Genomic DNA, 115,343 nt, shown 5'->3' with positions numbered 1-115,343 from the left:
ACCTTGGGTTTGGCGGATTTTTTGGCGATGGAGGATTTGGTTTCGAGGAGGCCGCCTTTGACCCAGGCGGCGAGGAGGTCGAGATCCTTGGTGGAGAGCGGCGCTCCCTCGGGCGGCATGAAGGGCTCTTCTTTCTTGGCGCAGGTGGTCCAGAGGCGGCTGCCATCGACGTTGCCGGGATCGACGACTGCACCACCACCACCGCCGGTCATGAGTGCGGCGAAACTGGTGAGATCGAGGTCGCCTTTTTTCTTATCGGGATTGTGGCAGGAGAAGCATTTGTTTTCCAGGAGTGGGCGGATCTGATCCTGGTAGGTGATTTTTTCGGCTGCGTCCTGGGCATGGAGAGACGCAGCAGCGAGTGCCGCGCAGGTCAGCGAGAGGGGGATGGATTGGCGCATGGTGGGGGTAAATTGCGGTGGAAAGTACGCTGCGAACACAAGGGAGCTTTCGCTAAGAAACAGTGGTCAAAACCAATCGGGGCGGAGCTACTCCTCCTCTGGAATGCGGAAGGTGAGCTGGCTGGTGGTGGCCTGGGGGGGCTGTGGCGGTGAGATCGACCTCCATCGGCTTGGTGATGCTGTTGCCTGCGAGATCCTCCAAGGCGGGGTCGATGCGGATGGCATATTCACCGGGTTGCCAGGGCTTTTCCGGCGTCCAGGACCACAAAACGCGGTTTTTTGGCAGGAGCTCGATGTGTGCTGCTCCCGGCATTTTCGGGATCTGGAGGGCCCGGCAGAGGATTTCGGGCTCAAAAAGCTCGTCTGTGGTGATTTGGAGTGGCGAACGAGTCTTCGCTGCGGGCACGCGGATCTGCCATTTCGCGGGGTCGGGCTGCGCATGGTCTGCTGCGGTGGCTTGGAGAGAAAAAGTAGCCTCCTGGCCCAGCGGCATGCCGGAGGTGCTGCGCCAGCGAGCATCCACGGCGAGCGTGTAGCTACTCCCTGCGATCAAGACGGGGCCTTCGTCGAGATTTAGGTTCACACCGGTTTTTTGTCGCCCAGGATGCAGCATGAGCGTGAGTCGCTGGCCATCTGGTGTCCAGAGTTCCGTCTCGCGGAAGGCCCCGGCGACTTCTTGGCCGTTTTGTTGGCGGAGTGTGATGTAGTTCAGGAATACGCCCTGCTCCATCGGCTGTGTGAAGTCGAGGTAGAGCTTCAGCGTGTTCGCGGGCACTTCACGCGTGGCTGGGCTGAGCCGGACCTGGGGCCGCTGCGGCTTGTTTTTCTCCAGCGTGACATGGAGGTCGGAAAAATGGCCCGGATGGCGGATCTCCACGCGGTAAGTAGCTCCGAGAGCGAAGGGAATGCTGGGCTTGAAGTGCAGAATGCCGTGCTCTGAGGTGAAGGAGCCGAATAACGGCTGATTGGAGCCCTCGGCATACACTTGGACGAACTTGGGGTCGGTTGTGTGTGAAGGGATCGAAAGCGTTCCTTGGTCGATCCGGGCCTGGGGAACTGCGGTCTGCGCTGGGGAGAGGGAGGGGGCGGTGAGGCAAAGAAAGCTCAGGAGACTGAAAACTGAAAATTGGCGCAAGGCGTTCGCGGATGCGCCACCAGCCAATTTGCAGTTTTTAGTTTTGACTCCGCTGCGCTGCGCCCTACGGGCAGCCTTCGGCTGTCTGTCTCGTTTCTCTCGGCTCATTTTTCAGTTTTCAGTCCCGCTGGACTCTCATCACGGCAAGGCGGCCACTTCCAGGCTCAAGACGCCTTCGTTGTCCTTCAAAACGATCGCCCTCGTGTTGTCGAGTTTGTCGGCTTGTACGGCTCCGAAGAGGGCATCGACGATTTCGATGCCAGCGGGGCCTTGGGATTGTTTTTCGTCGCGGCGGGCGGCGTTTTCGTTGGTTTGAGGGGCGTCGAGATAGTCCATGCTGATGCGGGTGCCCCACATTTTGCTGGGGCCGAAGGCGTTCTGCTTGAAGCGCTGGGTGTGGACGACGAGCCACTCTTTGCCGCTTTTGTCGGTGTAGCTGAAGAGATCGAGCGGGCGGTTGCCGCTGCCGAGCTCGACCATGCTGACGCCTTTGACTTGTGCGCCGCTTTGGATGTCATCGACTTTGAATTTCGCGACAGGAGTGCAGGCGAAGGCACCGACGACGTAGGTGCCGTCTTTGCCGGTGTAGGGGATGAAGCTCTGGATGGGAGCCTTCGTTTCCCATTTGCGGTGGGCGACGTGGTAGGTCTCGGCGCTGAAGACATTGGCGGTGGCGCCGTGTTTGACGGGAACGGGGATGGTGAAGATGCGGGAGGCGAATTCCTCATTGCAGGTGCCGGTGGCAAAGAGGCGCGTGCCGTCAAAGGCGACATCGGTGATGTTCGTGACCTTGCTGGCGGTGCCGCCAGGCAGGGTGACGCGTGCCCAGGGCAGCTTGGCGGTGTCAAAGGGGGTGACTTTGCCTGCGGCATCGACGGTGAGGATGAGCACGGCGTTGTCCGGCCTGCGCTGAACATCGAGATAGACGCGTCCGCTGGCGGGATTCACGGCGAGGTCTTTGATGGTGATGTCTTCCTTCTTCGCACCGAGTCCGCCAGCGATGACGTTGCCGATGTCGGCCACGGGTTTGGCCAAAGCAGTGACTTCAGGCCCGACATCACCCGTTTGGATGGCGACGATGCTGGCGGTGCCAGGCTCTGCGACGAGCAGCAGGCCGCCTGGGCCGAAGCTGAGCGCGGAGAGCGATTTGAACTCCAATCCGCCGGTCTGCGGCGAGTCGATGAGTGAGGGCGAGACAGCGACCGGGGCGGCTACGAGTGAGGAAGCAGCGAAGAAGGCGAGGGCGAGTGATTTCATGACTTAGCCCCAAACGATGGCCCTGTGGTCATTCTCGCCATGGGAATGCAGGAAGGGGCGGCGCCAATGTGAAATTGAAGTTCACGCAGAGTTCATCGTCTGAGGCTTGAACTTTGACCCGAAAGGGCGCTTCGTAGCCGTGTTCGATGAAAAAAACTGATTCTCCCGCCAAAAAGCCCGCTCCGAAGATGCGGCGTGTGCTGACGCGTTGGCAGCGATTGAAGCGAGCGGTGCTCTTTATGCTCATGGGTGGCTCGCTGCTGGCCACGCTGGCTCTCACGGTCATCGTGGCGGTGTATAGCAGTATGGCGAAGAGCTTTGACCTCGCGGCGCTGGGGCAGATGCCAGAGCGCACGGTGGTGTATGACTCGACCGGGCAGATCCTCGGTCGGATGCATGGAGAGAATCGCATCGTGGTACCGCTGAGTGAGGTCTCTCCGCTGTTTGTGAAGGCGCTGCTGGCCCGTGAGGACTCACGCTTCTACCTGCATGGCGGGATCGACTTCAAAGGCGTCGCCCGTGCCACGCTGCGGAATGTGAAGGACGGGCGGATCGTGCAGGGGGCGAGTACCCTCACCATGCAGCTAGCGCGGAATAGCTACCCCGAGCTGGGCGATGCACGCACCATCCACCGCAAGCTGCTGGAGATGATGCTGGCACGGCGCATCGAGAAGGAGCTGCGAGCACGCGAGGCCGCGACCGGGACGAAGGCGAAGGACCAGATCATCGAGCACTATGTGAACCGCATTTTCTTTGGCACCGGGATCTATGGCATCCAGCGGGCGAGTCAGGTGTACTTCGGCAAGCACGCGAGCCAGCTCTCTCAGCGAGGCGGCACTCATCGCAGGCATCATTCGCAGTCCGGTGCGCTTTTCCCCTTTCCGCAATTACGAAGGAGCGATCAAGGAACGCAACGATGTGCTCCAGCGCATGCTCACGCTCAAAGCGATCACGCCCGATGAGGAGCAGGCTGCTAGGTATGAGGAAGTCATCCTGCATGCGCAGCCGGTTTTCCAGGGGCAGGGCGGCTATGCGCTCGACATGGTGCGGCGTGATCTGGATGACATCCTGGCGGAAAAAGAAATCGCCGAAGGTGGGCTGCAAGTCTTCACCACCATTCGCAAAGAGGTGCAGGACGCTGCGGAGGCCGCTGTGGAGAAGCGCCTGACCGAAGTGGAGAAGATCAAAGCCTACAAGCACTCCAAGAAGGCTGATTTTGACCGCACCTGGGATGGATCGAAGGAGATCTCGACCACGCCGTATCTCCAGGCCGCACTCACTTTGATGGACAATGACACGGGCGGCATCCTAGCCATCGTCGGTGGCCGTGATTACCGGCAGAGTAAGTTCAATCGCTCCACACTGGCTGCGCGGCAGGTGGGATCGACGGTGAAGCCCTTTGTGTATGCGGCAGGCATTTCAGCAGGTTTCCTGCCTGGCACCTACATTGATGACGCGCCCATTCAGCCTGGAGAGATCAGCGGCTCTGAGCCCGGCTGGACTCCGCAGAATAGCGACGGCAAGTTCCTGGGGCTGAAGACTCTCACCGATGGAATCGTGCTCAGTCGCAATACGATGACCGTGCGCTTGGGGAACTTCACCGGGATCGAGCGGGTGCTGAATCTGCTGGCGGATGCGGGCTTCAAGATGCCGAAGGACCGCAATCCGCAGGTCTTCATCGGCAATCTCAGTGGCAATGCGAGCCAGCTCACCACGGCGATGAGCATTTTCCCGAATCAGGGTGTGCGCAGGCAGAATTTCATCATCGACCGCATTGTCGATAAAGCTGGCCTGATCATCTACCAGACCACGGCGGGGGAATCACCCGTGCTCAATCCTGGCGTGGCACATGTGATGCGCGGCATCCTTTCCCAGGTGATGGACAGAGGCACCGCAGCCGCCTTGCGCAGCGAGCATGGCTTCAAAGAGCCCGGCGGGGGCAAAACGGGCACCACCAATGACTACAAAGACGCGTGGTTCGGCGGTTACACGGACCGACTCACCTGCGGCGTGTGGGTGGGGCTCGATACACCGCAGACGATCATTGATGAAGGCTATGGCGGCCGCCTCGCACTGCCGATCTGGGCGGATGTGATGAAGACGGCGCTGAAGCTCGGCTACAAGAGCGAGGCACCCCGTGCTGGGCTGCCGCTCTCTCGCGTGTCGCTCTGCCGGGTGAGTAGCCAGCTCGCTACGGATGGCTGCCACCATGCGGGCACTGCCTATGAAGATGGTCTGCCCTATGAAATGGTGCCGCAGTCCTTCTGCATGGAGCACCGGAATGTCGCCGCGCCTTCCCGTGCCGCCACTGTCCCACCACCGCAGAATCAGCCGCCACAGAGGCCGCGCGGGCTCTTTGATCGACTGAAGGGGCTCTTCCGATGAGGCGGATGCAGTCCTGGGGACGAGAAGCAGAGAATGTATCCACAGATTGCGCCCTGAGGCTGCCTTTTTGGCTGGACCGGCGTGACGCCAATCCTTGCCAGTTTTTCAAACAGCGCCTAATAGGGGCCATATTCTCCAAAAACCATCCCTGTCCTCCGATCCTGCCCCGTGGCCAAAAAATCCTCATCCAAGCTCACAGACGCCCATTCTCCCATCCTGCCCTCCGCTGCCCCGGTGGAGCATAAGCCCGTGGACGACCTCTACGGCGACTGGTTCCTCGATTACGCCAGTTACGTCATTTTGGAGCGTGCTGTGCCGCACATCCATGACGGGCTAAAACCCGTCCAGCGCCGCATTTTGCACTCCCTGCATGAGCTGGAAGACGGCCGTTACAACAAGGTGGCCAATGTCGTCGGCAATACGATGAAATACCATCCGCATGGCGATGCATCGATCGGCGATGCCATGGTCCAAATCGGCCAAAAAGAGCTGCTCATCGACACCCAGGGCAACTGGGGCAACACCCTCACCGGCGACAACGCCGCTGCTCCGCGATACATCGAGGCCCGTCTCTCGAAATTCGCCCTCGATGTCGTCTATAGCCCCAAAGTCACCGAATGGGCCTCCAGCTACGATGGGCGCAATAAAGAGCCCGTCACGCTCCCGGTGAAATTCCCGCTCCTGCTCGCTCAGGGCGTCGAAGGCATCGCGGTGGGTCTTTCCTGCCGTATTCTGCCGCATAACTTCATCGAGCTCTGCGACGCCAGCATTGCCGCCCTGCGTGGCGAGGACTTCAAGCTCCTCCCCGACTTCGCCACTGGTGGCATCATGGACGCTACCGACTACAATGACGGCCAGCGTGGCGGCCGTGTCCGTGTGCGGGCCAAAATCGAGCCCGGACCGAAGAAAAACACCCTCGTCATCTCCCAGATCCCCTTTGGCACCACCACGGGCGGTTTGCAGGACAGCATCGTCGCCGCGAACGACAAAGGGAAGATCAAGATCGCCCGTGTGGACGACAACACGGCTGAATTCGTGGAGCTAGTCATCCAGCTCCCCGCCGGTGCAGACGCGGATCAGACCATCCAGGCCCTCTATGCCTTCACCGATTGCGAAATCAGCCTCTCACCGAACGCGGTGGTCATTTTCGAGGACAAGCCGCGCTTCGTCGGCGTCACCGAGCTCCTGAAATCCAGCGCCGAGCACACCAAGAAGCTCCTTGGCCAGGAACTCGAAATCCAACTCGGTGAGCTGAACGAAAAATGGCACTTCAGCTCCCTGGAGAAGATTTTCATCGAAAACCGCATCTACCGGAAGATCGAAGAATGCGAGACCTGGGAAGCCGTGATGGCCGCCATCTGGAAAGGCCTGAAGCCCTTCCTCAGCCAGCTCAAGCGAGAAGTGAATGACGAAGACGTCGCCCGGCTCACCGAGATCAAAATCAAGCGCATCTCCAAGTTCAACAGCTTCGAGGCCGACGAGTACATCAAGAAGCTCGAAGAAGACATCGAGGGCGTGCAGAAGAACCTCAAGCAGCTCACACGCTACACCATCGCCCACTTTGAGCGGCTCAAGAAGACCTACGGCCCAGGTCGCGAGCGCAAAACGCAGATCGCAGGCACCCTCGAGCGTGTCTCCGCCGCCGAGGTCATCATGCAGAACGAGACCCTCTACCTCAATGCCAAGGACGGCTTCGCCGGCACTGGCCTGAAGAGGGAAGGGGAGCCGCTCTGCAAATGCTCACCTCTGGATGATGTGATCTTCTTCACCAAAGACGGCACCATGAGCGTCACCAAAGCGGGAGAGAAATTCTTCGTCGGCAAAAATCCGCCCTACATCGGCCTCTTTAAAAAGGACGATCAGGCCGTGTACAGCCTGGTTTATCGTGATGGACGCCAGGGCGTCGTCATGGCCAAGCGCTTCCGCATCGGCGGCATCACGCGTGATAAGGAATACGTCCTCACCCGTGGCACCCCCGGCTCCAGCGTGCTCTACCTCATCCGCCACGAGACAGAGGAGGAGAGCAATGCCTTCACCGCCGTGGTCCACCTGAAACCCGCGCTCTACCTGCGGAATCTGACGATCAAGTTCCCCTTCAACTCACTGGCCATCAAAAACCGCGAGTCCCAGGGCAACATCATCACCAAGCACAGCGTCGATCGCGTCGTCCGCGAGCCGAAGAGCGGCGAGTAAAGGGGGAACCTGATAAAGCCGGCAGCTTTGATTTCGCATGCCATGTGGTGATCGAAGTGCTCAGTGCTTAGTGGATTTCACAAAACCAACTGAGCACTTTGCACTGAGCACTTGGCATGAATGACACGAAAACAGACCCAAATGCTTTTGCCCGTAGAGTAAGCCTGTGGTGCCAATTTTCAGTTGGCGCGAGGCACTCGCCTACCTAGCCTAGCCGAATGGGAATCCCGAAAGTCATCGTCCGCTATTCAGCCGAGGAATATTACGACCTCGAAGAGGAGGAGGCGTACAAGAGCGAGTATTATGATGGAGAAATCTTTTCCATGGCAGGTGGTAGCCCAGAACACAGTCTGATCGTCATGAATCTGCTGCGAGAACTTGGTACCCGTCTCAAAGGCAAAACCTGCACCCCATACGACGGCAATTTGCGCATTCAGATTCCTGCCACGGGGCTGATCACCTACCCAGACGTCTCAGTGTTCTGCAAAAAGCTGGAGTTTGATCCGAAAGACAAGCGTCAACAAACAGCGATCAATCCGACGGTGCTGATCGAAGTGCTCTCGAAGTCCACCGAGAGCTACGACCGTGGTAAGAAGTCCGAAAACTATCGCCAACTCGAGTCCCTGAAGGCCTACATCCTCGTCAGTCAGACCAGTCCGCACATTGAGCTCTATGAGCGTCATGGAGACGGCTTCTGGTTCCTCACGGAGGCAAAAGGGCTCGATCAGGAGATCCCGATCAAGCCGCTAGGCCTGAAGCTGCCGCTGGCGGAGGTCTATGACCGGATCAAGTTTGGTAAGAAGTGATCCACGGATTCTGCTTGTCGGGTTTACCCTTCGGCGGCTAAAAGGATGGGATGGACTTTGCAAAATTCTCTTCCTGGCTCTCCGGCTTCGTCTGGGGCGTGCCCCTCATCGTGTTGCTCTTTGGCACGCATTTGTTTCTCACGGTGCGCACGGGATTCATCCAGCGCTACCTGCCACGGGCCATCCGGCTCTCGCTGTCGCGGAAAAAAGAGGGGGAGGGCGATGTGTCGCAGTTCGGTGCACTCATGACGGCCCTAGCCGCCACCATTGGCACAGGGAATATCATCGGCGTCGCTGGTGCCGTAGCAGTGGGTGGCCCCGGTGCGGTGCTTTGGATGTGGATGACAGGTGTCTTCGGCATCGCCACCAAGTATTCGGAGGCCGTGCTCGCGGTGAAATACCGCATCACCATGCCAGATGGCAGCATGGCGGGCGGCCCCATGTATGCACTGGAGCGTGGTCTGGGCCTGAGGTGGCTAGGGGTGCTCTTTGCCGCCTTCACCTGCATCGCCGCCTTTGGCATCGGCAACATGACCCAGGCCAACAGCATCGTCGAAATGCTCATCGACAAAGTGAAGCCTGACTCCGTCATCACCCTGCGCTGGGTCGCGGGCAGTGTGATGGCCGTATTGACTGCCGCCGTCGTCCTCGGAGGAGTCAAGAGTATCGCGAAAGTGTGCGAAATCCTCGTTCCCGTCATGGCCATCGGTTACGTCCTCGGCTGTGTGCTGGTCTTGATCAAGAATGCAGCCCTGCTGCCCCAGGCCTTTCTGGACATCTGGCAGGGAGCCTGGAGCGGCCAGGCCGCCGTGGGTGGCTTTGTCGGAGCTGGTCTCAAAGAAGTCGCTCAGGCAGGCATCGCACGCGGCCTCTTTTCGAATGAGTCGGGCCTCGGCTCTGCGCCCATCGTCGCCGCCGCTGCTCAGACACGCAATCCCGTGCGGCAGGCCCTCGTCAGCAGTACGGCCACCTTTTGGGACACCGTCGTCGTCTGCCTCATGACCGGACTCGTCATCGTCAGCAGTGGGCATTGGAAAGAGGGCATGCCCAAGGCCGCACTCACCAGCGCCGCCTTTGCAGACCTAGGCACCATCGGGCCTATCTTTTTGCTCTTTGGGCTCATCACCTTCGTCTTCTCCACCATCCTCGGTTGGGGTTATTACGGAGAAAAAGCAGCCGAGTACCTTTTCGGCACCCGTGCGGTGAAGCCCTACCGCATCCTCTGGGTGCTCGCAGTGCTCTTTGGCAGCGTGCAGCCCGCACAGGCCGTCTGGGACTTTGCAGATGCGGCCAATGGTCTCATGGCCCTGCCCAATCTCATCTGCCTCATCTGCCTCAGTGGCGTCATCGCCGCAGAGACACGCTCCCACGCTCATGAATTGCGAGGTACCGATTAAAGTCCCAGCGCAGCCCAAGATTATCATTGGCTCCTACGTAGCCTCTTCATCTCTCAAAACACATCCATCATCCCCTAACACCCGAAGGAGACACCCACCGTGAAGTTCAAATGCCCCACCTGTGAAATGCAGCTCAAAGTCGAGCCCGATATGGCTGGCAAAGTCGTCCGCTGCCCCGGCTGCGACTCCAAACTGCAAATCCCCGGAGATGCCACTTCTGCGGGCCTGCCGCCGCCCAGCGGCCTCCCTGCACCATCAGGCCTGCCAACCCCGGATGCTGTAAATGCCCCCGCTCAGCAAGAATACGCTCCTCCTCCGGGCCCAGAGCTCCTCGTCGAGCAGAATCGCAATGCACGCGGCGGCTGGGAGGAGACCGATCCGACGAATCCCAATCCCATGCTCAGCTTTGGCATCGGCTTTGTCATCTTTCTTGCCTGGATCGGCATTTTGTGGCCCTTCAAAGCCCCCGAAGGCACCGCTCCAGCCACCTACACGACGATGCAGTTCATCGCCTCGCTGTTCTTCAAGCACATGCTCGTGAGCTTCACCAATACGCTCTTCTTCACCTGGGCCATGGCGATCCTCTACTTGAAGCTCCAGAAGCTCAATCATCAAAAGAAAGCGCTCCTACTCGATGTCCTGCCCTGGGAAATGGGGGCTGAGATCAATCGCGAAAACGTCGGCAACTTCATCGACAATCTCTACAAACTCCCCCATCGCCTGCGTGACAGCATGATGGTCAACCGCATCCGCAAGGCTCTGGAGCTCTTTGAGGTCAAACAAAACACCGGTGATGTCACCAACATGCTCTCCAGCCAGTCCGACATCGACAGCATGCGCATCGGCGGCAGCTACACCCTGCTCAAAGCCTTCCTCTGGGCCATTCCCATCCTCGGTTTCATCGGCACCGTCATCGGTCTCTCTCACGCTATCAGTGGCATGAACTTTGCCGGCATGAGTGACCTCAAACAGATCACCTCCACCCTCGGCACTGTCACAGGAGGTCTCGGCACCGCTTTCGATGCCACCCTCCTCGGCCTCGTACTCGCCCTCTCGCTGAATTTCCCCATGAACTCCATGATGAAGGCCGAAGACGACTGCCTCAACAGCATCGACGCCTTCTGCAATGAAATCCTCCTCCCGCGCCTCAATGACGGCGGCAGCCTCGCCGGTGGCAGCACGGAGGGCATCATGGACACACTCGTCAAAGCTGTCGCCTCAGCTCAAAAAGAGTTCCTCATTGATCTCAACACCCTCAGTGCACGCCTTGTGGAGCAGGCCAACAACCTCGAAAAACGAGCCTCCGAGCATCAAGCCCGCGTGGACCGCGAATTCACCACCGCACTCACCGTCATGCGGGAAAAAATGACCGATGCCGTCACCGAGAACGTCAACAAAACCACCGATTACATCCGTGCCCTCTCCAGTGGCATCCAGAGCCTCAATGGCGTCCTCTCCCAGCTCGGTGAAAAACAAATCCTCATCCATCAGGTAAAGAAAAAGGGCTGGTTCAGCCGCGAATAGCCGCCCACACCCACTTTTTTCATCTAAACGACTCACCTCATGGCCAAGCGCAGACATGCCCCCAAAGACGAGATCCTTCTGGTCCCGTTCCTGGACATTCTCTGCTCGCTCATCGGCGTCCTCGTCCTCATCATCGTCGTCCTCTGCGTTTCCATGACTCAGCAGACAGAGGGCCGCAGTGTCGAAGAAGTCGAGCAAGCCCAGGAGGCCAAAAAACTCCGAATCGAGATCACCGAGACCAAAAAGCAGGAAATCATCGTCAATGAGCAGATCGCGACACTGAATGAGCTCCAAAAGCAGATCGAAGAACGCCAGCAGCGCTATGTGAAGCTCCGCAAGCTCCTCGCCACCTCCAAAGACATCCTCGACAGCAATTTGAAGCTCAGTCAGCAAATGCAAAAGGAGTTCGATGACCTCCTCCTCGAACTCGAAGGCCTCAAAAAGCAGCAGGTCGAATCCAAGGCAGAAATCGAAAAACTCACTGCTGAGATCAAAGCCCGCCAAATTCCCGAAGACAAAAAAGTCCCCCCCGTCATCGTCCAGCCCAGTGGCGGCGGTTTGGCAGAAGGGACCAAAATCTTCTTCGTCGAAGCTTCTGCTGGTGCTCTGAAAATCCTCGGCGGATGGGGTGCAGAGGATTACCGCCTCAGCGCCACGGCCGAGGTCGTCCTCGCCGATGTCGCCTACAATCACTTCCTCACCGAAATCGCCAAAATCCCCAACTCGCTCCTCCTCTTCCTCATCCGCGACGATGGGCAGGGCGCTTACAACAACGGCGCTGGCCGTGCCGACAACGACTATGAAGTCCGCACCGGCAAGCTGCCCATTCCTGGCCGTGGAAAGCTCGATCTCGCCATGTTCGACAAATACCGTGGCAAAATCACCCCTCCACCAGCCGCCACGCCAGCTCCTGCCAAAGACGACGCCAAAAAGAAACCTGCTGCGAATACCAAATAAGATAACAATGCCAACCTTTACGCGAACCCCATTTTGACAGGATTCACAAGATTACAGGATTATGCAGGATTACCCTGAAACACACAGCACACCACATACCCAAAGAGAAATCCTGTAATCTTGTGAATCCTGTTAATCCTGTCAAAACCGCTCCCTTGCCTTCCCTGACCTCCATTCTCGATCACCATGTCTAAACGCAGACACGACGAACAAGAGCTGCCATTCGTGGCTCTCATGGACACGATGACCAATGTCGTCGGCGTGCTCATCATCGTGCTCGTCATGGTCGGACTCAGCATCTCCGATGCCGTCACCACTGTCCTTTCAGATCTCCCGCCCGTCACCCCGCAGGAGCTCGCCCAAATCCGTGAGCAAGCCAAGCAACTGCCCAAACTGCTCACCCCGAAAGAAATCGAGGAAAAGAAAAAACAGGCCGAAATGGACCTCAAGAAGGCCATCGAAGACCTCAAGACCGTCGATACCTCCGATCTCGAATCCAAGATGAAATCTATGGATCTCGAGAGCTACCGCAAGCAGCTCGCAGACCGCAAAAAAGAACGCGAGGCTCAAAAAGTCGCCACCGACAAGCTCCTCGCCGAGCTAGATCGCCTCAAAGCACTGCTCGACCAGACGCCCGTCTTTCAGCCCCCGCCCCCCAGCTACGTCCGCCTCCCCAATCCGCGTCCGTATCCTGAAAAACCCAACGAAACCCGCGTTCTCGTCGCCAAGCAAGGCGTCCTCAGCTTCAACCAGCCGAAATTCGTCCAGCCCATCCTCGACGGCCTAGAAAAAATCAAATCGCAGCTCGAATACCAGCGTGCCGACTACGCCCCCTTTGCCAAGCTCATGGAAAGTGTGCTCGGCACCCCCGCAGCCGCTGCTGCTGCTTGGCCCCACATCGCTCCGCTCATCAATCGCCGCCAATTGGACGAAGCAGCCCAGGCCTATAAAATCCTCTCTGGTGGTGGCCTTGCCCCTACCCGGCAGATCCTCGAAGCCATCGCTGACATCTCCGTGCCCACCCGCAGCACCATGCCCATCGTCGCCAGCGCCATCCTCGCCGCCACCAAAGGTGATCTCACGGAATGGACCAAGCTCGATCCCTCCCGTGATCCCGCCACCCCCATCATCAAGGCCACCAAGAGCGGCAGCAAAATCATCTTCTCCTGGGGAGCAAAAAGCATCGAAGTGAAGGCCGCGCCACGCGACGTGCTCGACTACTTCGTCAAAGAGCTCGCCAAGATGAAAAACATCGAAGACGCCAGCAAAGCCCGCACCATCTATGACGCTACTCGCCTTGTCCCCATGCTCGAGCGTGCAGCCAATAATCCCCTCATCTCAGGCTCCTACACCTTTAAGCCGGACCCCCAGCCCACCCTCGCCTACATCCGCCTCGCCCTCTCGCCCAAAGGCGGTGGTGGCGAGACCATCGAGGCCCTCAAGCAGCAAAACTCCGCCTACATCCGCCTCATGCGTGACGTCAAAGCAGACCCGAATGGCGTCGTGCAATTTGAAGTCATGCCAGACGCCTTTGATGCCTACCTAGAGGCCCGAAAAGTCGCCGACGAGATCGGCGTCGCCGCCACCTGGACATTCCTCACCAAGCTCGACCTCGCAGTGAACCTCACGACCTTTGAAATCCAGCGTCTCTCACCCGTCACTCCCCCTCGTCCCCGTGGCACCGCCCCCGCCGCTCCTACCATCGCCCCGCCGAAGAAGAAGCTGGATTGATGGACTGCCACGGAGGAGCTAGCCCGTGGTCCTCGCACTCTGGAAAAGCACATCAGTCTGTTTTTGAGACGTTCTGGTCAAAGTGCTCAGTGCTCAGTTGGATTTTTGCCTCGTAATGCTTCCCACTGAGCACTGAGGACTGAACACTTTTTTCACGGCATACGGTGAGAAATGCGATGCTGGGATACCTGCTGCCATCCAATCATCGATAGAGGAATATGACGTGGAGATTATCGGTCGTTGTGAGCTGCGTCTGCATCCAAAAAAACAGCGCGGACGGTTTCCCGTCCGCGCTGTGGTTTGATTTGAGCGAATGTAAGTTTACTTAGCGCAACCGGCGGCGGCGCAGGATGCAGAGCACGCCCACGGAGCCCAGCAGCACCGCACCCGAAGGCTCAGGCACTGGAGCACAGCCGATCACCTGCACATTGTCGAGGTCGAGGCCTACCAGCTTCGAGTTGGCACCAGAGCCGAGGATTTCGAAGGCGAGGGTGTCGCCAGCAGAGAGCTTCAGCCAGTCGAAGTTGCCCGCGAGGTCGAAACCGTCGCCATTGAGGTTATTGCCATCTGGATTGTCGATGTCCCAATGCACAAAATTGTTGAAACCAGGTGTGAGGGTGATCGACTCAGAGAGCCAGACTGCCTGGCCATTTGCCCAGATTTTCACGGCTAGGCTGGTAGGGCCATGTTCGAATTCACCAGAGCCTTCGCTGAACACATCAAAGGTCAATCCGCAGAAGCACGCCATTTCCTGAGCGGTGTATTCGATCTTGAAGCCGATGCTACCCACAGCACCGCTGGGGTCAAAGCCGCCGAAGCAGCCCCACTGGCCACTCGTGCTGCCGGCTGGAGTGCCGACCTTGATGGTGCCAGGGCCTGAGATGTCTCCAGCAGCAATCAGGGGGCTCTGATAGCTCGGAGGCACGCTACCATACATCCCAGCAGGGATATTATCGAAGTCGTAGCCAGCGAGGAGGGTTTTGACGGTGCCTGGAGGGCAATTGCAGCCAGGCCAATCCACCTGAAAGGCGGCATTAGCACTACTGGTCATCGCGGCGATTGCGCCGATGAGGCCGAGGAGTTTGAGTTGTGTTTTCATAGTTTGTTTTTGGTAGCGTGATCGGGAGGAATCACATGGATGCGACTCGCTCCTAGTCTTCAGCACCTCTGCCAAACCGACAATTTATAGACTGTTAGAAGGTGGTAAGCCCTTCGCGACAATCCTCACAAAACGCCCGTCTTGCTTACACTCACCTGACATTCATTACGGTAATCATATAAGAACGCCGTTTTTTTATCTCCAACCGCCGCCGAGTGCCTTCTGCAAGGCCACACTGGCCACCAGACGCTGTCCGTCGATCTGTGCCGCGAGCAGCTTTGCGCTCATTACGGTGCGGTTTGCATCCACGACCTCAAAATAACTCGCGAGGCCCTTTTGATACCGCAACTCCGCTAGGCGCAGCGTCTCCTGCGCTGAGGCGATGGCACTTTGCAGAGCGGATGCCTGCTGCGAGTAGCCTTTTGCATCCAGAATGCTGTCTTCCACTTCTTGGATCGCCTTCAGGATGCTCTGGCGATATGCGGCGAGAGTTTCTTCGTAGCGTGCTTTGCTCGCGGCTAGATTCGCTCGCAGTTTGCCGCCTTGGAAGATCGGTAGCGTCACGCTCGGGCCGATGGAGAGCGTCTTGCTCCGTGCATCGATGAAATGTGCCGCCCCGATGCTCTCTAGGCCCGTGGTGCCACCGATTTTGAAGGTCGGATAAAACGAGGCCTGAGCCACGCCGATCTTCGCGTTTGCCTCGCGCATGGAGTACTCCGCCGCACGGATGTCTGGGCGGCGCTGGAGCAGGGTGGAGGGTAGCCCACCTGGCATCCGTGGCACAGACGGCAGTGCGGCGTTCTTCGCCAGTCGGAAGGAACTGGGGAGCTGCCCGCAGAGCACAGCCAATGCATTCTCCGCATTGCCGCGTTGGCGCTCGATGGCGGCGAGATCATTCCGCGCCAGCTCCAGCTCTGTTTTTGCACGGGAGACATCCATCTCATTCGCTAGGCCACCTTGAAAGCGGGACTCTTGCAGTTTCACGGCTTCTTGACGCCATTTGATCGTCTCGTTCACCACCTGCACTTGTTTATCCATCGAGTGAGTGAGGAAATACAGCCGCGCCACCTCCGCTGCGAGGCTCAGCCGCTGTGCCGCCACGAGCTCTGCTGTGGCAGCCTCATTGGCCTGCGCTGCTTCTATGCCCCTGCGCACTCGACCCCACAGATCCGCCTCCCAGCCGAACTCGAAGACATTCTGATAGCGCCAGCGATCCAGCTTCGGTAGCGGGATGCCGCTGGGCAGATTCGCCGCGAATGAGCTCTGTGAGAGATACTCATAACTCACGCCACTCTTCATCCCCAGCGTCGGAAACATCTCCGCCTTCTGCACGCCGATGAGGGCACGTGCCGTCTCCACGCGTGCTAGGGCACCTCGTAGCTCCTGATTGCTGTTCTGCGCTTGCTCGACGAGCCGATTCAGCTCGCTGGAGCCGTACATGCGCCACCACTCGCCTGGCAGGGGTAAATCGGCCACACTCGTCGTTTTGCCGCTTTTCCATTTCCGGGGCAAAACCACGTCTGGTAGTGAAAAATCCGGCCCCTGGATGCAGGAGGCCAAAAGCAGTGGGATGAAGCCAAAAAGGAATTTAGGGGACAGCATTTCAGTGCTCAAGAGAGCGGGGAGAACCGGCTTCTGCAAATGATAGATCAGGCTACACCCGCAGCACCCCACGAAAGCCCCGTACGCCGTAGTACGACTGCGCTCCATTGTGGCCGATGAATACACGGTCATAGCGCCGCTCGGCGTAGAGTGCCCCACCGAGTTTTCGGATGCCAGGAGGCGTCTCTAGCCAGCTCGAGGTCTTCGCGTCAAAGGCTCCGAGCCTCTGCAACTCCACATACTGCGCCTCGGTCAAAAGCTCGATCCCCATCGCCGCGGCCATGTCCTGCGCCGTGTTCGCTGGGCGGTGCTCTTTGCGTGATTCCAGCCCTTCACGGTCATAGTACACGCTGCGGCGTTCTTTCGGTGTCTCTGTGCTGCAATCCACGAAGAGGTATTCGCCAGATTTTTGCTCCACTCCCACCACATCCGGCTCACCGCCCGTTTGCTCCATTTCATGGAGTGAAGCCAGTTTCTCAGGCTGCGAGGTCAGCTTTGCCTGCACCTTGCTCCACTCGATCCCAGGGTGTCGCGTGCGGTTTTGCTCAAAGCGCAGGCGTAGCACCGCCAGCAGCGCGGCATCTCGCTCCGCAGGCAGCGTTTCGTTCTTTTGGCGGACTTTCATCGGCAGTTTGGCGATTTGCGAAGCGCCTATTCCACACCGCGAGCCAGTTTTTGGATCGGCTTGGCAAAAAGGAGCAGCACACCGCCGGTGATCGCAGAGATCCACACCACCTTCATGAAAATGGCGGGCATGTCCTGCATCGCATCACCAGACACATGGCCAGCGATCAGTCCACTGAGCACATCACCCAGACTCGTGCCCAGGAACCAGATACCCATCATCTGCGCCGTGTAGCGTGCAGGCGAGAGCTTTGTAAAAGCACTCAGTCCCACCGGGCTCAGGCAGAGCTCACCCATCGTCAGCAGAAAGTACACACCCACGAGCCACAGTGGCGATACTTTGCCCACGCTCAGCGAGTGCCGCGCCATCCACACCGCCATCAGAAAGCCCGCCGCCAGCAGCAGCATCGCCCAGCCCATCTTCCCCGTCAGTGACAGGCCGAATCCACGCCGATCCAGCGCCTGCCATAGCCACGCCAGCACCGGTGCAAACATCATCACAAAGAGCGGATTGATCGCCTGAAACCACTCCGCTGGCACCACGCTGCCAAACATCGCCCGATTTGTGTGCTGATCCGCGAACACATTAAAAGACGAGCCCGATTGCTCAAAACCCGCGAAGAACAGCGCACTCGTGAAAAAGAACACCAGCGTCAGCCAGATCCGCGCCCGCTCATCCCCATCCAGCCCCGCAAAAAACAGCAGCCACGCGTAATAGAGCCCCGCAGCGACCAGAATCGCGACCGAGATGGCATGCGCGAGCCACACTGCATCCAGCGTGATCGCCCCCACCGCACACAGCACCGCAAAAGCAGCCACCAGCACCAGCGCAAAGCTGAAAATCATCCAGTCACGCCGCACATTCTGCCCAGCATGCACGATCCGCTCGCCCACACCCTCCAGCCGCTTGTGGGAGAGCTGGAACTGGATCAGCCCCAGGAACATCCCCGCCGTCGCCGAGGCAAAGGCCCACTTCCATCCCCAGGAGGCTGAATCACGCAGCCACCCACTGACCAGCGGCGCAAAAAACGCCCCCACATTGATCCCAAAGTAAAAAATCGTGAATCCCGCATCCCGCCTCTGCCCGCCTTCTGGATAGAGCTGGCCCACCAGCGCACTCATATTCGACTTCAGTAGCCCAGAGGCTATCGCGATGACCAACAGACCTGCCAGGAAGATCGTGCGCCCGTGAAAGCCCAGCATCAGATGTCCCAGCGAGATGATCACACCGCCCCACCACACCGCACGCTTCGCGCCTAGCAGTCGGTCACCGATCCAGCCCCCCGGCAGCGCACTAGCATACACGATCGCCAGATAGAGCCCATAAATCGCCGCCGCTTCCTTCGCCTCAAAGCCCAGCCCAGATCCCGCCGCGATCATGAAAGGCACCAGCAGCGCACGCATCCCGTAGAAGCTCCATCGCTCCCACATTTCAGTGAAAAACAGCGTGCGGAGTCCGGGCGGGTGTCTGGTGTCAGCGGTCATGAGAGGCCGCCATCATGCCGCGCCCTCTTCATCGCGCAAGGCAGGCCCTCACTCGGGCATTCGGGCTTCTTAAAATTTCACCGTCGCTCCCAGGTTCACCCCCAGACCCGGCTCATTGCTGCCACTGCCATGGTAGCGATACGTCTTGTTCAGCATGTTATCGACTCCTGCCGTCAGGGTCAGATGCTCATTCACATCCCAGCCGCCGCGCAGCGTCAGCACACAAAAGGAAGGCGTCCCATTCGCTGGGATGCGGCTGGTATCCTGCTGATCAGACACATTCATCCGCGCTGCCTCGCCGTAGGCCAGTGCTACCAGCTCCGCCCACACCTTTCGGTCCGTCCTCTGCCAGCGCACACCTGCCATGCCCGTCAGTGGCGAGATTTTCCCCAGCGGCTCACGCCTCTGTGCCGTCGTCAGGCCGATGTATTGATCCGCCTCACCCTCCACCCACGCCACATGGCCAAAGACACTCCAGTGCGGATCGATCTGCCAGCGCACACTCGCCTCGATGCCGTGCATGAAGCCGCTATCGCCATTCGATTTCGACACTTGATTGAGCACCCCCGTCGGGCGTCGCACGATCATGTCATCAATCTGGGTGTGAAACAGTCCCAGGCTCGCACTCACGCTCTCCGTCTGCGCTTTGATACCCAGTTCATACGTGAGATACTTTTCTGGTGACAAACCAGGTGATGGCACCTCCACCTGCCCCGTCAGTGCGATGTCAGAGCGAGAGAGATCTGACAAATTCGGCGCACGAAAACTCTGCGCCACGCCGCCATACACCTGCCAGCGGTCTTGATCATCTAGGTCGATAAGAAAACGCACGCTGCCGCTGAAGTTCGACCACGCATCCGAGTACGATTTCAGTGCACCCGTCGCCGCATCACGGAAGCGCCCCGCCTCCGCCCGGGCATACGTCCAGCGACCTCCCAGCATCACATGCACACGCTCACCGAAGTCCATGTGATTCTGCGCATAGATCCCCAGCAGATCGTAGCTGGTATCATCCGCCACCGCCCCCTGCCACGGATTGTCCGTCGCATCGCTCTCGATCCAGTCGTGATAAAAATCCACGCCATACACCAGCTTGCCCCGCGCCGTCTCACTCTCGAACTGCAAATCCGCCCCCAGCGTCATCAGATCCACATCATTGAAGCTGCGCACGCCACCACCCGTCACGCGGAACTGCTGCTCCGCCTGCGTTTGCAGTGATAGCGTCAGGCTTGCTGCGTCGATCACTCCGCCCAGATTCTTCCCAGCCAGCCGCACATACGAAAGACTCCGCGCCTGGTCAAAAAGCCGCACCCGATCCGTGCCAATCGTCGTTCCCGCGAACGACACACCCTGATTCGTCGCATGCGTGCGCCACACATCATTTTGCGCACTCTGCTGGTGCACCGCCGTCAGCAGCCAATGCTCATCGAGCTGGTAATCAAAGCGCACATCGAACGCCCACTGCCCATAACCTGTGCGCGGCTGCCGCAGCCCGCTGCCATCCACCACATCGCCGAAATGGCTCAGCGTGCCCCCGACACGTAGGCCCCATTTCTGACCACGGCCTACACTCGCCTCCAGATGCTCCACATGGCTATGCTCTGCACTGCTCCAGCGATACGAAGACAGCCCATGCGTGAAAAAGCTGCCCTCAGCCTCCGAGAGGAAGCCGCTGTCCTTCGTCAGCGCATTCACCGTCCCGCCGATGGCGTCACTGCCATATAGCACCGAGCCCTGCGACGGCACCACTTCCAGCCGCTCCACACTCAGCGGATCGATCAGCGACCAATATTGATTCGGACCATCACGGAACGTGCTGTTATTAAAGCGAATGCCGTCCACCAGCATCAGCGTGCGAAAACCCGTGAAACCACGGATAAACGGCGATCCCTGGCCATTCGACGTCTTTTGGATGCTCACGCCCGGCAGCTCCCGCATCGCCTCCGGCAGCGTACGTGGCAGCCGCTCCGCGATCTGCCGCTGATCGAGCTTTTTCACGATGGCAGGTGCCTGGACCGGTTTTTCATCCGTGCGTGATGCCGTCACGATCGTGTCCGGCAGCGATTCCGCCGCCAAAGCGGCTGAGGACATTAAAAAAGGCAAAAACAAGCGCATAAGCACCCACAGCATGTCACGCCCACATTTCAGCGTCAGGCACAAACCCGCATGAAAACCGCCCACGGACAAAATCCAGCCATCCAGAGCCCCTGGAGGATCATTTTTGTCACTACCGCACGCGGACTCGTCAGTTGAGCTTGTCGCCACCGCTGCTATGAGCGGCCCACCCATCATGAAAATCATCCTCACCGGCGGCGGCGGCTTCCTCGGACATCAGCTAGCACAAAAAATCCTCCAGCAAGGCACGCTTTGCGGCCAGCCCATCACCCAGCTCCGCTTACTCGATGCCGCCTTCCATCGCGAGATCCCTGATCCACGCGTCCAACAGATCACCGGCGACATCAGCGACCGCGATACCGTCTTTGCAACCATCGGCAGTGATGCAGACGTCATCTTCCACCTCGCCTCCATGGTCAGCGGCGAGTGCGAGCTGCGCTATGACGACGCCCTGCGAGTGAACCTCGATGGCGGCAGAAACGTCTTCGAAGCCGCCCGCGCCGCCACAGGCAGGCCGCGTGTCATTTTCGCCAGCAGCGTCGCCTGCTACGGCGGCATCGACATGAGCCAGATGATGTCAGACAGCACCAAGCAGCTCCCCCAGACCACCTACGGCATCACCAAGGCCATCTGCGAGATGCTCATCAACGATCACACCCGCAAAGGCCACTTTGACGGCCGCAGCGTGCGCCTGCCCACCGTCATCATCCGCCCCGGCAAGCCAAACGCCGCCGCTTCCAGTTGGGCCAGCGGCATGTTCCGCGAGCCCCTCAATGGCCAGCCCTGCATGCTCCCCATCCGCCGGGATCAGCCGCATCCCATGACCGGTTACCGCACCGTCATCGACAGCTTCATCGCCCTCGCCGAGGTCAGTGAGGCCCGCCTCAGCACCGACCGCGCCTACGTGCTGCCCGCGCATCGCGTCACACCCCAGATCGCAGAGCAAGTCATCACCGAAATCGCCGCCGAGCGCGGCATCACCCTCGGCCCCATCGTGGATGCCTTTGATGCCCGCATCCAAGGCATCGTGGACAACTGGCCCCAGCAAGTGGACGGCACCCGTGCCCTCTCCATCGGTGCACCACCGCCCCCACCGCTCAAAACCATCGTCGAGCACTTCGTCGAAGACTTCCTGGGCTGCTGATTCACAGCCCAGTGATGACCACTTCGTCGAAAACTCAACTGAGCACCAATCTGTGAAATCTGCGAAATCGGTGGATGCGTGATTGAGCCACACTTGGCCTCACTCGCACACCAAGGCATCCATGCCCACGCTGTGCTCGATTTTCACGCTACCATCTTCCGCGATGATTTGCGCCCGCACAGACCGCGCTACCCAGTCGATGCTCAAAAGCCCCACATTCGGCAAATGGTAGGTTTTCGGCACCGTGCGATGCTTGTTGGCCGTCGGAGTGCCGCGTGGGTGCTTTTGCGTCATCGAGCTGGAGGTGAAGTCATGCACACCGTTCTTCGAAAACTCGCACCAATGCCGATCACCGCTCAAAACGACGGCCTTTTGGCCTTTCAGGAGTGAACGCAGCCTGCGCTGCTCATGCGGAAAATTCGCCCAACATTCACCACCGTGTGCTTCTGGAGCGAATTGGATGCTCGACACCACGATTCGCAGCTCCGCAGGCTCCTGGAGCACCTTCGCCAGCCAAGCCCACTGCGCCGCACCGAGAATGGTGGTCGATTCATCGTCCGTCGGCACCGAAGTGCCGCCAAGCATCGCTTTGTCCTTCGCCACCTTCTTGAGCGCACTACGGAAGTAGCGCGTATCCAGCAAAATGACCTGCACACGCTTCCCAAGCGGCCCGAAGCTCTGCGCATGATAAACGCCCTCCTGTTTCCGTCGCGGTGAATCCGCCGGTTAATCAAGACAGTTCCAAACCTCCACCTGCGCCTCCTTTTTCTGCGGATACTCACTGCCACCATCATTCAGACCAAAGTCGTGATCGTCCCAAGTGGCGAGGATGGGCTTGTTCTTCAACCCAAGGAAGAACCGGCTGTTTTTCAGCAGCGCATACTTCTCCTGCATCATCGGGATGCCGCCTTTGTCCGCATACACGTTGTCGCCCATGAAGATGAATAGATCACGCGGCAGCGTCAGCGTGCGGTCGAGCATCGGATGCTCATGCGTGTCGAGACAGGAGCCAAAAACGATGTTTTCGAGCGGCTTGGAGTCCTCAGCGCGTGCTGACAACAATCCGAGCGCCGGAAGTCCGGCAAGAAGGCGGCGGCGTGTGGTGGTGATCATTTGCCGGTGAAAAATTTTATCGCGGGTTTTTACCTGTCTGCACTTTCTCAAAACGTATAGGCCAAACGGCAACCTTGCCGGCATCTGCCGCAGAAGCGATGGACTTGCCATCCGGGGACCAGCGGAGCTTGTAAAGCAGGCCGTGATTGGTATTCCACCAGGTGGCTATCTCGAGTGTGGCCGAGTCTAGGATATAAATATAGCCATCGTAGCCGCCAGCGGCGATCCAACTGCCGTCGGGCGAGTAATCCAGTGTCATTAATCCTCCAGTGAGCGGCGGGAGGACATCTTCACGTGGCCTCATGTCCTCCGTGTGAAAGAGAGCGATACAGCCGTTCGCCTTGTCGCGATCCTCCCAGCCCAGTCGCAAAGCGGCGGCGATGAAGCGTCCATCTGGCGAATAACACAATGCGGAGGCATTGCTGATGCCCGGCGTGGCCTTTTGTTTCACAAGGCGCAGTTCACGCACATTTTCCGCCACGGTGACACGGGAGTTCTGGCAGTTGAAAACGAGTGAGGAGGCATCCGGTGCCCAGGCGATGGCGTAGATCGTATGATGATGGTTTGCGGCCCAATCCAACAGTGTGGCATGCTCTTCCCCGCGCACCCAATGCCAGACTTCTGACGGGCCAGAATATGCCCCACCGCCGAACACGAGTTCATTGCCGTCCATGCTGAAGGCCAGTGCGTTGAGCGGTCCTTTGCTGGCGTGGAAAGTTTGTACCACCTTTCCATTCTCAGAGTCCCACACGCGGCACCAGCCTGGGGTGTCACGTGTCTCCTCTCCCGAGACTGCGGCCACGAGCTTCCCATCCGGCGAAACGGCGATGTCATTGATCTCGCGTGACTCAGGCTGCATGTCCCACCTGGCACGCACCTCGCCCGTGGTACTGTCCAGCGCACCGAGTTGGCGGTCCTGGCTGCCGATGTAGAGCGTTTTGCCATCCCTGCTCCAGGCGAGGCTCTGCGGATTGCGGGCGGCTTTGGCCCAAAGCGGCTCGATCCGTGGTGCATCGGTGGTAGCCCATGTTTTGATCTCCAAAAAGCGTGACTCGATCTCGAAGACCTCCGGGTCCGGCTTGTCTGCGATGATTTCGAGTAAGTGCCGTGCCGTCGCCTTATCCTCCGCCTTTCGTGCGAACCGCAGGAGCGAATTCAGATTCCGACTGGTATTCGCCCCTTTTGCCAGCAGGTCTTGGAAGCCCTGCCGAAAAGTCACCCAGTCGCCGTAGCCGGGCTTCTTGAACATTTTCTCTCGATAAATCGGCTCCATCGACCAAATGGCCCGCGCATATGGCTCGAGTCCTTTTTGCGGCAACAGATCGCACACATGCCGCGCCCACGCTTCCGTGCCTCCGGGAAAACCCAGCCGTCTCGCATTGCCGGCGATACGGAAGTAGGTGATCTGATGCTCTGGAAAGCTCCTCAGGCCTTCCTCGGCGATCCCGATGGGATTTTTCAGCCACGCTGGCCGTTGAAAACCTGCCGCCTTTGTTTTCTCCCAAACCTCCAAATCATGTCCCGAGAGGGAAAGCGTCACAGCGGATGTGTACCAGTCAGCTGTGCGCCCACCTAGGCGTTCAGCGTCGAGCAGTAGCCTCTCCGCCTCCTGGAAGAAGCCCAGTATTTCTTCCGGTGGGTGATTGGACCACGCCGTAGCCGCGAGATGATGTGCCTGCACCACACGCCAGACCGTGGACTGAGGATAGGCCGCTGCCCATTCTGCCAGCAGCCGATTGAAGCGCACGGCGTATGCTCCCAGTTTGGGTTCAAAGCGCCGCTGCGCGAAGTTAAAGGCCATGAGTCGGCTCTGACCATCACGGCAGAGTGGCTGGACGCCTTTCTCTCCGCGCCACTCCTGGCCGCGCCTTTCCAGCTCATCGACGTTCTTGTTGCTGATGAGTGTCACGAGGTGATCGATCCATTGCGTTAAGGATACCTGGGATTCGTCAGCGAATTGCGCCGAGGCGGGCAAGGATGTACTTAACAGAATAAGAGTAAGCATGGCAGCTTTCATGCCGCCCAATAGCAGGTTGATCCCGGATCTACAATGATCTTCGGCGGCGTGTGGTGGTCATGGTTTCGTGCGTTCGCTGTCGATGAAGTCCTGCCCGTTGTCACGCTCGATACAGGGGCCACACAGCGAGAGCAAATCCTGTGCCTCGGTGATCAAGTGGCCGTTATAGGCCCACTGACCCGCTGCACCTGCGGCGAAGGCATCGCGCAAAGGCCCGGAGGGGAGTTGGAGGGCCATCGCACGCAGTTCGGCGTAGCTCTTTATGGTCGTGCCGAGATAGGAACCAACGGCGCTGGCTGATTTTTGGAATTCGGCACGGTCGGAGTGATCGCGGAGCCATTGAAAGGATTCCTGCGGGTGGTCCATCACAAAAGCGGTGAGCCATTCCTCGTTCAAAAGGCTGCGCTCAGCCTGCGACGGTAGCTGGGAGACGATTTCCAGCCCGGCGGCGTGATCGATACCGTCGCGGTAGCAAACGCGGGAGAACAAGTAATCCCTCAGCCGCTTCGGCTCCACGCTCGTGAGGGCTGTGAGGACCCCTTTGGCATCGTTGCTCATCCAGCTATCCCCGATTCGGATGAGGGCTTTCTCTCGCAGGAAAAGGTCTTCGATTTGATCCGCCCACGCAGCGCTGGCGAGCGGATCTTTGGCGGTGTTGAGGTGCAGCAGGTGCTTGATGCCTGCTTCTTGCAGCACACTGTCGTCTTCGAGGGCATTGACCCACTTCCATGCCGCCTCGGTGTCTGTTTTGGTCCAAAGCTCGAACACCGCCCAAAGCGCACGCTCTTTGAGTTCGGGCGAAGAAATGCTGCGCAGTGTCGTGAGTGCGCCATTTAGGTCCAGCGTAGCCCAGCGCTCAAAGAGGTAGCGCATCAGCCGCGTTCGCACGTCAGGGAAAGGATTGCGCAAAAGACCGCGCATAAAAGCGGGCAGCTCATCTAGGCGCATTTGCGAGATGGGGTGAATGGCCTCCGCCCAGTTTTCCGGCGTGAGCAGAGCGGCTCCGGCCTCTGAGGCGACTTTCGGCGGCGAGTGGGAAATCAGCGCATCACTTGAGTGCTTCGATTTGGGCTTTTTGGCCTCTGCGTCAGCCTTATTAGCGAATTCAGGCTTAGGCGTGCCCACGAGCCAAAAACCTGCGACAGCGCAAAGTGCGTGCAAAAGCACCTGGAGGATGATTTTCATCGTGCAGCCTCCAATCCATAGCTTTTCAGCATTCGGCCACGCAACTCGGCGGGCACGAGTTGCCGCGCTTCATCGCTACGCAACCAGCTCAAAGCCGCTGCGCGGTCACTGCACAGCCACTCGTCCAGGTGGTAGTCGAGATTGTCCTCTCGAATCGCTAGGTTCTGAATTTGAGCATCCAGTTCCAGTCCGCGTGGTGGGTCATTCATGCCGACACTTCGTGCAAAGCCACCGAGGAGCTCGTCATGCTTGAGCGGATCGGTTTGAGCAGCGATTAGGCTCTCGAAAGCCTGTGGGTCGATGTCGGAGAGTTTATACCCGAGTTCCCATTCGGTCGAGATGGCTTCCTTTGAGGTTGTAGCCTTCAGTTTGGTCAAAATCGCTGACGTATTGCGCCAGGAGCCGACTTGATCGGCACTAGCCGCAAGACCTTCGGTGAGAGATGCCAGCCGCTCGTCATCGAGCTTGGCCACAAAGGCGAGGGAACGCTCCGCAGGCAACTTCGAAAGGCCAAAACCAATGTCTCGGAACATGTAGGCTCCCAAACGATCACTTGGCAGCGCCTCGATGAATTGCAGCGCCTCTTCGGCATCGTACGAGCACCAGTTGGAGAGGAATCGGTAGAGGAGTCTGTCTGCCGCCTCGCCACGCTGCAAGCCCAGTAGGATGCTGGCAAGTACACGTGGATGCTGGCGGCGAAAATTTATCACCAGCTCCTTCGCGAGTCCCAAGCGCTGATCTTCGCTGAGGCCCGCGTCTTTGTAGAAAAGCCGCTGCGCTGCGGTAGCGTCGCCCTTTTCCATCTGCGATCGCAGCCACTCCATGGATGCGGTCACGCTAGTGAAAGGCGGAGGCTTGCTTGCGATGCGGGCTACTTTGGAGATCGCAGCGGGTGACCGAACGGCAGTGGTGCGAGCTGGGGATGTCTCCGCAGTGGGCTGGCTCCACTTCCCAGCGACAGCTCCGAGAACGCCGCAGAGCAGCGTGGTCAGCAAGGTCCGGGGCAGGGGAGTCATTTCACCCTGTGCAACGCACCAAAGGCCTCTGGGCTTGGAGAAAAGTAGCCTTGTTGCTGCGCAACAAGGGTTTTCCTGTTCCGCAGGAACAGGGCTACTTTACCTTCGCATCCAGCTCACTGAGCTTGAACCGTACGCTGACGACATACGCCTCCTCTCCCTCGGTCCAGTGACCGTAAGTCGTGGTGACAAAGGTGCCATCGGGCAGCAACTCGACGCCAGGATAGGTACAGTCGGCTCCTTTGGTGTTGTCCATGATGCGGATGCGGTACTGGCCTTCGGTGCCGTTCACGATGTCGTCATATTTGCCCACCCAGCCGACCCAGTCGCCCTTGGTGGCGCTGACGTGTGTGGTATCGCGGAAGCTGATGAAGAGGCGGCCATCTGGCGCATACTTCGCGACGTGGCGGTCGCCAGTGAGGGCGGCGGGCAGTTCTTTTGCCTCTGTCCAACTGAGGCCTTCGTCGTTGGAGAAAATGACGAAGGAATTGTACTTACGGCTGTTTTCGCGAAGCAGGACGGCGATCTGTTTGCCATCCGGCGAGCGCAGGACGCCGGGTTCGCAGAGACTGGCATCCGGCAGCATGGCGATGGGCGTGGGGGCGCTCCAGGTGAGGCCGCCGTCTTTGGAAAGCGTGGTATAGACCCAGAAGCGCCACGCTTTGGACGGAGTGCCGCGGATAAAGCGTCCGTCGTCGTGGAAGAAGGCCAAGTAGTGTCCCGGTGTCTTCAAGTCGATCACCGTGCCCATGGCGACGATGCCACCGAAGTCGCCGATGGCTTTCAGCTCGCTCCAGTTCGCTCCGTCGTCCTCGCTGACCGCCATGCGGATCGGATACAGGCCGCTGAACATGATGAGGCGCTTTTTCCCGCTCGCATCGACGACGCGGTGCATCGTCGGCACCTCCTGAGAGGTCTCCCAGTTCTTCGGCGTCGGCAGTCGCTCGCTCCAGGTAAGGCCCGCGTCGTTGCTGCGCTTGTAAACGATGGCACCACGACCGTGACCCTTCGGATAGACGGTGAGCATGGTCTTATTGTCCTCCAGCAGCACCGTCGTCGGATGCCCGAGATACTGCCCCTTCTCGCGATCCACGATGACTTGGCGCTGCGTCTCCCCGCTGATGTCCACGATGGGAATCGTGTATCCAGGAGCGAGCTTCGTTTTCAGATTCCTCGGCGGTGCGAGCGTGACATCGGCCTTTTGGAGCTTGGTCTGGGCAAATGCTGGAGTGAGCAGCAACAGAAACGCAGTGAGTGAGCGGAGATGCATGGTGAGGCTGTTACGACAGGTGGGCCTTCTTCCTTCAGAGTGTGTGCGGTTCACCCCAGAATCTCTTTTTGTTCGGATGGGGCAAATTCAGACTATGCGGCGGTCTTGGACAATCGGGATTCAATCGCGGCGGAGACCTCCTCGACGCTGATTTGCGTCATGCACTCATAATGACCAAATCGGCACTCACGCTCAAAGCAGGGACTGCATGCCTGCTTTTTCCGCAGGACGGTATGCTGTTCACCGAGCGGCCCTGTGGCGATGGGGCAGGTCGAACCAAAAATACTCACGACAGGCACTCCGAGCGCCGCCGCGAGATGCATCGTGCCCGTATCATTCGTGAGCAAAAGATGGCACTGGCGCAGTCGAGCGATCAGCTCGCTCAGGCTGGTCTGGCCGACGAGGTTTTCATGCGAAGCGGTTATGAGCGCAGAGAGCTGCTGCCCCATTTCTTTTTCACCTGGAGCCCCAAATAGCTGCCAATGGACGGATGCATGCCGAGCAGAGACGAGGTTCGCGACTGCCGCAAAGCGCTCCAGCGGCCAGCGTTTCGCCGGTCCATACTCCGCTCCAGCGCAGATGCCGATGCGGAATGCGGTGTTCGAATTTTGCTCCGGCAAAGGAGTCCCCCATAAGCCAACATCGTCCGTGTTCGCGCCGATGTGCTTCGCCAAGCGTAAGTAGCGCCGCGCATGGTGCTCGATCTCGCCTGGGGCCAATACAGGCTCGGGCACGATTTGATTGAGCATCTTCGATCGGAAAGAGCCACGGAAACCAACACGCCGTGGAATGTCTGCTAACCAAATCTCCATCGTGCTGCGGGTCGAATTCGTGCAAAGCACCGCTGCGTCAAAATGGATACCCGTGGCCCGAATCCGCCTCGCCACGGCAAAAACACCTTCCTTCGCTGGTTTGGCGATATAACGCGATACCTCAGGCATGGAGAGCCAGAGCTGCTCCAGTTTGTCCGGCCCAATCACCGTGATACTAATATCTGGACGACCACGATGAATCGCACGGATCATCGGAAAGGCCATGCAGGCATCTCCCAGCCAATTCGGGCTGCGGATGAGCAGCTCAAAGGGCTGAAGCTGGTCCATGCGGGTCCCTGGTGGCAAGGTGATGCCGCGTTTATAGAAATGGATGAGGAACTCGGGCTTCGGTGTCTTCCACCGCTCATGTACCCAGAACCAGCATGCTGGCTGCTCCCGTATGAGCTGCTCCACCGCGAGATTCATCGCCGCCGTGATGCCTTCAGCCGTCGGCTCACTCTCCGTCGAGGTCACAGCAGGCGCAGCGACCAGTCGCCAGCGTGCGGGGCCGTCGTCATAGACCATCATCGGCATGATCACGGCCCCTGTGCGCATCGCCATGAGCGCGGCCACGGGCGTCGTGGATGCTAAACGACCGAAAAACGGGCACCACAGACCTTTATCCCCCGCGTGCTGATCCACCAGCACACCGATCTGACCCGCCTCGCGCATGAATTTCATCGGACCCGTAAAACCGGCCTGCCGATCAAACAGCGTGTAACCCAACTTCTGCCGCCTGCGTAGGACAAGGGCATTGAGCCAGGGATTGCGCAAAGGCTGATAAATCGCTCCAGTTTGATGCCCGCGCACATAGGCGGAGGGCACCTGGGTGAGGATTTCCCAACAGCTCGCATGCAGCACGAGATTCAGGATCGGCCGCCGATTGTCATCATACGCCGCCTGCACCCGCTCGACACCCTCCGTTCGCACATGCCGTGCGAGATCCGCCTCACGCATGAGTGGCATCTTCAGACCGCAGAGGAAATTCGCGAATAAGCTTTTGAAATGCTCCCGGGCGATCTGTCTGCGCTCTAATTCGCTTTTTTCGGCACCGAACGCGATGCGCAAATTATTCAGGGCAAGCCTCCGATACCCCCCGCCCACGAAATAAGCTAGAGTTCCACAAAACCGGCCTAAATACCAAACGATCACGAGCGGAAGCAGCGACAGCAAAGCCTCCACGCACCGGAACAGCGCGTACACGACCCACTGCCCGGCACGTGTGAGAAATCGGTTCTTTTTCCTGCCTGCACGAGCCATCCGCTCCTATGACGCAGCCGAATTACCAACGCAACGGCCTTTGATCCTGCATTTGGAAATGGGAGAGCGATACGAGAATAATAAAAGGTCAGTCCTTTAATCAGAATATGCTTGCGCTCTATCGGACCCGCTTCACCCTCGGCCGCATGCGTCAGGCCCGCCTTAAGGCTCCTAAATACCACCCCATCGCTTACTACCACTGCGTCTCCCGGGTGGTGGATCGCGCTTTCCGTCTCCAGGAGACCGAGCGTGAGATGTTCGTGGGCTTCATGCGCATGTATGAAAAGCTCTGCCAGGTGCGCGTGGTGACTTTTTGTGTGCTCTCGAATCACTTCCATGTTCTTGTCGAGGTTCCTCGCAGGCCGGAGGTGCTGCCGACTGAGGAGGAGGTGCTGGGGATTGTCGCGGCGGCTTTTGGCCGAAATGTCGCCCATTCAGTGCGGGCGGAGGTGGCGCATTTTCACCAGATCGGAGCGCATGAGGAGGCGCGGAAGATCATTGATAGCTTCACTGCACGGATGTGGGATATCAGTTTCTTTATGAAGTCGCTGAAGCAGCGCTTCACGCAGTGGTTCAATAAGAAGCATGAGCGCAAAGGCACCTTATGGGAGGAGCGATATAAGAGCACCCTAGTGGAGGGGAAGCGGAGCACCTCTGGCGATGGTGGCGGCGTATGTGGATTTGAATCCCGTGCGGGCGAAGCTCGTGACGGACCCGAAGGACTACCGGTGGTGCGGGTATGCGCAGGCGGTGGCTGGGGTGAAGATGGCACGAGCAGGGATCGAGGTGGCCACGCGGGCGCAGTTGGAGGGATTGAAGCCGGAGGATGGGTGTCTGGAGCATTATCGGCGATTGTTGTTTAACTGGGGCGTGACATCGAGGGTGAATGCGGATGGCACTAAAAAGGGAGCGATCAGCGAGGCAGAGCGCCGTGCGGTGATGGAGAGCGGCGGACGGCTGCCGGTGGCAGAGGCGCTGAGGTGCCGGATGCGCTACTTCACGGATGGAGCGGTGATCGGGGGCAAAGAGTTCGTGAATGCGATATTTAAGGCACATCGCCGACGATTTGGGGTGAGGCGGAAGGATGGAGCGCGGGCGGCGCGTGGCTTGGAGCGAGAGGTGGGCCTGCACACTCTGCGTGATCTCCGGGTGGATGTTTTCTGATCGTGGGTTATGGGTCTTGGCATGGACTTTATTCGGGCCAAGCACCTCATTGTTCTTTCTGTATGGCTGGGAGCCGGATGGGGCCTACCAGGGGCTTCTGCGCAGGAGGCTCGCAGAGTTCATGTGTTCGTGGCTTTGGCCGATAATGAGCATCAGGGCATTGCCAAAGTGCCCGCTAAAATAGGGAATGGAGATGATGCGGACGCGAATCTTTACTGGGGATGCACGGATGGCCTGAAGTCGGTCTTTGGTCGCAGTAAGGTGTGGAGGCTCGAAAAAACGGAATTGAAGCCAACGTCGGAGATTCTTGAACGCCGAACTTACCGGCATGTGACGCGGGATTGCTTGTTGGTGGCCGAGGCATGGAGAGGTAGGTGCATTCAGGAGTGTCTTGGAGCGTTTTTTGCCAGTGTTCAGGAGAAAAAGGCGACGCTATCCGCCTTCATTGGGCACAATGGTCTGATGGAGGTGCCAGGGAAGGTGCCTTTGATTGCGGAGGATGCGCCGGTTTCAGATGCGCTGGTTTTATGCTGTGTAAGTCGCTTGTTTTTTGAACCACATTTGAAGGCGCTCCGTGCGAGGCCTGTTTTGATGACTGAGCAGCTCATGTATCCAGGGGCGTTTTTATTGCGGGATGTCTTGGAGGTCTGGCTCCGCGGTGGGTCACGCACTGAGATGCGTCTGGCTGCTGCGCGGGCTTACGCGGTGAATCAGCGTATTTCTGTGAAAGCGGCGTCTAGCGTGTTTTCAAAGCTCGATTGAGGGTGTGGCAGTGCTTGACGGCGGTGTGAGTGTCGGCTTCGCTTTGAGTTACGAATCCGTCACAAAAGCCACTTTGCCGAATGAGTCATCTCACAGCCAGTACCGACCACATGGGCAAAATCATGATCGTCGAGGACGAACCGGACATTTCTGAAATGATCGCACTGCATCTAGCACGCGAGAGGCACGAGAGTATCTGCGTGGATAATGGGCTGGAAGCGCTCTCCGCAGCCGTGGAGTACCAGCCTGATTTGATCGTGCTGGATTTGATGCTGCCGGGGCTCGATGGACTGAGTGTGCTGCGTCGCCTGCGGGCTGAGTCGCGTACGGCGAATATCCCGGTGATCATCCTCACTGCCAAATCGCAGCTCACCGATAAGCTGGTCGGGCTGGAGCAAGGTGTGGATGATTATCTGACCAAACCATTCTCTCCGCGTGAGCTTTTTCTGCGGATCAGTGCGGTATTGCGGCGAACAAAGAAGGTCGTGGCTTCGTCCGAGATCCGGCGTGGAGCTTTTGTGCTCGATCGAGTCAATTTAAAGCTCTACTTGCGTGGTCAGCCACTGGATTTGACGACGACGGAGTTCAAATTCCTGGCGATGCTGATGGAGAGCCCTGATGCGGTGCATGCCCGTGCTGATCTCTTGCGTGAGGTGTGGGGCTATAGTGCAGAGAGCAATACCCGCACGCTGGATACGCATGTGAAGCGATTGCGGGAAAAATTAGGAGACGACGGTGTCTGCATCGTCACGGTGCGCGGCACTGGGTACCAGTTTCAGGTGCCGCATTCTGCATGATTACCATCCTCAGCATCCTGCTCGTTTTGGCTCTGGCCGCGCTCTGGCGCGTGAAGTGGCGCGAGAATGCTAGAACCTTTGAGCTTATCCAGATCTTCGATTTGAAGCACGTTGAGTCCCATCGCATCCTGGTAGCTGCTGCTGAGGCGAAGGCAGCGGCGGACGAGCTGCCCCGAGAAAAGGGGCTGCATGAGTTCTTTGAGACGATTCTCAATGAGATCACCCAAGGTGTCCTGATCGTGGATGGAGAGATGCGGATACGGTTCGCGAACAAGCCGCTCGCGGAGCTGCTCCAGCGGCCTGTCGTGCATACGGGGCGCACGCTGATCGAGGAACTGCGTGATCATCAGCCAGCGCAGTTGGTGCAGGAGGCGATACGCGAGGGGCGGCGTATCTCACGGCCAATGCAGATGCTTTCAAAGGAGGGAGCGACGAATCTGAGCGGTCGCCATTTCCTGGCGGAGGCAGCACCGCTGGCTGATGGCCGGGTAGGGGCGGCCTGGCTGATGCTCCGGGATGTGACGGAGATGGTGCGCACAGAGCATATTCGGCGTGATTTTATCGCGAATGCTTCTCACGAGCTACGCACACCGCTGACGATCATCAATGGCTACATCGAGACACTGCGAGATACGCCATCTCTGCTGCCGCGCTGCATTGGCACGATGGAGAAGCATGCTAAGCGGCTGGAAAGGCTGACGGAGGATATGTTGAGCATTTCCAGGCTGGAGGATTCGACACTCCAGCTCAATCGCGAGTCTTTTGAGATGCGGCAGTGCGTGCAGGATGTGATCGACCACCTAGCGCCGATGCTGGAGGGGCGAGATGCCCGGATCGAGCTGGATTTCCAGCCGCAGAGTGGCCGCATCGCTGGAGATCGGTTTTATTGGGATCAGATTTTCATGAATTTGATCGAGAATGCGCTCAAAGAAAATCCGCAGGCGGGGCTGGTGGTCACAGTGAGTGGCCGATGGACCGAAAAGGAATGTGTCCTAAAGGTATGTGACAATGGAAGAGGAATATCTGCGCATGATTTGCCCTTCATCTTCAAGCGCTTCTTTCGCGGCGGGAAACATCATAGCAGTGCGGTGAAAGGCACCGGACTTGGCCTCAGCATCGTGAAACGAGCCGTGGAAGCTCATGGAGGTGCGATCAAAGCGGAAAGTCGGCCCGGGATCGAGACGGCTTTTACGATTACTCTGCCGATGAAGTGACCGGGTTCGGTCACACTCTTTGGGCTTCGATATCGAAGAGGAATTCGAAGTCCTCTTTCTGGAGGAGGTTGGTGAAGCCGCCTTCGCCGAGGACGTTGCTGATCATGAGGTTTTTCTTCTGCTGAAGGGTCATGATCTTTTCCTCGATGGTGGCACGCGTGAGCATGCGGTAGGCGATGACGGGCTGGGTCTGGCCGATGCGGTGTGCGCGGTCGATGGCTTGGTTTTCGACGGCGGGGTTCCACCACGGATCGTAGAGGATGACGTAGCTGGCGGCGGTGAGGTTGAGACCGCTGCCGCCGGCTTTGAGGCTGAGGAGGAAGACGCTGGCTTTGTCGTCGTCTTGGAAGGCTTTGACGATGCTGGCGCGGTCGGTGCTGGCACCGGTGAGCCAGTGGTAGGGGAGCTTCATCTCCTCCAGTTTGGTGCGGATGATTTTCAGCATGCTGACGAACTGGCTGAAGAGCAGCACTTTGTGTCCTTCGGCATGGAGTTCTTCGATGCGCTCGAGAGTGGCGGTGAGCTTGGCGCTTTCCTCGTTCTCGGCAGTTTTATCGACGAGGCTGGGGTGGCAGCAGATCTGGCGGAGGCGGGTCAGGGCTTGGAGTAGGGCAAAGCGGCGCTTGTTGACCATGTCAAAGCCGCTGCTGCTGAGGACGAGCATTTGGGCGCGGGCGAGCTCTTCTTTGTAGAGCTCGGCCTGGCGGCCACTCATCTCGCTGATGAGGGCTTCTTCCGTGCGTGAGGGCAGATCGCGGGCGACTTGGGACTTGGTGCGGCGGAGCAGGAAGGGACGCAGGCGTGCTGCGAGTCGTTCGCTGGCTTTGGAGTCTTTGCGGCGGTCGAAATTGCGGTGGAAGTAGTTGCGATCACCGAGCGCTCCCGGCGTGGCGAAGGTCATGAGGCTCCAGAGGTCGAGGAGGCGGTTTTCGAGCGGTGTACCACTCAAAACGAGGCGATTATCGGCCCGGAGGCCGCGTGCGCTGCGTGCGGTCTGGGAGTCGGGGTTTTTGATGTGTTGGCCTTCATCGAGGATGCAGGCCAAAAAGCGGATGAGCGCCAGTTCTTCGCCGAAACTGCGGAGTTGGGCGTAATTGAGCACGAGCACGTCGATCTGCTCTTGGACGAGTTTGAGGTCAAAGAGGTCGCGGTCGTGCAAAACGAGGACGCGGAGGTGTGGGGCTCCTTTTTTGAATTCTAGCGCCCAGACGTCGAGCACGGATTTTGGGCAGACGACGAGTGTGGGCAGATGCGGTCCACCTGCAGGTTTGCGGGATTTGAGCCAGAGGACCCAGGCGATGGCTTGCAGGGTTTTACCGAGGCCCATGTCATCGGCGAGGATGCCGCCGAAGCGATTGAGCGTGAGGTAGGTGAGGAATTGGTAGCCTTCGACCTGATAGGGGCGGAGGGTGACGGTAAGCTCGGCGGGGACAGGTGGCTGCTCGTCGAGCTTGGCCTCTTCCATGCGGTGGACGATTTTTTCCCAGGCTTTGGGGCTGACGATTTCGATGGCTTTTTCCTGGGCGAGCTGGCGCCAGTGGAGGCGGTGGGTGTCGGTGCCTTCCGCTTCCAAGTCGATGCCGAGGCTGTCGAGCATGGCGATTTGCTCATCACTGAGCTCCAGCTTCACACGGCGCCAGGTGCCATCTGCGAGGCGGACGTGCTCGCCTTTGGCAGCGAGGAGTCGGCGGATGTCGGCGGGTTTCAAGTCCGCGCCTTCGATGTCAAAGACGATGCGTAGATCGAGCCAGTCGATGTCGCCGCCTTGTTTTGCCTCTAGGCGGACGCGGGCGATGAGCGGGTCTGCGAGGATGGTGACGAGCTGTTCGTCGGCCTCGAGTTCGATGTTTTCGGGTAGGGTGGTGCCCCAGGAGTGGAACCAATCCGGGAAGTCCTTGGCCATGCGGTGGCGGAAGGCATTGCTCTCAAAGTCCCACGCGAATCGGCCATCTGCGACGATGCGCTCGGCGGTGCGCAGTGCATCGCGATCACGGACGATGATTTCTTCACCTTCATCGGCATCACGCAGTAGGGGGGACCAGCCGCGTGGGGTGAGTACTTCGCGGGCACGACCGTCTGCTCCGATGGCTTGGAGCTTAAAGACGGCGTGTTCCGCGCCACCGCCAGAGGGGATGCGGGCCTTGCACGCGGCGGTGATTTTTACGCGCAAGGCCTCATGCTTGACGCGTGAGGCAATTCCCGGCGGCACGGGCACCTCCAGGCCGCTGAGGAAGGAGATGCCCTCGGGCGTGGCGACGGCCTCCATGGGCAGTGCGATCTCGCTTTCGATCAAGGACTCATCCCCCAGCCAAGGTGGGCCGTTAAAGAGATGATCGACGGATAAATAAAAGGTGTCCACGCCACGCAGAATGCGCAGGGGCAGTGGTGCGGGCTCGTCTGTGCTGGTGATGAGTGTGAGCAGCAGTTTGCGGCCATCATCGCTCTCGCGGCTGCTCCATTTCAGAGGCTCAGCGACACGCTCGACGGGGGTTTCATCACGGGTGAGTAGCAGCTCACTGAGGGCGGGCTTTTGGAATAATCCAGCGAGCCAGGTGGCGTGTGCCTCACCCTCGAGTCGAAAGGGACCCACCGCGCCGCCTTCACTCTGTGTGAGGCAATTCACCAGCAATAGCTCTGAGGCAGCAGAGGTGATGACGAGCCCGTCACGCAACTGCTTCCCGTAGCGATCCACCTCCAGAGGATGCACGTTGACGAATTCTGCCTCCTCCCGTGCGAGGTCACAGACTTGGAGCCGTGCCTCATGCACGCTGACGATCATGCGGAAATTGAGCGTGCGCAGCCGCGGTGGCATCTTCGCCACGCGTGCTTCGTTGAATTGGCGGATGCGTGCCCGCCACTGTGGCACCGTGCTCTCATGGCGCCAGTCTTTGAGTGAGTCCCGCGTGGCCTCTACGTCTGCGATGCCGCGTAGGAAGGCGGGTGCCGCGAGGCCCTTCTCCGCCAGCGCTACGGCGATGTAGCTCCAGAACTGCTTCAGGGACTTCGGCTGCTCTGGCCAGAGGGTGATGGGCTCGGTGGTCTTGATCTGCCACTTCGGGTGCAGGCGGACCATGTCTTGGTCGAAAATCTTGCCGGTGAGGGTGACACGCTCATAGCGCTTCTCCAGCTTCGCCATGTAGTTTTCCTCATTCGAGTCGAGCGGACGCCCCAGTTTCTTTGTGATGGTGTCCTCGAAGTCCTCCTCTGCTGCATGTGGCACGGGGAGCGTGCCGCGGGCCTCACGCCGCTGCACGGCCACGAGGGAGGCACACAGCGCCAGATCGTCCATCGCGCGATCACCCGCATCACACTCGCCCAGCCAGCCTCTCGGTGTGTAGAGCCAGCGCACGTTCGCGGCACGGTCATCGAATTTCACCTCGGCCATCATTTCCTCTTCGAGCAGGTCGATACCTGTCACCGCGTCATCATCCACGAGTCGCTCCGCCTCCTGACGGATGCGAGCATCGAAAGGTTGAAGCAGGGCAGGGATGGAGTCGGTAAGTGCGGGCATGTGGGGGACAAAGAGCCCGCGAAAAAAACTCGCGGGCGAACCGGCACGCTAGCAGGCCAAAGCGTGTTGGAAAGCTCCGTGAGGGGGTTTTTTATGCCAAGAACAGGGAAGAGCTGCCCTGGATGTTCAAAATTAGCCGATCTCGACGCCTGCCCCCACGGCCTCCTCATAGACCTGATGGAGGAGAAAGGTCTGCTGTGCCCCGATCTTTTGCCCGAACTGTGCAGACATATACATGCCTGCCGCGATCAGAGCCATGGCCACGAGGATCCACAGACCCCATGGCCGCATCCCCAGCCAGAGCTGGCAGGCACCCAATAGCCCTGAAAACACCCCAGCGGAGCCCACCAGCATGTAGCCGTACAAAAAGGCCGACCACACATTCGTATTCGGGCCGTAAGTGCCCTCGACGCGAGTGTGACCATCGCCCGCTGGCTCCAGGCTCAGACTCAACCGTGGAGACCAGTAATGGAGGTCCTTTTCCAGCACATGCAGGCTCACATAGCCAGGGAAGCTCTTTACCTCACAGCGGTCAGCATGCTCACGCACCGCATTGACGATGCGCTCCCGCGCCGCCTCCACGCCCAAGTCGATCACATGCGAAAAACGGGGCCGGAGTCTGAAGCTGCTCATGCCCTACATGCTACCGGAGTGCCCATAGCCCCGTCTAGCGCCTATCTTGCTCCATCTTGAGCCGTCCTTGCTATCAGGGATGAGGTTCACTCTTTGAATAAGGAACCTGAAACTTCTTCTTTAAATTGGGCGCTGGTTTTGAGGAGGATGACCCCAAGGGCGATTTGCCTGGGCTGAGCCCCCAGGCTTGATTTTCCCCTCAGAGAAGACTTGCCAGAATGGTGGCACACGGGCGAACATGTAGGCCCGCTTTTATGAGACCTGCCTTTGCTTTGTTTTTGCCTTTTGCTGTCGCTTGGACCTCGCTGACGATGGCCTCGCAGCCCACTTCGGTGGCTGAGTTGCCGGATGCCAACCCGGAGGCCGAATTGAAGTCCTTTGTGGTGCCGGAGGGGCTGGAGGTGAATCTTTTTGCTTCAGAGCCCATGATCCAGAAGCCTGTGCAGATGAATTGGGATGCCCAGGGCCGACTCTGGGTGGTTTGCAGCACGACATACCCGCATATCAAGCCTGGCGAGGCTGCCAAGGACCTGGTCGTGGTGCTGGAGGATACCGATGCGGATGGGAAGGCGGACAAATCGACGCCTTTTGCCGATGGGCTGCACATCCCCACTGCGCTGGCACCCGGTGATGGCGGTCTCTATGTGGCGAACTCGACAGAGTTGCTGTTTTTAAAGGATACGAATGGCGATCTGAAGGCGGATGAGCGCACAATTATGCTCAGTGGCTTTGGCACGGAGGACACGCACCACCTGCTGCACACGATGCGCTGGGGGCCAGAGGGGATGCTCTACTTCCTCCAGTCGATCTATATCCATAGCCATGTCGAGACGCCCTATGGTGTGCGCAGGCTGCTGGGCGGTGGTGTGTGGGAATTCCGCCCAGAGACACGGCGGGCGGAGGTGATCAGCAAGGGGCTGATCAATCCGTGGGGCTTTGAGTTTGACCGCTGGGGGCAGAGTTTTGCCTGTGATGGAGCCGGTAGCGAGGGCGTGAACTTCATTTTCCCTGGCAGTGTCTTCAAAACATCACCTGGGGCACGGCGGACTCTCAGCGGGCTGAGCCCTGGGCAGCCGAAGCAGAGCGGCATGGACATCGTCGAGGATCCGCACTGGCCGGCGGACTGGCAGGGGACCTTTGTGCTGAATGACTTCCGGGGGAACCGGGTGAATCATTTTTCGCTCACGCCGAACGGGAGCAGCTATATCGCCAAACAGCTACCAGATGTGCTGGCCAGCACGCATCGGGCCTTCCGGCCTATTGACGTCAAAGTCGGGCCTGACGGCGCGATCTACATCGCAGACTGGTACAATCCGATCATCCAGCACGGTGAGGTGGACTTCCGTGACGATCGCCGGGATCACACCCATGGCCGCATCTGGCGCATCACGGCAAAGGGACGTGCGCCAAGTCCTCGCATGAAGATTTCCGGGGCGAGCACATCGGAGCTGCTGGAGATGCTGAAAAGTGACCGCAAGTATGTGCGGACTTTTGCGAAGCGGGAACTGCGAGATCAAGGCAGTGCCAAAGTGCTGCCAGAGCTGGATGCCTGGGCGGCAAAGCTGGACTCGGCCAAGCCGGCGGATGCGCATGCCCTTCTGGAGGCAGCGTGGGCCAGCGAGGGGGCGAATTCTTTCTCCGCAGCGATTTGGAGGAGGCTTTGGGATAATAATGATGCCCGCATCCGCGCTGCGGCACTGCGGATACTGACCCACCGCTGGAAGCAACTCCCTGATACGCTCAAAGTACTGGAAAAGGCGGTGGCGGATGACAATGCGCAGGTGCGTCTGTGGGCTCTGGCGCTAGCCGCAGAAATGAAAAAGGCTGCCGCAGTGGATCTAGCCCTGCGAGTGCTGGATGCACCCATGGATGAGTCCTTGGACTTCTCGCTAGAGCAGCTCTGCCGCGATCTGGCAGAGGTCTGGATGCCCGCCGTCACAGCGGGGAAGATCAAGCTAGATGAGCGTCCGAAGCATCTCGTCTATGCACTGAAGAGCACCGGGCGCAGTGATGCTTTGCCAGTGCTCTTTGCCGCACTGAGGGGGGGCAAACTGGCTCAAGAAGATGCCAATGCCGTGCTGGCGATGGCTGGAGAAGCGGTAGATACAGCTCAGGCCAAAACAGTGGCCGACATGGTGCAAGATCCTGCGCTGGCTCCTCATTATATAGGCCTACTGGACGCACTGGTGAAAGCGGCGACAGATCGCAAAATCCTGCCAGAGGGCGCTGCGGCCACAGTGACAGCCTGGCTGGAGCGGCCTGAGCCCCATGTAGTGCACCGAGCCGCCATCTTGGCCGGGCTTTGGAAGGTGGAACCTGCCCGCGAGCGGCTAGAGGCGCTGCTTTCCGCCCCGAATGTGCTGGATGGCGTGCGCCAAGGGGCGATGCGAGGTCTAATGTTCCTCGGAGGCACTAAAACGCGGGATTTGTTCGATCACGAGTTCATGGCAGCCAAGGACGCGGGACGGAAAAAGCTCATGCTTGAGGGTTTGGCCGGTACGGGGCCCATTTTGGCCGCGAAACGTGCATTGGAGTTTTTGAGCACGGCGGATGGCAAAGCGGCGCAAGAGGTGCTGGGCCTGTTTTTGGCCAATAAGCAGCTTCCTGGCGTTTTGGCCAAGGAACTAGCCGGGAAGTCGATCCCAGAGGCCGTGGCGGTAGAGGGCATTCGCATGGTCAGCAGCCGCGGTATCCAGGGACCACTGGCTGAGGCACTGAAAAAGGCTGGTGGCGTGAAGCAGATGGACCGCCCGCTCACCGGGCCGGAAATGGCCGCCCTAGTGGAAAAAGTGAAGAAAAACGGCGATGCAGCCCGTGGTGAGGCCGTTTACCGCCGCCAGCAGCTCCTCTGCATGAGCTGCCACGCCATCGGTGAGAGCGGCGGGCTGCTGGGGCCGAATCTGGTGAGCATCGGCGCATCCGCTCCCGTGGACTACCTGGTTGAGAGCCTACTGGAGCCGAGCAAAAAGATCAAAGAAGGCTACCACATGGTCATCGTCAGCAAAAAAGACGGTGGTGTCATCTCTGGGGGCCTCGTGAACGACGGGGCGGAGGAACTAACGATCCGTGACCCGGCCAATCAGGTCGTCAAAGTGGCAAAAAGTGCCGTGGCGAGTCGCCAGATGAGCCCGGTGAGCATGATGCCGCCCGGTTTGACCGCGAGCCTGCGGGAAGATGAGTTCGTAGATTTGGTGAAATTTTTGTCCGAATTGGGCCGGGAAGGGGCCTTCAAAACGCAGCCGAATCGCTACGTCCGCACCTGGAAGACCATGGGCAAAATGGAGCAGGCCGATATCGATCATGTGCGCCATGTTGGCAGTTTTGCCCTAAATGACTCAAAGCATGCCTATCCCTGGGTAACTGCCTACAGTCAAGTAAACGGCGACCTCCCGCTGGCGGACATTCCCGCCGCTCAAAAGATGTATCCATGGTTCCCCAAGATCGTGCAATTTGGTTTGAAAACAGAAGCGGCGGGAAAGGTGAAATTGGGACTAAATGTCACAAAAGGCATCATCATGGCGGTGGATGGGGTAGAATTGAAGGAAATAGCCCCCGAAATGCCCCTGGAACTCGCCGCCGGAGAGCATCGAATTAGTATTTTGGTGAGTCGAGAAGCTGGGGAAATTTCTCATCTTCTTGTGGAGATTTTAGATGGTTCGGCGCTGGTCGTACCGTGATCCTTCGAAAACGATTTTTGTAGTGTCCATGTATTTGCATTGACGGTAGCGAGGCATCTTCGCTATTCTCGAACGTAAAGCCGGAAATCTCTGTCTGACCCGAGTCGAGAATTCAGCCTTTCTCCATTCAACACATGATACTCCGTCACACCCCCTGCCGAAAACTTGAATCCAGCCCCGATTTGGACGCTCAAGTTACGTGCAGTGTGACGCCTTGAAGCCGCTGGGCTTTCCCTTAGGCAATACCTTTCCGACACAACGCTTTTCAGCTTTTCTTCCGCAACCATTTTTCCGACATGAATACGCTCCGCAAAAATCGAATCCTCTTGGGCTGGCTGATGATGCTGCTCGTGGCATTCCAACAAGTCGCTACGCCACTGCAGGCCGCGACCGTGTATTGGATCGTCGGCACTAGTCGAACATCATCAGGCACATGGAATGCTACAGGGGCGAACTGGACCACCGTCGCCCCGCCGACGACTCCTGGTGCCGGAGCAGCCTGGGTGAATCAGGATATAGCTGTTTTTGGTAACAACACGACTTCGTCTTTCACCGTCAATGTGAACAGCCTCGGGATGGAAGTTGGGGGGCTGACTTTTCTGAATAGTGGCATTACTCTGAACTCAAGTGGAACCCCAGCGGCTCCAACAGGCTCATTGGTGCTTAAAAATGGAGCGGCAACACCTGTCATCACCCTTGGCAGCACAACGACAACAACTGCCTTTACCACGAATATGAATGTGGCTCTCTCTGGTAGCAATGGCCTGAGCATCGTGACGCCATCGACAACGAGCACGGTGCTCGGTCGGTTGGTGCTGGGCAGTGCGGGTGGCTCCAATTTTGCCAACACACTGACAGGTGGCATCACAGTAGGAGCTGCGGGGGCCACAGCCAAAACCTCTCTCGAAGTTTATAACCGCACAAGTAGCGCCTACAACCCCCTCGGAACAAATCAAATCACGCTCAATGCCGGATCGACCTTGGATCTACGTCCTACTGCAAGCAGTGCCACCGGCTTGTCTGGCCGGGTTTTTGATATTCCGGCGACATCCAATACGAGCCGGGTGGACTTTACCCAAACAGCAACGGGTGAGTCCTATCCAAGTCGGAGTATGTTAAGCACGGGTGCCGCTTCGCAGAATGTGGTGAAGCTGAGATGACTTCTGTTGTAGCAGTGGGGCAAGCAGTGACTGGACCTGGGATTCCTGTCGGAACGACGATTCAGACTATCCTCAATGGTATAGATATCCGTCTTACCCAAAACATCACCCAGGCAAATCCCACACTGTCTATCTCGCCGAATGCGGTGCTTGGCTCACTCGGAATCACACCCACGATCACGGTGAACTCGCTTCAGGGCGGGGTGGAGTCTTCCATGCGCTATCAGGACGCAACACTGGCTCAGCAGACGGTCGCGAACTATGCTGTCCAATATGTGGGCAAAATCAATATTAACAATGCTGGCGGCTATCACTTCTTCGCCAGTCCAGATGATGCGGCTCGGATTTACATCGACGGCATGCTGGTGTTGAACAATGACGGTGGAAAAGGCGCAGCCGATTTGTCCAGTGCACTGGTTCAGCTAGGCGCTGGTTATCACGACATCCGGGTGGACTACATTCAGGGAACGGGCGGTGGCTCGCTCAATCTGGGGTACTCCGCTTCCCCTACGGGCACGCGTACCAGTCTCGCGAGTATCATGTACCGTGCGGAGACGAATACCGCTGGTGGAGCTAGCTCGGCGGTGAACTACGGAAATGATGTGGTCATCGCCGGAAATTCAGGGATCAACCTAAAGGGTGTCGGAAGTCTCTCGGGTGCCTCTGCGGTCCAGTTAGGTGCTCTGAAAATCAACACCGGAACGATGCTCACGCTCAAGGCGACAACAACTGCAGATGTCGAAGTAGCGGGTGGTGGCGGTGGTTTTGGTCAGACCATCCGCTTTGGCGGCACGACGGGGAATCCGACTACGTTTGGCCATACGGCAGGTGGTGCCGGGACGGTGACGCTGTTTTCGAATCCGAATTTGGCCTTCGATGGGGTGGTGACTGATGGAGGTAGGAATATGACCGTGCAGAAGACCGGGACGGGGCGTCTGTTTTTCAATCAAACTGCTGAACAGAACATTTTGGGCGTAGGAACCATTTTGGCTCCTCAGGGCTCGGTCACTTCAGTGACAGGAACGACTTCAGTGACCGTGGGGCAAGAAACTCGAGTCACTGCTACAACGACTGCGGGTCTAACTCCAGGGATGACAGTGACAGGCGCTGGAATTCCAGAGGGGGCATTCATCACCTCGATCGACTCAGCTACTCAGTTCACGATGTCCACCAAGGCAACGGCAGCAGCTACAACACCAATTCGAGTGAGCACCAATCCTTCGCTGGTGCTTAAGGGCAGCACGGCTACCGGGGCATTCAATCCGATCGGTTCTGCAACGGTGAGCCTAGATCGCTCCAATCTGATCCTCGACTCCAAGAGTGCGACGCTGGCTGGTGTGGGTCCTACATTCTTGAACAACGTGGAAGTGAACCGGGAGGGGGTGATTCAGTCCATCCTCAATGCGGCCACGACGACGCTCGGAAGCAGCACAAACTCAATCACAATCAATTCGGCCGTTATCACATCAGATACGACGAACTTGAGCACTACTGTGAATGTTCCTTCTGGCACTTCGAACTTGCATGTCGGCCAGATCGTGACTGGGGCGGGTATCCAGGCTGGAACGACAATTGCTAGCATTACCAATGGTACTTCGATTGTGCTGTCAAAGCCAGCTACGGTTACGGCTGGTGGTGCTAGTTTGACCTATGGGGGATCATTGGTGTTGGATGCCATCGCTGGTGGGTTGCCAACGTCTGACCCTGGGGCGACTTTGACGATTGATTCGCCCATCACGGGTGGAACAGCATCCCGATTGGTTATTCGATCCACCGTGATGAATGCAGAAACGACTGTTACAGCATTGGAGGCACCTGTTTTCGGCGTGCCGCAGCGGACCGGTAATGCGAATGTTTCTCGCGGTATTGTAGCGCTCTCAGGAAATAATTCTGGGTTCCTAGGGACGTTGGAGTTCGAGCCAGAAGCAGGTCTGCGCATCGAAGGAGCCAGTGCCTACAATAGCGGCACCTTTGCTCTCAATCGCTTTAATAACCTCTTTTTGGTGGATGATCTTGACGGGACAGGCAGCAGGCAGAGCGCGGATTTTAATCACAATATCACGCTCAATAATAGCAATACTATCTCGGTCGGGAGGCTGGGAACAGCGTATGCGCCATATTTCGGCCAGGCGGTGAACAAAACCATGCAAATCGAGTCCCTGACGATCAGTGCCAACCCATTGACCACACTCACTTTAGCAAACAACAACGGTTATGGATTGCAGGTGACTGGAGCAACGACATTGCAAAGTGCGCCTACTTTCCAAGTGAACAACGCAAGTGCCTCTAATGTCGTGCAGGGGCTTACTCTTAGCGGTGAGGTGAGTGGTGCAATGAGTATCGCGAAAAATGGTAATGGCACGCTCGTTTTGGAGAACGCGGGAAATACCTTTGGTGGAAGTGTCAGTGCGACTGGAGCTTATGGACTCAATGGCAGCGCAGTGCTCACAATGGCTGGGGTGACCCCATAGCGTGACCTATGCAGCATCAGGAACCACGATCACTATTGCTGCTGGAACGACGGGCTTTGAGGTGGGAGATGTCATTTTTGGAAATACGGCTGGCATTCCATCTGGTTCCCGTGTGATTGCTAAAACAGGGACCACACTGACCTTGGACAGGACAATTACGGCCGATTCTCCCTCCACAGGGACCCTCGGTAGTATCTATCGCTATCAGGTTACCCTTAGCAATGCGACGAGTTCTGCTGATCCGACTCTGACACTCTCGCAGATTACGCTTTCATCCAACCTGACTGGGGCAGCAACCTTTACCACCGCGATGAATTCGACGCCGGTGGTCGCGATCAATGGGGGCTCTATTTCCATCAAGAATGATGGAGCTTTAGGAAATGTGGCGAATCAGGTGCTCATCAACACCAACAGTGGTTCTCTTAACACAGGTCTGCGTGCGGATGGCACCTTCAGTACCAGCCGGACGATCCGCTTCAATCAGGACGCCAATGCAATCGAGGTGACGAGTGGAAATACGCTGACTCTGAATTCCGCGTTGGTAACCAACAATCGTGACCTATATAAGAATGATCAAGGGACATTGATCTTGACCCAGGCGCAGACGGGGAACTCTGGAGCGCTGGTCGTCAATCAGGGCAGGCTGCAAATCAATAATCTGGAAGCTTTTGGTAATTCATCGACGGTGCCCATGGGATTCTACAACGGCAGTCCCAACAACGGCAATCCGTTTCACCACACACTGATCCGTGAGGCAGGTGCCGAAGTCGGGCTTAATGTGGCTGGGACAAATACGATCAACGAAACCTTCCAGATTGAATTGCAGAACAATCGTACGTTTGGTGGTATTCAGTCAGCTGGCGCTATCCACAATATGCTGGGAAACAATACGATTGTAGCACCTGTTGGCCTTGGGATCAGCCTAGGAGATCAAAATAACAGCGTGATTATCGCCGGAGTGGATAGCGGAACATCTCTCACCTTGGGTGGCGGTGTTCGTTTTGGTTGGGGTAGTGGTGCCGGTAGCATCAATCTATTCCTGTCAGCTGATGGCACTGGCGTTGGGACTCTATCGGCGCCGATATCTAACTTGACAACATCAGGCACTCCAGGGCAGGCAACTTTGCAAAAAGTCGGCAGTGGCACATGGAACATCACCACCGCTAATGCATTTAGCCCGAGCATCGGCCTGACGACGACTGCGGGCAGCGCTATCGTGAGCGTGCCGACAGGAATGACCGGATTGGCTACGGGAATGGTCATCAATGGCAACCCTAATATCCCAGATGGATCGATCATTAATGGCATTTCCGGCACTACGATCAGCTTGGCGTTTCCTAGTGGTTTCACATCTGCAAATGTCACTGCTGGTACAAATGTTTCTTCACGTATTGGTAATTCCACGACTAGTGTGAATGTGCTGGGTATCCGTGAGGGCACGCTGGGCATCAATGGGGCGGGTGCTCTCAGTGGTACTGGTTTAGTCATTCTCCAACCTAATGCTACTTTGAGCCTAGATAATTCAGGCACCAATGTGGACAACCGCCTTGGGGGCCGCCCCCTCCAAGTCTATGGAGGTAGCTTCAATCTAAATGGTAACGCTGCAGTCGCCACGACCGAACAGATTGGAAATCTGACGCTATCGCGAGGGAATACCGTTTTCACGATCAATCCCAATGCCGCTCAGGCTACTTCACTAGTACTAGGGGGGCTCGCCGTTCGCGGTGGCACCACGACAGCCCTTTTCAGGGGGACTGGATTGGGAAATGCAGCAGGAGCGGGGACTGCGGTAGTCACTGGAGCATCTACGGCGGCTGGATTCACCTTCATTGGCCAGTCAGGCGCGACTGGATTGGCGAATAAGGCGATTCTTCCTTGGGCCTTGGTTGATAATACCGTGGGTGGAGTCGGCATTTCGTTTGCGACAGCAGATTCGACTGGTTCAGGCTCGAGTGGGATCAATGTGCTGCGCCCGCTCTCAGCGAGTGAATATGCTACGACTCTCACCACTGCGGCCAATGTTAAGCTGGGAGTGGTGGAATCCCTCAACTTGGCTGGGCGCTCCATTAACTCACTTACTCTTAGTAGTGGAGGTGGCTTGACCATTGGCAATCCGTATGCGTTGAGCGTCGAGAGCGGTGGTATTTTGGCTCTTGCAGGCAATGCAGGTATCCAGGGTGGTTTGTTGACCACTGGTTCTGGTAGGGAATTGATCATTCACACTCTTGGCGATACGACCATAGGCAGTACGATCACGGGGGTGAACGGAGGGCTGACCAAATCCGGCGCGGGCACCCTGACTCTTACGGACCGACAGGCCTATCTTGGCACGACAGCTATTAATCAGGGGATTTTGAAGCTCCCATCTGGGTCGATCAATCCAATCTATTTCAATAATTTCCTGTATGTGAGCAAAGAGGGTACTCTGGACCTCAATGGCAGTGTACAGTTTGTGTCCGGCGCAGATGCTAGTGCTTATTCCAGTGTGAATGGCACCGGAGGCCAGATCATTAATACAGGTGCCACCCAGGCTACGCTAGTCAGTGGCACCAGTGGCACTACTTGGGGGGGGCAGATCAGCGGTAATATCGCAGTTGCTCGCGGTTCTTCGTGGGCCGTGCAGAGCTCACAGAGCTATACAGGACCGACCGCCATTCTTGGAGGTATCACAACACTGTATGATGATGGGGCGCTCTTAAACACCTCAGCCATCCAGATCAACTCTGCGTTGTTGAGTTTGGACAATAGTCTTAATGTGGGGATCGACATGGCTAATCGCGTGAACGATGCAGCGCCAATCAATATGACTGGCGGTGGTATTCAGTTAGTGGGGCGTCATGGTATGAATTCCACCGAGACGCTGGGTGCGGTGACTATCTCTCAGGGCCAGAGCGCCTTGTGGAGTGCCAATGCAGGAGTGGGAGTCAATTCCGCTGAGTTGACGATTGCCAGCCTGACGCAAGTAGCGGGTTCTCATGGCACGATGTTTTTCCGCAATATAGGAGGCACCATCGGCAGTACCAGCCGACTCTTCATTACCGCAGCGCCTACGCTCTCCAATCACCTTTTGGCCAATGCTGCAGGGCAAACAGGCTGGGCAGTGATGAACCGTGAATTTGCGAGCTATACTGCCGGGACCGGTATTGGTGCCTTAAATACCGCAGGCTATGCAGGATACCTCCCGAACACGAGCAACATCGTGAATATCGGGGATGCGACCTCCAATGTCCGTGTGACACTCTCTGCGATCACCGCGACCGCCACAGACGGAACCAATCTGGTCACGGTGCCCAATACGGCACTATTCCAAGTGGGGCAGGCAATTGAAGGCATCGGCATCGCGCCTGGAACTACTGTCAGCCAGATCACGAATGGTACGCAGATGATTCTGAGTCAGAGTGTGACAGACGCGAACCCGATCATCACCGCCAAGCAGACCCTTAGTGGCAATCGGACGATGAACACGCTGAATCTGGACACAAGTCGTGGTGCGACCCTAGATTTAGGAGGCAATACTTTGACCCTAGCAGGCGGGGGTCTGATAGCCTCTCAAACAGGAGATAATAGCAGCAGCGTGACCGTGCTGAGTAGCTCTACCACTAGCAATCAAGTCGTCATTCGTGAGGTGACAGCCGGCTTTCAGGTCGGAGTGAGCTTGCTGGATCGAACTGTCACAGCGATCAGTGCTCCTGCGGAAGATGGCTCAGTGACAGTGACCGTGAGCTCGAACCCCGCCTTAGATAGAGCTTTCACAACACCGACGAATTGGGGCTTTACGACGCTGACTCCCTCCCTTTTGACTGTCACCAACGGTAATTTGACCAGCGGGACAACCAGTTCCCCGGCCGATCTCTACATCCACTCCCTGCCAAATTCCGGCGATGCAGATACACGCAGCCGCATGCTGCTTTTGGGAGCCAATGTCGTGGACAATTCGGCGGGGGGCGCGGTATCCCTAGTGCTCAGTGGTAATCTTTCCCGCACCACCGGGAACGGCATACCGATCAATGGAATTCTCAATGGTGGGATCATCAGCGGGAACAATACCTACAGTGGAGGCACCTTTGTAAACTCTGGCACTTGGACCCTGGCCAATCCGCTCGCAAATGGTACCAGCATCTATTCAGTGCCGGGAGACATCACCATCACGGGTGGTTACGACCCCTACAATAGCACCGCTTTGCGCTCCACCGTGCGCATGGATTCTGCCAACCAGATCAAGCATACTGGAACACTGACTCTCAACGGCAATGCGCAATTCGATATGAATGATTTTGCGCAGACCCTCGCAGGGATCAATATCAATAACACAGGTGGATTGACGGCTCCAACCATCGACTTCGGTGCTGCCACTTTGACTGTGAATGGCAATGTAAACGCTACCTCCAGTAGTCCAGGAAATGTGACCACGTTGACCAGTGGAAACATTGCCTTCAATGGAACCACGACGGCTAATAGCCCTGTCGTAAAGCTGACGAGCGGTAGCACCGCGAACCTACTCGTCGGAGCGCAAGTGTCTGGAACAGGCATCCCAGGCGGTGCGACAATCTCCGCGATTGTCGATGCCAATACTTTTGTCATTTCTGCCAATGCGACAAGCACAGCTGCTCCCTCAATGACTTTCGCCAATGTGGGGCGGCTCAGTCTAGGCGGCGCTACTCGGACCTACAACATTCAGCCAGCACTCGTGAATGGTGTCAATGTAGCCCCTTTGCAGGCTACGCTAAATATTACGGCGCCAATCATTGATGGTGGCGCATCCTCCGGCATCAATAAGACGGGGGCTGGCTTGCTCCAGCTCGGTGGTCAGAGCTTATTCAGCGGTGGTGTGAATGTCGCCGCTGGTGGCTTGGTTCTCTCTGCCAGCAGTATCGGTAACGCTCCAGGTGCTGAGATCACTAGTGGTCCATTGGGGACTGGCACACTCACCCTCGCTGACGACAGTGTGCTAGTGTCCACCACAGCGGTTATTCTGGGCAATACAGTCGTGTCCAATGGAGATCTGCGCTTTGATGGCCTCAATAATATCACGCTGAACGGTGCGACGTCGCTGGCAGCCGCTTCGACGATTACTGTCAATTATCCGGCGCAGACAGCCACCTTTGGGGGCCAGATTGGTGGAGCGCATGCGATCACGAAGGATGGTCAGGGCACCCTCGTTTTCTCTACCTCCTATCTACCAAGTGGCTCACTCAATAACAACACGATGAGTGGCAGCATGACGGTGAATAATGGCATCCTTCGACTTCAGGGCGCTGCTGGGGCTGCTGCAGTCACCCCGCTGGGGACGACTGGTATCACTCTGAATGGCGGCATGCTGGACCTGCGTAGCAATGGCGCCTCCTCCGAGGGGACCATTATTTTTGGCAACAACGTCACAGTCGCTCCCGCTCAGTCTTCCGCGATCATCAATGTGGACCGCGTCAGTGCCAACACGGCCAATACGATCCAGATGGGCACTCTCACTATGAGTGCAGGCCAGACGCTCAATGTAACTAGCAGTAACCTTTATAATCTGCTGTTCACCGGCGGTAGTTACTCGGGTACGGGCACTATTAATTTCAATCCTGCTGCTAATTCCACGCTGACGATTGGAGGAGGATTCACTGACGCGCTGAAGTATGCCAATACTGGATCTGGGACCTTGATTGTCGGTGGAAATAATTTCTTTACAGGGGGCACTGAGATCAATGGTAACACCTGGGGAGCTGCGCCTGTGGTGAACACCATCACGACGCCGTTTGGGACTGGTACAGTCACGCTCAACAATGGAGCGAACTTCGCCATCCTGCCCATCGGCGGTATGCCTCAGCAGGGCAGCCCGCCCTCCGGGTATGTGGCGGGAGGTCTTACGGCGGAGTATTTCTCTGGTGGGGCTAGCAATCTGAACTCGATGTTTGGCTCTGGCATGGCTCCTGGAGCGGTTTCGACAGGCGTTATTCCTGGCGATTTGTCCTTGAACAATCGACCTGCCGTAGTCACCGCCACAGCCGGCACTCAAATAGTGTACTCTGGTCTTATCAACATCACCAATGGCGGCAATTACACCTTCCAGATCGCTGCAGGTGATCAGGCGCAGCTCGTTATCGACGGCGTTCCTGTCGCTGGCTTTAATGTGGATACAACAGCCAGTCCGTCCGCAGATACGGGGGCCGCGCTACGCGGAGATGGAACTGGCTCTATCACCCTGACACCCGGATATCACAGCATCACCTTCAAGACCAACAACTTGGTCGGTGGTGGTGGCAATCAGCTTCTGTATGGCGGCCCAGATACGGCTGGGAATGGTCTGCCAGTCGGTTTGAACGGAGTCACAGCGCCAGCGGAAAATCTTCAGGCTATTCCCTCATCTGCACTCTACTGGACCAGTGCCAATGCCACTGCCGCAAACAATTACAACAGTGCGGCGCAGATCAATAATGCCTTCGTCATCCCTGCTGCTGCCAATGTCACACTTGATGGTCGTGGCACAGATATCAATAGCAGTGTGGCAAGCCTGAATCTTGGTGCGGGTTCCACTCTGAATGTTTCTAATCAGCTAGGCACAGGTTGGATCGGTGTCACAGGCACAACAACCGTCGCTGGCGCTGGTGTGACCGTGAATCCAAATGGCGGAACGCTCAATTTAATCGGTGGTATCAACGACGGGGGTAATGGACTCGCAAAAACAGGCAACGGCACACTCATTTTGGGCGGATCGACTTCCTTTACGGGCAATCTGACTGCGACAGCAGGATTTGTGCAGCTCTCTGCATCGAATGCCCTGCCGACAGGCACCACTACCATCACCCGTGGGACTCTGCCAAATATCGTCAGCGTCAGTGGAGATACGGTGAGCAACACGAATACCAGCAATAACATCAGTAGCGCGAATGTGAAGGTGGGTATGCGGGTCACTGGCACTGGCATTCCTGCTAATGCCTTCGTCACCGCAGTGAGTGGCAGTACCATCACTCTGAATACAAACGCCACTGTTTCCGGCACAGCGGCTGATTTAAGCTTCAGCCAGGCCACGTTGAACTACATCGGATCAACGGGGAATAATAGCCAAACAGTCACGATCACTGGAGCCACCACGAGCCTCGCACCTGGAATGTATGTCACTGGAGCAAACATCCAGCCCGGCACCTACATCACGGCGGTCAATGCCAACAATATCGTTCTCTCCCAGCTCACGGTGAATGGTGGCGCGGCCAGCAATACCACGCTCACCATCAGCACGGACACCTATGCCGCGCTCGACTTAAACGGCACGTCTGGTGTGACAGGCAATATCACCCTTAATGGTGTTTCCCCCATCCTGCGCAATTCAGTGACGCCTGCGACTCTTTACAATAGCAGTGGCACAGCAGCCAGCGTAGCTGGTAACATCAATATAGGCACCCTAGGCGCTGCTATCGGTGGCTATGGCACCATCAGTCTCAATGGCACGATTACAGATAGTGGCACCGGTTTTGCTAAAGTGGGCCCTGGCACCCTGGTTCTTGGAGGCAATAACACCGGCTTTACAGGAGCGCTTGCAGTCCAAAACGGCATTCTAAAGCTCGCTAACGCTGGCGGATTGGGTGCTGCAGGTTCTAGGGCTCTCAGTGCGAATACCACCAACGGCAGCACTACAGTGACTGTGGAGAGTACTACCGGACTCTTTGTGGGGCAGCCTGTGACAGGAGCGGGCATTCCTGCGAATGCCACCATCGCCAGTATCACTTCACCCACCACCTTTACTCTCTCGTCCAGTGCGACTGCCTCACAGACTGGCGCAAGCCTCACAGCGACCAGTGGCGTATCCATCTCCTCCACGGCTACCCTGGACATGGCAGGTATCAGCACGGCAGCCGGCGGCAAAAGCCTCTACCTTAATGGTGCTGGTATTACTGCTGCTACAGGTCTTTCTGGTGCCAATTATCTTGCATCGCTAACCAATACCTCTGCCTCGGCCGTCACGGTAGGTAATGACATCGTGCTCAGAAGTGCTTCCTCCATCGGTGGTTACAATGGTGGCATAACACTGGCTGGTGTGATCAGCGGTAGTGGCACCGCTCTGACCAAAACAGGCACCAATACGGTGACCATCACCAATACCAATACATATACAGGTGGCACCACGGTAAGTAACGGATCACTCACCGTCAGTGGAGCTGCTGGACGCCTCGGAGCGGGTGGCACTGTCACTGTAGGAGCGGGTGCCGTGTTGAATTTGGACAATGGCACTCTATTTGCGAATCGCCTTAATACCCGTCCGCTCACACTCACAGGCGGCACACTTAATCTTATCGGTAATGACACTGCGACGACTTCTGAAACGATTTCTGGAGGCTCTTTGACCTTTGGAAACGGCGCCAGCGTCATCAATCTCCAGCCAGGTTCAGGCCAGGCTGCTCAGATATTGCTCTCGGGTTCTGGTAACACAGTAGCTCGCGCAGGGACTGGGACCGGCCTTATTTCTGGCCCAGGACTAGGCGGCGCCATTGGCGCTGCCAACACGAGCACCGTGAATTTTGCCACGACCGCTCCTGCTTCCATTGGTCAAACTGGAGCTGCAGGTTCTGCAAACCGGGCTATTATCCCATGGCTGCTTCTTAATGATACCACATCAGGCACAACAACATTTGCTGCCTTCACAGCTGTCGGAGCCGGAAATGCCGGTTTGGTTCAACTTGGTACTGCTGACATGGCGGCAGCAAACGCTACCACGGCCAATCATAACTGGCTCCTCAATAGTTCCGTCACGGCGGCGGCAGGAACGACACTTAGCAATTCCCTCACCTTGGACACAGGTGCAGCACTGGCCATCAATGGCGGCAGCACGGTGTTCCTGGATTCTGGCGGTATTCTTGCTCGTGGCGACAGCAGCATCGTCGGCACCAGCGCAGGTGGTGTGCTGGCACCTGCAAACACCTTCAATCGCGAGTTCATCGTGCATGTGCTGAGTGGAGCGACTCTCGACGTTGGTTCTGCCGCTAATCCCCTGCGCATTTACAGTGTGAATGGCACAGGACTTACCAAAGCTGGCAATGGTACGCTCTCCCTCAATAGCCCCAGCACCTATCTGGGCAATACCACTGTCAATGGAGGGACTCTGCGCTTTGGGGCCGCCGGTCAGGTGATCAATAATGGTGTTTTCACCACATTCACCACAGCTCCTGCTGTGGGTAGCCTCGGCTCTTCGCCCTCGGGCCAGTCTTTGGTTGTCAATAACGGTGGTGTGGTGGATTTGAATGGCTCACTTCAGTCTTTCGCCAACCTCACAAGCGCTGGCACACTGCCGGGCACAGGTGGTTCGATCATCAATAGCGCAGCAGCACCTGCCACACTTCGTATTGGCACATCGACCAATGGAACGTGGGCTGGTAATATTAGCTCTGGCACAGGAATGCTCAATTTGATCAAAGATGGCGGCAGTACATGGTTAGTTACCTCTGCGAACACAATGACTGGCTCTGTGACCCTCCAGGGGGGGCAGACTCAGCTCGTTGACAGTGGTGCCTTTAACAATGCCTCCTCGCTGACCATTCGCCGCGCTGCCCTCGTCTGGAATGACAACGGTATCGACGCAGCGACCCGCCTCGGTGCCTCGACTCCCGTTACACTCAATAGCGGTGCATTCGTCTATCAGGCTCGCGCCGGCACCAATGGAGCCATTTCCATCGGTAATCTGGCGCTGAGTGGTGGTTCTTCCATCATCACGGCTACTCCGACCAATGGAACGGCACTTATCAATATCAACAGCCTCGCTAGCCGTGCTACTGGAGCTACTTTAACATTCTCTGGCGGCGGCGGTCCTGCTGGAAATGGAGCCATTCGCTTCAATACGGCCCCCACACTGACCAATGGCATCTTAGGTGGTTGGGCGGTCGCTCTGGGCGTTGATACGCTCGCAGTTGGCGGCACGAATGCGGAATTCGCTACCTATGATCCAGTTGCAGGCATCCGCCAGAACAGCAGCTACATCACTACCTTCGCCAATGGTGCTTCCTTGCCGGCTGGCACGGTGTTGCAAAACACGAATGTGAAGATTGGTCCAGTGGGTGGTGGCGGTACGAGCACCATCGGCCTGGGAGGAGCTACAGTGAACTCTTTGACGATGGGCAGCGGATCGACGCTCCTCTTTTCCCTCCCCGATGATGTACTTACGGTGAACAGCGGGGGTATCTTGGCTGGACTGGATAACAATACCCGCACTTTGGGCAACCTCGCAGTAGCAGCAGGCAGAATCACGGCGGGCACAGGACAGCAAGAACTCTTCCTTCACGTCGGTGGAGGCACGTTATTGGTGAACTCGGCCATCATCGACAATGGAGCGCCGCTAAATGTCGTGATCGATGGCCTCAGCCAGACGGCAAACAATCCGACAGTTACGGTTCAGGGCCTCAACACATACACGGGCACCACCTATGTCAACGGGGCCATCGTCAACCTAAACACCACTGGTGCCAATGCCATCAATGGTAACCTCATCATCTCCGGCGGCACCAATGGCACGGATTCGATGCCGATTGCTAATGCGACAGTGAGTCTTCTTCAGGCCAATCAGATCGCCGATAGCTCTGCTGTCACGATCAACGGGGGCGCACGTCTCCAGATGAATCGCTTCAATGACACCATTGCAAGCCTGACCTTCAACAACGATGGTGGCTCCAATGGCAATACCGCTCCTAGTGTGGACTCACTTGGTGGTATCCTAACCGTGACTGGTGCGATCACAGCCACCGCGCCTCAAAACTCCATAAGCATTCCTGTGCTTAATGGCTTCTTGGATGTCACAGCCGGTCAGACATTCGACATTGCTGCCAATAGCTACATTCCAGGGCAGGTCGGATTGGCGGTCAATGCGGCCCTTATCGGCAGTGGTGCGATCACCAAGACTGGAGCCGGGGTTCTGGGCTTCGGTGGTCAGAGCCCGTATAGCGGTGTTTTGACGGTGAATCAGGGCGGGCTTGCCTTCACATCCAATAGCGCAAATCTGGCCAATGCAGCCGTTGTGCTCTCCTCTGGCACTACTCTCGATACACGCGGCCTCACAGGAGTGATTGGCTCCTTGGCTGGTAGTGGCACAGTTCTGAATTATAACCTGAACACTGCCGGTACGTTGCGCACTGGTTATGACAACACGGACACGACCTTCTCCGGCGTTTTCCAGAGCCCATTCACGCAGGGAAGACTGAATGTGGAAAAAATCGGCACGGGCACATGGACCTTGGGTGGCGATAGCTCGACAGCTGCTGGAAATGGCACTTCTGGGACTCTTACCGTCAATGGTGGAGATGTCCTGCTCAATGACTCCGATGCACGTATCAACTTCACCACTTACAATCTCAACTCAACAGGCGGTCTGACGCTCGATAACAGCGCAGCTATCTTGAGCAACCGCCTTGGCGGAGCTACCTATTCCGACATCTCCACCAACAGTGCGAATCGTGTTATGAATATTTCTGGTGGTGAATTTAGCCTCACAGGCGGTGCGGGGGCAGTCACAGAAGCCATTACCACGCTAAACATCACCAACGGCACGGGGTACATCACCATGACGCCGGGTACTGGCTCCACGGTCTTCAATGTGGGCACACTGGCGGCTGCTGGATCTAATGGGGGCACATTGGTAATACGCGGTGCAGGTCTGGGCGGTGCAGTGGGCTCGGGCAGTGTCAACGTCGTCGCCACAACGCCGAATCTAATCGGCGGCAATGGTGCAGCAGGCTCGACCACGATGTCCATCCGCCCAGACATTCTCGGCGATCTCAGCCCGACAGGGCTGGGGATGGGCTTTGTCACGCATGTGGCTGGTACAGGTTTCCGACTGCTTACAACGGCGGAAATGAAAACACCTTCGGTGAACACCTATCTCGGTAACGCCCTGCCGCTGGCGCTGCAAGGCACGACAACCGACAATGTGGCCGCAGCGGACAATGTCCGACTAACTCAGAGTAAGAACCTTTATCTGAACACAACCGTCAACAGCCTCACCCTGGCTGGTGGTGGTGGTTACCTAGCCACAGGGGGCGTAGCTGTAACTGCAAGTCCTGGCGGCACTCTCTACGGGGCTAATGGTCAGCTCCTCACTCTCACCAATTCCAGTGGTGGTCTTTTGGGACTCGCCTCCAATGTCGGCGTCGGTGGTGGTGTGATCGCCTCTGGCGGTAATGCAGCCGTATTGCATGCAGTCGGTGACCTGAATGTGAGATCATATCTCACGAGTACGGCTGGTATCGTGAAGTCTGGTCCTGGAACGGTGGTCTGGACTCGTGGCAGCCTTAGCACTTCCGCTACCACGATTAACAACGGACGTCTGGTGCTCGCCGGTGGAAACAACTCACTCACACTCCAGCAGACGACAATTGCCGGAGCGGTCACGCCGGATGTGCGCGTGAATGGAGGAACGCTCGATCTCAACGGCACGACGCAGATCGGTGGGCTACTCCTGAATAATAATCCTCTTCCAGGCACTGGCGGCACCATCACAAGTGCAGCCCCGGCTATTTTCGTGAATAACAGTGCTGCTGATGCTAGCAATCGTGTCTTTGGCGGGAGCCTCAGTGGAAACGTTTCCTTCTACAAAACCGGTAGTAACGCGTCAGGTATTACGACCTTCAGCTCTGCTCTGACTCACACTGGCTCTACTAATGTGCTCGCGGGTGGTGTGACTCTGCGTGACAATGGAGCGATCCTCAATAGCAGCGCAGTGAATGTGAAATTCGCCACTCTGACGCTTGATAATCAGGGCTTGGCAGGCAGCAGCGCTCGTATCGGCTCCAGTATTCCTCTGAACCTCAGTGGTGCTTCCTTTGTGGTCAATGGTCGCCAGTCCTTTGACACTCAGCAGCTCGGTCCGGTTTCGCTGGAGCAGGGCGTCTCCGCCATCACGATCAACGAGTTGGGGAGTGCGGCCACAGGAGGTTACACGCTCCAACTCGCCAACCTCAGCCGCAATGCGGCAGGTGGTGGCGTGGTCAATTTCACCACTGGCGGTGGATTGACTCTGGGAGGCCCTGCTTCTGGCACCTCTGCTCAAGGAAGCCAGCCCCTCATCTATCTTAGCCAAGTGAATGGATCCTCCTTCACCGCGGCCAACATGGTGAATAACATCATCGGTGGATGGGCCGTGGTGAATGGATCTGAATTCGCCACTTACCGAGATGATCGTGGAGTCAGCTACCTGAGCAATGCAGGCTTTCCTGGCTACAATGGCACGGACTTGAGCGCCGCTGGCACGCAGGCTACTTGGAACATCAATGACGGCAGCAGCCGCACTCTCACCACGAGTAAAACCGTCAATTCCATCCGCAATGCACCTGGCGGGGGGCAGACGATCACTCTTGGCACAGGCACCAATCCGATCACCCTCACGATTGCCAGTGGCGGTCTGATTACCAATGCAAACCAAGCTATTGCTTACACGCCTGGCGTTGCTGGCTCTGCCCTGACCTCTGGCAGCCCAGATCTCTACGTCTGGGTGAATCAGAACACGACGACTATAAATTCGAAAATCAATGGCAGCATCGGCCTAGTGAAATCTGGCCCTGGTTCACTCAATTTGAACGCGCAGGTCAATCTTTCCGCCACAACTACCAGCGGCAGCAGCACCATCACAGTTAGTAGCACCAATGGTCTAGCCATCGGCCAATCCGTCAGTGGCACCAATATCCCAGCTGGGTCAACCATCGCGAGCATTGTGAGCCCCACGCAGTTCACGATCTCTCAAAATGCCACCGCCAGTGGTGGTGTAACTGCGACGGTGAATCTACCCGCCACAGGTGTTCAATGGCAGTCCAACAACACGGCCGCCACCACGACTAGTAGCCCAGTAGTCGCACTCGCAGATACCACAGGTCTCACCATTGGAATGCCGATCGCTGGAGCGGGTATCCCACCTGGGACCACCATAAGTTCCATCGATAGCGCGACGCAGATCACCCTTTCTCAAAATGCTACAGCAAACGCCACTGGCGTGACCGTGAGTTTCAATACAGGAAGTACCTTTGCCAACTCCAACACCTACACGGGAACCACGATCATCAACCAGGGCACGGTGAACCTCAATTCACCTTCGGCAGGGTTGGTGCTTATCCCCGGAGACATCGTGATCAATGGAGCGACCTCTAGCCCTGGCATCCTCACGGAAAACCTCCGTGGAGGACAGATCGCCTCTGGAGTCAATGTCACCATCAATGGAAACGGAACCTTTAATGCCTTCGTAGGTCCACGTACCCTCTCAAGCCTCTCACTGAACGCTACGGGTGGTACGGCAGCGCCAGCCATCAACTTCAATACACTTTCACAAACGGGTGTCACGGTGCCCAATTCTGGCAACACCTACACCGTGGCATCTACGGATGGACTCTTTGTCGGCCAATATGTCGGTGGTAGTGGGAACATCCCAGTGGGAACCAAAATTACTGACATCAACGTTGCCACTAAGACGGTGACAATTAGCAACGCCCTCACCGGAAGCGGCGCCGCCACCAACCAGACGCTAAATTATTTCGGAGGTGGTTCCATCAATTTGACAGCGGCCAATGCGCTCAATGCCATTTCTGATAATGTCGCGACTCCTCCGGTCATCTCCGGCGGCACGCTGCAACTGAGCAATGCTGCTCCCGTCATCAATGTGTCTGGTATCGCCCCGGTGGGACTCATTGTAAATTCCGTCATCACCTCCGCAGGCGGGAATGTCACTAAAACGGGTAATGGCTCCATCATGATTGGTGGGAGCAATACCTTCAATACCGGCTTCACCCTGAATGAAGGCACCGTGATCCTATCCTCTCCATCGAATGGTGCCATCAGCGGCCCTCTTGGAACTGGCGCATTGACCGTAAATGGAGGCACACTCATGGGCGCTGCATCATCGACGATTAGTTCCACGACAGTCAATACCAGCCCTTACATGACTGTTTCTGGCGGCACCAGCCTGCTAGTGCCAGGAATGACGGTGACTGGCACCAATGTGCAGGCCGGTTCTACAATCCTGGAAATCATCAGTCCGACCCAAATCAAACTCTCTGCCAATGCGACAGGTAACGGCACCAACAACATGACCTATGCTCCTGCGACGCTGGCTCTTTCAAATGCAGTAGCTCTAAACGGTGATCTGACCTTCGGTGGCACGACGGCAGCAAATAGCTTGCGTCTTGATGGCGTATTTACCCTGGCTGCCGGCCAGCGCAGCATCAGCGTTCTCAATCCTCAAGTCACAGCCACCTTGGCGGGGCAGGTGACTGGCCCGGGTGGGCTCACAAAGGCTGGTAATGGCACTCTGATTCTCAGTAACCCAAGCACGGTGAATCTGAACAACTATAGTGGCCCCACACAGGTGCTGGGTGGCCTACTCAAGATGGGAGTGGCCAATGCGCTGCCCGCTACGACGGCCCTCACCGTCGGACCTGGTGCCACACTCGATCTCGCAGGTCGTGCACTCACCGTCGGCTCGCTCACCGGCCCCACGGCTACCACGGGTGGTATGATCACCAATAGCTCCGGCTCTGCCACTCTGACCGTCGGTGATACTACGAGCACCACATACGCTGGACTCATTACCAACAGCACTAGTCCATTGGCGCTAACAAAAGTGGGTAGTGGTACGCTGACGCTGCCAGGAGTGAATACCTACACTGGTATCACCACCATCAATAATGGCGTCATCAGCATTGGAGTGATGAGTAGTTCCACCCGTGCGGGTGGTATTGGCATCGCGGCTGCCTCCGCTACCAACTTGGTCATCAGCAATGGCACTCTTCGCTATACAGGTGCTGCTACCAGCACTGATAAAAGCTTCACCATTCAGGGTGCTACCGCCTCCAGCGCTACGATTGATGCTTCTGGCACGGGTGCCCTGACAATGACGGCTGGTGGACTATCATATGGCACCACCAATCTATCCCGTAACCTGATTTTGACTGGTTCTTCACCCTCTGGTGTTGTGAACCTCTTCGCTCCCGTCTTGGCAAACAACGGTACCGCAGTCAATTCGCTCACCAAAAACGGCACCAATACATGGGCCATTTCTGGTACTCACTCCTACACTGGAACGACTTCTGTGAACGAGGGCACCTTGCTCCTTCGCCGGATGAATGTTGCGGGCACCACGGCCACTGGCTCGCTGAACAATACTGCCATCACTGTCGCCAATGGAGCTACACTCGGAGTGCTGATGGGTACTGGCACAAACAATTCATACACCGCTGGACTGGTTTCAACCGCCACGGCTGGCTCAACCCTCAATCTACTCGCTGGTAGCACCTTCAACCTCACTGGCGACGGAGTCACAGGTAATTTTAATCTGCAACAAGGTAGCTCCGTGACAACAGGCATGACGATTGCTTCTAGCCCCGGTAGCATTACTCGTTTGGGCTTCGATATTGGCGGCACCACTACCGCCACAGACAAAATCGTGGTCAGCCGTGGCGTGAATGTCACCAGCAGCCCTGTGCGTATCGCCATCAATGCCCTGACAGGCACTACCAACATCACTCCTGGCACCTACGACCTTATTACCTCTGGTACAGCACTCACGGGTGCCTCCAACTTCCAATTGGCCAATGACGTCATCGTTCTGAGCCCCACAGTGGCTTATAATTTAGTTCTCGGCTCCACCGCGGCCAAAGAGTTCCTCACCGTCAGCGCAGCAACGATCAATAACCTTTACTGGGATGGTAGTTCCAGCAATCTCTGGAACAACACGGCCAACTGGAGCGGTGAACTCGCTGGAACCACCACTCCAGGGGCCATCCCTGATGCCGTGGACAATGTTTACTTCACCATCACAGGAGGTGGTGCCAACCTAAGCACCGATCTGGGCCAGAACATCCGTGTTGGCAGCCTCAACTTCAATTCTGCGTCCACCTCCGCAGTTACCATTGGCGGTACCAGCAGCCTAACTATTAATGGCTCCCTCAACTCGGATGCCGGCTCTGCTGCACACGTGATCAATGCGCCAGTGACACTGGGCTCCAGTCAGCGCTGGACCATCAATAGCAGTCTGCTCACGGTCAACGGCGTGATTAGTGACAATAGCAACCTCTTTGGCCTCACTAAAGCAGGCACAGGAGAGCTAGTGCTCACTGGAGCGAATACCTTCTCTGGCAACACCGTGGTGGAAGCCGGAGTACTCAGTGTAAGCAATATTCAGAATGGGGGTGTCGCCAGCGGCGTTGGTATGTCTTCCGCTAGCGCTTCCAGCATCCTTCTCAGCGGCGGCACGCTGCGCTATACCGGCACCGGAACCACCACGGACCGCCTCTTCTCGGTCGCGATCGCAGGAGGCACCTTGGACGCCTCTGGCTCCGGTGCCCTTGTATTCAACAATACGGGTGTGATCGGCCAACCCGATGTCCCTGAGCGTGCTGGTGATCGGATCGAAGGAAGTGCAGATATTAATAATCTGACAAGTACGGCAGACCTCGTCGTAGGCATGTCAGTCAGTGGCGAAGGGATTCCTCCTGGAACCACGATCACTGCCATCAATTCTGCCACTTCGATTACTCTCTCTGCCCCGGCTGCCTTGGCGTCTTCTGAAGCTGTCGCATTCGGTACGCCGCGCACTCTTACTCTCGCTGGTACCAATATGGGGGACAATACACTATCCCCCGCTCTCACCGGAGCGCTCGACCTCGTCAAAACAGGCCCAGGCAACTGGATCTTGGCGGGAGAAAACACCTATGTCGGTAGCACAAGCATCGAGCAAGGCTCACTCACCGTAAGCTCTATCAACAGTACTTCTTCTCCCTTGCCTTCTTCCAGCCTCGGAGTGCCCGCCAATGCTACAGAGGCCATCATCTCTCTAGGCAGCGGCTCTCTCACTGGTGGACTCATTTACACTGGCCTAGGTGAAACGACTGATCGCGCCTTCTCCCTTACGGGAACAACCGGTGGTGGCTATATCAAGTCCTCTGGCACTGGCGGACTCGTGATCACGAGCAACCTGATCGCTGCTGGAGCTGGAGCCAAGACATTCGAACTCGGTGGCAGCAATACAGGATACAATGCCTTCCAAGGCATCATCTCAGACAACAGCTCCGTGAACACCACCTCCCTCCTGAAGACTGGAGCAGGGACATGGTACATCGAAGCTGCAAACACCTACACTGGCAGCACGAACATTCAGGATGGAACACTCGTAGCATCCTCCCTCAATCGGGTAAGTGGTGGCACGGCTTCTAGCAGCCTCGGGGCACCGACCACCATCAGCACCGGAACCATTGGATTGGGGTCTGGCACGACCACCGGCACTCTGCGCTATGTCGGTCCAGGAGAAAGCACCGACCGCGTCATCAACCTCGCTGGCACCACGGGTGGCGGCATTATCGACTCCTCTGGTTCTGGAGCGTTGGTGTTCGAGTCTGGAGTCACGGCCACTGGAGCCGGAGCAAAGACCCTCACTCTGACTGGCAGCAATACCGCAGTGAACCGTATCAATGGCGTTATCGGTGATAATTCTGCTCTGAATCCCACTTCGCTTGTCAAAGCAGGTGACGGCACTTGGCTCCTTGCAGGAGTCAATACCTACACCGGCTCTACCACGATTAATGGGGGCCAGTTACAGGTCGGTATCGCGGGAGTCGGTCGCACGGGTTCTGGCCCGCTGACTGTCAATGCAGGCACCCTTTCTGGTAGTGGTCTCGTCAATGGTACGGCGAGTGTTACCAATCACGTCCTCGGTGCCGGCGGCACCCTGCAGCCCGGTGACAATGGTGGCACAAACATCGGAAATCTTTCCTTTAACGGAAATTTGGCCATCAGTGATGGTTCCAACCTGATTTTCCAGATCAGCTCTGCTACCGCCCGGGACACCAATGTGCTGCCAAACCTCGCCGCGGGCACTTATGATAGCCTAGGTGGTTACCGGGACAATCTGACAACTCTCGCTAACTGGAATGCCGCTCCGGTGCCTCTCGCCGCGCATGACACCATCAGTGTCGCTGGTGAGGTTTTCTTCGGTCAGGGAACCTTCACCGTGGTGGACAACGGTTACATCTCCAGCCTCACTGCCCGTCTTGCTCTGCCCGGTGGCACAACAAATGTGGTGGGTGATTATTTTGATCTAGGTGATTGGTTAGCCATTAACAGCGGATCCTCCTTCGATGCGGGTTCCAATTACCGCACAGGCGGCAGTGGCGGTGGCGGCCTAGTCCTACCAGAGCTGCCAGGTGGGCTCGTCTATGATGTCAGCCAATTTGCGGAGCACGGAATCATCGGTGTCGTTGTCACCCCGCCAGCGATTCCTGTCCGTATCAATAGCTACGCACTCGCTGGAAGTGGTTCATGGAGCCTCTCCACGAACTGGAGACCTTCCACAGTGCCAGGAACAGTGGCAGGTATCGCCAACCTGACCTCCAACATCACCTCCAACGCCATTGTCACGCTCGATGGCAATCGCACCAATGGTAAGATCATCATCGGCGATCAGAGCAACTCCAACTTCTTTACTATTGCCCGCGGCACCTCTGGTAGCCTCATCTTTGACAATGGTGCTTATGGCAATGCTCTCCTTAGCAAGACTCAGTCCAACAGTACCACGGTCGCTGTCGATGTCATCGCTGCACCAGTGCAGCTTACCTCTGGCCTCAATATCAATGTCAATACTGGCACCACGGCTCGCATGGACATCAGTGGAGCTATCTCCTCCACCACACCAGGATCACTTGTTGGCGTGACGGTGATGGGGGCCGGGCGTGTCAACTTTACTGGCACTACTGCCAACACTTACTTGGGTGACACGCGTGTTATCAATCGTGGTTTCGGCGACGCTACCAATCCCCAATTGGTTCTGGCAAAATCCCAGTCGAACTACACCGATAGTGCATCCTTCTCCACGACAAGCGGCAGCAACCTCGTAACCGTCACTGGCGATAGAACTACAGAAATCAATTCTGGAATGCGCATCTCCGGCATCTCCGCTGTGCCCACGACCTCTTACATCAGCAACGTGAAGTACAATCCAACGCTGAACCGCACGGAAATCACCCTTACATCCAACGCTACTGCCACTACCACATCTACTGGCACTTACGGCTCATTTGGGGCTATCGACCTCAAAACGACGTCTGGTAGTAATGTTGCCACAGTCTCCACCTCTGGTAATTTCACCAATCTGTTTACCACGGGTGCTCCGCTGGCGCTTAATACGAATCTTCCAGCGGGGGTGACCATCACTTCTGTCACCTACAATCCCCTGAATAACACCACTACTCTGGGACTCTCTGCGGCGGCGACAGGCTCGAACACCGCCAGCACACGTTATGGTACTTTTGCCAAGACGACGAGTGGCAGCAATATTGTGGATGTCTCCAGCACAGCCGGTTTCTACCCAGGCATGCCGCTAACGGGCAATAGCAATATTCCAGCGGGTGCAACAGTGGTCTCTGTCACCAGTGCTACTAGGTTCACTATGTCCGTGGCAGCCACTGGCACAGACACAGCAGCCAACACCATTTTTGGTTCCAACGTGGCTAATGGTGCTATCGCAGGCAATCTTATCATCGGTAATATGAGCCTGGGCGGAACTGGTACTGCCATCGTTCACCAGGGCGGCAGCAATCAGATCGCTGATACCGCACTTGTCCGCTTTGATGCAGGTAACGGCTTTGCCAGCACAGGAAACAACGGCAACAACGCCTATTGGAAGCTCATGGGATATGATGAAACCGTGCGCGGTATCTCTGACTTCACCGCCAGTGGTGTCATCGAAAACACCGAAGGAGAATCCATCGCCTACTCTAGCACGCTTACACTCGCTACTTCCGGCCCACAAACTAGCTTCAACGGCTTCCTACGCAATCGGGCCAACAATAACGGCACCGGTATCCTTAACCTCGCCGTCACCGGTACTGGCAATCAGGAACTTGCGCTCGGCAACATCAACTACACTGGTTCCACAACCATTAGTTCTGGCGCTCGTCTCACGCTTCGTAATACCACCAACTTTGGTAGCTCAGTGATCAACAATGGAACCCTCGGGCTCCGATCCGATGGAACAAACGTGAACTTCAATAAGATTGTCACTGGCACTGGTAACGTGGTCCGTGATGGTGGCAGTGGCACGATTACCCTCGGCATCCCCAACCAAGCTGCGAACGTCACCAGTGGTAGCAATGTTGTAACAGTCGGCACCACGGCCGGTCTTACTGTCGGAATGCCCGTAAGTGGCACTGGCATTGCTGCTGGCGCAACGATTGCCAGCATCCTCAATGGTACGCAGTATACACTTTCTGCCAATGCAACAGCGACCATCGGCACCACGGCTACGTATAACGGCCTGCTGCAAATCGGTGGCGCTACCATGGACACAGCATCCAAGATTGTGACACTTGCCTCCACGACTGGCCTGAGCGTCGGTATGGCAGTGAGTGGCCCAGGTATCCAAAGTGGCACGGTGATTACGAGCATCAATTCGGGCACTCACTAGATCACGCTTTCTGCCAACCCCGCTGCGACCACAAGCGGCCAAAACCTGTCGTTCGGCAGTGTGGTCAATTACGGTGGTGGCTTCTCCGTGATCGATGGCGGCGTGACCATTTTCAGTGTCCCATCTAGCATCGGTGGCAGTGGATTGGTGGTCAAAGGTCTGGAAAACCTAACCACGGTGAACGTCCCTCAAGCCATGAACATCACCGCTGGTGGTATTACCGTTAAAGGCACCGGAGAAAGTACGATCAATGGGGCCAGTCTGAATTTGAGTGGTGTGGCTTCAGTCACTGGGCCCATCACCATCGCCGGAGGTGATCTAACCCTTTTTGGCAGAAATGGAGTCATCCGTGAGAACAGCACTGGTAGTATCCCCGTGATCCGAGTCACTGGTCACGGAAGCACGTCCGGCGGCAATCTTCTTCCTGGAATTGATATTCAAAATAGTGTCTCTGTTGATGGTGGTGGCCAGTTGGTGCATACCAGCAACGTCGCAAACCGCGTGCCGGACAACGTGCCGATCAGCCTCAATGCCGGACGCATCACGTACACGAATTTCGGTGTGGCTGGACAGGCAAGCAGTATCAATTTCTCTGAGACACTGGGTCCCGTGACGCTGGAGGGTGGCTCAAACTATATCGATAACTCCATGTTCAATGCCAATTCATCCCTTTTGAAGCTCTCCTCCCTGAGCCGTCAGGCTGGATCCACGGTTCTTTTTGATTCGTCAAATGGTGCGGTCATCCGAGTCAGTGGAGCAGCTAATACCAATGGCATTCTAGGAGGATGGGCCGTGCAATTAGCGGCGGGTGGTCTTTACGAGTGGGCGACGGTTGATGGTAGTGTGGGGAATGAAGGTAACATCATCCCGCTGACCAGTTATGTCACTGGTGCTTCAGGTTGGATTTCTACGAATAATGTCAAGATCACTTCGAACTACACGATTAACGGCAATACGATCAATTCGATCAACTTCCAAAACACTGGAGCCAATACCCTTTCTATCAGTGGTGGCAATGCTCTGGCCATCAACAGTGGTGGACTTCTTTCCTCCCGTGCAGGACATGTGATCAATGGAAATGGCATTCTTACCGCTGGAGCAGGCGGTGGTTATTCACTTAATGCGATCGTTGCTAACAGTGTTTTGAGTATCAATAGCGTCATCGCCAATAGTGGTGCGAACGCAGTGTCACTCGTGAAGAGTGGTGGTGGCACACTTTCTCTAAGCCCCACCAGTAATCGCAGCACAAACTACACATCGGGCAATCCCGTGGTGACTGTGAATGCTGGAGTGAGCAATCTTTACGTTGGTGCGGCGGTGTCTGGTGGCAGTATCCCTGCGGGCACCTACATCACCGCTATCGACCCCGCGACGAATCAGGTCACTCTCTCCCGCGCTCCATCTTCATTGGGTGCCAATGTGGGCATTAACTATGGCGTCTCAAACATCTTCACAGGCAAAGTTTATCTAAACGAAGGCACGTTGGAAATTAGCCGTGAGAATGCCCTGGGGGCCAATCCTGGTGCCTTTACGGCAGATCAGCTCTATCTGAGTGGTGGCCGTCTGCGTGTGACGCAGAGTTTCTCTTTCGATGATAGCAACCGGGGTATCACCATCGGTGCGACAGACGGATTTATCTCTGTAGTTGATGGGCGTAAGCTCACCATGGGAGCCACAAATACCATTGATGGTCGCCTGGGCCGTCTCATCTTCGCAGCTGATTCAGTTAATAGGGGCGTGCTCGAGATCGCTGGAAATAATGACCTCTCTGGTGGCCTAGAAACAAGTGGTGGTCTCACCACGTTAACAAACAACTACAGCACCACCTATACGGAGGGTGGCACCACTCTACAGTTACAGCCAGGTGTCGTCGGAGCTCTGGAAGTCGGCTCTACCGTCAGTAGCGTAGATGGATTTGGTATCGTTAGCGGAAGTGTCATCACCGCAATCGATCTGGCCAATAACCAAGTCACCATCTCGAAGCCCGTCACAGCTGATTCTGGCACGGCTGGCGTCAATTTGACCTATGGCGGCTTTAACGCCATGCGTTTAACGGGGGATAACACGATCGGCTACATCCGTGTGCTTGGCTCCATGGTTGACCTTCAGGGGAACAATACACTTTTGGAAGACATCCTGGTCAATTCGGGCACGCTGAAGCTTGGAAACCTGGGAAGTGGCACCAATGAATTCTCAGGCGTCTTGCGGCTTACCAGTGGAAATGTGGAATTCCACAGTGACACAGCGTTGACCTCCGCCACAGGGTATGCACTTTCAATGAACGGCGGTGTGGTCAATTTGAATGGGTATAGCACCACGGTGAACTCGCTCTCAGGAAATGGCACGATTACCAATAATGGTTCTGGTGCATCAACACTCACCGTCAATTCGGAAAGCAGCTTCAATTTCGCCGGTGCGCTCCGTGATACAGCTTCGACGAGTGGTGGCACACTTTCGGTTGTTAAAGAGGGGTCTGGAGTTCTGGGACTCACAGCTGCCAATAACTTCTACACCGGCCCTACCATCATTCGCGGTGGCGTGATTAATGTGAATAACTACGATTCAGGCAGTTTCCCCAGTGGTATCGGTGCCTCCTCCAAAAATCCATCCAACCTTGTGATGGATGGTGGCGGTCTGCGCTTCGTGAGCTCGGAAACTGCTTTGAGCGATCGTTCTTTTACTCTAGGCACCGGAGCAAATGCGGGTGGGATATACGCGGATGGCACCCGTCTCGGGGCGGTGATGCGTGTAGGCTACAATAGCAACAATCTTTCAGCGCCTGTGGCGTTCACTGGCATTGGAGATCGCACGCTCACTCTTGGTGGGGCAAATCGTGGAGAAAATATTTTTGACCTCGCTTTGGGCGATGGAATCGGTGGTTCCACCTCTCTGACAAAGACCGGCATAGGCTTGTGGAATCTCACTTCTGCTAATTCATATTCTGGGGAGACGATGGTTCTAGCAGGTACGCTGGCCGCAACAGTCGATGGGGCTTTCGGACAACTTGGTGGAGCGGGTGTGGTAGTCGCTGGTGGAGCCAATGGCTCTGCACTAGGTGGACTTAATGCTACGCTTGATCTGAGGAATGTGAACTACAATACTCTCGAGCAGCTTACTTTGGCTGGCGGCACCTTGGCCACTAGCACTGGAAATAGTTCTTGGGCTGGTTCAGTGCTCGTAAGTGCTAACTCAAACATCCTCGTGGAACAGGGATCGAAGCTCACCCTCACTGGTAGTTTTGCAGGTGGCGGAACCATCACTCAATTGGGTGAGGGCAGGCTGGTTCTCGCAGGCGTTACGGAAACCACTACGCGCAACAATTCCCCCACCACCTTCGTCCCGAGCCACACTGTCCAGGCGGGTACTTTGGAGCTGAACTACACGACAAACAATTCATCCAAGCTCTCCGATGTGGCTGCTCTAGTGCTCGGCGGTAGCAGACTTGGTGGTGCATTGGAACTGGTAGGTGGTAACCATGTTGAAATCGTTTCCGGCGTCACGGTGGCTGCTGGTGACAACAGCATCAGTCGTCCAAGCGGCACCTCCATCCTGCGTATGAACGGCATTTCAGTCCAAGCTAGTGGTAGCATCGACTTTAGTGCCAACGACATCGCCAGCACGGATACCAATAATGTGAACGGCATCCTTGGTGGCTGGGCTACAATCAATAAGAGCGACTGGGCGATGAAAAGCACCTACGATGAAGCAATTCTTGATACTGGAGTAACTACCGGTCAGGATAAGCTCATTCGTGCCTTTAATAATTATACCGATAGCAGCGTTCTCAATGATTGGGCCTATCCCACGATCGACAATAGTGGAGCCAACATGAATATCATCGGCCCTAGCACCCAGGAGAACCGCAGCCCGAACACGCTCCGCTTTGCGACGCAGAATGCCGCCGCTAACAACATGACCATCAACTTGGTGGGCACCAACACACTTCAAAGTGGTGCCATCCTAGTCTCCCCTACTATGGGTGGAGACTCCGCAATCCTGGGTGGTCTGGGCAGCATTACCGCAGGTGCGGGCGTCAATTCTGACCTCAAAATCTACCAAAATAACACGGCTGCTCCGATGGTCATCTCTGCCACCATCGCGAACCTTGCCCCTGCACCGGTAACAACTAGCTTTGCGAGTGGTACAACCTCGATCACAGGTGTAAATATTGCCAATTTGGCCCCAGGGCTGGCTGTGACAGGCACCGGTATCGCCACAAACACAACGATCAGCTCCATTACGGTGACTGATCCAGTGAATGGAATCGGCACGATCACTCTTAGTGCTGCCACGAATGCCACTGGCACAAGCCTCAACTTCACCCCGGTTTCAAATGGTCTTGACAAGAGCGGTCCCGGCAATCTCATCCTGACCGGGGCCAATACTTACACGGGAATTACGACCTTGAATGAGGGGGTGCTCACCGTGAAAAATCTCTCGGTCGAAGGTTTTGCCACCAATAGCGTCCTGAGCACCATCCGTGTTTCTACTGGCCGCACTGCGACTGTGGATGACACCACGGGGCTCACTTTTGGTCAGCTCGTTACAGGTAGCGGTCTGCCCGCAGTGACGACGCAGGCTACCACTGCTGCCTCGGGATCGACCACGCTCAGTGTAGGCTCTACTGCGGGTCTGCTCGTCGGTAGCCCCGTCACTGGCCCTGGCGTCCTTCCCGGAACGGTCATCACAGGCATCATTAATGGCACGCAGTTGCAAATCAATAATCCGACCTCTGCCTCCATCGGAGGTAGCCTGAGCTACGGTGGTGCCACCATCGCCTCCATCGGGGCGAATAACACCATCACGCTGACTACGGGTAGCACTCTCTCTACCACACAAGGCCTCACATATTCGTATGGATCTGTGACTCCAGTGCTCAATGGAACTCTGACTTCCACAACGACAAACAACAGCACCACTGTCACTGTTCTCTCCACGGCGGGTCTCTCACCTGGACAGCCTGTTTCAGGCGCCGGCATTCCTTCCGGAGCAGTCATCGAAACGATTATCGATGGCACCCGGTTCACAATGAACATCGATGCGAACGCATCTGGCACCAATGCGCTCACCTATGGCACATACACACCATTCAATGGCTCCCTGACTACGACGACAACCAGTGCCTCCCGCGTCGTGATGGCCAGTACGGCTGGTCTGACACTCGGCCAGACGGTCAGCGGCAACGGTATCCCTGCTGGTGCGACTATCGTGCGTATCGTGGACGAACATAATGTGGACCTCAGTCTGCCAGTCCTCAGCGCGGGCACGGATAATGCCACGTATTCCGCCAACGTAAATTTGGGCGGCACACAGACAGCGACGACAGTCGTGGGTAGCGCTACGCTGACTCTCTCTGCTCCACTTACAGGTGTGGCGCTCGGTCAAAAAATCACCGGCCCTGGCATTCCTGCTGGAGCCACGATTGAAGCCATCAATAGCCCCACAGAGATCATTCTCTCCTCTCCCGCAATCGTATCCGGAACTGGCTTGATGACTTTTGCTGACCAGACTAGCAACATAGGTGCCTCACGCAATGCTGCAGCCAATTTGGTCTTCAACAGCGGCGTATTCCAATACAACGGCACGAGCGCCGTTACAGATCGCGGCTTCACAGTCAACTCCGATGCCTATCTTGATATCGGAAACCCTCATACGCATCTCGTCATGGCTGGTAATTTTACCACGCCTTCCGCTGAAGATGATTACAGCATCTACAAGCTTGGTGGTGGCACGCTCGAGCTTCGTGGCGCTATTACACCCAATTCAGGTAGCTATGGCATTGCGAGCCTACATGTGCTCGATGGCACCCTTCGACTCAATCCAACGTTCAATGACCAATTTGTGCGCAGTGATGTGGGCTCATTGACCGTGGGCGGGGGGCTTTGGAAATTTATGGAGCGAATGATCGTAGTACCTCTCAGACAATGCTCGGCTCGTTACGAGTTACAGAGGGTGCATCGGAAATCAAAGTGACGAACCAGGGCACCTTCAATACGGTTCTCAATCTTCAGGACAGATTTGCTCCATCAAAGGTGTTCTTCGACAAAGCGAGCACGGTGCTTTTTAATGAAAATCATTCCGGTGAAGGTGGTTTCGCTGCCATTACCCTCGCCGGTCAATTCGGCGTAGATGTGCAGGTGGTACTGCCTCGCGCCACTTACAAGACATCGACAGATAATTATACTCCTGGGGTCAACTACTTTGCCTTCGTGGATGCCTCTGGTTACAATGTTGTCGCCTCGGACAACATCTCGATCGGTGGCACTAACGCTCACACGACCCAGGGGAATATTGCATTGTGGCAGCCTTACATGGAGGTTACGGATGGAGCTTTGAGCATTGACGCCTTCCGTGGAAATACGGCCTCAGGGGCCTCTGCCAGCACAATCCGCTTGTACAATAGCGATTTCTCTCGCTCAGCAGCCTTCACCGCCGGTAGCGCCACAGTTTCCGACATTGAAACAGATGGGCTCGTTGTCGGTCAGACTGTGCGCGGCGAGCTGAATATCCTCGATCCATCCATTACCTACACAATCCTCTCGATTGATCCGGTGAACGACACGGTGACGTTGAGCAGTCCTGCTTTACAGAGTTCTACCACAAAGAGACTCTATGCGTCTGCCCTCTCCCGCGCAGGCACCTTCGCTGCAAACAGCAACGTCGTCACAGGAGTCGATACCACTGGGCTAGAGGCAGGCATGATGGTCAGCACCACAGCCACCGCTCTGAATCCTGCTCAGACTTACACCATCGTGTCAGTCGATTCTACCAGTGGCAGTATTACCCTCAGTGGCAATGCTCTTTTCGCAGCTAGTGGTGCCTCTCTCCAAATTGACATACTCAATCGGAGCACGGTGAATATCACAGACACTCTCACTCTTACCAATGGCGCTATTCTCCAGACCACCCACGCCGGTCTGCATAACAACTCCTTCATTGGCGGCACACTCACTAGCGGTCTGAATAATTCCGACGGTGCCACCGCTGATCTGATCATCCATAACTGGAACCCCGCTCGCCCTCTCACCATTCAGTCAACGATCGCTGATAATGCCTCATCCGTTCGTGCCGTGAATCTGGTGCATACCGGAGATGGTACTACGGTGCTGGCAGGTGCCAATACCTACACAGGAAACACTTATCTCCAGGGTGGTGTCTTGAGGCTAGAATCCGCAGTCTCCCTCCCTTCAGACACCAGTGTCCGCCTTGATGGCGGTGTTCTCGGCATCAATACCATGTCAGCCACAGGACAGATCACGACCTTCAACCGTTCTTTGGGCACAGGTCCTGGACAAGTGAGCTGGACTAGTAGCGGTGGTTTTGCGGCCTATGGAGTGGACCGTACGGTGAACTTGGGTGGCAGCACCCCGGCTGCGACGCTGACATGGGGCTCTGGAGGCTTCGTGCCGGACAATGATCGTCTCATCCTCGGTGCGCAGGATGCAGATAAGACTCTGATTTTTGCCAACAGCATCGATCTCGGACGGAAATGCCGCATGGTCGATGTGATCTCAGGCCTTGGTGCACCTGGTACGGCTGATGCACGTATCACGGGCACCCTTACAAGTGATGGTGGCACCTTCATCAAGGTCGGCCTTGGCGTGTTGGAACTTCAGGCCAACAATACTGCACATACTGGCGGCTACGTGCTCGCTGAGGGCACTCTCGTGAGTCGGCAGAGTAACGCCTTTGGCGTTTCCCCGATTTCGGTAGCGACCACCACAGACACTCGCGCGACAGATGGAGCTACCGTATTGGAATTCCGTCCTACTGTTTCAGGTGTCATCTACAGCAACAACCTCACCTTTGGTTCAGCGAACCATGATGGAGTCAGTGTTCTACAGACGAATTTGAACGGCGCAACGTTCTCTGGTGATATCGCACTAGATCGCCCCGGTGGCAGGAATGTCCTGATGCAGACGGCCTCCACAAGCACCGTGAATCTGAGTGGCCTTGTGTCTGGCACAGGTGGCCTTACCATCAATGGTGGTGGCACTGTGGATCCAACCAATGCCGTCAACACCTTCGGCACCCTGACTGGTGCTTCTGGTGCAGCGGTCGATGGTGCTGTCATCATCCGCAATGGCACCCTGAGCCTTTCCACTCCCGGTGCGATTCCGACCACTGCGGTGCTGGAGATGGGCGATTCTGTTTCCGTCCTGTCCAGTGTGGCTTATGCGACGAATGGAGCTTCTGTTTTGGGTGTTGATCGTGACGGCGTCACTTACGCTGCGAACAATTCAGGAGCACTTGGAGGCGTGTTTGTCTCTGATAGCAACGGAGTCACCGTTTCCGATACGCCTCAAAGCGGCACTGGTGGTTTCTACAACCTCAGCAGCTCTCTCTTCGGTGTCACCTTCACCACGTCAAATATTGGCACTCGTATACTCGTCAAAGATGAGATCAACAACCCCGAGCGCAATGGCATTTACCAAATCACTCAGTTCAATGCGGATGGCACCATGAATCTCGGTCGCGTGACCGATTTCAATAGCTCAACCAATATGCTCTATGGATCGCAGGTGACTGTGACAGGCGGTGCTGCTGCTGGCACCTACTTCATGGCGGCTCCCTCTGTCACCAGCCCCAGCGCTGCTGGCACGGATCCTGTCCACTGGCTGGCAGATGCTACCGTGCAGAATGTGCGTCTTAGCGTCGCTTCCGGTGTGACCTCAGTGCCACAGGCAATCGACATCAATGGCAATGGCACTCTCGCTGGCACCACCACCATCTCCTCTGCCACTCCTGTCACGCTCTCCGGCCCCATTACCCTGCAAAATCAATATGCACTCACTGCTGACACGGCTGAGACGCTGCGTGTGGAATCCACCGCCACTGGTGCAGGCATCAGCTTCACAGGTATCATTTCCGAAGCTGTGCCACAATCCGGCTCTAACGACGTGTTGAGTATTATGAAAGTCGGAACAGGCACGGCCACTCTCGCCGCAGCCAATACCTACTCTGGCGGTACGACTGTCAACCAAGGCAGCCTCTTTGTCACCAATACCTCTGGCTCTGGCACGGGACAGGGCTCTGTCACGGTGCTCTCTGAAGCTACACTCGGCGGCAATGGTATTATTGCCCCTGCAGCAGGTGCGGACATCAATGTCAACTCGGGGGCTTTCCTCAGTGTCGGCACGGAGGGTTCGCTCACGGCGGAGACGCTCCAGATCAGCCTGCAAAACGGCAGCGATCTCAATCTTGCAGGCACCCTCAAGCTCGACCTGCTTCTCAATCAGGCTGGAAATACGCTCCCAGAGAACGATTTATTCAAGCTCACCACCACGGGCACTCAGACGGTGAACCTTACTGGTGCTACCCTGAAGGTTTCAGAAATCAATGGGCTCTCCCCTTCCACCTTTGTGAGTGGAGACTCCTGGAAGATCATCGACTGGGGCACAGTGAACCCCATAGGCCAGTTTACCGGACTGACAGGAACAATGGTCAATGACCCCAGCTATCTACCAGATCTCAGCTCTATCGGCCAGATGTGGGATATCAGTGCTCTTTATACGACAGGTGTCATTTTCGTGGCTCCTGAGCCTTCGCGGGTACTGATGTTCCTGTTTGGCTTTCTCGCCTTGGGCTTCCGCCGTCGTCGCCCCTCAAAAAGGTAAAAATCTACAGAGATTGAGCATTTATGTGACCATGGCGTCAAATCCATCATGTAAATACATAATAAATGCCTTGATCATTTTTCGCCAATTTCATACGCTCGCCATTAATTCCGCCAATAATTCTTTTATTTCGTCCTCATGAAACTCGCAACACTCCTCCGTTTGGCTCGCCGTGATCGTGGCATGGCTCTAGTCATTGTCATTTCGGCATTGGCGCTGATTTCCATCCTGATCATCGCCATCTTCTCAGTGACTCGCCGTGAATACAAGGCCACGCAGAGTTTTGTGAATGCCCGCTCGGCCAAACAGCTCGGTGATATGGCTACCGCTATCGTCACCGCTCAGATCCAGAATGGGCACAATACGGTGACTGGTGCCACTGGACGCACCATTCATGCCACTCAGCCTGGCATGGTTCGTAAATACAATTCGGATGGGTCATTCAATTCCGCCTACAAGCTCTATTCGAGTACACAGATGAAGGTCATTGGTGGAGACGAGGCCGTCCTTCTATCGCCGCCACACGTCACTCCATCTGCCTGGAACACTCAGCCTGCACGTTATGTCGATCTGAATGAGCCCGTCATTCGCCCTGGTAGTGCTGCCGCGGATGGTGACAGCGCTGGCTATGCTGTTTACTTTCCGATCATTGATCCTCGTGCTTTCTATAATTCTGGTAGTGGTGGCCAAAATGCTGCCTCCAATGGTGCGCCAGGTACGACTCAGATCGAGGGTTTTTCTTACGATAAAAAAACGGCGGAGTCAGGTTCTGGTGCCTCTCAGGACTATTCGGCAAGGACTACCACACCAGACGCCGCAGCTAACGCCGGAGATGTCCGCCTCCCCATGCCTGTGGAGTGGATGTACGTGCTTCAGGATGGCACTATGGGCTCCTTGGATGATAATAATACCTTCATCTCCGCTGGTGCAGCCCCGACACCGCAAAATCCGATCGTCGGGCGCATCGCCTTCTGGACAGACGACGAGTCCTGCAAAATCAACATCAATACCGCTTCGGAGCCAACCTTCGCCGCCTCTCCCTTCTATTACCATGAGCGTGATATGCGCTGGGCTCACTATCCAGGTGCTACTGGTGAGTACCAGCGTTACCCTGGCCACCCCGCCACTGTTGCTTTGAGTGCCGTCCTCGCTCCCTACTACACTTTGGACCCCATGTCCCCCGCTGTTGACGGACTCACTCAGTCACAGGTCGTGGAGATCAAAGAGAATATTTACGAGCTGCTACCGAAAGTGCACACGGGGGCTCCCTCTCTGGTACCCGCCCCTTCGTCACGGATACATTCCTCAATGAGAGTCAGGCCGCAAACCTGCTAGATGTTTCCGCAGCCCAAGATGAGCGACTCTTTGCGAGCGTCGATGAGATGCTTTTCAAAGACAATGATTTCAATGCCACCAATGGCCGTGTCCCTGCACGCTTCCTCATGCCAACTGGAAAAGCCATGTTCGATCATGATACCATCGAGCGGTCACGCTTCTTCCTCAGTGCACACAGTCGCTCCCCAGAGTTTTCCATTCATGGCCTGCCCCGTCTTTGCATGTGGCCTGTGCCAGATGAATCGCTTGGCAATGACAAAAGGACGAGCTTTGATAACATGATCGCTCTCTGTGGTACCATTCGCAGCACCAGCTCAGGCGGGCTCGCTGGGGGCTCACGTACCTACTTTTTCCGGCGTGCCTTCTCGGAGCACGGCAGTCATGACGTCACCGGCAGTGCAGCCGGTTACCCCTCCTCAGACACCCTCGGGCGTAATCAACAGCTCCTCAATTACCTCTCCACAGTGCTTAGTGATCTCGAATTCCCTGCCACCTCCAAGCTAAGTCAGGGCTCCGCAGGCTCCTTTGCCAATAAATACGGTTCCAAGAATGCCAACCAGCTTGCTATCCAGTTCTTCGACTACATCCGCTCAACGAACCTCTACGATGGCATCCTCGCCCGGAAAAACGACGCTAATTCGAAGTGGAATTCGCACAATGGTGATATCAAAACAGTATTAAGCGCAAGCGGCGACCAAACAGCTGGGCGCTACCTTTTACGTGAAGATCTGGTAAGGACCAAGCATACCTATACATCCCCGCGGAATTCAAAACCCCCAAGATCTCTCAATAATATCAACTCTCAGTTGGGGGATAACAATGAACGAGCTTCAGCTCAAGATACGGTGCCTGGCCATGGCCAGGTCAGCCCTGCCAAATGGGTAGCTCCAGATGGCTCTACCTACAAGGGTTTCGGACGTATGTTCACTCTATCTGAAATCGGTTTCCAGTTCATCTGCACCGCAGATGGTTTGAATGATATTGCTGCAAGTGAAAGCCTTGCTAGCTTCACTGGAGAGTATAAAGGCGGCGGCACTGCCCGCCGTCTTGATCCTCAGGTGGATACGGCGACGGGTGGGGATCCAGATGTCGCACCTGCAAACGCTTATCCCACGATGAATGTGCAGTCCACCGGGGGTGGGTCAGTCTGGTATTCGAATTTCCCACCGCTGAGTGAAGATTTCATCGAAACAGCGATGACATGGTATGGCTGTGATGCGCAAACTCCAGAGCTCCATCCTTCCCGCCATCCTGCCTTTGATCCTAAAAATTGGAACATGACCTTGGCTCAAAACACTCCGCTCGGCCCCAATGAAAAGCGAGTTCAGGTGCTCCTGTTATTGGAGACTTTCTGCCCCAGTCTCGGATGGACTCAGTTTAACCCTGAGTGGACCATTGTCCTTGATGGAACCACGATCGGTCAAATCCAGGTCAACGATGTCAAAATCTTTGATACCCAGGGTCCCGTCCCTGTGAAGTCTTACGGTAACATCTATCGTTCCGAAAACGTGCACCCCGTTGGGGGTCATGCTGGGCCTTCTGCTATCGCAGGTAATCGCCATGTCCGCGGCATCAGCCAAGGTGGCGGCAAAGTCTTGTTGCCCAGTGATCCTAACTATGACACCAACGTTGCTAGCGTTCATAGTGCCCTCCAGAACTACCCTCTGGTGAGTGATTTCATCACTGTCCCACGAGACCAACCCATGAATATCACCTTTCCCGGTGAACCATTAAAAATACAAATTTATGACACGCATGACTGGCAAAATGCCAATCCAGTCCAGACCATTTACATTAAAATGGACGGGCTTGCATCCCAGGTGCCCACGCCGCACTTGGTCGGCTCTACCTCCCCTATCGGAAATGGCAATACAGTCAAGCAGGGCGGCCCTGGAAACCCCACCTACCGTGTCACTACGGATAGTTTTGGCCGCAAAACAAGTTGGCGTGCCTTTCATGGTCCTCACTACTGGTGCGGGAACTTTCGTGGTGCTCTAGGCGTATTAGATGGTAGGTTTAATCCTAATTATGGTAAAGCAGATGAGGGGGCGTGGCTGGCACAGCCGACTTTACAAGACTACACACCTTATGATAAAGATAAAGGTGATACACCCGAAAGGCAGGCCCTCCGTGGGCGCCTCGACAACAGAGTAGACGGCGTAGGTATTCCCGGTGAGAATTGGAAGCAAGTCCCAATCATCGCCGACTCTACTTCCGACGTTATCAGAAGCATCGTTCCGGCTGTCGGTGACTATCGCATCATCGCTGCCATGGATGAGGTTCCTCCCTCCATGTGGATGCCGCATCCGCACTGGAGGTCGGGTTGGGACAATCTCCGCCAAGCCCATAGCTTCACTGGTCACAAGGCTAACTACGAGCCTGGCGCTCTATTTGCCGTGCAAATGAATTCGGATACCGACTGGGAGAGCAATACCTATTCCAATATGTATGATAAAGACCTTCAGTTAGTAGGTGGAGCCCGTCACGACATCGACAAAAACGGCAACGTGATGGATAAACAAAGCGGTAATCACCCTGATTTCCCGCCAGATCGCGACTGGGCAATCGCGGCAAACGCATTCGGCGATTTTGATGCAGGAATCTCAGACTCTCGCAATGGTCCTTACATCAACAAGCCGGACGAAGGGAACTTCTTCGCCGCTGATCAAACGCTTCTCGGTGTTAAGAAATTTTTCCGCTCTAGTTACTTTTTTGAGACTTATGAAAACGCAGAAGATTGGCGAAGCGGCATCTATATGACTCCCAATCGCCTAGTATCATCTCCTGCTATGTTCGGCTCTCTGCCCACGGGTGTATGGGGAGCGGGTAACGGCCATCCGCAGACCATGTCGAACATTGAATACGCTCCTTGGCAGACACTGCTCTACCGCCCGCATGCGGCCGTTTCTAACATCAGTCCTCCATCACAAAGTACTCATCCTGGTGCCTACGATCCCGCGGACCACTACACCATGGACCTATTCTTTATGCCCGTCGTGGAACCCTACGCTATCAGCGAGCCACTCTCGACTGCTGGTCGTATCAATATGAACTACCAGATTATGCCGTTCACCCATATTCGGCGTGCCACCGGTATGCACGCTGTGTTGAAGGGTGAGTTTATCACGGCCATTCCCCTGGAAGATGCCAATGCAGCCAAAGAATTCGCCAAAGGGGGGGGGGATCAAGGCTGGGGTAGCATTCTCTTTACAAAAGAAAAAACTACTGGCAAATATTGGCACCGACATGTGGATGCCGCTTCCACGCTGCGGCAGTTCGATCTTCGGTTTAACCATCAGGCTGGCACCTCTGCCAACTCCCAGGGCCTATTTCGCTCCGCTACACAGATTTGTGAGTTACACCTGATGCCCAAAAGCTACTCAGGTGCCACCAGTGCCAACGTTGCAGACCTCCGTAATGCCAGTAATCAGAGTCAGTTCGACCAGGAAATGGACAACTTCTGGGGTGCTCACCGTGTCACGGGCGATAACGTGCGTGAGCGGGCTTATGCTAACGTTTATGCCAAACTGACCACCCGTAGCAATACCTTCCGCGTCCACGTCCGCTCACAGACCCTCCGCAAAGCGCGGTCTGTCGCTCCTAATACCTTTGATCCTGATAAAGATGCCGTTGTAGGCGAATACCGTGGCTCCTACCTCCTTGAGCGCTACATTGACCCTAATGATGCTTCTAGTATTCCTGATTATGCGGCATCTGGCGGGCCATTCATCGACGGCAAAATGCCATTGGACACCTACTACCGCTTCAAGGTCCTGGAATCGAAGCGTTTCGCTCCCTAACGCCTTCTTTCCCTTCACCCGATCATTCTTGTCGTCGTCATGAAAACATCCTTTCAGCATCCAGGTCGCACCATTCAGGGCTTTTCACTCGTAGAAGTCGCTCTCGCCGTCGCCATTGCGGCTCTGGGTATCATCACTTGCCTAGGGCTCTTGCCGGAAGGGCTGGAGATGTCGCGAAAAACTGCCCAATTAGCCTTTAACAGCAACATCTTGGAGCAAATCATCCGTGACGCGGAAAACGCGAGTTGGCCAGTGGTCAAACCAAAGCACGGACTAGGTGCCTACCCCATGGAGACCGATGGTGCCGCCGCAGGAGGAGGCCTCACGAGCTTCTATTACGATTCCCAGGGAGTGCAGGTCGATGAGGATTCCAAGCAGATAGCCTACGTTGCCCAGATTGATTTTAATCAGAACTGTGCAATGCCTGGATCTACGACGCCAGATGAGGGCTTTCTCGCGAGGCTGGTGATCAAAGTGGCTAACACTTCTAGTACCGATTTCGAGTTCGCTCCAGAGGGGGAAGGCATCAGTTATATTACCTATCATCATCTCATCGCCAAAACACGATAACACAAATTCCATGTCATACCATAAAACCAACCTCGCCTTGACTAGGCATCATCGAAAGGGCTTTACCCTTGTCGAACTCATGGTTTCCGTCGCCATTTTGGTGATTTTGATGCTCGTGGTGTCCAACTTTATCGGCCTCGTGCAGCGTACTTGGGTCCGTGCCAATTCAAACACATCGCAGTTTCGTGAGGCTCGCCTCGCCTTTGACATTCTCACCAAAAATATCGGTCAAGCCACTCTAAACACATACTGGCAGGCTGACACCGACATCTCTGGTGATGCGGGATTGGGCACCGTGATTTATAGTGCAGACAATTTTAAGCGCCAATCCGAGCTCCAATTCGTCTGTGGTCCCTCAGTAGGTGGTGCAGGGGCTATCTTTGCAGCTGGAGCAGCAACAACTTATCCTGGTCACGCCGTGTTCTTTCAGGCACCTTTGGGTATCACCAGCCTCGTGGCAACTCCTGAAAATGATACGACAGCGAATACTCAGGGCATGGTAAATCTGCTCTGTGGCCGCGGATACTGGGTAGAGTGGGGAACAGACTCTTTTTTTAGACCCGCCTTCCTCGCTCAAAAAAATGTCCCTGTCCGCTCACGTTTTCGCCTCATGGAATACAGCCCCACCGCTGAACAAAATAGGATCTATGACGAAGCTTTGCGCCCTATCACAGAAAACTCTAAACAATGGTTTCTCTCCACAGACCCTGACGGTGGTGACGCAAGGGAGCAGGGAGTCGAAACTGAGGGCGAAACAGTAGCGACACGAGCATTCACCCGGCCAGTGGCTGAAAACATTCTGACTCTCATCATCTCCCCGCAAACGCACAGCATAGGTGCTGGCACGACTCCGACGACTGCCATCGCGCCAAGCTATGCATACGATTCCACGGCCATCGTCGGTCCCACTGCCGCAAATCCGCAGGGCGCACAGCACCTGCTCCCACCTCTGCTCAAAGTCACCATGGTGGCATTGGATGCACGCGGCGGGGAAACCCTTTCAATCCCGAACAACCCTATCCGTGACAAACTTACTGACGGAATGGCAAACTTGTTCACCACTGCCACATCATACGAGGACGACCTCAATAATACACTCATCCCGTTGCTCAATGAGAACAAGATAGCCTATCGCGTCTTCACCACCACAATTGCACTCAAGCAGGCGCGGTGGAGCAAGTAATGATCCAATCGTTTTCTCCCTTATTACCTTTCAGGCTTATGCAAACACACTTTCAAAAAGGACTACGCAGTGCCTTCACCTTGATCGAGACTTTGGTCGTTGTTTCTATCATCGTGCTAATTTTGACGCTCACCGCGCCATCCCTGTTCAGCACCATGAAGTCCACCAAGCTTAGTTCAGCTGGTGATAGCGTGCTCGGATACCTATCCGAAGCGCAACAGATGGCGGTGACAAACAACATCCCCATCGAAGTCCGCTTCTTTAAGTATTCTACGCCGCTTTCCCCCACTCCAGCTTTCCGTTCCCTCCAGATGTTCAAAATTCGCACTGGAAACGAAGTGGGTGGTACATTCGTTGAAGGGCAGTCTAGCGGAGGTGGAGCCTTTCAGGAAAAAGAAGAAGCTGTGGGACAGCTTTTGAAGGTGCCCGAAGGCATCATCATCGTTCACGATAGCACCGATTTGACGCCCATATTTGGCGCTAATGACTTCCCTGATCAAAAAACTGGCGGCGGCTCCTATTCTGGCCAGCAAAACGCCACCTATAATGCCCTGCGATTCTTCCCAGACAGCAGTTGCCGAGTCCTCACCGCCACAGCTGATGCGGGACTTGTGCTCACCTATCCTGCACTTCCACAATCTTGCCTCACCTTAGCTGCTGACAATGGCCAACAGATCACTGTGGATAATCTGCCCAAAAATTTCTACACCATCCAGGTGGACCCGTACACTGGCAAACTGCGCACTTACCGCCCTGGACAGTATTGATCTGGTTCGATTTTTCGCATGACAGTCGCTAGAAGGCCGCTTACCTGCGACATGGGTGATCTACCTTCTCTCGCTTTAAGTTTCGACGACGTCCTCCTCCTCCCGGCGCACAGTGATGTATTGCCTGGGGAGGTCAATGTGAGCACCAAGCTGGCTGCCATCGGCCTCAATGTGCCCATCCTCTCCTCTGCTATGGATACCGTGACGGAGTCCGAGCTCGCCATCGCTCTCGCACGCGAAGGGGGACTCGGTGTCATCCACCGGAATATGCCCATTGATCAGCAGGCTGACCAAGTCGCACGCGTGAAGCGCAGTGAGAATACGGTCATCCAGAATCCGCACACAGCTACACCGGAAACTCGTCTCGGTGATCTGCATCGTCTCATGCATGAAAAGGGTGTTAGCGGTTTTCCCGTCGTCGAAAAGGATGGGAAACTTGTCGGCATGGTTACGAGTCGTGACCTCTGGTACATTGAGGACGAAAACACGCCTGTTTCCGCCGTCATGACCCCTTGCTCGCGCCTCGCCACAGGCACTCCGCAGACGAGCTTCGAGGACGCACTGAAAATCATCTACACGCATCGCATCGAGAAGCTCCCGCTCGTCGATGCCAATGGGAAGCTCGCTGGCCTCATCACCAAGCAGGACATCATCAAGCGCCAGACCTTTAAACAAGCTGCCAAGGACACCAATGGCCAGCTTCGCGTCGGTGCCGCAGTCGGTGTGGGGGATGATTGCATCGACCGTGGCAAAGCGCTCCTCGCCGCCGGTGCAGATGCCATTTTCATTGATGCTGCCACCGGCCATACCAGTCGCGTCATGAGCGTCATCGCTCGCTTGCGTGAAAACCTCGGCGCAGATGTGCCCATCGTTGCTGGAAATGTCGTCACCGCAGATGGAGCACGCGATTTGATGAAAGCTGGTGTCTCCGCCATCAAAGTCGGTGTTGGCCCAGGCTCTATCTGCACCACTCGCATCATCTCCGGCGTCGGCATGGCTCAGTTCAGTGCCGTCCAGGAGGTCGCAGAGGTTTGCAGACCCGCTGGCGTCACTGTGATCGCGGATGGCGGCATCCGGTATTCGGGCGATATCGTCAAGGCTCTCGCTGGAGGCGCAGATCTCGTCATGCTCGGCTCACTCCTCGCAGGTACCTCGGAAAGCCCTGGCAATATGGTCAAATGGCAGGGCCGTACCTTCAAGGAGTACCGCGGCATGGGTAGCCTCAAAGCCATGCGCAAAGGGGCAGGGGATCGCTATGGCCAGAACAGCTCTGGAAAGCTCGTCCCAGAAGGCGTTGAAGCTCGCGTACCCTTCAAAGGGCCTCTCGCAGACGTCGTCTTCCAGCTCATCGGTGGCCTGCGCAGTGGCATGGGCTATGTCGGGGCAAATACGCTCCCAGAGCTCCGAGCCAAAGCACGCTTTGTCCGCATCACAGCTGGTGGTCTCAAAGAAAGCCATCCGCATGATGTCGTCATCACCGAAGAGCCCGTGAACTACGAGCCGCATTGAGTCACGATAGTCGCTCTGATCTGCCCGTAAGCAGCGAGAATTCCTAGCTGCGCACGTTTGGATTCATATCCATGCGTCCGCTCATATTTCTTCTCGCTCTCTCCGTCGCACATGCTGAATGGCCTACCTACCTGCATGATGCCTCACGCGTCGGTGCCTCCTTGGAAAACTTGCCGCAGGGCATAAAACCAGCTTGGACTTTCACCTCGCCCTCTGCCCCGCAGATGGCTTGGGCTGGCGAGGACGGTCGCGTCATCGAGGGGCATGAGCTCTTCAATCGCATTCGCTTTGATGATGTGTTTCATGTCGCCATCAGCAAAGGCCACGTTTTCTTCGGTTCATCCGTCGATGGGCGTGTCATGTGCCGGGAGCTGGCCTCTGGAAAAGAAGTGTGGTCGTTTTTCACAAATGCGCCCGTGCGGCTCGCTCCGATGATCGCGGAGGGGAAGGTGTTTGTCGGCTCAGATGATGGGTATGCGTATTGCCTGGATGCAGCTAGCGGCAAAGTGGTGTGGAAGCTCCGCGCTGGTCCGCATGATGAGCGCATCCTCGCACGCGGTCGCATGGTCTCCCGTTGGCCGGTTCGTACAGGCATCCTGGTGGATGGCGGCACCGCGTATTTTGGCGCAGGCGTGTTTCCACATGAGAAGGTGTACCTCTACGCTGTTGAGGCTGCAACGGGTAAGGTCATTTGGAAAAACGATGCCATTTCAGAAAAAGACGCAGGCCGGAATGATCTCTCGCCGCAGGGCTACTTACTCGCGACAAAGGACATCCTCTTTGTGCCCTCTGGCCGGACGCTCGCGGCGTCGTTTGATCGGAAAACGGGCACCTACATCGCCAAACCGGAGCCCGGATGGCGTGGCGATGCTGGCGGGCAGATCGGCGGCACGCAGGCCTTCCTCGCGGATGATCAAATCTACTCCGTGGGCGAGCATCACATCCTCGCGCTCGATCAGCAAAAGCAGAAAAGCGGCTTCGGATGGTTCGCAGGCACGCAGATGACGCTCGCGGGCGATATGGGCTACATGGCGAATGGCAAAACAATCACCGCCGTGGATCGCCTCAAGCATGCGGACGGCACACGCATCCGTCACGGGCACGAAATGGCCATCGCGAAGATCAGCGTTGACTTGAAAAAGCATCCCGCCCTCGCAGAGGCGAAGAAGCTGCAAGCTGCCGAGTCCGCCGCACGCAAGGCACCGGGCGATCAAGCCCTCATCGCTGCGCTGGCCGCCATCGCGGCGAAATACGAGCCGCTGCGTGCGCAGTACAAAGCCAAGCAAGATGAGATCGCGAAACACAAGGCTGATCTCGCCATCGCAGCCGATGTGGGTGTGAAATGGACGCTCGAATCGCCGCATCAGTCGGCCCTGATCCTCGCGGGCAAATCATTGATCGCCGGTGGCAAAGATGAAGTGATCGTGATCGACACTGAAACGGGCAAAATCACCGCCAAGCTGGCGGTGGAAGGCGAAGCACGCGGTTTAGCCGTTTCGGAAGGTCACCTCGTCGTCAGCACGACGAAGGGCCGCGTGCATGTGTTTGGTGAAAAAGAAGGCTCAATGCCTTATCCGTCACAGAGCTTCATATCGGCCAAAGGTGAAGAGGCTGCGGCCATCTTGAAGCAAACCGGCGTCAAAAAGGGCTTTTGCCTGGTTTTGGGCGATGACGGATCTTTGGCCTATGAATTGGCGAAACAGAGCGAGTTGATCGTTTTCGGTGTGAACTCGGACGAGGCCAAGGTGGCCGCTGGAAGGCAAAATTTGCTCCAAACCGGCCTCTACGGCTCACGCGTCACGCTCGATCATCTCGACCTGGCGATGATTCCGTATTCGAGCTACTTCGCGAACCTCATCGTCGGTGAGCCGAGTGGTGTGCCAAAAGAGGTAGCTCGGCATTTGAAGCCGATCGGTGGCAAATTCTGCTTCGCGACGAATGCAGCGAGCGATGCCTGGCTAGCGGAGACAAAGCTCAGTGAAGAAAAAGCCACCATCGCGAAAGCGGACGGCTGGACGGTGCTCACGCGGGCGGCTTTGCCCGGTGCGAGCTCATGGTCGCATCAATACGGCAATGCAGCAAACACCAGCAGCACAGACGACAGGCGCATCAAGGGCGGCATGAGTGTCCTTTGGTATGGCGATCCCGGTCCTGGGCAGATGGTGAATCGTCACGACGGTGCAGTGGGGCCGATCTCGACGAACGGACGGCTCTTTGTGCAAGGTAACGAAAGCGTGATGGCCTACGATGCCTACAACGGCCAGTTTTTGTGGGAAACGAAGAACCCCGGCGCGATGCGCACCGGCGTGTACAATGCCCGCGAACCCGGCAACATGGCCGCGAGTGATGATCACCTCTTCATGCTCATGGAGGACGAGTGCATCCAATACGATGCCGCCACAGGCCAGATCGTGCGCACACTCAAAATCCCCGGCGCAGGCACCAAGAAGGGCCTGGAGTGGGGCTACATCGCCTACGCCGATGGTTTGCTCTATGGCACCGAGACGGAACGCGTCGAAAAGGCCAGCGAAGTGGCGCGGCGTGGCAAAAGTGCCTCGATTTCCACGGATCGACTGTTTGCCTTCGATGTGAAAACCGGAGCGCTGGCGTGGAGCTATCAGGGCAAGCACATCGCGCATACGACGGTAGCGATTGGAGATGGTAGCGTGTTTTTCATCGACGCCTCGCTCACACCGGAGCAGCGGAATTTGTTGCTGGCGGAGGATAAAACGGAACTCGCCAAACTCACCGGCAAAGAGCGTGAGCTGGCCGAGGACCGCATCAAAAACAACGACATGCGCATGGCCGTGGCCGTGGATGCGAAAACGGGCAAGCAACTGTGGGCGAAGCCGGTGGATGTGACAGATTGCAGCGAGATCGGCATCGGTGGCGGGGCTTTGACGCTTATGTATAGTAACGGCCACCTCGTGCTCGGCGGTGCGAACGCGAACGGGCACTACTGGGAGCAGTTTTTGAGCGGTGAATTCAAGCGCCGCCGCCTCGTCGTGCTGAACGCAGCGAAGGGAGACAAAGTGTGGGCAAAGGATGGCAACTACCGCCACCGCCCCGTCGTGATCGACAACGACATCATCGCCGAGCCATGGAGCTACGACCTCTACACCGGCAATCAAAAGACCCGCAAGCATCCCATCACTGGCGAAGAGACCGCATGGATGTTTGCGCGGCCTGGGCACCACTGCGGAGCCATTTCTGCCACGCCAAACATGATGTTCTTCCGCTCGAAGTTCACCGCGTTCTATGATCGCGACACGGACAGCGGCACGGAGCACTTCGCGGGGCATCGCCTCGGCTGCTGGATCAATACCATCCCCGCCAACGGCCTCGTCATGATCCCGGAGGCCAGCGCCGGCTGTGTGTGCCTCTTTTCTATCGCCAGCACCATCGTCTTCGAGCCGCGTGAGGACCGTATGAACTGGGGCGTGTATAGCGCCGATGGCGTCACATTGCCCGTGCAGCACATGGCGCTGAATCTCGGCGCTCCCGGCGACCGCCGCGATGCGCATGGCAAGCTCTGGCTCGGTTACCCACGTCCAGGCAGTCGTGCGGGCATCGATCTGCCGCTCGATTTCAAACCGCAGTATCTCAAAGGCGGCGGCGAGTATGCCTACAATGCGGAGAGCTTCACCATCGCCGGTCACGACACGCCCTGGATCTTCTCCAGCGGCCTGCGGGGCCTCACCAAGCTCGAAATCCCCGTTCAGGCCAAAAACGCCGCACCAGCCACCTACACCGTGAAACTCATGTTCGCCGCCCTCGAAGGCGATGTGGCCGGAAAACGCGTCTTCGACGTGAAACTCGGCGACAAGGTCGTCTTGAAGGCCTTTGACCCCGCCACACGAAAAGGCGCTGCCGTCGAAGTTTTCGAGCATGTGCCCGCCAGCGAGCTTTTGACTGTCGAACTCATCCCGGTGACCGGTGAACCAGTCATGAGTGGCATTGAAGTATTGAAATCGGATGCCAAAGAGATCATCCAGACTTCCGTGACTCGTTGAACCTAGATCACAGACTCATTTATCACCATGCGCCTTTGTTTGCTCCTTCTCGCCTTTTGTCCCTTGCTCGCTGTGAGTGCGGCGAGCCGCCCCAATGTGCTTTACATCCTCTGTGATGATTTACGGCCAGATGCACTGGGCTGCTATGGCTCGAAGCATGTGAAAACACCGCACATCGACCGCCTGGCCAAAGAAGGCGTGCGTTTTGCCAATACCTTCTGCACCACCTCCCTGTGCTCGCCCAGCCGCGCCAGCATCCTCAGCGGGCTGTATGCACACACGCATGGCGTCACGAATAACTTCACGGAGTATCCAGAGAGCATGCCCAGCTTCCCCGCCGTGCTGCATGACTCCGGCTACGCCACGTCCTACTTCGGCAAGTATCACATGGGTGAGGAAAATGACTCGCCGCGGCCTGGATTCGATCACTTCGTCACGCACAAAGGGCAGGGGAAGTACTTCGACACTGAGTGGAGCATCCACGGCAAGGAGCGCAAAGTCATCCCCGGCTACTACACCACCGTCGTCACCGATTTGGCGCTGGATTGGCTCAAAGCGCAGCGCAGCTCGCCGGAGAAGCCCCTGGTGCCTCTGCCTCGGCCACAAAGCACCCCACAGCTTCTACACACCCGAGCCTAAGTATGCTCACAGCTTCGATGACGTGCGTGTGCCGTATCCAGCCACGGCCTTTCAGCTCGATGATAAGCCCGCATGGATCAAGCAGCGCTTGCATACGTGGCATGGCATCTACGGACCACTCTTTGAGTGGCGCAAAAAATTCCCCGATGATCGTCCAGAGGCCGTCAAAGACTTTGAAAACATGGTTCACGGTTACTGGGGCACCGTTCTGAGCGTGGATGACAGCGTGGGCCGCATCCGCCAATGGCTGGAGGAAACACAGCAGCTCGAAAACACTGTCATTGTCTTCATGGGTGACAATGGACTGCTCGAAGGCGAGCACGGCATGGTCGATAAACGCACCGCGCATGAGCCCAGTCTGCGCATCCCGCAGATCGTGCGGTATCCAGGGCTCACGCAGCAGGGGAAGGTGATGGCGCAGCAAGTCTTGACCGTCGATGTGGCTCCTAGCCTACTGGAGCTCTGCGCAGCACCCGCTTTACCAAAAAGCCACGGCACATCCTGGGTCCAGCTCGTGCAAAAAGGCGACAGCACATGGCGCACGAGTTGGTTCTACCATTACAACTACGAAAAACAGTTCCCCTACACGCCAAACGTCCGCGCCATCCGCACAGATCGCTGGAAGTACATCCATTACCCACATGGCGACGGCAGCCCGGACAAGCATCTGGCGGAGCTTTATGATCTCGAAAACGATCCTGGTGAAACTCACAACCTCATCACCAAGCCCGAGCACGCAGCACTCATCACGGAGCTACGTGCTGAACTAGCCAAGCTCATGCTCGCCACTGGTCTCAATGACCAAACGGATAAAATGCCCCTCGATGAAGGTGTGAAGAGCGAGCTGCCGGATGCGAAGATTCGGTGAGGGTGTTTTGTTTGTTTTGGGAGTTCTTTTCGCGGAAGTGCTTAGTTCTCAGTTCTCAGTTTCTGAGCACTGAGAACTTTTCTCCTTCACCGCAGGGAGTGCGAATGAGGCTGGCTACCCACGCTGCCCGAGGGCTTTCAGTTTGGCTTCGCTTTCGCTCCAGGGGACGTCGTGAGGCATGCGGCGGGAGGTGGCGGCGAGGGCGGCGGTGACGCCGGCGGCTTCGCCCATGGCGACGGAGTTTCCTGTCACGCGGTAGCTCGCGTGGGCGATGAAGTCGCCGCTGATGTTGCGCCCGGCCATCATCAGGCCGTCCACGTCCTTGGCGATGAGGGCTCGCAGGGGGATGTCGTAGGGCTTCACTTTGATGCCGGCATTGTGGTAGGCTGCTTTTTTGTTGTTCTCGGCACTCAGGGCATGGATGTCCACGCTGAAAGTGGGCCTCACCACCGCGTCGTCATAGCGAGCACCTGCGGTGAGGTCATCCTTATTCACGACGTAGCGCCCCGCGATGCGTCTGCCGTCACGCACGCCGATCTGCTCTGCCGTGGCGGCGATTTGCAGGCCTTCCCACGGGCCGCCGAGCTTGCGGAGGCCGTTCACGATCTGGTGTAGCTCTGCGCGGGCCTGCACGGTGGCCTCGGTGATCTTGGCCGCATCAAAGCAGGGCACACCGTATTGATGATTCATCATGACGAGCAGCAAATCATCACGCACCTGCCAAAGCGTGGGCTTGGAGTAAGAAGGGAAGTGTCCGGTGCGCTGAATCTCCGCCAGCAGTGCATCCTTGGCGATGCCGTCGGCTTTGCTGGGATCGGACTTGTGAATGAAGGGCGCTAGTGCGGCGGCATCTTTGCATACGAGTAGTGCATTGAGCGACATGGGCTGGCAGGGGCATGACTCAGCCTCGCCGAACTCAAAACTGCATCCTGCCAGTGCGGCGAGATCGCCATCGCCCGTGGTGTCGATGAAAACGGGCGCACGCCAGGCCTGCCTACCGCTCTTGGACTCCGTCACGATGGTGCTGAGGCGCTTTCCATCGCGATACGCAGCGCTCACTCGTGTGTGGAGTTGGAATTTCACGCCTGCTTCTACGAACATTTCTTCCAGCAGCAGCTTCATGCCTTCTGGCTCGTAGCAGATGCTCTTCATGCTGGTGCCACGGCGCATGTCGCGTGCTTCCAGCCGCTTGAGTAGCTCTTGATTGAAGCCTGGCTTGTCAAAATCGAGCAAATAGCCCAGCAGGCCCGCCGTCCACACACCGCCCAGACAGCCGCGCCATTCAAACACTCGCACCTTTGCTCCCGCTCGTGCTGCGGTGATCGCAGCGGCGATGCCAGCGGGGCCTGCACCGCACACGATGACGTCCACGTCCTCGACCAGTGGCAGATCGCGTGCTTCTTCATGGAATTGACCTGCGAGGCTTTTTTCCACCTGCTGCGCACTCAGCGCCCCAGGCGTGATCAGGGCACCAGAAAAGGCAGCGCGGATAAAATGACGACGATTGGCGGAGGAGGGCGTTTCCATGCCAAAAGTTTGCGCTTCACGCTTCCGAGTGTCAATGCACAAGAACCCGCTCAGAGCGGCGTTCATAGCGGGCAGTATGCGACTTTTCCTGTTCATCGCCCTCGGCGTCCCACTTTTCGCCAAACCGCCCTCCATCGAGGATGGGCGGCTTCATTGGGCTTTTCAGCCTCTAGGTGCCGCTGCGTCGCCTGAGGTGAAAAACACGTCTTGGCCGAAAAATGCCATCGACAGCTTCATCTGGGCCGATTTGGAGAAAAATGGGCTCAAGCCCGCGCCAGAGGCGGATGCGGCCACACTGATCCGCCGCGTCACGCTCGATCTCACGGGCCTGCTGCCCACACCGGAGGAAGTCCGCGCTTTTGAGCAAAATCCCGGCAGCTATGAGGCGCTCATCGACCGGCTGCTCGACTCTCCGCGCTATGGAGAGCGCTGGGGCCGCCACTGGCTGGATCTGGCACGCTACGCGGACACCGGCGGCACGCACAATGATCTGGACCGGCCCTATGCATGGAAATACCGCGACTACGTCATCCGCAGCTTCAATGAGGACAAGCCGTTTGCTCGCTTCGTCGCGGAGCAGATCGCGGGCGATGAAATCGACGGTGCGAGCGAGGAAACACTCATCGCGACTGGTTTTGGCCGCAATGGCACCAGCAATGACGATAACATGGGCAAGAACGACGATGCTCTGGCGCAATACCGTGCGGATCAGCTCGATGACGTCATCTCCACCACGAGCAGTGTTTTTCTGGGGCTGACAGTCGGCTGCGCACGCTGTCACGATCATAAGACTGATCCGCTGCTTCAGCGTGATTACTACAGCCTGCTGGCCATCTTTAATGGCACGGAGAAGCACGGACTGGTTCCCGGAACGCAGAACAAGGATGATAAGCGTGTCGCGATCGACAAAACCATCCAAGTCCACGCTCTGATCGAAAAAAGCCCGCATGTGCCACCCACACACATCATGCTGCGTGGCAGTGCCTTGAACCTCGGGGAAGAAGTTCCCGCCGCCGTCCCGGCACTTTTTAAGCCGATCTCCTTTCCTGCGCCGACTGAAAAGACCTCTCAGCGCCGCAGGACGCTCGCACAATGGATCACGGCACCGAACAATGCTCTCGCGTGGCGAGTCATCGCCAATCGCATCTGGCAGCATCATTTTGGCCAGGGCATCGTCGCCTCTCCGAGCAATTTTGGCTTCACGGGTGCCAGACCCACGCACCCTGAGCTGCTGGATTACCTAGCACAGCAGCTCATCGCGAATGGAGGCCGTTTCAAAGCGCTGCATAAGCACATCCTCCTGTCCGCGACGTATCGCCAAGCCGCTGACTCGTCGCCGGTGGCACTGCGTCCGAAGCTCCACCGCATGGAGGCAGAAGTCCTCCGCGACTGCATCCTCACCGCCAGTGGCAAGCTGAACGAGAAACGCGGCGGTCCGGGCATCAAACCACGCCTGCGGGCCGATTTGCTACCCACCAGCCAGCGAAACAAGTGGCCGCTCATCAAAAAGGAGGGCGCGGAGCAATGGAGACGCAGTGTGTACATCTATGTGAAGCGGCAGCTTCTCATGCCGAGCCTGGAGCTCTTCGATGCGCCTACCACCACGGACTCCTGCGCGGCACGATTGGAGAGCACAGTGCCGACTCAGGCTCTCGTGCTCATGAATGACGAGTTCGTCGAGGAGCAGGCCGCTTATCTGGCCCAGCGCTGCGCTGACGAAGACCTCAGCACCGCCATCCGCCGCCTTTTCATGTTTACGTTGTGCCGAGAGCCCAACGTGGCCCGTTTGCAGCAGTCGCTGGATTTTGTGCATGCTCGTACCTCTACGGGTGCCAGCCGCGATGGGGCGCTGACGGATCTGGCGCATGTGCTCTTCAATAGCAGCGAGTTCATCTACATCCGATGAAGCCGGTGTAGCCGCTAAGCAGCGGCCAGCATCACGTTAGCGGCTGGTTTTCTTGTTGAGCCACTTGACGGTCACATCGGGGAAATCTGTGAACAGCGCATCCACCTTCGCTTCATCAAAGAGGAGCCGCATCAGCTCCGCTGCGGTGGAGATGTCTTTTGGCAAATCATCGACGCGTAAGGTGTAGGGATGCACCTCTAGCTTCAGTGCGTGTGCACGCGTCGTCAGGTCGGTGACGCGTTTTCCGCTCACCACGCTGCTGATCGGCGGGCCGATGCCATCCGCCACGCTGGCTACGGCGGCCAGATCGGTCTTCGTTTGGCTGCTCATGAGGTAGATGAGCCGTCCCTGCCATCCCAGCTCACCGCGTAGGCGCTTTACTTCATCGAACTCAAAGCATTGCAGGTAGCAGGCGTGGTCTTTGGAGGTGTAGCCATGCTTTGCCAGCACTCGCAGCACGATGGGGCTGATGTCGTGGCCTTCTGCGCGGTGCCAGGCTGGTTGCTTGATCTCTGGGTAGATGCCCGCCACGCGGCCGGTGCTCTGATTCAGCCCCGCGATGAGTCCCAGCTCCTCATCGAGCGTCAGGATGGGAAAACCGCCCGTCGTTGCTGGAAATCGCTTCGGATAGACCTGAGTGCCTTTTTTGTGATCGGTGCGCTCATGCATGGAAAGCTGCCGTAGCTCCGCGAGCGTGAAATCGAGTGCGTAGTAGCGCCCGTTCGCCCGCTTCCGATCTGGGAAGCGGGTGGCGACATCACTGGTCGTGTCCAGATGAATGTCATGCAGCACGACAGGCACATCATCACGGCTGAGGACGACATCTTGCTCGATGAAGTCTGCCCCTAGAGCATGGGCCATCACTTTTGCCTCTCGTGTGTGCTCTGGGACATAGCCACTCGCTCCCCGGTGGGCGATGGTGAGTGGCTGTGCTGCGGCAGAGACGGCGAGTAGTGTGAGGCAGGCGAGGAGTTTCATAGCGAGCAGGAGCTTTTGGCTTTGTGGCCGAGGGTGAGGGCGCTGAAGAGCATTGTCAGCACGCAGCAGATGCACATGGTGATGATCACACCACCCCAGCCCCAGTGATCGGCGATCCAGCCGACTCCGGTGCCAGCGATGGCGCTGCCAAAAACGTAGCCGAAGAAGCCCGTAAAGCCAGCCGCAGTGCCAGCGGCCTTTTTCGGCACCATATCGAGTGCCTGGAGGCCGATGAGCATCACTGGGCCGTAAATGAAGAAGCCGATGGTGATGAGTGCGGTGATGTCGATCCATAGCGGGCCGTTGCGATTTAGCCCGTAGGCGATGAGGCCGAGTAGCGTGGGGATCATAAAAAGGATGGTGGCAGGAGCACGGCGGGATTTGAAGACCTTGTCCGACATCCAGCCGCATAGGATCGTGCCAGGCACCGCAGCCCACTCAAAGCAGGCCCAGGCCGTGCTGGACTGCTGGAAGGAGAAGTTTTTCGCGGTTTGTAGGTAGGTGGGTATCCAGTCCACCACGCCGTAGCGCACGAAATAGACGAAGGCGTTCGCGATGGCGATGGCCCATAGCAGCTTGTTGTTGAAGACGTGGCCGAAGAAGATCTCGCGGAAGGTGAAGGTGCGCTCGTGCTCGGCGCTGTAATCCGGCGGGTAGTCGTTTTTATACTCCTCGATGGGCGGCAGGCCACAGCTCTGCGGTGTGTCACGGATGAGGATGAAGGCGAGCACCGCGATGCCGGTGGAGACCATGGCATTGAAGTAAAATTTAGCACCCCAGTCATGAAACAACGTGACACCCCACAGGGCGATGGTGGCGACGAGGGCCCCGCCGACATTGTGGGCGACGTTCCAGATGGAGACGGCGCGGCCGCGTTCTTTGGTGCTGAACCAGTGGACCATGGTTTTGCCACAGGGTGCCCAGCCCATGCCATTGAACCAGCCATTGAGCGTCTGGAGCACGATCATGGCGGTGAGGGAGAGATAGACCTCTTTGACGAAGCCAAAGACCGCCAGCACCGCGCAGGAGAGCAGCAGCCCGAGTGGGAGAAAGTAGCGCGGATTGCTCTTATCCGACACGCTGCCCATGAGGAACTTGGAGAAGCCGTAGGCGATGCTGAGTCCGGTCATGGCGGAGCCGAGTTGGGCCTTGGAGTACTGCGGGTAGTCCCGCAGGATGTCTGGGATGGCGAGGGAGAAATTCTTCCGCACGAGGTAGTAAGCCGCGTAACCGAAAAAGATGCCGGCGAAGACCTGGAGCCGCAGACGGCGGTATTCGGCGTCGATTTGAGCCGCAGGCAGGCGCGGGGCATGCGCGGCTGGTTTGAGAAAGGCAAACATGAAGGCGCAGACTGTCAGAAAGAGGGCGTTTGCGTCAATGGGCAAGGAATGCCAAAGCAGCGAAATGAAGCGCTACCTCGTCCAACATGCCCCCAATTCCACGCTCGACTGGTCCAAGGCCGCGCCGCTGACGGATTTCACCTTTGCGTGGGAGCAGCGGTCTGCGCCGTGGACGGAGTTCCGGGCGCTGCATGATGGTGAGAGCTTTTGGTTCCGCTTTGAGTGCGAGGATGAGGATCTCGTGCTGCCAGAGGCCGATACGGCAAAGGATCGTGCGCTGGGCTCGGATCGTGTGGAGATCTTTTTTGCGCCAGATCTGAGTCTGAAGCCCTATTTTGCGCTGGAGATGAGTCCGCGTGGTGATGTGGCGGATTATGCGGCTCGTTTTTACCGGGAGATCGACTGGGACTGGTGCTGTGAGGGGCTGCGACTCGATACTCAGATCATGGGCAGTCGCTACACGGTGAGTGGGAGTATCCCGCTCGATGTGCTGCGGCGTCTGGGTGTGCTGCGTGGCAGTGAGATGTATGCGGGGCTGTACCGCGCGGAGTTCCATCACCGCGAGGATGGCAGTGTGCACATGGGCTGGATGCCGTGGGTGAATCCCGGCACGGTGAAGCCCGATTTTCATGTGCCAGAGAGCTTCGGAGTGCTGGAGCTGGTGGCTTGTTAGCCTACAGCTCGGTCAGGCCAGCTTCACATCGCCGCAGAGGTGCGTTTCCAGCCCGAGTCCTGCCATGGCGGCGGCTTTGATGCGGGCGGCGCGGTGGGCCTGCTGTTCGTTCGGGGCATAAACGACCTGGATGTGGTTGCTCTGATGGCGGGCCATCATCTGGTCGCGGGTGACGCCTTTGAGCACGGTGTGCATGATGGGCCACTGGGGCGTGGTTTCGGCCCAGCGGCGGTTTGTTTCTGCCTCGGGTAGTTTGACCACCTCTGCGACACCGATGTCGCAGTGCAGTCTGTCATTCATGATGAAGACACGGCTCCAGACGATGTGACCTGGCTTGCTGATGCCTTTGAGCGTGCCGCCGCCGAGGTGGAAGTACATCGCAGGCTGGCGTTCGCTGGATGCGCCCTTCCAGCCGCCGATGAAGTGCGCGGGTGGTGCCGCACCGCTGATGAGGAGCACCCAGACATCGTCCTTCCCGTATTTTGCGGCCCAGCGCAGATCGTGCAGCGTATTCTCTGGGGCGAAGCCCAGCTCTCGCCAGAGCCGGTAGGTGATCAGGCCGTCGATGCCTGCGCATTCATCGACTTCATTGAAGTGTGGCAGAGCCTCGCCTTCAAAGAGGATGCGCGTCCCATCGGCGCTGCGCACGGATGGGCGATCGGCATTGTTGAGCATGCCTTCGACGAGGTCGCTGGCGGGTGTGAGATCTTTGAGCCCCTGCTGATACTGGATGCCGATGGCCGCACAGCCGAAGTCATCCGCGAGGCGCAGGGCCGCGATGTACATTTTGCACTGGAGCAGGATCTGCGCCTCGGTGAGCTCTGTGGCCTCATCGGTGCCGAGATGCATGCGCAGGCCCTTCTTTTTCAGCCAGGCATAGACGTTTGCGGCATCGGCATCACTCACCTCACGCATGGCGGCGTAGAGCGTCGATTGGCTGAGGCGTTCTTTGAAGCAGCCCGTGGGATGCAGCAGGTGATCTGGCACGATGGCATTGAACATGCCCATGCAGCCTTCATCGAAGACGCCGAGGATTGCCTTTTGGGCTCTGAAGCGGCGTGCGAAGTCGCGTCCGCAGTGCAGATCATCTGCGGGCAGCTTCAGCCGGGCGAGATCGCGCACATGGGACTGATCGTGGGTGATGGAGCCGGTCGTGAGCCATTCACGCAGACCATTTTGAAAAAATGCATCCGTGAAGTCCTCACTCCAGAGCGTGGAGTAACGCACGCCAGCCTTGGTGAGGGAGGCGTTGAGATTCAGTAGTCCCACCAAGCCGGGCCACTGGCCGCTCCAGTTTGCCACGGTCAAAATCGGGCCGCGATGCGTGGTCAAACCGGCGAGCACATGATGCGAATACTGCCACACCGCCTCTGCGACGATGAGCGGTGCATCTGGGTCGATGCCACGGAAGACCTCGATGCCCATTTTTTGCGAGTCGATGAAGCCATGCTTCTTTGCCCGGTCATAGGGATGCGCACGCTTCACGCTGGAGCCTTCTTTTTTCAGTGCGGCGGTCAGCTTGTCCTCCATGTCCTTTTGGGCAGCCCAGCAGGTCTGATTGGCAGCGAGGCGGAGATCGCCCGAGGCGACGAGTGTGATCGTTTTCATGCAAAAGGGTGGTCGGTGATGCGGTGACGGCAGCCATCACGTCCTCATATCTACCGGTCTGTCATTCCACTTGCCGGAAATGCTCCCGCTGGCTCCTATGCGCACTATGGCTACCATCGCTGTACTCGGCACTTTCGACACCAAGGGACATGAACACGCTTACGTGGCGGAAATCATCCGCTCACGCGGACATCGCGTCATTTTGATCGATGCAGGCACTGGCACGGCACCGCAGATCACGCCGGATGTGACGCGTGAGTCACTCGCGGCTGCGGGCGGTGTCGATCTGGCGGGAATCATCTCCAGGCAAGATCGCGGTGAAGCCGTCACGGCGATGGCAGGTGCGGCGGCGGCTTATTTAAGCCAGCTCGTGGCAAGCGGCACGATCCAGGGCGTGATCTCGCTCGGTGGTGGCGGTGGCACCGCGATCGGCACAGCGGGGATGCGTGCGCTGCCAGTGGGTTTCCCGAAGGTGATGGTCTCCACGCTCGCTGCGGGCAATGTGGCGGCGTATGTGGGCACGAAGGACATCGTGATGTTCCCGAGCATCGTGGATGTGAGTGGGATCAATCGCATTTCCCGTGTGCTACTGGCCCGTGCTGCGGGTGCGATCTGTGGCATGGTGGAGACGCAGGTGCCCGTAGGTGCGGATAAGCCGCTGATCGCTGCGTCCATGTTCGGCAATACGACGGAATGTGTGAACATCGCCCGCAAGATGTTGGAGGACGCGGGATACGAAGTCCTCGTCTTTCATGCCACGGGAATGGGTGGACGCGTGATGGAGTCGCTCATCGAGAGTGGCATGTTCGCGGGTGTATTGGACGTGACGACGACGGAGTGGGCCGATGAGCTGGTGGGCGGCATCTTAGGAGCCGGGAAGACGCGGCTAGATGCAGCGGCGAAGGCGGGGATACCCACCATCATCACGCCGGGCTGCCTGGATATGGTGAATTTCGGTGAGCGCAGCAGCGTCCCCGCCAAGTTCGATGGACGGACGTTTTACATCCATAATCCGCAGGTGACGCTGATGCGCACGAATGCGGCTGAGTGCGCAGAATTGGGCCGCATCCTCGCGGAGAAGGCCAATGCCTACCGTGGCCCCGTGACGGTGCTGCTGCCGAAAAATGCCATCAGCATCATCAGCGCAGCAGGGAAGCCCTTTGAGGATGCGGAAGCAGATGCAGCACTGTTTGACGCAGTGAAGCAGCATCTGAAGCCCGGCATCCCACTGGTGGAGATGGACAGTGAGATCAATGCACCCGAATTCGCCGCCGCATGTGCAGGTGCTCTGCTGCGACAGATACAGGCTGTGTGAGAATTGCAGCCATCACCGCCCTGCGCGGCCGCTCAGGAGGCCATAGCGCGGGCTAAAAATGTAGGCCAGCACGAAGATGGCCCCGATCACCACGATGATGGTAGCGCTGACTGGCCAGCCGAGTGGATACGAGAGGAAAAAAGCCGCGCCGCTGCCCAAGCCGCCGATGAGGCCACCGCCCCAGAAAAGAGCCCGCGCATTATCCGTGAGCAGGTAAACCGCCGCCGCAGGTGCCACCATCAGTCCCACGCTGAGGATGCAGCCTACCGCCTGGAGTGAGGAGATGAGCACCAGGATCGTGATGCCAAACAGGGTGTAGCTCAGCAGCCGCACTGGCACGCCTAGACTGGCTGCGATGTTCGGCTCAAAGAGATAGATCATCAGGGGGCGTTGGAGGGCGATGAGCGCCAGCACCGCCACGGCGCTGATGCCAAAGGCGATCCATAGATCACTGTCACTCATCGCATTCACACTACCAAAGAGCCACTCATCCAGCTTCTGCCGCACATCCAGCTTCGTGAGAATGAGGTAGCCTGCGGCAAAGGCGGTGGTGTAGAGCACGCCCATCGCGGTATCATGATCGAGCCGAGAGGTGCGTGAGAGAAAGAGCGATCCCAGACCGACGAGCAGCGCCGCAAAGACAGCCCCCGCCAGCGCACTCCATGCCGTGAGCCCACCCGCCAGCAGCACGGCCAGTGCGATGCCTGGCAGCAGCGCATGGGAGAGCGTGCCTACCTTCAGCGCAGACTTTTGCAGCACCACAAAGGCACTCACAAAGCCGTTCGCGAAGCCGATCATGAGGCATGCGAGTAGCGCACGCTGCCCGATGGGCTCAGAGAGGCATTCAGTGAAGATGGAGGTCATCGGCATAGGGTCGAAACGCTTGGAGCACGGGCGGACATTCAGCGCAATGGCATCTTACTTCCATGTAGGGCCTGCGGGCTCACGCTGATCGACCCAGGCGGGCTTTTTCAGGTCTTTTTGCTCCCAGTACATGTAGGGGTGCTCATCCAGATCATCCGGCTTGGCCGTGGTGAAGTAGTTCCCACTCACCTGCGTGTTGAGTGGCTTCAAAGTGGCGTTTTTATGCCCTGCGTAGCTGAAGGCCACGGAGTGCTCGCAGCCGATGAAGAGGTTATCGTCGATACGGGCATCTTTCACCTGAGCGTAGCCATTAAGTGGCGTGTCGGGGATGCCAGCCATGAGGCAGAGTGGTGAGCGCTCGCGGTCGCCCGTCAGTTTCTCAAAGTAGTTCCCCCGCACCACATGGCCCTCACCGATGATGCGCACGCCGCCGGTGCCCTTTGCCTCATTGCCGAGAAAGGCATTCTTCTCCACCAGACAGCGATTCCCGTGCCGTAGAGTCAGAGTGCCAGAGACTTCGAGGAATGTATTGCGACGGTAGGTGTTGCCGCAGGACTTGTTGGAGATGCATTCGGCCTCTCCATCGCATTTCTCGAAAAGATTGTGCTCCACCAGGCATTCCGCATTGAGGAGGCTTGTTTTGCTATCACCCAGGCGGATCGTTTCGCCGCCATTGCGTCCCAGGGGCTCGCGTGGGCCAAAATGATTGTGGTCGATGCGGTGGCGGCCCCACTCCTGATGCTCCTCACTCAGCCAAACGACCATCATGGGCCCTTCGCTCGTTTTTCCCGCAAAGCGGCAGTGATCCACACGGTGCTCACGGCCATAGAGTGAGATGAAATGAGTCTTTTTGCCATTCTCCGCGCTCGGTTGGGTAGAAACGACAGCGCACTGCGTGATGCGGCACTCCTGCGCCACCTCGTCGGAGTCGATTCGTAGCTCGATAGCCTCCTCGCTGGTCGGATTCTGAAAATGCAGCCCCTCCACCAGCACAAAGCGCCCACCTACCTGCAGACGCGAATCGCCCGTGAGCAGCGCTTTCCCCGCCGTCTGCGCCCGCACCGTCACAGGGGACTCCTCAGAGCCACTAGCGCGGATTTTTAGCCGGGCGTCCTTCCACTCGCCGTTTTTCAGCACGATGACATCCCCGGCCTTCGCCGCCGCCGCGGCTCGGTCAAAGCCCGCCACATCCGATACGAGAGACTCAGTGGCGAAAGACGAAGCCGTGAGGAAAAGGGGAATAAGTAAGCGCATGACGACACTCAGCATGCCCCGTCTGCCGTGGACCGCCAAGAGGAACTTCCTGCGCACCTGCACGGCATCAACGCCCGAGCACCAGCGTGGCCAGAGGTGGTAAATCCACCACGAGACTGTGACTTTGCCCCTGCCAGGGCACATCCTGTGCCTGGAAGCCCGCACCCGCACTCACACCGCTGCCGGCGTAGTTTGGCGCATCGGAGTTGAGCAGCTCGCGGTAGCTACCCGCATCCGCCACGCCTACTCGGTAGGCTTTTCGCGGCACTGGCGTGGCATTCACGATCACATAGACCTTGTCACCATCCGCCGAACTGCGGGCAAACGCAAAAATGCTGTTCTCTGCATCATTGGCATCCAGCCACCAAAAGCTCCCTGCCTCATGATCCTTGCCGTACAGCGCTTTGCGGCCCGTGTAGAGGTGGTTCAGATCTTTGACCAGTCTTTGCAGGCCACTGTGCTCTTCACCGAGGAAAAGATGCCAATCCAGGCTGGCGTCATGCTTCCACTCATTCCACTGGCCGAACTCACAGCCCATGAACAGCAGCTTCTTACCCGGATGCATCCACATCCACGCCAGGAACATGCGCAGATTCGCAAACTTCTGCCAGCGATCCCCAGGCATCTTATTGATCAGGCTGCCCTTGCCATGCACCACCTCATCGTGACTCAGCACCAGGATGAAGTTCTCATCAAAAGCATAGATCATCGAGAAAGTCGCCTCCCCGTGATGATAGCGGCGGTGGATCGGGTCCTCCGCCATGTAGCGCAGGCTGTCATTCATCCAGCCCATGTTCCACTTGAAGCCGAAACCCAGTCCCCCCGCACTCACTGGCCGCGAGACGCCAGGCCACGCCGTGCTCTCCTCCGCGATGATCGTCGTGCCTGGATGCAGCTCGTAGCAGACCTGATTGAGCTGCTTCATGAAACCGATCGCCTCCAGATTCTCACGCCCTCCCAGGTGATTCGGCACCCACTCTCCCGCCTTGCGGCTGTAATCCAGATACAGCATCGACGCCACCGCATCCACACGCAGCCCGTCGATGTGGAACTGATCCAGCCAATACAGCGCATTCGCCACCAGGAAGTTCCGTACCTCATTGCGCCCGTAATTGAAGATCAGCGTGCCCCAGTCCATGTGCTCACCTAGCCGTGGGTCCGCGTGCTCGTATAAGGCCGTGCCATCGAACTTCGCCAGCCCGTGCTCATCCTTCGGGAAATGTCCCGGCACCCAGTCCAGTAGCACTCCGATGCCATTTTGATGACAGCGATCCACAAAGTGGCGGAACTCATCTGGATTCCCAAAGCGACTCGTCGGAGCAAAGTAACCCGTCACCTGATAGCCCCATGATCCATCAAATGGATGCTCCGCGATCCCCATCAGCTCGATGTGTGTGAAGCCCAGCCCCTTCACATACGGGATCAGCTCATCCGCCAGCTCCAGGTAGCTCATCCAGCGGCCCCCTTCGTTCACATTCCGCTTCCAGGAGCCAGGATGCACCTCAGATGCTCATCGGGCTGTGGTAGAGATCATGCGTAGCGCGGCGCTGCATCCAGTCCGTATCCGCCCAGTCATACCGATCTAGATCAAAGGTCAGACTGGCCGTTTGCTCCCCATGCTGGCTAAAAGTCGCCATCGGATCACTCTTCAGCCGCAGATGCCCGTAGCGATCCACCAGCTCGAATTTGTAATGCATCCCCTCCGTCACGCCGGGGATAAAAATCTCCCAGATACCCGCCTCCACACGCTGGCGCATCACATGCATCCGCCCATCCCAGCGGTTCCAGTCGCCCACCACACTCACGCGCTTCGCATTCGGTGCCCAGACCGCAAACTGGTAGCCCTCCACGCCATCGATATTGCGCGGCTTTGCACCCAGAATCTCCCACAGCCGCTGATGCGTCCCCTCGCGAAAAAAATAGATGTCCTGCTCACCCAACAGCAGGCCAAACGAATACGGATCGACCACCGTGCCGGAAAAGCCCTCATGATCGGTAATATCTAGCTCATAGCTCCCCACCGGAGTGATCGCCTCGAAATAGCCATCCTCGTGCAGCTTCTCTGCCTCATAGCGCTTACCATTCACCTCCACATCCACCATGCTAGCCTGCGTCTGCACCGTGCGCACGACTTGCTTTCCCCCACCGATCTCATGAGCTCCGAGAAAGGCAAAAACATTGCTCAGGCGGCCCTGGACGGCGGATTGGATTTCAGACTTACTGGTTTGGCGGATCATGCGACGTACCCATGGAGCTTTCTGCGTGGAAAGCAACGCTGCCAGCCGCCAATCCTACATTATACTCTCCCCCACATCCTCCAGCAGCAGCAGGCTGCGGCTGTCCACATAGCCGTGCATCATCGAGGCGGCACAGCCACACCTGCCCCCCCTCCTCCTCAGACCTCCTCGGTATCCAGCTCTGGCTTAAAATCCGCCGCATGGTAGCTGCTGCGCACCAGCGGGGCACTCGCCACATGCTTGAAGCCCTTCTTCAGAGCGATCTCTTTGTAGTTATCGAAAGTATCCGGGTGGATATACTCGATCACCGGTAGATGCTGCGCAGAAGGCCGCAGATACTGGCCCAGAGTCAAAACCGTGACATCATGCTCACGCAGGTCATCCATCGCCTGAAAAAGCTCTGGCTCAGTCTCACCCAGCCCCAGCATCAGGCCGCTCTTCGTCGCGCAGTGGTAGCCCAGCTCGCGAGCCATTTCCTTCGCACGCCGCAGCACATGCAGACTGCGGTGGTACATCGCACGGCTCCGCACGAGCGGTGTGAGCCGCTCCACCGTCTCCAGATTATGATTAAAAATGTGCGGCCTCGCCTGCATCACCACCTCCAGGGCATCGTCCTTGCCATTAAAATCAGGCACCAGGATCTCGATCGTGATCCCCGGCACAGCCTCACGTACAGCCTCGATCGTACGGGCAAAATGGTCCGCCCCGCCATCCTTCACATCATCACGGGCCACCGCCGTGATCACGATGTGGCTCAGGCCCATGCGCTTCGTAGCCTCCGCCACACGCTGCGGCTCATCCGCCTCCAGGGCGAAAGGTTTCGCAGTCTTCACCGCGCAGAAGCCGCAGGCACGGGTACAGCGATCCCCCGCGATCATAAAAGTAGCGCTACCTTGGCTCCAGCACTCCCAGCGGTTCGGGCACTGCGCCTCCTCGCACACCGTATGGAGCTTCAGATCCGTGATCAGCCCCTTCGTGCTCCAAAACTTCGGATCACGCGGTAATTTCACGCGGATCCAATCAGGCTTTTTGTCGCGGTGGAGCGTAGGGTCGATTTTCGGAGTCATAGCAGCAGCCTTGCAGTGTCACGCACTCGTGGCCAGATCAAATGGAAAGCCAGCCCTCTGTTCATTCAACACGCCCAAAAGGAAGAACGAGAGAGGTGAGGCAGGCTCCCGGCGTGTTTGAACTCGGATTGATGGCGGAAGAGGTGGTGTACAAGCCGTGAGTCCATGAAGCAAAGACGCGGCGATTTAGCCAAGGGAATGAACAGCCCCTGAACCAAACATCCAAGCGCGTTGAGTCATTGACACGTTTTGTCCGTTCGTTCATTCTCCATGCCAATCACCCTCGCCCTCCGCTTGGACGTTGGTGAGTAAAATGTTCGCTGAAAGCCAAATGAGAGTCTTCGCCACCATTCTTCTGCTCGGAGCCGGTTTGCCTTCGGGGTGTTCCAAGCGTGAGGCGTCTTACGAATCGCGATTTCGAGACGAGATCTCTATCGACTTCCCCAGTGGCCATCCTGAGAGCGAGGTCGACCCAATGAAGCGGCAGATCGATGAGAGATTGCGGGCATCGAAGATCGGCTTTTTTTCCGGTGTTATGGTAGGAGAGAGAGACATCGACTTTATATCAGTTGATACAGACTTTGATTTGATTGATGAACATTCCCTTGTCGCGGAGTTGATCGAGGAAGGAACCATCCCCAAAGACGCCAAGGCCACATACAAACGAAGGACTGATGACCATGAGAGTGATACCCCCAAGGTGCGCTAAGCCAAGAAGGCGAACAAGGGCGCTGCTGGCAACGCGGTGGGGCGTCTGGCAGTATGCCGAGTCAAACGCTTCGGCGACCGCACTGTCACGCCTCATGCTAACCGCTTCGCGGGCATGAAATAGTGGTTCTTCGCGGGTTTTGATGGGTGAAGAAGTTGGGGTAAAGAGGATAAATGCCGCACGATCAAAGCCTGCAACAGCACTATCATCTACTCCTCGGCCTCGACAAAGACTGGGAGGTGCAGGAGGTGAAGCTAAGTTTGGAGGCACGCACGGTTTGTATCAGGCTTCGACACAGAGGTGGCTTGGCGGTCATCTGTCCTGGATGCCAGAGGCGTTGCAGCATCTTCGATCACGCCCCGGAGAGGAAGTGGCGGCATCTCGACACCATGCAGTTTGAGACCGAGCTGCGAACCCGCGTGCCGCGCTGTCAGTGCGAGCATTGCGGTGTTAAAACCATCGAGGTGCCATGGGCGGGCAAACACTCACCCTTCACCTGGATGTTCGAGGCGTTTGGCGTTGCCGTGCTACAAAGCGCGGCGAGCACCCGCGAAGCGTGCGAACTGCTGCGCATCGGCTGGGAAGGCGCACATCGGCTCATGGAGCGGGCAGTGAAGCGTGGACTGGCCCGGCGCAGCCTGGAGGACTTCGAACACGCGGGGATGGACGAAAAGAGCTTTGGCAGCGGCCACGACTACATCACCACACTCAATGATCTCAGTGAAGGATCTGCTCGCGTGATTGAGGTGGTCCACGGGCGCAAGCACGAAGACGCCGTCGCGCTGCTGGAGCAGATCCCCGAAAGCCATCGTCGCCGAATCAAAGCCGTGGCCATGGACATGTGGGACGCTTATCTTAAAGCCGCACGGCAAGTGCTGCCGGAAGCCGACATCGTGCATGACCGCTATCACATCAGCGCCCATCTCAACGCAGCGGTGGACCGCGTGCGCAAAGACGAACACAAGCGGCTCATGGGTGAGGGGGATGACACGCTCAAAGGCAGCAAATACCAATGGCTGCGCACCCATGCCGACAAGCGCAGCAGCGAGGCGGTCAGCTTCCGCAAGCTGCACGAGTTGGGATCTGAAAACCAGCCGAGCGTAGCACTACAAGGAAGACTTCCGCCACTTCTGGAACTACCTCTATGCCGGAGCTGCGGAGCGGTTTTACAAAGGCTGGCGCAAAGCAGTCATGAGCAGCAGGCTGGAGCCAATCAAGAAGGTAGCACGGCTCATCGACGCGCACTGGCAGGAGATACTCAACTACGTCAAGCACCGCATCACCAACGCAGCGAGCGAGGGACTCAATAGTCGCATCCAGGCGATCAAAAGCGCGGCAAGAGGCTTCCGCTCATTCGCCAACTACCGCGTGCGCATCCTCTTCCATTGCGGCAGACTAGATCTCAAGCCTTCCCACACCCACTAAAGCCCGCGAAGAACCGAAATAGTAAATAGTAGTCAGGCTGACTGTTGATATTTGTAGTGGCTGATTTGGTCCGCTAACCGCAGGCACACCAATCATCGAGGGAGGCGGCAACAGTGGCGCCGGGGTTGCCCGACACTGGAGGGGCAATCAGCGCATTTACCGATTCACAGGCGATGAGGTAAATGATTGCCTGCTAAGAGCAATTCACTGGTCAAGGCGGCGAAGGCGGGCTCTCGGCGGCGGATTTGGCCACGGATGCCGATTTCCCATTCTAGGCACAGATACTCGGCGATGACGTTGGCGAGGCTGAGGTGGAAAAAATGGCCGACTGCGGCCCAAACGACGGCGAGGTGTCCTGGACTCTGCCCGAGCCGATTTGATCGCGAAAATGGCCCAAAACACCCTGATACCGCGCTTGGCGTGTACCGGCGAGAAGCACTGCGCCGGCGTGCTTGCTGCGTTGGGCATCGGCTGGCTCCAAAAGAGCGTCGAGAGAGCGATCCGCAGCCAGTAGGCCGCTCAAATCGCCGGAATGGGCTGCGGACCAGGCTTTTTGCAGTCCAGGGCCGATCGCTGCCCGGAAAGCTCCCTGCGCGTACTCCGCCCATACGCCGCCGCCGAAGACCAGCCGCTCAGAACGAGCCCGCACACCACTGAGTAGCCAATGGACCCATTCCAGGCCCTGGGACCATTCTTCGATCAACAGGTGATCCGCACGTTTTTCCCCCGGTGGTGGCAGGATGGTGAGTGTGGTTCGAGATAAGGCGTGGATTTGTTGCTTCAATTTGTCACGACTCTGCGCAGGATGCGCCAATGAGCGAGCAAAACCCTGAGATCCGTTACCTGTGTCAGCGCTGCGGCAACTGCTGCCGCTGGCCGGGGGACGTACGAGTGACGGATGCGGAAGTGGCGGCCATCGCGGCGCATGTGGGCATGCCGCTGGAGGAGTTCATCGCTACGTACACTCGGCTCAATGCCAATCGCACGGGGCTGAGCATCATCGACGCGGGTGATGGTGCCTGCATTTTCCTGGAGGGTGTGAATGTCTGCCGTATCCAGCCGGTGAAACCCGTCCAGTGCAGCGGTTTTCCGAACGAATGGCGCTTCCCCGGTTGGCGTGAAAAATGCGAGGCCATCGAAGTGGATGCAAAGTGAGCATTGCAACACCGCATGGGAGCACTAAGGACAGAATTCCGAATGAAACCCCAAACCATCATCACCCTGGATCTGGAAGGCGTGCTCGTGCCTGAAATCTGGATCGCTTTTGCCGAAAAAACTGGCATCGCCGAGCTCCGCCGCACTACACGGGATGAGCCTGATTATGACAAGCTCATGCAGGGTAGGCTGCAGATCCTCGATCAGCACGGACTGAAGCTGCCAGACATCCAGGATGTCATCAGCACGCTGTCGCCGATGGATGGGGCAAAGGATTTCCTGGATGAACTGCGCAGCATGACGCAGGTGGTGATCCTGAGCGATACCTTTGCCGAATTCGCCCAGCCGCTGATGCGCCAACTTGGTTGGCCGACGATTTTTTGTCACCAGCTCGAAACTGCGCCCGATGGCCGCATCGTGAACTACCGTCTGCGGCAGCCAAACCAGAAGCAAAAAGCCGTCGCGGCCTTCAAATCGCTCAATTACCGCGTATTGGCCGCTGGGGATTCCTTCAATGATACGACGATGCTGGGTGAGGCAGATGTGGGCTTCTTTTTCCATGCTCCGGCGTCGATCCAGGCACAGTTCCCGCAGTTTCAGGCCTTTGATCAATATCCAGCGCTGCTGACTGCAATGAAGGCTGCGATGTGAGAGCGGCACGGATTCAAAGAAGGCACGAAGGCCGAGTGTTCATGTGGGCACAAATTTGTCAGAAATGAGTGATTGCTTTGAGAGATGATTTCCCGCACTATGGCACGATAAAAGGAATATTAATATTCAGCGAATCCTTAGTAAGCATGCTCCGTTTTCTCTCCCCCACTCTCGCACTCTGCGCTCTGATGCTCACCTCCTGTGCATCCACGACACCTGTGGCATCGAAGACGCTGAAGAGCACTCGCATCCCCGCCGTGCGCACCACGGCCTACACGCACAGTGAGTCAGACCACATCGTCTATGGCAATGACAATGCCCTGGGTGGTGATTTGAAATACGGCAATGTGCGCAGCGCCGCCGCTGACTGGTCTGTGTATCCTGTGGGCACCATTTTCCAGATCGAAGGCACTCCGCATGTCTATCAAGTGGATGATTACGGCTCTGCCCTCGTCGGCACGAACACGATCGATCTCTACAAGCCCTCCCGCTCCGAAATGAATCAATGGGGCGTGCGTAAAGTAAACATCCGCGTGCTGCGCTGGGGTTCCTTTTCCAAGAGTCTCGCCATCCTGAAGCCACGCTCCAAATGGAACCATGTGGATAAGATGGTGGACCGCATCGAGCGGAAAAAAATGTGACCCAGCCACCGCATCGTGACGAAAGCGGAGCGTGCAGCCCATATTCAGCGACGGCTCGCCGAGCTGTATCCTGATCCCCCGGTGCCTTTGACCCACAGGGACGCTTTTACCCTGCTCATCGCCGTGCTGCTTTCCGCTCAATGCACGGATGCACGAGTCAATCAGATCACTCCGGTGCTTTTTGGCACTCTGGGGGATACACCGCAAAAACTCGCTGCATGCAATGCGGCGCAGATCGAGGCCATCGTCCGTCCCTGTGGACTCGGGCCGCAAAAAGCCCGCGCCATCCGTGAACTCAGCGCCATCTTACTCCGCGAGCATGGAGGCCGAGTGCCAGCAGATCTGGCTGCGCTCGAAAAACTGCCGGGGGTGGGCCACAAGACGGCTCAGGTCGTCATGGCGCAGGCTTTCGGCGTCCCTAGCTTCCCCGTGGACACGCACATCCACCGGCTTGCCCAGCGCTGGCAATTGACGCAAGGAAAAAATGTCCTCCAAACCGAGCGAGACCTCAAAAAAATCTTTCCTGAGTCCGCATGGAATAAGCTCCACCTCCAAATCATTTTTTATGGTCGTGAGTACTGCACGGCGCGGGGCTGCGACGGCACGGTATGTGAGATTTGCACCACTTGCTTCCCTGAGAGGCGCCGAGCAGTGAAAACAAAGAAAGCGTGATCAGACGGACAATAAAGCCACGCTACCCGCGTAGTCCCCCGTCCATGATCACTCGTATCCTCCTCGCCCTCGCCGCATTCACTGCTGCTGCCGCTGCTCAAAACATCCGCGCTGGCATCATCGGTCTCGATACCTCCCATGCCGTCGCATTCACCAAGGTGCTCAATGCCAAGCCGCAGCGTCCAGAGGTGATGGGAGTGCGAGTGGTGGCCGCCTATGCCCAGGGCTCGAAAGATATCAAATCCAGCACCGATCGAGTGCCCGAGTACTCCAAGACCGTGCAGGAGCTAGGCGTGGAGATCGTGCCCACCATCGACGCCCTACTCGACAAGGTGGATGTCATTTTCCTGGAGTCGAATGACGGTCGCCCACACTTGGAGCAGGTTTTGCCCTGCATCGAAGCGCATAAGCCCATCTTCATCGACAAACCCATCGCAGGCTCCCTCGCGGATGCCATTCGTATCTTTGACGCCGCAAAAAAGGCCTCCGTGCCGGTCTTTAGCAGCTCCTCTCTGCGCTTTGGCAAAGGCACCCAAGCCGTGCGCTCTGGCAGTATCGGCAAAGTGAAGAGCGCCGAGACTGGTAGCCCCGCGAGCCTAGAGGAGCACCATCCCGACTTATTCTGGTACGGTATCCATGGTGTCGAGAGCCTATACACACTCATGGGCACCGGCTGCCAGAGTGTGAAACGCGGAAAAACCGCCGATGGCATGATCACCGTCACAGGCACTTGGGATGGTGGCCGTAGCGGCACCTTCACCGAGCGCAAAGGCTACGGAGGCAAGGCCGTGGGTGAAACAGGTGGGAGCCTCGAAGTCGGCACCTTCAATGGCTATGAGCCCCTACTCTATAGCATCGTACATTTTTTCCGCACCGGCATCGCCCCCGTCACCACAGAAGAGACTCTGGAAATCTACGCCTTCATGGAGGCCGCAGATGAAAGCAAACGCCGCAATGGAGACAGCGTCACGATCAAGGAGGTCATGGACAAAGCCACCGCGAAGGCGCGGAAATAAAAAATTCCTGAATTTCCGTTGTAAAAAGTGGGCAAAAGTGCAAACTTAGCCCATGACAAGCAACACCCTCCAAGAAATATACCGCCCCACCGAAAGCAGACTCCAGACTGCGGAGATGCTCACGGCCCAGTTGCGCTCACTCCTCAGTGTCGGGCTACAATTCGGCGTCAGCCTCGGACGGATGACCAGCCTCATGAGCGATGCCGTGAGAGAGCGGCTCCCCTTATTGGTAGCAGATGGTTACGCCAGTCCTGATGAGGGCCTCACAGCACTCCTGGAGGCACGGGGCGGCTGCGTGGAGGTGGAGAAGGCCCGCCATCTCTTCCGAAAGCCTCAAGGCGTCACACGTCAGGCCATGACCCAGCAGATCCGAAATGGCATGGTGCTGGCCTATCGCTCGGGCGGGGGGGACTACCTCGTCCCGGTGTGGCAGTTCCGCCCAGAGGGAGGTGTGTGGGAAGGGCTCGCAGAGGTGGTCACAGCGATCCACGAAAAGCTGGATGCCACGAGCCCACTCACCGTTTTCGCCTTTCTGCTCCAGGCACATCCGCTCACGGGTGGCCAGCCACCACTAGATGCACTGCGAGCTGGGCGGCTCCCAGAAGTCCTAAAGGCCATCGACGCAGACGCACGCTGACTCATGATCACACGCGAGCTCCGCCAGCCACCTGCGCAGGACATTTTTGACCAGCGTGACATCCCGGTATTTCGCACCTCGGTCTTCGGCAGTATCCCCTGGTTCCGCCTCAGCCGCGTGCAGTATCCGAATCAATTCTATGCCTCGATGGGCTCACGTTTCACGCCTGCCTCGGGTCAGTTCCCCTGTGTTTACCTGGGCGAATCGAAGGAAACCACCGTCGCTGAGGTGTGGGGAGACCGCTTTGCTGCACACCGTGACCACGGCAGCGGCATCTACGTCATCCCCAGGCCACAGGCTGAAAGCTGGGCCTATTTAGAGGTCAAACCCATGCCCGACCTGCGAGTGTGCAGCCTTCTGGACTCTGATACGCGTCTCGCTGTGGGTATCGACTCGGGCTCCATCTACGCACCGGATTTCAGTATTCCTCAACTCTGGGCCGAGCGCATCGCACGGCATCCGCTCCGGCTCGATGGCATCTACTACCGTAGTCGGCACACTGACCGTGCCTGCTTTGTGCTCTGGAGCCGTGCAGACGATCCCGTTCCATTGGAGCAGCGACTTACTTTTACTCCCGCGGGCGATTTCCATGCTTCTGATGAGGCTCACATCCTCGCAGGGAAGGTCGGCATCCGGCTTTCCTTTGCATGGTAAGAAAGATGTGAAGCGAACAAGAAAGGAAAGTCCGTCCTTTTCACTGCTGCCGATACATTCGATGTTTCGAGTGGCGTTTAAATCTGCATACAGCCCCCGCTGCAAATCATCCCATGAAAAAAACCACCTCCATCCTCACCCTCCTCGCCTGGAGTGCCACCGCACTCACCGCGCAGCAGCCAGCCCCACCAGCGCCTGCCCCTCCCCCACCGGCAAAGCCCACGGTGGCACCTGCGCCAGCTCCCGCTCCCGCAGCCTCTCCCACCTCGAAATTTGAGTCCAGTCTCTCCAAAGACTCATCCGCTCTCCCGAATAGTGGCCAGCTCCAGATGAGCTACGCCAATGTCGCTGAAAAAATCCTCCCCAGCGTCGTCACCATCTTCAATTACTCCTCTGGCCCCGCCCGCGAGATGACGGCAGACCGCGTGCCACCGCAGATGCGTGAGTTCTTCTACCGTTTCTTCGGTGTCCCTCCAGGCCAAGACTTCGGCCAGGATGAAAATGAAGAATCCAATCCCTTCGACCCCTTTGGTGGCAATCCACGCCGCCGCGGCCAGCCACGCAACGATAACAATGACAACGAACAGCAGCCCCATGGACAGAGGAAAAACCCTGAGCAGCGCAATGGCATCGGCTCCGGCATCATCATCACCGCAGATGGTTATATCCTCACCAACAACCACGTTGTCGAAGACGGCACACGCATCGAAGTCCTCGTCACCCAGGGCGACAGCACCAAAAACTACGACGCAGAGATCATCGGCACCGATCCCGCCTCTGATGTGGCTATCATCAAAATCAACGCCCCAGGCCTGAAGCCCGCCACCATCGGCGACAGCTCAAAGCTCCGCGTCGGTGACATCGTCCTCGCCGCAGGGGCTCCCATGGAGCTCAGTCGCAGCATCACCCAGGGCATCGTCAGCGCCCTCGGCCGCAGCAATGGCAACATCGTCGGACAGGGCCGCAAAAACGGCTACGAAGACTTCATCCAGACCGATGCCTCCATCAATCCGGGCAACTCCGGCGGCCCCCTCGTGGACGGCCTCGGTCGCGTCATCGGCATCAATACCGCCATCCTCTCCAAGTCTGGCATGAATGCGGGCATTGGATTCGCCATCCCCATCAATATGGCCCTACGCATCGCCACCGACCTGCTCGATGACGGCGAAGTCCAGCGTGGCTTCCTCGGCGTCAAAATCACGGACGTCCCATCTGATCTCACCAAGCAATTCGGGCTCGATGGCCAATCGGGTGCGCTCGTCGCCGAAATCACCCCCGACTCACCTGCCGAAAAAGCAGGCCTTCAGGTTGAAGACATCGTGCTGAGCATCAATGGCCAAAAGATCGACGATAGCAGCCGTCTCCGCCTCATCGTTAGCAATACCAAACCCGGCAC

The 115,343-nt window shown here is 57.1% G+C and carries 64 protein-coding genes and 2 pseudogenes (2 of these 66 cut by a window edge); 40 read left to right on the top strand and 26 right to left on the bottom strand.

Features of this window, described 5'->3' with window-relative positions; translation table 11 throughout:
- The 3 genes from IPK32_25055 to IPK32_25045 all read right to left on the bottom strand — a co-directional run.
- A protein-coding gene (locus IPK32_25055; protein MBK8095149.1) for a hypothetical protein crosses the window boundary here: on the bottom strand, positions 1 to 401 show its start. It extends 3,085 nt beyond the left edge of the window; only the first 401 of its 3,486 coding nucleotides appear in the window; its start codon is at positions 399 to 401; its stop codon lies beyond the left edge, outside the window.
- Positions 402 to 453: 52 nt separating this feature from the next.
- Positions 454 to 1,536, bottom strand: coding sequence for a hypothetical protein (locus tag IPK32_25050; GenBank protein ID MBK8095148.1), 1,083 nt, complete (start codon positions 1,534 to 1,536; stop codon positions 454 to 456).
- A 138-nt stretch (positions 1,537 to 1,674) separates the two neighbouring features.
- Positions 1,675 to 2,793 carry a hypothetical protein gene (locus tag IPK32_25045; GenBank protein ID MBK8095147.1) on the bottom strand — a complete coding sequence of 373 codons (1,119 nt, stop codon included), beginning with the start codon at positions 2,791 to 2,793 and terminating at the stop codon, positions 1,675 to 1,677.
- A 146-nt stretch (positions 2,794 to 2,939) separates the two neighbouring features.
- Here IPK32_25045 and IPK32_25040 point away from each other — a divergent pair, with 146 nt between their 5' ends.
- The 8 genes from IPK32_25040 to IPK32_25005 all read left to right on the top strand — a co-directional run bounded on the left by IPK32_25040 (position 2,940) and on the right by IPK32_25005 (position 13,786).
- Entirely contained in the window at positions 2,940 to 3,755 is an 816-nt protein-coding gene (locus tag IPK32_25040) for a transglycosylase domain-containing protein (GenBank protein ID MBK8095146.1), read from the top strand.
- On the top strand, positions 3,658 to 5,178 hold the full coding sequence (locus IPK32_25035; protein MBK8095145.1) for a hypothetical protein: 1,521 nt from the start codon (positions 3,658 to 3,660) through the stop codon (positions 5,176 to 5,178). The genes IPK32_25040 and IPK32_25035 overlap by 98 nt, the downstream gene beginning before the upstream one ends.
- A gap of 213 nt (positions 5,179 to 5,391) precedes the next feature.
- A complete protein-coding gene (locus IPK32_25030) occupies positions 5,392 to 7,371 on the top strand; it encodes a DNA gyrase/topoisomerase IV subunit A (protein MBK8095144.1) in 1,980 nt (659 codons plus the stop codon).
- A 218-nt stretch (positions 7,372 to 7,589) separates the two neighbouring features.
- Positions 7,590 to 8,177, top strand: a complete 588-nt coding sequence (locus IPK32_25025) for a Uma2 family endonuclease (GenBank protein MBK8095143.1) — start codon at positions 7,590 to 7,592, stop codon at positions 8,175 to 8,177.
- A 50-nt stretch (positions 8,178 to 8,227) separates the two neighbouring features.
- Positions 8,228 to 9,574, top strand: coding sequence for a sodium:alanine symporter family protein (locus IPK32_25020; GenBank protein MBK8095142.1), 1,347 nt, complete (start codon positions 8,228 to 8,230; stop codon positions 9,572 to 9,574).
- A 99-nt stretch (positions 9,575 to 9,673) separates the two neighbouring features.
- On the top strand, positions 9,674 to 11,098 hold the full coding sequence (locus tag IPK32_25015; protein MBK8095141.1) for a MotA/TolQ/ExbB proton channel family protein: 1,425 nt from the start codon (positions 9,674 to 9,676) through the stop codon (positions 11,096 to 11,098).
- 39 nt (positions 11,099 to 11,137) lie between these two features.
- Complete coding sequence (locus IPK32_25010; GenBank protein ID MBK8095140.1) at positions 11,138 to 12,055, top strand: hypothetical protein; 918 nt, start codon at positions 11,138 to 11,140, stop codon at positions 12,053 to 12,055.
- A 186-nt stretch (positions 12,056 to 12,241) separates the two neighbouring features.
- Positions 12,242 to 13,786 carry a hypothetical protein gene (locus IPK32_25005; protein MBK8095139.1) on the top strand — a complete coding sequence of 515 codons (1,545 nt, stop codon included), beginning with the start codon at positions 12,242 to 12,244 and terminating at the stop codon, positions 13,784 to 13,786.
- 325 nt (positions 13,787 to 14,111) lie between these two features.
- Here the strand turns inward: IPK32_25005 and IPK32_25000 are convergent, their stop codons facing one another.
- From IPK32_25000 to IPK32_24980, 5 genes are all read right to left on the bottom strand, one after another.
- A complete protein-coding gene (locus IPK32_25000; GenBank protein ID MBK8095138.1) occupies positions 14,112 to 14,885 on the bottom strand; it encodes a PEP-CTERM sorting domain-containing protein in 774 nt (257 codons plus the stop codon).
- Between the two features lie 195 nt (positions 14,886 to 15,080).
- Entirely contained in the window at positions 15,081 to 16,487 is a 1,407-nt protein-coding gene (locus IPK32_24995; GenBank protein MBK8095137.1) for an efflux transporter outer membrane subunit, read from the bottom strand.
- A 52-nt stretch (positions 16,488 to 16,539) separates the two neighbouring features.
- Positions 16,540 to 17,112: a DUF4256 domain-containing protein gene (locus IPK32_24990; GenBank protein MBK8095136.1), complete on the bottom strand. Its 573-nt coding sequence runs from the start codon at positions 17,110 to 17,112 to the stop codon at positions 16,540 to 16,542.
- 26 nt (positions 17,113 to 17,138) lie between these two features.
- Entirely contained in the window at positions 17,139 to 18,596 is a 1,458-nt protein-coding gene (locus tag IPK32_24985; GenBank protein MBK8095135.1) for a peptide MFS transporter, read from the bottom strand.
- A gap of 69 nt (positions 18,597 to 18,665) precedes the next feature.
- Positions 18,666 to 20,687, bottom strand: coding sequence for a TonB-dependent receptor (locus IPK32_24980; protein ID MBK8095134.1), 2,022 nt, complete (start codon positions 20,685 to 20,687; stop codon positions 18,666 to 18,668).
- 199 nt (positions 20,688 to 20,886) lie between these two features.
- Here IPK32_24980 and IPK32_24975 point away from each other — a divergent pair, with 199 nt between their 5' ends.
- Positions 20,887 to 21,855 carry an NAD-dependent epimerase/dehydratase family protein gene (locus tag IPK32_24975; protein ID MBK8095133.1) on the top strand — a complete coding sequence of 323 codons (969 nt, stop codon included), beginning with the start codon at positions 20,887 to 20,889 and terminating at the stop codon, positions 21,853 to 21,855.
- A 99-nt stretch (positions 21,856 to 21,954) separates the two neighbouring features.
- Here the strand turns inward: IPK32_24975 and IPK32_24970 are convergent, their stop codons facing one another.
- The 7 genes from IPK32_24970 to waaF form a co-directional block, all read right to left on the bottom strand.
- Entirely contained in the window at positions 21,955 to 22,509 is a 555-nt protein-coding gene (locus IPK32_24970; GenBank protein MBK8095132.1) for an alkaline phosphatase D family protein, read from the bottom strand.
- Between the two features lie 72 nt (positions 22,510 to 22,581).
- A complete protein-coding gene (locus IPK32_24965) occupies positions 22,582 to 22,968 on the bottom strand; it encodes a hypothetical protein (GenBank protein MBK8095131.1) in 387 nt (128 codons plus the stop codon).
- Between the two features lie 16 nt (positions 22,969 to 22,984).
- Positions 22,985 to 24,877 carry an SMP-30/gluconolactonase/LRE family protein gene (locus IPK32_24960; protein MBK8095130.1) on the bottom strand — a complete coding sequence of 631 codons (1,893 nt, stop codon included), beginning with the start codon at positions 24,875 to 24,877 and terminating at the stop codon, positions 22,985 to 22,987.
- 165 nt (positions 24,878 to 25,042) lie between these two features.
- A complete protein-coding gene (locus IPK32_24955) occupies positions 25,043 to 26,170 on the bottom strand; it encodes a hypothetical protein (GenBank protein MBK8095129.1) in 1,128 nt (375 codons plus the stop codon).
- Entirely contained in the window at positions 26,167 to 27,186 is a 1,020-nt protein-coding gene (locus IPK32_24950) for a hypothetical protein (GenBank protein MBK8095128.1), read from the bottom strand. Before IPK32_24950 ends, IPK32_24955 begins: the two co-directional genes overlap by 4 nt.
- A gap of 94 nt (positions 27,187 to 27,280) precedes the next feature.
- Positions 27,281 to 28,456, bottom strand: a complete 1,176-nt coding sequence (locus tag IPK32_24945; GenBank protein ID MBK8095127.1) for an exo-alpha-sialidase — start codon at positions 28,454 to 28,456, stop codon at positions 27,281 to 27,283.
- Between the two features lie 92 nt (positions 28,457 to 28,548).
- Complete coding sequence (waaF, locus tag IPK32_24940; protein ID MBK8095126.1) at positions 28,549 to 30,471, bottom strand: lipopolysaccharide heptosyltransferase II; 1,923 nt, start codon at positions 30,469 to 30,471, stop codon at positions 28,549 to 28,551.
- A 164-nt stretch (positions 30,472 to 30,635) separates the two neighbouring features.
- On the opposite strand from waaF, the gene IPK32_24935 reads away from it, so the two are divergent.
- The 4 genes from IPK32_24935 (at position 30,636) to IPK32_24920 (ending at position 34,465) form a co-directional block, all read left to right on the top strand.
- On the top strand, positions 30,636 to 31,391 hold the full coding sequence (locus tag IPK32_24935; GenBank protein MBK8095125.1) for a transposase: 756 nt from the start codon (positions 30,636 to 30,638) through the stop codon (positions 31,389 to 31,391).
- Positions 31,384 to 31,692 (top strand): hypothetical protein, encoded by a 309-nt coding sequence (locus IPK32_24930; GenBank protein MBK8095124.1) that lies wholly within the window; start codon positions 31,384 to 31,386, stop codon positions 31,690 to 31,692. The genes IPK32_24935 and IPK32_24930 overlap by 8 nt, the downstream gene beginning before the upstream one ends.
- Positions 31,693 to 32,564: 872 nt before the next feature.
- Positions 32,565 to 33,251, top strand: a complete 687-nt coding sequence (locus IPK32_24925) for a response regulator transcription factor (protein ID MBK8095123.1) — start codon at positions 32,565 to 32,567, stop codon at positions 33,249 to 33,251.
- The gene (locus IPK32_24920; GenBank protein ID MBK8095122.1) at positions 33,248 to 34,465 is read left to right on the top strand and encodes a PAS domain-containing protein; all 1,218 of its coding nucleotides are present in this window, start codon (positions 33,248 to 33,250) and stop codon (positions 34,463 to 34,465) included. Before IPK32_24925 ends, IPK32_24920 begins: the two co-directional genes overlap by 4 nt.
- Positions 34,466 to 34,475: 10 nt before the next feature.
- Here the strand turns inward: IPK32_24920 and IPK32_24915 are convergent, their stop codons facing one another.
- Both IPK32_24915 and IPK32_24910 read right to left on the bottom strand, forming a co-directional pair.
- On the bottom strand, positions 34,476 to 37,976 hold the full coding sequence (locus IPK32_24915; protein ID MBK8095121.1) for a DEAD/DEAH box helicase: 3,501 nt from the start codon (positions 37,974 to 37,976) through the stop codon (positions 34,476 to 34,478).
- A 132-nt stretch (positions 37,977 to 38,108) separates the two neighbouring features.
- The gene (locus tag IPK32_24910; GenBank protein MBK8095120.1) at positions 38,109 to 38,609 is read right to left on the bottom strand and encodes a hypothetical protein; all 501 of its coding nucleotides are present in this window, start codon (positions 38,607 to 38,609) and stop codon (positions 38,109 to 38,111) included.
- A 254-nt stretch (positions 38,610 to 38,863) separates the two neighbouring features.
- Here IPK32_24910 and IPK32_24905 point away from each other — a divergent pair, with 254 nt between their 5' ends.
- The 14 genes and pseudogenes from IPK32_24905 to IPK32_24840 all read left to right on the top strand — a co-directional run bounded on the left by IPK32_24905 (position 38,864) and on the right by IPK32_24840 (position 91,618).
- Positions 38,864 to 42,286: a sorbosone dehydrogenase gene (locus tag IPK32_24905; GenBank protein ID MBK8095119.1), complete on the top strand. Its 3,423-nt coding sequence runs from the start codon at positions 38,864 to 38,866 to the stop codon at positions 42,284 to 42,286.
- A 296-nt stretch (positions 42,287 to 42,582) separates the two neighbouring features.
- On the top strand, positions 42,583 to 43,446 hold the full coding sequence (locus IPK32_24900) for a hypothetical protein (protein MBK8095118.1): 864 nt from the start codon (positions 42,583 to 42,585) through the stop codon (positions 43,444 to 43,446).
- Positions 43,443 to 45,917, top strand: a complete 2,475-nt coding sequence (locus IPK32_24895) for a hypothetical protein (GenBank protein MBK8095117.1) — start codon at positions 43,443 to 43,445, stop codon at positions 45,915 to 45,917. The genes IPK32_24900 and IPK32_24895 overlap by 4 nt, the downstream gene beginning before the upstream one ends.
- Positions 45,918 to 46,227: 310 nt before the next feature.
- Positions 46,228 to 67,317 carry an autotransporter-associated beta strand repeat-containing protein gene (locus IPK32_24890; GenBank protein MBK8095116.1) on the top strand — a complete coding sequence of 7,030 codons (21,090 nt, stop codon included), beginning with the start codon at positions 46,228 to 46,230 and terminating at the stop codon, positions 67,315 to 67,317.
- Positions 67,318 to 67,377: 60 nt separating this feature from the next.
- Positions 67,378 to 73,290 (top strand): autotransporter-associated beta strand repeat-containing protein, encoded by a 5,913-nt coding sequence (locus tag IPK32_24885; GenBank protein ID MBK8095115.1) that lies wholly within the window; start codon positions 67,378 to 67,380, stop codon positions 73,288 to 73,290.
- The gene (locus IPK32_24880; GenBank protein ID MBK8095114.1) at positions 73,242 to 76,934 is read left to right on the top strand and encodes an autotransporter-associated beta strand repeat-containing protein; all 3,693 of its coding nucleotides are present in this window, start codon (positions 73,242 to 73,244) and stop codon (positions 76,932 to 76,934) included. Before IPK32_24885 ends, IPK32_24880 begins: the two co-directional genes overlap by 49 nt.
- A gap of 138 nt (positions 76,935 to 77,072) precedes the next feature.
- Entirely contained in the window at positions 77,073 to 78,269 is a 1,197-nt protein-coding gene (vccA, locus tag IPK32_24875; protein MBK8095113.1) for a Verru_Chthon cassette protein A, read from the top strand.
- 47 nt (positions 78,270 to 78,316) lie between these two features.
- Positions 78,317 to 82,069, top strand: coding sequence for a Verru_Chthon cassette protein A (gene vccA / locus IPK32_24870; protein MBK8095112.1), 3,753 nt, complete (start codon positions 78,317 to 78,319; stop codon positions 82,067 to 82,069).
- Positions 82,070 to 82,108: 39 nt separating this feature from the next.
- Complete coding sequence (gene vccB, locus IPK32_24865) at positions 82,109 to 82,639, top strand: Verru_Chthon cassette protein B (GenBank protein MBK8095111.1); 531 nt, start codon at positions 82,109 to 82,111, stop codon at positions 82,637 to 82,639.
- 10 nt (positions 82,640 to 82,649) lie between these two features.
- The gene (gene vccC, locus IPK32_24860; GenBank protein ID MBK8095110.1) at positions 82,650 to 83,822 is read left to right on the top strand and encodes a Verru_Chthon cassette protein C; all 1,173 of its coding nucleotides are present in this window, start codon (positions 82,650 to 82,652) and stop codon (positions 83,820 to 83,822) included.
- Entirely contained in the window at positions 83,822 to 84,589 is a 768-nt protein-coding gene (vccD, locus tag IPK32_24855; protein ID MBK8095109.1) for a Verru_Chthon cassette protein D, read from the top strand. The genes vccC and vccD overlap by 1 nt, the downstream gene beginning before the upstream one ends.
- A 51-nt stretch (positions 84,590 to 84,640) precedes the next feature.
- Positions 84,641 to 86,098 carry an IMP dehydrogenase gene (gene guaB / locus IPK32_24850; protein ID MBK8095108.1) on the top strand — a complete coding sequence of 486 codons (1,458 nt, stop codon included), beginning with the start codon at positions 84,641 to 84,643 and terminating at the stop codon, positions 86,096 to 86,098.
- A gap of 71 nt (positions 86,099 to 86,169) precedes the next feature.
- A complete protein-coding gene (locus IPK32_24845) occupies positions 86,170 to 90,111 on the top strand; it encodes a PQQ-binding-like beta-propeller repeat protein (protein ID MBK8095107.1) in 3,942 nt (1,313 codons plus the stop codon).
- 27 nt (positions 90,112 to 90,138) lie between these two features.
- Positions 90,139 to 91,618: pseudogene (locus tag IPK32_24840) on the top strand (sulfatase).
- 114 nt (positions 91,619 to 91,732) lie between these two features.
- On the opposite strand, the gene IPK32_24835 reads toward IPK32_24840, so the two are convergent.
- Positions 91,733 to 93,145 carry an FAD-dependent oxidoreductase gene (locus IPK32_24835; GenBank protein ID MBK8095106.1) on the bottom strand — a complete coding sequence of 471 codons (1,413 nt, stop codon included), beginning with the start codon at positions 93,143 to 93,145 and terminating at the stop codon, positions 91,733 to 91,735.
- 76 nt (positions 93,146 to 93,221) lie between these two features.
- On the opposite strand from IPK32_24835, the gene IPK32_24830 reads away from it, so the two are divergent.
- Positions 93,222 to 95,051: a DUF1549 domain-containing protein gene (locus IPK32_24830; GenBank protein ID MBK8095105.1), complete on the top strand. Its 1,830-nt coding sequence runs from the start codon at positions 93,222 to 93,224 to the stop codon at positions 95,049 to 95,051.
- A 36-nt stretch (positions 95,052 to 95,087) separates the two neighbouring features.
- On the opposite strand, the gene glpQ is transcribed toward IPK32_24830, so the two are convergent.
- Both glpQ and IPK32_24820 read right to left on the bottom strand, forming a co-directional pair.
- Positions 95,088 to 96,029 carry a glycerophosphodiester phosphodiesterase gene (gene glpQ, locus IPK32_24825; protein MBK8095104.1) on the bottom strand — a complete coding sequence of 314 codons (942 nt, stop codon included), beginning with the start codon at positions 96,027 to 96,029 and terminating at the stop codon, positions 95,088 to 95,090.
- Positions 96,026 to 97,369, bottom strand: a complete 1,344-nt coding sequence (locus tag IPK32_24820) for an MFS transporter (protein MBK8095103.1) — start codon at positions 97,367 to 97,369, stop codon at positions 96,026 to 96,028. Before IPK32_24820 ends, glpQ begins: the two co-directional genes overlap by 4 nt.
- Positions 97,370 to 97,433: 64 nt before the next feature.
- Here IPK32_24820 and IPK32_24815 point away from each other — a divergent pair, with 64 nt between their 5' ends.
- Positions 97,434 to 98,042, top strand: coding sequence for a carbohydrate-binding family 9-like protein (locus IPK32_24815; GenBank protein ID MBK8095102.1), 609 nt, complete (start codon positions 97,434 to 97,436; stop codon positions 98,040 to 98,042).
- 12 nt (positions 98,043 to 98,054) lie between these two features.
- Here IPK32_24815 and IPK32_24810 read toward each other — a convergent pair whose 3' ends face one another.
- Positions 98,055 to 99,650, bottom strand: coding sequence for a fucose isomerase (locus tag IPK32_24810; GenBank protein MBK8095101.1), 1,596 nt, complete (start codon positions 99,648 to 99,650; stop codon positions 98,055 to 98,057).
- A 106-nt stretch (positions 99,651 to 99,756) separates the two neighbouring features.
- Between IPK32_24810 and IPK32_24805 the strand changes: the two genes are divergently transcribed.
- Positions 99,757 to 100,965: a Tm-1-like ATP-binding domain-containing protein gene (locus tag IPK32_24805; GenBank protein MBK8095100.1), complete on the top strand. Its 1,209-nt coding sequence runs from the start codon at positions 99,757 to 99,759 to the stop codon at positions 100,963 to 100,965.
- A gap of 12 nt (positions 100,966 to 100,977) precedes the next feature.
- On the opposite strand, the gene IPK32_24800 is transcribed toward IPK32_24805, so the two are convergent.
- From IPK32_24800 to lipA, 4 genes and pseudogenes are all read right to left on the bottom strand, one after another.
- Entirely contained in the window at positions 100,978 to 101,829 is an 852-nt protein-coding gene (locus tag IPK32_24800) for a metal ABC transporter permease (GenBank protein MBK8095099.1), read from the bottom strand.
- 54 nt (positions 101,830 to 101,883) lie between these two features.
- Entirely contained in the window at positions 101,884 to 103,083 is a 1,200-nt protein-coding gene (locus IPK32_24795) for a polysaccharide lyase 6 family protein (protein MBK8095098.1), read from the bottom strand.
- A 67-nt stretch (positions 103,084 to 103,150) separates the two neighbouring features.
- Positions 103,151 to 105,320: pseudogene (gene glgB / locus IPK32_24790) on the bottom strand (1,4-alpha-glucan branching protein GlgB).
- Positions 105,321 to 105,478: 158 nt separating this feature from the next.
- The gene (gene lipA, locus IPK32_24785; protein ID MBK8095097.1) at positions 105,479 to 106,387 is read right to left on the bottom strand and encodes a lipoyl synthase; all 909 of its coding nucleotides are present in this window, start codon (positions 106,385 to 106,387) and stop codon (positions 105,479 to 105,481) included.
- A 313-nt stretch (positions 106,388 to 106,700) separates the two neighbouring features.
- Here lipA and IPK32_24780 point away from each other — a divergent pair, with 313 nt between their 5' ends.
- Together IPK32_24780 and IPK32_24775 are read left to right on the top strand one after the other, a co-directional pair.
- Positions 106,701 to 107,096, top strand: a complete 396-nt coding sequence (locus tag IPK32_24780; protein ID MBK8095096.1) for a hypothetical protein — start codon at positions 106,701 to 106,703, stop codon at positions 107,094 to 107,096.
- 173 nt (positions 107,097 to 107,269) lie between these two features.
- Positions 107,270 to 108,406 carry an ISL3 family transposase gene (locus IPK32_24775; protein MBK8095095.1) on the top strand — a complete coding sequence of 379 codons (1,137 nt, stop codon included), beginning with the start codon at positions 107,270 to 107,272 and terminating at the stop codon, positions 108,404 to 108,406.
- A 386-nt stretch (positions 108,407 to 108,792) separates the two neighbouring features.
- Here IPK32_24775 and IPK32_24770 read toward each other — a convergent pair whose 3' ends face one another.
- Positions 108,793 to 109,305, bottom strand: coding sequence for a hypothetical protein (locus tag IPK32_24770; GenBank protein MBK8095094.1), 513 nt, complete (start codon positions 109,303 to 109,305; stop codon positions 108,793 to 108,795).
- A gap of 29 nt (positions 109,306 to 109,334) precedes the next feature.
- Between IPK32_24770 and IPK32_24765 the strand changes: the two genes are divergently transcribed.
- The 8 genes from IPK32_24765 to IPK32_24730 form a co-directional block, all read left to right on the top strand.
- The gene (locus IPK32_24765; protein MBK8095093.1) at positions 109,335 to 109,676 is read left to right on the top strand and encodes a YkgJ family cysteine cluster protein; all 342 of its coding nucleotides are present in this window, start codon (positions 109,335 to 109,337) and stop codon (positions 109,674 to 109,676) included.
- Between the two features lie 42 nt (positions 109,677 to 109,718).
- Positions 109,719 to 110,327, top strand: coding sequence for a bifunctional phosphoserine phosphatase/homoserine phosphotransferase ThrH (gene thrH, locus IPK32_24760; protein MBK8095092.1), 609 nt, complete (start codon positions 109,719 to 109,721; stop codon positions 110,325 to 110,327).
- Between the two features lie 146 nt (positions 110,328 to 110,473).
- Positions 110,474 to 110,968, top strand: coding sequence for a 3D domain-containing protein (locus IPK32_24755; GenBank protein MBK8095091.1), 495 nt, complete (start codon positions 110,474 to 110,476; stop codon positions 110,966 to 110,968).
- Positions 110,969 to 110,983: 15 nt separating this feature from the next.
- The gene (locus IPK32_24750; GenBank protein ID MBK8095090.1) at positions 110,984 to 111,640 is read left to right on the top strand and encodes an endonuclease III; all 657 of its coding nucleotides are present in this window, start codon (positions 110,984 to 110,986) and stop codon (positions 111,638 to 111,640) included.
- A 44-nt stretch (positions 111,641 to 111,684) separates the two neighbouring features.
- Positions 111,685 to 112,656: a Gfo/Idh/MocA family oxidoreductase gene (locus IPK32_24745; GenBank protein MBK8095089.1), complete on the top strand. Its 972-nt coding sequence runs from the start codon at positions 111,685 to 111,687 to the stop codon at positions 112,654 to 112,656.
- Between the two features lie 52 nt (positions 112,657 to 112,708).
- Positions 112,709 to 113,293, top strand: coding sequence for a hypothetical protein (locus IPK32_24740; protein MBK8095088.1), 585 nt, complete (start codon positions 112,709 to 112,711; stop codon positions 113,291 to 113,293).
- Between the two features lie 3 nt (positions 113,294 to 113,296).
- The gene (locus IPK32_24735) at positions 113,297 to 113,947 is read left to right on the top strand and encodes an RES family NAD+ phosphorylase (protein MBK8095087.1); all 651 of its coding nucleotides are present in this window, start codon (positions 113,297 to 113,299) and stop codon (positions 113,945 to 113,947) included.
- Positions 113,948 to 114,060: 113 nt separating this feature from the next.
- A protein-coding gene (locus tag IPK32_24730; protein MBK8095086.1) for a Do family serine endopeptidase crosses the window boundary here: on the top strand, positions 114,061 to 115,343 show its 5' portion. It continues 430 nt past the right edge of the window; only the first 1,283 of its 1,713 coding nucleotides appear in the window; it begins with the start codon at positions 114,061 to 114,063; its stop codon lies beyond the right edge, outside the window.

The organism is Verrucomicrobiaceae bacterium (assembly GCA_016713035.1).
Lineage (GTDB): Bacteria > Verrucomicrobiota > Verrucomicrobiia > Verrucomicrobiales > Verrucomicrobiaceae > Prosthecobacter.
The sequence above is the reverse complement of the archived record's forward strand: the minus strand, read 5'-3'. Positions and strand labels throughout refer to the sequence as shown.

What these genes read in the sequence shown, in the direction of transcription:
- IPK32_25045 (MBK8095147.1), bottom strand. Translation starts at nt 2,793, where the DNA reads ATGAAATCACTCGCCCTCGCCTTCTTCGCTGCTTCCTCACTCGTAGCC.
- IPK32_25040 (MBK8095146.1), top strand. Translation starts at nt 2,940, where the DNA reads ATGAAAAAAACTGATTCTCCCGCCAAAAAGCCCGCTCCGAAGATGCGG.
- IPK32_25025 (MBK8095143.1), top strand. Translation starts at nt 7,590, where the DNA reads ATGGGAATCCCGAAAGTCATCGTCCGCTATTCAGCCGAGGAATATTAC.
- IPK32_25020 (MBK8095142.1), top strand. Translation starts at nt 8,228, where the DNA reads ATGGACTTTGCAAAATTCTCTTCCTGGCTCTCCGGCTTCGTCTGGGGC.
- IPK32_25010 (MBK8095140.1), top strand. Translation starts at nt 11,138, where the DNA reads ATGGCCAAGCGCAGACATGCCCCCAAAGACGAGATCCTTCTGGTCCCG.
- IPK32_25005 (MBK8095139.1), top strand. Translation starts at nt 12,242, where the DNA reads ATGTCTAAACGCAGACACGACGAACAAGAGCTGCCATTCGTGGCTCTC.
- IPK32_25000 (MBK8095138.1), bottom strand. Translation starts at nt 14,885, where the DNA reads ATGAAAACACAACTCAAACTCCTCGGCCTCATCGGCGCAATCGCCGCG.
- IPK32_24995 (MBK8095137.1), bottom strand. Translation starts at nt 16,487, where the DNA reads ATGCTGTCCCCTAAATTCCTTTTTGGCTTCATCCCACTGCTTTTGGCC.
- IPK32_24990 (MBK8095136.1), bottom strand. Translation starts at nt 17,112, where the DNA reads ATGAAAGTCCGCCAAAAGAACGAAACGCTGCCTGCGGAGCGAGATGCC.
- IPK32_24985 (MBK8095135.1), bottom strand. Translation starts at nt 18,596, where the DNA reads ATGACCGCTGACACCAGACACCCGCCCGGACTCCGCACGCTGTTTTTC.
- IPK32_24980 (MBK8095134.1), bottom strand. Translation starts at nt 20,687, where the DNA reads ATGTCCTCAGCCGCTTTGGCGGCGGAATCGCTGCCGGACACGATCGTG.
- IPK32_24975 (MBK8095133.1), top strand. Translation starts at nt 20,887, where the DNA reads ATGAAAATCATCCTCACCGGCGGCGGCGGCTTCCTCGGACATCAGCTA.
- IPK32_24965 (MBK8095131.1), bottom strand. Translation starts at nt 22,968, where the DNA reads ATGATCACCACCACACGCCGCCGCCTTCTTGCCGGACTTCCGGCGCTC.
- IPK32_24955 (MBK8095129.1), bottom strand. Translation starts at nt 26,170, where the DNA reads ATGAAAATCATCCTCCAGGTGCTTTTGCACGCACTTTGCGCTGTCGCA.
- IPK32_24950 (MBK8095128.1), bottom strand. Translation starts at nt 27,186, where the DNA reads ATGACTCCCCTGCCCCGGACCTTGCTGACCACGCTGCTCTGCGGCGTT.
- IPK32_24945 (MBK8095127.1), bottom strand. Translation starts at nt 28,456, where the DNA reads ATGCATCTCCGCTCACTCACTGCGTTTCTGTTGCTGCTCACTCCAGCA.
- IPK32_24935 (MBK8095125.1), top strand. Translation starts at nt 30,636, where the DNA reads ATGCTTGCGCTCTATCGGACCCGCTTCACCCTCGGCCGCATGCGTCAG.
- IPK32_24925 (MBK8095123.1), top strand. Translation starts at nt 32,565, where the DNA reads ATGGGCAAAATCATGATCGTCGAGGACGAACCGGACATTTCTGAAATG.
- IPK32_24920 (MBK8095122.1), top strand. Translation starts at nt 33,248, where the DNA reads ATGATTACCATCCTCAGCATCCTGCTCGTTTTGGCTCTGGCCGCGCTC.
- IPK32_24915 (MBK8095121.1), bottom strand. Translation starts at nt 37,976, where the DNA reads ATGCCCGCACTTACCGACTCCATCCCTGCCCTGCTTCAACCTTTCGAT.
- IPK32_24910 (MBK8095120.1), bottom strand. Translation starts at nt 38,609, where the DNA reads ATGAGCAGCTTCAGACTCCGGCCCCGTTTTTCGCATGTGATCGACTTG.
- IPK32_24905 (MBK8095119.1), top strand. Translation starts at nt 38,864, where the DNA reads ATGAGACCTGCCTTTGCTTTGTTTTTGCCTTTTGCTGTCGCTTGGACC.
- IPK32_24900 (MBK8095118.1), top strand. Translation starts at nt 42,583, where the DNA reads ATGAATACGCTCCGCAAAAATCGAATCCTCTTGGGCTGGCTGATGATG.
- IPK32_24895 (MBK8095117.1), top strand. Translation starts at nt 43,443, where the DNA reads ATGACTTCTGTTGTAGCAGTGGGGCAAGCAGTGACTGGACCTGGGATT.
- IPK32_24890 (MBK8095116.1), top strand. Translation starts at nt 46,228, where the DNA reads ATGAATTCGACGCCGGTGGTCGCGATCAATGGGGGCTCTATTTCCATC.
- IPK32_24880 (MBK8095114.1), top strand. Translation starts at nt 73,242, where the DNA reads ATGCTCGGCTCGTTACGAGTTACAGAGGGTGCATCGGAAATCAAAGTG.
- vccA (MBK8095113.1), top strand. Translation starts at nt 77,073, where the DNA reads ATGAAACTCGCAACACTCCTCCGTTTGGCTCGCCGTGATCGTGGCATG.
- vccA (MBK8095112.1), top strand. Translation starts at nt 78,317, where the DNA reads ATGCTTTTCAAAGACAATGATTTCAATGCCACCAATGGCCGTGTCCCT.
- vccB (MBK8095111.1), top strand. Translation starts at nt 82,109, where the DNA reads ATGAAAACATCCTTTCAGCATCCAGGTCGCACCATTCAGGGCTTTTCA.
- vccC (MBK8095110.1), top strand. Translation starts at nt 82,650, where the DNA reads ATGTCATACCATAAAACCAACCTCGCCTTGACTAGGCATCATCGAAAG.
- vccD (MBK8095109.1), top strand. Translation starts at nt 83,822, where the DNA reads ATGATCCAATCGTTTTCTCCCTTATTACCTTTCAGGCTTATGCAAACA.
- guaB (MBK8095108.1), top strand. Translation starts at nt 84,641, where the DNA reads ATGGGTGATCTACCTTCTCTCGCTTTAAGTTTCGACGACGTCCTCCTC.
- IPK32_24845 (MBK8095107.1), top strand. Translation starts at nt 86,170, where the DNA reads ATGCGTCCGCTCATATTTCTTCTCGCTCTCTCCGTCGCACATGCTGAA.
- IPK32_24835 (MBK8095106.1), bottom strand. Translation starts at nt 93,145, where the DNA reads ATGGAAACGCCCTCCTCCGCCAATCGTCGTCATTTTATCCGCGCTGCC.
- IPK32_24830 (MBK8095105.1), top strand. Translation starts at nt 93,222, where the DNA reads ATGCGACTTTTCCTGTTCATCGCCCTCGGCGTCCCACTTTTCGCCAAA.
- glpQ (MBK8095104.1), bottom strand. Translation starts at nt 96,029, where the DNA reads ATGAAACTCCTCGCCTGCCTCACACTACTCGCCGTCTCTGCCGCAGCA.
- IPK32_24820 (MBK8095103.1), bottom strand. Translation starts at nt 97,369, where the DNA reads ATGTTTGCCTTTCTCAAACCAGCCGCGCATGCCCCGCGCCTGCCTGCG.
- IPK32_24815 (MBK8095102.1), top strand. Translation starts at nt 97,434, where the DNA reads ATGAAGCGCTACCTCGTCCAACATGCCCCCAATTCCACGCTCGACTGG.
- IPK32_24810 (MBK8095101.1), bottom strand. Translation starts at nt 99,650, where the DNA reads ATGAAAACGATCACACTCGTCGCCTCGGGCGATCTCCGCCTCGCTGCC.
- IPK32_24805 (MBK8095100.1), top strand. Translation starts at nt 99,757, where the DNA reads ATGGCTACCATCGCTGTACTCGGCACTTTCGACACCAAGGGACATGAA.
- IPK32_24800 (MBK8095099.1), bottom strand. Translation starts at nt 101,829, where the DNA reads ATGACCTCCATCTTCACTGAATGCCTCTCTGAGCCCATCGGGCAGCGT.
- IPK32_24795 (MBK8095098.1), bottom strand. Translation starts at nt 103,083, where the DNA reads ATGCGCTTACTTATTCCCCTTTTCCTCACGGCTTCGTCTTTCGCCACT.
- lipA (MBK8095097.1), bottom strand. Translation starts at nt 106,387, where the DNA reads ATGACTCCGAAAATCGACCCTACGCTCCACCGCGACAAAAAGCCTGAT.
- IPK32_24780 (MBK8095096.1), top strand. Translation starts at nt 106,701, where the DNA reads ATGTTCGCTGAAAGCCAAATGAGAGTCTTCGCCACCATTCTTCTGCTC.
- IPK32_24775 (MBK8095095.1), top strand. Translation starts at nt 107,270, where the DNA reads ATGCCGCACGATCAAAGCCTGCAACAGCACTATCATCTACTCCTCGGC.
- IPK32_24765 (MBK8095093.1), top strand. Translation starts at nt 109,335, where the DNA reads ATGAGCGAGCAAAACCCTGAGATCCGTTACCTGTGTCAGCGCTGCGGC.
- thrH (MBK8095092.1), top strand. Translation starts at nt 109,719, where the DNA reads ATGAAACCCCAAACCATCATCACCCTGGATCTGGAAGGCGTGCTCGTG.
- IPK32_24755 (MBK8095091.1), top strand. Translation starts at nt 110,474, where the DNA reads ATGCTCCGTTTTCTCTCCCCCACTCTCGCACTCTGCGCTCTGATGCTC.
- IPK32_24745 (MBK8095089.1), top strand. Translation starts at nt 111,685, where the DNA reads ATGATCACTCGTATCCTCCTCGCCCTCGCCGCATTCACTGCTGCTGCC.
- IPK32_24740 (MBK8095088.1), top strand. Translation starts at nt 112,709, where the DNA reads ATGACAAGCAACACCCTCCAAGAAATATACCGCCCCACCGAAAGCAGA.
- IPK32_24735 (MBK8095087.1), top strand. Translation starts at nt 113,297, where the DNA reads ATGATCACACGCGAGCTCCGCCAGCCACCTGCGCAGGACATTTTTGAC.